This window comes from Herbidospora sp. NBRC 101105, from assembly GCF_030269205.1.
Taxonomy (GTDB): Bacteria; Actinomycetota; Actinomycetes; order Streptosporangiales; family Streptosporangiaceae; genus Herbidospora; species Herbidospora solisilvae.
Genome location: NZ_BSSX01000007.1, coordinates 451,205 through 564,051 on the forward strand (window position 1 = coordinate 451,205; position 112,847 = coordinate 564,051).

The window sequence follows — 112,847 nt, forward strand, 5'->3', positions numbered from 1 at the left end:
GACTGGCAGGCGACGTCCTCGGCCTCCTCGCCGAACCTGATCGCCTCCGCGAGCCGGCCGGTCCGGCCGCAGAGCTGGGTGAGCGCCATCAGCACGTCGGCCAGCAGGCCGCTGCGCGACAGGGAGCGGGCCAGCGTCAGCGCGCGGCGGGCGTGGCGTTCGGCGTCGGCCTGCCGTTCCAGGAACGACTCGGCCCAGACCAGCCGGGTCAGCGCGGTCAGCTCCTGGGTGGCGGCGGCGTCGCTGAGCGCGTCGGCGGCGTGCGCGGCCGCGTCGACGGCCTCGGCCGCCGGGCCTGGGGTTCCCTCGTAGGCGGCGGCGAAGGCGAGCAGCGAACGGCCGGCCGCCTCCTCCTCGGGGTTCTCAGCGGCTTCCACGGCCGCCGAGATGTCGGCCAGCGCGGCGGGCACGTCCCCCAGGTGCAGCCGCAGCGTGGCCAGCTCGCGGTGCAGCCAGGCGCCCTTGCCGCCCTTGGCGGCCTCGTTGGTCAGCAAGGAGGCGGCCTCGGCGTACCGGCCGAGCAGGCGTTCCACCACGGCGCAGGCGGCGACGAGCTCGCTGCGGTGGCCGACCGGCAGGTGCGGGAGCAGCTCGTGAAGGGCCGCGCGGGCGTCCTCCAGGCGGCCGTCGTAGATGAGCGCCTGGGCCAGCAGCACGTGCAGCTGGACGGAGACGGGGTCGGTCAGGTCGCCGACCAGCGGCTGCGCCGCCCGCAGCCACTCGACCGCGGCGGCGGGCGCGATGTTGACGGCCTCGCGGGCCGCCGCCATCAGCGTCGGCAGGTCGCCGGGTTCGTGCCTGCTGGCGGTACGCGCGACGTGATGGGCCACCTCCCGGACCGGGGCTCCCAGGGCCGACAACTCCCGCGCCGCCAGCCGGTGGGCCAGCATGCGCCAGGCGGGGTCGGCGCCCTCGTACACGAGCTGCCGGAGAAGAGGGTGCCGGAACCGGAAGCGGCCGTCGCCGGTGTCGCGGATGAGGTCGCGGGCGGCGAGCTCGCCGAGCACGGCCGGGACCGGCCCGAGCATCGCCACGTCGTCGGGGGTGAAGGCGTCGCCGAGCACCGCCCCGGCCTGGGCCGCGCGTAACTCCATGTCGGACAGGCGGGCGAGCTCACCCGACAGCAGCCCGGTCAGCGTCGACCCGGCGGCCCCGCCCGCCAGGCCCTTCAGGTAGAGCGGGTTGCCGCCGCTCTCGTCGTGGAGGTCGCGCAGCTCCGGCCGGTCGCCGACCAGCTCGCGCGCCTCGCCCAGCGACAGCGGCCCCACCTTGATCCGGACATGGGGGACCGCGGCCGGCCCGGCCTCGGCCAGCGCGCCGAGCAGCCGGTGGCCGGCCTGCCGGTCGCGGTAGGCGCAGACGAGCAGCAGCTCCTCGGCCGGCCGCCGCACCAGCGAGGCCAGCAGCTCGCACGAGGCCGGGTCGGCCCAGTGGAGGTCGTCGAGGATCAGCGCCACCCGGCCGAGCTCGGCGAGGTGCGCCCGGACGGTCCGGGCCAGCGCCAGCCGGTCGCCGCCGTCGAGCGGGCCGAGGGCGTCTTCGAAGACCCGGTGCGGGAGGTCGCGCTCGTACTCGGTGGCCACCCCCCGGAACACCTTGACCCCCCGGCCGCCCGCCTCCCGGGCGAACTGCGTCAGCAGGTGGGTCTTGCCGATGCCGGGCTCCCCGGTCACCTCGGCGAGACCGCCCGTCTCCAGGGCTCCGGCCAGCGCGGCTGACTCCGCTTCACGTCCCACGAACACGAAAGACAGTAAAACCCCGCAATCCTACGGATGCTAGGAGGTTGAACGGATGTCACGGTGGGACTCCGCCATCCGACACCCCCCTCCGGGAGTTTGTGTTGCTGAACGAGTTCCCCTTCCCCTTCCCCTTCTTCGGGGCGGGAGAGGCGAAGTACTACATGTGGGCCGAGGTCCACGTGCGGTTCGAGCGCGAACCCTCGAGTTATCAGCGTTCGGCGATCGAGTCGAGCTGCCCTGGACCGCTCCAGGACACCATCGACTGGGCCGACGGCCGTCAGCTCATGGTGGCCTCCGGCCTGTTCCTGCACGGCGCGCTGGCCCGCGCCTACCCCGCCAAGCCCGGCGACGACGACTACCTGGGCGACGACGGCTGGTTCTACGCCGCCCACTCGCGGGTGGAGCGGTTCAACTCGGCCATCGAGTCGTGGCTGGCCTACGCCCACGACCACTGCCCGGTCATGGTCGCCTACCGGCAGGAGGACGGCGACAGCGGCGGCACCCAGTTCTCCCGCTGGCACGAGTGGAGCGTCACCCAGCTCCCGCGCCTGATGTCCGACCTGGAGCCGATCCTGGCCAAGTCGATCGCCACCCGGCAGCAGACCCACGCCACCCACATGGTGCGCGGCATCATGTCGATGGCCCGCCGCGCCCGCGCCAAGGCCGCGCCGACCACGGGAGGCGGCTGGCCCCGTCTGTGAGACGGTGAGGTGTATGGCATGGACCAAAGACGGCGAGACGCTCCGGCGCTCCATCGAGGCCCCCGACTTCCCGACCGCGATCCTGATCGTCGACCGGGTGGCCGAGGAGGCCGAGAAGATGAACCACCATCCCGACATCGACATCCGCTGGCGAAAGCTCCACTTCACGCTCACGACGCATGACGCGGGCGGCCTGACCGACCTCGACTACCGGCTGGCCGAGCGCATCGACGAGATCGCCCGCTCCCACGGGGCCTGAGCGGGATCGTCAACCGAAGACCGCGGGTGGCGGCACCGGCGCCGCCACCGGGTCTCCGTCGTGGATGGGCTTGGCCCCCGCGACGAACTTCACCAGGTCCTCGCCCGCCACGCAGCGCGCCTGCGTGAGCCCGCCCGCGGCCGACCGCACGAGCCGGTCGAGCGGCAGGTCCCGGTCGGAGGCGACCACGATCAGGTTGCCGAACCGGCGTCCGCGCAGCACGCCCGGCTCGGCCAGCAGGGTGACGTGCCGGAAGACGCCCTTCACGGTCGACAGCAGCCGCCGCGCGAACCGCAGCCCCTTGCCGTCGGCCACGTTGACCAGCAGCGTGCCGTGGGGCCGCAGGACGCGGGCCAGGTCGCCCATGTACTCGGCGGTGGCCAGTTCGATGGGCATGACCGCGCCCGAGAAGGCGTCGAGGATGACGAGGTCGGCCGAGGCGTCCTCCAGGGTGGCGACGCCCTCACGTCCGCCGGTCGTCCGCACCTTGAGCCGGGGCACCGTCTTCAGGGCGAGCTGGTCCCTGACGAGTTGCACGAGCGCGTGGTCGGGCTCGATGACGATCTGGCGGGAGCCCGGCCGCGTCGCCGCGACGTAGCGGGGCAGCGTGAACCCGCCCCCGCCCACGTGGGTCACGTCGAGCGGCCCCTCCGGCAGGCAGTCGACCGCGATGCCCATGAGCTGGACGTACTCGAAGTCGAGATGGGTCGGGTCGGCGAGGTCGACGTACGACTGCGGGACCCCGTCCATCAGCAGCATCCACCCGGCCGGGTTGTCGAGGTCGCGCAGCAACTCGACCTCCCCGAACACGACGAGGTAGCGGCCCGGTACCGGGTTCGTGGACTTCGCCATCACAATCTCTCTGCCTGTCGTCTTCGCGTGGTATATCCAGGAGTGCACTCCGACCCCCAGGAGAACCTAATGCGCAGGCGGCCCCTGCTCGTTCTCGTCGCGGCGGTCGTCACCATGTTCGTCGCCGGGGTGTCCGGGCTCATCGTGAGCGGCCGGAGCGTGCCGCCCCCCGAACCGGTGATCACCGCGACGCCCGAAGGCGTGCCCGACGAACTGGTCGAGCCGGACAATCCCAACCGCAACACCCCCTGGGACGCCGGGAGCGCCTATCTGAAGGAGTGGGAGAAGGGCGACCTGGCGGCGATGCGCGCGCTCGTCCACGACCCCCCGGAGGATTTCACCACGCTCCACCAGGCCGCGGACACCGCGCTCCAGGCGGTCAGCCGGGTCTTCATCCCCCTTTCGGTGGACGAGATCGACGACGTCACCGCCGACCTGTCGTTCACGGGGGAGTGGACGATGGCGGACGGCCCCCCGATGAAGCTGACCTCGACGGTCCGCCTCATCGTGGTCAAGCGCGAGTGGATGGTCGACTGGACCCCCGAGACGATCCACCCCGACCTGGAACACGGCGACACCATCGAACGGCGCGACCTGCCCGGCGCCCCCTACCGGCTGGCCACCCGCGAGGGCGAGGCCCTGCCGCCCAACAGCTACGCCGACTCCTACGTCGGCGACCTGACCGCGCACGCACCCCCCAACCCCGAGAGCGGCGGCTGGCGCGTGGTGATCGACAAGCCCTTCGGCGACGAGGTGGAGGAGGTCTACCGCCACGAGCAACCGGCCACCGAGGGCCCGGCCTTCGCCACCACGATCGACAAGTACGTCCAGATGGCCGCCGCCCGCGCCCTCGACCCGGTGGCGAAGCCGGCGGCGATCGTCGCGATCCGGCCCTCGACCGGCGAGGTGCTCGCGGTGGCCGACCGGCTCGGCGGCAAGGGCGCCTTCTCCTCGGCCTTCCCGCCCGGGTCGACGTTCAAGATCGTCACCGCGGCGGCGCTGCTCGCGGCGGGGGTCACCCCCGACCAGCAGGTGAGCTGCCCGGCCACCTACCAGATCCCGTTCGGGCGGGTGATCAACAACTACCAGGCCCACGACTTCGGCACGCTGGCCTTCCGGCAGGCCTTCGCCGAGTCGTGCAACACGACCTTCGCCCAGCTCGCGGTCGAGCGGGTGCCGGCGGCGACGCTGACCGCCCAGGCGGCGGCCTTCGGCTTCGGCGCCACCCTGTCGACCGGCGCGGGCGGCTCCTGCGGCTCGCTGACCGAGCCGCACAACCACGACGCGCTGGCCGAGGCGTCGTTCGGCCAGGGCACCGTGGTGGCCACGCCGTTGTGCATGGCGAGCGTGGCGGCGGCCGTGCAGAGCGGGGTCTGGCGGGGGCCGAGACTGCTCGCCGACGCGTCCGGCCAGCCGGCCGAGGCGCCGCTCGCGCCCGGGGTTGCCGAGGGCCTGCGCGCCATGATGTCGTCGGTCGTGTCGGAGGGCACCGCCGAGGGCACCGGCCTGCCCGCCGGGGTGAGCGGCAAGACCGGCACCGCCGAGGAAGCCGGCCAGGACGACCACGCCTGGTTCGTCGGCTTCCACGACGACCTGGCGTTCGCGGTGTTCGTCAAGAACGGCGGCACCGGCCGTGACGTGGCGATCCCGATCGCGGCCCGGTTCCTGAACGCCCTCTAATGCTTGGCCCACATATGGTCTGAAAGCGGGATATTTCTGGACATATACCTCCTGATGGAGGTGGGTCACATGCATGATCTGAACGCCGACCTGAACGCGGGCCTGCGCCCCGTCAGCCGGGACACCTGGTGGGTGCTAGCGGTCCGCGGCGTCCTGGCGGTGATATTCGGCGTCATCGCCCTGGCGTGGCCGGGCATCACCCTGCTCGCCCTCGTCTACGTCTTCGCCGCCTACGCCATCGTCAACGGCCTGTTCACCATCGCGGGCGCGTTCCGCGAGGTCAACAAGGGCAGCCGAGGATGGATGATCTTCTCGGGCGTCGTCGGCGTGATCGTCGGCATCGTCGTGGCCAGCTGGCCCGCGATCACCGCGATCGTGCTGCTGTGGCTGATCGGCGCCTGGTTCGTCGTCACCGGCCTGCTGGAGATCGTCGCCGCGGTCAACGCCCGCAGGCGGATCGACGGCGACTGGGGCCTGATGCTGGCCGGAGTCCTGTCGGTGATCTTCGGTGTGGTCCTGGTCATCTGGCCGGCCGCCGGCGCCCTGTCGCTGGCCTGGCTGATCGGCACCCTGGCGATCATCCTCGGGCTCTCGCTCTTCTACCTGGCCTTCCGGGTGAAGAACATGCCTGCATAAGATTTTCCGCGTATGGCGTCATAAGTCGGGAATATCTTCGTCATGACGGTTCACGAGCGGCTCTCCCGGCACCTGCTCGTCGACGGCCTGCCGGTCGTCCTCGATCTGGCGCGCAGCTCGGGTTCCTGGCTCGTCGACGCCCGCGACGGCCGGAGACACCTCGACTTCTTCACCTCGTACGCGTCGTCGCCCCTGGGCTTCAACCCCTTCGACGACGACCCGGCCTTCCTCGCCCGCCTCGGGCGGCTGGCCGCCAACAAGCCCGCCAACTCCGACCTCTACACCGAGGAGCTGGCCGACTTCACCGACACCTTCACCCGCGTCCTCGGCGACCCCGAACTGCCCCACCTGTTCCTGGTGGAAGGCGGCGCGGCGGCCGTCGAGAACGCGCTGAAGGTCGCCTTCGACTGGAAGAGCCGCTGGAACGAGGCCAACGGCCGCCACCCCGGCCTGGGCACCCAGGTGCTCCACCTGAGCCGCGCCTTCCACGGCCGGGGCGGCTACACGCTCTCGCTCACCAACACCGAGCCGGTCAAGACCGACCGGTTCCCCAAGTTCGGCTGGCCCCGCATCGACACGCCCGCGATCCACCTGGGCGACGTGGAGGCGGCCGAGAGCCACGCGCTCGGCCAGGCCGAGGAGGCGTTCCGCAAGTACCCCCACGACATCGCCTGCTTCATCGCCGAGCCCATCCAGTGCGAGGGAGGCGACAACCACCTGCGCCCGGAGTTCCTGCGCGCCATGCAGGACCTGTGCCACCACCACCAGGCCCTGTTCGTGCTCGACGAGGTCCAGACCGGGGTGGGGGTGACCGGGTCGGCGTGGGCGTACCGGGGCTTGGGGCTACAGCCCGACGTCGTGGCGTTCGCCAAGAAGATGCAGGTCGGCGGGGTGATGGCCGGGCGCAGGGTCGACCTGGTGCCCGACAACGTGTTCCGCGTCAGCGGCCGGATCAACTCCACGTGGGGCGGCGGCCTGACCGACATCGTGCGGGCCACCCGGATCCTGCAGATCATCGAACGCGACGGCCTGATCGAGCACGCCGGCGTGCTGGGCGACAAGCTGCTCGGCGCCCTCCGCGAGCTGGAGGCCGAGGGCCTGCTCCGGAACGCCCGTGGTCGCGGGTTGCTCGCCGCCTTCGACGTGCCCGACCGCGACGCGGTCGTCACCCGGTTGCGCGAGCGTGAGTCGCTGCTGGTCCTGCCCGCCTCAGAGGGGACTGTACGGCTCCGCCCACCCTTGAACGTCACTCCGGAGGAGATCGAAGTGGGGCTGTCCCGCCTAAGGCGAGGGCTCGCGTCCTGACCACAGGTCGATGGCGGTCCCCCGGGAGGCGACGCCCAGCTTGGCGTAGATCCGGTTGACGTGGTTCTTGACCGTCTTCTCGCTGAGGAACAGCCGCTGCGCGATCTGGTTGTTGGAATGACCGTTGGCGATCAGGTCCATGACCTCGGTCTCGCGCTTGCTGAGAGCCGTTCCGGTGGGATCGTCGACGCGCATCTGGCCTCCGTGGCAGAGATCCATTTGGCAGAGAGTTAAGTCGCCGAGGGCCCCCGCGTCCGGCGTAGCGGTTGTGAGCGAGTTTAACTCGCGTGAAAGCCCTGTGGGGGTTGCTTCGTGGGCAAATCGCACCGGAAGGCCGGAAGAAGGTGAGGAACGAGGAAGGGCCGGTCCCGAAGGACCGGCCCTTACGCTGGGTGAGTAATGGGACTTGAACCCACGACATCCAGGACCACAACCTGGCGCTCTGCCAACTGAGCTATACCCACCATGTGCGCGATCCCGCTCACCCGGTCTCGCGTACAAGCACGAGTGTAGCGGTATCGCGAGACAACTACGAACTACTAACGGCCTCCGCCGTGTCGCGTGCCGTCGCCGAGTCGGGGCCGGGCTGCGGGACGAACACGGTCGCCCGGTAGTAGCGCAGTTCCCGGATGCTCTCGGTGATGTCGGCGAGGGCGCGGTGGCCGCCCTGCTTCTCGGGAGAGGCGAAGTAGACGCGCGGATACCAGCGGCGGGCCAGCTCCTTGATCGACGAGACGTCGATCATCCGGTAGTGGAGGTGGTTGTCGACCACGGGCATGTCGCGCGCCAGGAAGGAGCGGTCGGTGGCGATCGAGTTGCCGCACAGCGGAGCCTTCTTGGGCTCCGGGAGATGGCCCCGGATGTATTCCAGGACGATGGCCTCGGCCTCGGCGAGGGTCACGCCGCCCGCCAGGGCCTCGAGCAGGCCGGAGGCCGTGTGCATGGTGCGCACGATCTCCGACATCTGCTCCAGCGCCTCCGGCGGGGGCTTGATGACGACGTCGACCCCTTGGTCCAACTGGTTCAGCTCACCGTCGGTGACGACGCAGGCGACCTCCACCAGCGCGTCGCGCCCGACGTCGAGCCCGGTCATTTCGCAGTCGATCCAGACCAGCAGGTCGTTCATGTCCTTAGCGTAGTGCTCCCGCTCAGTGCGTTTGGAGCGAGTCCAGGACATCACCGACCTGCTCGGACTTCAGGTTGTCGGGGATCGACACGTAGAAGAACGAGGGCCGCTTGCCCTCGCCCATGTCGACCAGCACGAACGCGCCCGACTCGGTCTTGAACTTGTACTTGTTCGCCTTGGCCTCGGCGCTGAAGTCCATCTTGTACTCGATGATCCAGGCGTCGCGGTCGCCGACCTTGATCGCCTCGTTGCGGAGGATCTGCCGCTCGTGGCGGATGGAGTAGAAGATCGGCTCGTACGCCGACAGCAGCGTCGTGGTGACCACTTCCAGGTCCTGCACGCCCCGGTAGGGGAGCATCTGGGGGAGCTGGGCCGCCGCGACCGTGCCCATCCAGTCGACGCCCTCCTGCCCGTTGAACCCGGGCTGGGAGACGGCGCCGTAGCCGCTCGTGAAGAGCGGGTAGGTCGGGTCGTTCGGGGCGTTCATGGTCTTCGGGTCGGAGACCTTCCACGGCTCGCCCAGGTACGCGTAGCTCAGCCCCGACACCGAGTCGTTGATGCGGCCGTCTTCGGGCTGCGGGAACGACGTGATCGAGGGTTGCGGGGGCTGCTGCGGCTGCGGCTGCTGCTGGTCGGGGGTGGGCTCCTGCTCCTGCGGCGGCGCCTGCTCGGTCTGGGGCGGCGGCACCGGCTCGCTGGTCGCCGGCGGCCGGGCGATCGAGGGCTCCACGGAGTTCTGGTTCAGGAGCACGAAAGCGCCGCCCACGACGAGCGCGATGACGAGCACGATGCCGACGCCGCCGAGCACCCACGGCAGCGGCGAGGGCGGCTTGGGCGGCGCGCCGAACTGGGGCATCGGAAGCTGGCTCGTCGCGCCCCACGCCTGCGACGGGGCGGGCTGCGCCGAGGCCCACTGCGGCGGGGCCGGCGGGGGAGCGAACTGGGCGGTGGCGGCGGCCGGTGCGGCGGGGACGGCCGCCGCGGTCTCCTGTTCGGCGGGCTCCGGAGACTCCGGGGCGTTCTGGCCTTCCAGGGGATGGGTGGCGTCGGTCCACTGCGAACCGTCCCACCACCGCAGCTGCGGCGAGCCGTAGGGGTCCGGGTACCAGCCGGCGGGGGTCGTCGTCATGCCGTGCAGCCTAGTGAAGTCAGCATTTGTACGAGAAGCTCGCCTTGGCGGCTATGGGCTTCCCCTCGGGGGTGTGGTCGAGCACGCGCAGCGTGGCTGTGCCCTTGAACCGGCCCGGACCGCTCACCTGCCAGATGAGCGGAAGATCTACCGAAGTCGTACCCGATTCGACCCGCTGGGTGCCCTCGGTCACCCGGCCGTCGCTCTGCTCCCACTCGTACTTGAACGTGCCGCTCTCGCCGTTGGTGGTGACCACCGCCATGATCTTGGTTTTCGCGTCGCAGCCCTGCGTCTTCTTCGGCGCGGACACGCTGACCTTGGTCACCGACATCTCGGCGGGCGGGGCCATCCGCATGTAGAGGACGAACCCGGCGATCAGCAGGCAGACCACCAGCGAGCTGAGCAACGCGCCCCGGCGCTTCGGCCGGGCCCTGCGGCGGCTCTTGACCGCCGGATCGGCGTGCTGGGTGGCGCCCTGCCGCCAGATCTGGGCGGCCGAGGTGTCGGCGGGCACGCCCGGACCGAACCGCATGCCGCCCGACTCCGCCGGGGGCGGCCCGCCCGGGTGCCGCGCCGGGTCGAGCAGGGTGCGCAGCTCGCCGCTCTCGGGCAGCCGCGCGGGCGGCAGCGCGGCGGCCACCGGCGGCAGCGCCGACCAGGCGTGCAGGGTGCGCACCAGCGACTCGCGGGTGGTGAACCCGGCCGGGAGCAGGTCGCGGCCGTTCGTCAGGACGTCGCGGGCCGCCGCCAGGCCGTGGGAGGCGGCCACCGCGGCGGCCTGGTCGAGCAGCTGCGCCGGCTGGCCGGTGGCCCAGCTCGCCGACAGGGTGCGGGCCAGGCCCTGCCAGGCGGCGATGTCGCGTTCCGGGGAGACCGGCTCGCTGCGCAGCGCCTCCAGCAGGCCGCGTTCGGCCAGCAGGGCCGAGCCGTCCTCGCCGATGACGACCGTGCCGGGGTGGACCGCGCCGTGGGCCAGGCCCGCGGCGTGCAGGCCGAGCAGGGTCTGGGCGGTCTCGATCAGGATCGTGGCGGCGCTGCCCGCGTCCGGGCCCCACCCGAGCTGGGTCCCCCCGGTGAGCAGGTCGGCCACGGTCGGCACGGCGCGGCGGCCGACGATCAGCCAGACCTCGCCGTGGGCCGCCACCAGGTCGGCGACCGGCAGCAGGCCGTACTGGCCCGACTGGGCCAGCCGCCGATCAGCGGAAATGGCCGCCACCAGGCGCTCACGCGCGCCCGGGGCGGCCAGGAGGTGATCGTTGAACCGGAGCAGCCCCGACGGCTCGCCGCCGGGGCCTTCCGCGTCGTGCCAGGTGCCGACCTCGCTGACCCGCGTCCTGCCGGTCAGCCGATGGCCCGCGACAGTGCCCCCGTCATGCATGACTACTTACGCCTCCGCCGGTGCCTTCCCGCCATCGATCGCTTCACGGCAAGTGTGGCGGGCACGAGGCCGGTCGTCATCAGGCCGAGGGCGAAGAATCCGGCGGCGGCCGTCTCTCCGGTGGTCGGCGCGACGGTCGGCACCTCGGGGTCACGGGTGGGCGACTCCTCCGTGGAGGGGGAGCCGGGGCCGCCGGGGGAACCGGAGTCCCGGGTGATGGTGGGGTCGGTCGACGGGCTCGAAGGCGGCGGCGACGAGGGCGAGGACGACGTGGTCGGGGACGACGACGTCGTGGGCGTCGGCGAGCTGGTCGTCGGGGTGGGCGACGGGCTCGGGGTCGGCGTCTCGTCACCCGGCTCGCTGGAGGCCGTCGGGTCGCCCGGCTCCTCCAGGCCGCCACCGCCGCCGCCCGGCTTCTTGGTCGGCTTGGCGGTCGGCTTCTTGGTGGGCTTCTTCGTCGGCTTGGGCTTCGGCTGCTGCGTCGGCTTCGGCTGGACGTTCGAGGTCGGCTGGGTGACCGGGGGCTGGGTTCCGTCGGCCTCGGGCGACTCGGTGACCTCGGGGGACTCGGTGACCGGGACCTCTTCGATCAGGCCGTCGTCGACCTCCTCGACCAGCGGGTCGGGCGTCGTCGAGGTGTTCACCGGGCTCGGGGTGAGCGTGGTGGTCCCGGCCGACAGGGTCGCGCCGCTGATCGAGCCGACCAGCACGGCCGTGCCGCCCGCGATCACGGCCATGCCGACCACGGTCAGGCCGATCTTCACGAACGCCTTGCTGAAGAAGCCGCCCTTGCGCTCCTCCTCGCCGCCGAAGTCCTCGCCGCCGGCGGCGAGCTGGGTGTTGGCGAGCTGGGTGTTGGCCTCGGGCACCGACGCGGCGAGCGGGAAGAAGGCGGCCAGCAGGCCGGCCAGCGCCGCCAGGCGGCGGCGTCCGCGCTCCTCCCACTGCGGGCCGTAGGTCTCCAGCGCCACCGACTCCAGTTCCTGGAGGAAGGCGTGGGCCGAGGCGGGGCGCTCCTGCGGGTGCTTGGACATGCCGCGCTCGATGAGCCCGCGCAGCTGGGGCTGGATCTGGTCGAGCGGGACCGGGGCGGCCTGGTGCTGGTGGGCCAGCGCGGCCAGGTTGTTGGCCTGGAAGGGGCGCTGGCCGGTGAGGCACTCGAAGAACACCACGGTGGCGGCGTAGACGTCGGTCGCCGGACCGGCCGGGGCGCCCGCCCACTGCTCGGGGGCCATGTAGGACGGCGTGCCCGAGGCGGGCATGCCCTCGCCCGCGCGGGCGGCGATGCCGAAGTCGACGAGCTTGCTCTGGCCGTCGCCGTCGACCATGACGTTCTCGGGCTTGAAGTCCCGGTGCACCACGCCCATGTCGTGGGCGATGGCGAGGCCGATGAGGGAGCCCTTGAGCACCGCCAGGGCGGCCTCGGGTCCCGTGGGGCCTTCGGAGCGGATCATCGCGCGCAGCGAGACGCCGTCGACGAGCTCCATGACGATCGCGGCGCCGTGCGGCTGCTCGACGTACTCGTAGAAGCGGGCGGCGTGCGGGTTGCGGTCCATCAGCGCGAGGAGACGGGCCTCGTGCCGGAACCGGGCGATGAAGTTGAGGTCGGCTCGGAGTTCCTGGGAGAGATATTTGATCGCGACTAGGGTTCCATCGGCATCGTGCCTGGCCAGCACGACCTGTCCGGCTGCGCCGGTGCCGAGCTCGCGTAGCTCCGTATAGCCGGGAACCCGCCAGGCGCCGGTCTGGCCGTACATGCGGTCTCCTTCTGTGCCCGGGCCCCCACCATGACGACCACAGAGCCTAACGGCGGGTCTACTACGTGATGGGAAAAGTCATGAGATTGTAGTGACTCAGTGTCAAACGTGACTTTAGTGGTACAGGTGGGTGGGCCGGGAACGCCGGGATCCGGTCCCGAAGCGGGCGGCGGCGCCGTCCGGCCGGTTGACCAGGGCATATTGTGACACCGGCCGTTCCGGACCCCATACTGGGCGAGGTGCCGATCCATGCCCGGCGGGCATACGATCCCGCGATCAGGTGACCGTGATCACAGCGGGGGACGCCTGCTCCGGATGCGGCCGGCCACTCCGGAGGCGTAACGGAGAAAGAAAAAAGGCGACCCGGCCGCCCATGCGAGTCCCTGCCGGGTACTCGATGGCCACATGGGCGCCGGTCGCCTCGTGCTGCGTTAAGAAGACGCCCGGACGGGCGGCGTGGTTGTCAAAGGTCATCTTCCGGAGATATGGGCGGGAACCGGAATGTCCCGGGTCATCTTGGGATCGGTCTCCGGTTCGCCCCACGTGGTGACGACGGGCAGCACCCCCGCCCAGATCGGCAGGTCGTAGTCCTCGTCGTCGTCGCTCGGGCCGGCCGCGCGCATCTTGACCGAGGCCTCCTCCAGCGACAGCGCCAGCACGGCCGTGGCGGCCATCTCCTTGCCGTTGGGCAGGCGCGCGTAGTCCCACTGGCCCGGGGCGAGCTGCTCGGTGATGGCCGCGAGGCCCGCCATGCGCTCCTCCTCGTCGGTGACCAGGCGCGGCACGCCGTAGATCATCGCCGAACGGTAGTTGACCGAGTGGTGGAAGACCGACCGGGCCAGCACGATGCCGTCGAGGTGGGTCACGGTGACGCAGACCGTGTCGCCGGGTGCGGTGCGCAGGGACCGCGCGCCGGTGGAGCCGTGGACGTAGAGGGTGTCGCCGATGCGGCCGTATCCGGTCGGGATGACCATGGGGGAGCCGTCGACGATCACACCCAGGTGGCAGATCAGGCCGGCGTCGAGGACGGCGTGGAGCTCGGCGCGGTCGGTGCGGCCCCGGGCCTTGGAACGGCCGAGGACGGTACGAGGGGTGCTGGACAGCTCGGTCATACGGTTACCGTAGGAGCCGAGTGGCCTGGAGGAACACGTCCACTTTCGCGGTGTTGAGGGAGACCACTTTGCGGGAGCAGCAGGTCGAGCTGCCGGTGGCCGTCGACCGGTCCAGCCCGACGCCCCTGGTCGTCCAGGTCGGCGACCAGTTGCGCGCGGCGATGCGCGACGGCGCACTGCGGGCGGGGGAGCGGCTGCCCTCCAGCCGGGGCCTCGCCGGGCTGCTCGGCGTCAGCCGGACCGTGGTCACCGAGGCCTACCAGCAGCTCTACGCCGAGGGCTGGCTCGACGGGCGGCACGGCTCGGGCACCTACGTGGCCGACGTCCACGCCGTCGAGGCCGCGAGCCCGGCCGAGCCGGGGACCTCCGCCGACGCCGACTTCTACCCGCCGCTGCACGCGCCCGACGCCGGGCTCGTCGACCTGCGCCCCGGCCGCCCCTGGGTGATGGCCTACGACACCGCCGCCTGGCGCCGGGCCTGGCGGGCCGCCGGAGACCTGCCGATGAGCGCCTGGCCCGACCTCTACGGCGACCCGATGTTGCGCGAGGCGCTGGCCGACCACCTGCGCCGGGCCCGCGCGGTGCCCGCCGGGCCGGGGAACGTGCTGATCACGCGCGGCACCGGCAACGGGCTCGACCTGCTGGCCGCCACCCTGCTGAAACCCGGCGACCGGGTCGGGGTGGAGGAGCCGGGCTACCGGTCGGCCCGGCGGATCTTCGCCTCGCGGGGCGCCGAGATCGTGCCCTGCCCCGTCGACGCCGACGGCCTGGTCGTCGACGACCTGCCGGCCGGCCTGCGCATGATCTACACGACCCCGGCGCACCAGTTCCCGACCGGCGGCCGCCTGCCCATCCCGCGCCGCGAACGCCTGCTCGCCTGGGCCCGCGCCACCGGCGCGCTCGTCGTCGAGGACGACTACGACGCCGAGTTCCGCTACGACGTCGCCCCGCTCCCCGCCCTCTACGGCCTCGGCCCCGAACAGGTCGTGCTGCTCGGCACGTTGTCGAAGTCGCTCAGCCCCGACGTGGGCGTCGGCTGGCTGGTGGCCGGAAGGCCGCTGCTCGACCAGATCGCGAGAACGCGGAAGGAACTGGCCGACCGCACCTCGGGCCCGGTCCAGCGCGCGGTCGCCGTGCTGCTCGACCGCGGCGACCTCGACCGGCACCTGAGGCGCATGCGCCTGGAGTACGCCCGGAGGCGGGAGGCCGTGGTGGCCGCCCTCGGCCCGTGGACCAAGGGCGACACGGCCGGTCTGCACGTCCTGGCGGAACTTCCGGAACACGTCGTGCCGGAAGTGGTCGCCGGAGCCCGTGAGCGGGGGGTCCTGGTCGACACGACCGTTCGCCACCACCACGGCCCGCCCCGCGTCCACGGCCTGGTCGTCGGGTACGGCTCGGCCGCACTCCACGACGTCCGCCACGGCTGCGGGATCGTCAGGAGCCTGCTAGACCACGCTCTCCAGGAGCCGCAGCTCCTCACGGGGACGGGGCACCTCTAACTGCGGCGCGCTGTCTCCGATGATGCGGGCGACGTCGATGGCCCCCGGATCCCCCTCGGCGGAACCCGGAACCTGCGAATGCCCGAAGTGCCCCCCACGGGCCCAGAGGCGGCGGTTGCCGTCCTGCACCAGCGAATGGGGCATGGGTAGGGGCGGACCGGCCGGCCAGCGCCGGGGAACCTCCCACGAGTCGAGCCAGGCGAGGATCTCGTCCAGACCGTCGAGCTTGCTGTCGGTGAACGGTTCGTGCACCGACCCCAAGACCCGGATCTGGACGCACACCCGGCCCTGCCGGTTGAGGTCTCCGGTGAGGCCGCAGGCCGCGCGGGTGGGCGGCAACTGCTGGATGATCTGCCCCGTCACCGGGTTCCACACCAGGTGGGCGGGGCGGTTGAGCTGGACGAGCCGCTGGGCCACGGATTTGGCCGAGATCCCCTGAGGGTCCGTAGGCCAAATGAACCAGACCACCCTGGGCGCGCCCCCGATCATGGGGCCGGCGTCCTGGGGAGCGGGAATGCGACTGGCGACGGGTAGCCATGCCTGGGCCACTGTGCCCCCTCATGTCCTCGGTCGCCCTGTTTTCTCCCCTTATGCTCTTCGGGCGAAACGCGCGATTCCGTACCTGCCCCGGCGTACGACGGCGTAGCCGCGGGTCAACGCGCGCTCCCGGAGATAGACCAGCGGGAGCGCCCGGCCCTCCACGGCGCGGGCGAACCGGCCCGGCCCGGTGGTCCGGCTCACCGTCAGGCGGGGAACCGCCAGCATGTCGGGGGCGGGCAGGCCGGCCAGGTCGTTGGCGACCGCGCACGCCGCCCAGAATCCGGCCCGCCGGGCCTCCCGGCGCACCCGCGCGCTGGAGTAGCCGTAGGGATAGGCCATCGTCGTCACCGGGAGCCCGAGTCTGTCCTCCAGGACCGCCTTGCCGCGCCGGAGTTCCTGCCGCAGTTCGGCGTCGGGCAACTGGTCGAGCTGCGGATGGCTGTGGCTGTGCCCGGCGATCTCGTGCCCCTGCGCGGCCGCCTCCCGGGCCTGCGACCAGCTCACCATGTGGTCGAGCGGCCGGCCCGCCGCCTCGCCGCCCGCGTCGGCCACCCAGCCCGTGGTCAGGAACAGGGTGGCCGGGAAGCCGAACCGGTCGAGGATCGGCATCGCCTCGGAGTGGAAGTCGGCGTAGCCGTCGTCGAAGGTGAGCACCACCGGCCGGGCCGGGAGGGTCGCGCCGGTGCCGTTCACGGCCGCGATCAGGCTCGCGAACGTCATCGGCGTGAACCCGTTGCCGGCCAGGTAGGCGAGCTGCTCGGCGAAGTCGCCCGGCCGCACCGCGAGCGGCCGGGTCTCGGCGTTGGGCCGGTCGGTGACCGAGTGGTACATCAGGATCGGCACCCGGTTCATCGCCGCGCCCTCCCGACCAGGTAACCCCAGGTCGTCCAGGCCAGCCCGACGACGATGGCCACGGTCCTCCCCCATTGGAGCGTGACCAAGCCCTTCAGCGCGCCGAGCGGCAGGGTCCGGAACGTGTACGACCGCTCGCTCGCCAGCCCGTCGCCGCTGCCCACGCTCCGGGTCACCAGGGCCTTGGACAGACCTTCGGCGTAGCAGCGGGACCGGAAGTAGCGGAAGGTCTCCCGCGCGGCCGGCACCCGGTGGCCGATGCCCGCCGACGGCTCGAACAGCAGCACCGAGCCGGGCAGCTTCTGGGTGAGCCGGATGCAGAACTCGGTCTCCTCGCAGCCCAGCGGTCTGCTCTTGCCGCCCCTGACGCTGCGGCCGATGCCGGTGGAGAACCCGCCGACCGCGCCGATCACCTCGCGCCGGAAGATCGCGTTGCCGCCCATCACGTTGCGGATCGGCGCCCGGGTCTCCGGCATGCCCTTGTAGGTGCAGCCGACCGTCCAGTCGAACTCCACCGGGAACCAGCGCGGACGCCGGGTGGCCCACAGAGGACGGGTGGCCCCGCCCGCGCCGACGACGCCCGGCTGCGCCATCGCCGACTCCAGGCCCTCGATCCAGCCCGGGTCGGCCACCGCGTCGTCGTCGAGGAACGCGACGTAGTCGCCGGTGGCCGCCTCGGCGCCGGTGTTCTTGCCGCCGGACAGGCCCTTCTCGTGCACGTTCTCCAGCACGATCACGTCGGGGTGGGCGCGCTTGAGCCGCAGGTGGAGGTCGGGGTTGTGGTCGACGACCAGGATGAGCTCGCGCGCCGGGACCGTCTGCGCCCGCACCGAGGCGACCGCGGCGGCGATGTCGTCCCAGCGCTCCTCGGTGTACGCGCAGATCACGACGGAGGTGTTCATGCCGCGCCCTGGTCGGCCGTGGCCGGCTGCGGCAGCGGCGCGGGGGCCGCGTGGCGGCGCCGCCACTCCCGCACGATGGTCCGCAGCACCCGCAGCCCGTCGCGGATCGCCCGCAGGTTCGACTCCCCGTGGATGCGGCAGCGTTCGTGACTGGGCACCTCGTGCACCCTAAGCCCCGCCCTGGCCGCCCGGATGTTCATCAGCGTCTCGACCTCGAAGCCCTCGCAGTCGAGGTCGAGCGCGGGCAGGTGGCGGGCCCAGAAGGCGTTGTAGCCGTAGCAGAGATCGGTGTAACGGGTGCGGTAGAGCGTGTTGACGATGGTGCGCAGCACGCTGTTGCCGGCCCGCCGGGTGACCGTGAGGTCGTCGCTGCCGCCGCCGGGGACGTACCGTGACCCCTTGGCGAAGTCGGCGCCGCTGACCAGGGCGCTGACGAAGTGGATGATCTCCCGGCCGTCGGTCGACCCGTCGGCGTCGATCATCACGATGATGTCGCCCGTGCAGGCCGCGAACCCGGCGGCCAGGGCGTCGCCCTTGCCGCGCCCGGTCTGGTGGACGATCCGCAGGCCCGGCCGCAGCCGCCGGGCCACCTCGACGGTGTCGTCGGTCGAATGGCCGTCGACCAGCACGACCTCGTGCACCCACGTGGGCAGCGTGGCGAACACGTGGGGCAGGTTCTCGGCCTCGTTCATCGCCGGCACGACGACGCTGACGGTCGGCGAGACGGCGAGGTGAGGGCCGAGGGGGGTGTAGCGCTCGACGTGCGGAAGCGGCCGCAAGCCGGTGATCTCGGGACTCATGGTGACGGAGATGTCCTTCCGGGCGGTCTGTCATGAGCGGAGACTGCCAGCGGACCGGCGCGACTGGACGAGATGGGGCACGGGCTCGTCCCGGTCGTGGGGCAGAGGGTGTGTGGGGTCGTCACCCGGAGTTCTGGGCGGGGGTGACGCGAGTGCGGGGGCGGTGAAGCTGGCGCAGGATCACCAGAAACGCGCTCACGACCGCGACGGTGGCCACGCCGGCACGCGGTGACCAGGCGTCGAAGAGGAGCATCGCCTCGGCGAGAAGAACGTTGACAGCCAGACTGGCCGCCAGTCCCACGGTTAGAGCCGATAGGGGGTCACGATCACGCAACAACCCGGCGATGGCCACGCCGGGCGCCAGGAGGAGGAACAGCGGCGTCAAGATCAGCCTGGCGGGCGTCTGCACGTCGGCCAGCGCCAGCACGGCTCCCGCCGCGCACAACGCGCCGACCACACCGATCAGGACGGTCTTACTGGTCCCCATGTCACTCTCCCGGCTGGTGGAGGCACTTCATAGGATCAACCGGGGGCACGCGCGTCAATGGCGACGCTCTTCCGCGGCGCCCGGTTCACAAAGGACCAGGACTCTATCGGTAACGACTCGGCAACCGCCCGTGTTATGCCTGAGGTTGCTGGGGCCCCTCCGACACCTGGGTCGCGGGGGTCTCGCTGGGCGCGGAGGTCGGCTCGTCGGTCTTCGGGGGCGTCGGGGTCGGCCGGGGCGGGTTGGTCGGGTCGGGCACCCCGCCGCCGGGCGGGGAGTAGCCGTCGCCGCGCCAGCTGATCCGGCACGACGGGTTCCCGCCGGGCGAGGTGATCGAGATCGTGGTGCCGCCGGCCGACTTCGGGTCGACGATCGAGATCGTCATGCGCCCGCTCGCGCCCTTCTTCAGCACGCCCCGCGCCGGGGCGATCGAGACGTTGTCGCCGGCGCGGGCGCTCCACGCGATTGGAGCGTTCCTGGCGGTGAGGTAGAGCACCCCGCCGGTGGCCTCGCCGAGGTCGCCGGGGCAGGTCATCGACAGGGCGGCCCTGGCGGCGGCCGGGCGTTTGGTGGGCGCGGGGGTCTTCACCGGCTTCCGGCTCGGCTTCGGCCGCGCCGGCGGCTGCCCCGCCGCCGTGGGGACGGGCCCGGGAGCCTGCGTGGACGACGTCTCCTCGGCCTCCACGGGCGTGGGGCTCTCCTCCTCCACGGCTGGCGGCGGGGTGTCCTCCTCGGTGACCTCGTACTGGGGGGCCTGGACGGTGTCGCCCGGGGTGTCATCCGTGGGCTGCGGCATCGCCTCGATTCGGGTGGGCGCGCCCGCGCCGGCGCCGTTCAGCCAGAACACCCCGCCCCCCGCGATCAGGGCGACGCCGAGAGCGGCCACGGCGGGCGTCGCGCGCCGGGACTTCTTCTTCCCCGCCGCCCGCCGTGACACGCCCCCCGCCCGGCGGCCCCGCTTCACTCGGGGCCGCCGCTCGACCGGCACGGGGAAACCGTTCCGGTCGAAGTGATCCCCGTCCCGCACGATGAGGATCTTCGTTTCGTCTCGTTCCGGGTGGGCGCAGGCGTCCACGACCCGGCGTCGCAGTGACAGCGGCGGGAACGCCACCGGCACCATCTCCAGCAGCTTCGGCGCCGAGACGTGCCGCTGCCTGCCCTCGGCGCAGACCTCGCAGCCCGCGATGTGGCGGCTCAGCCGCCGGCGCAGCAGCGTGCTCAGCGGGCCGTCCCAGGAGTCGACCATGGCCGACAGGTCGGGGCAGTGGGCCCGGCCGGTCCGCGCCAGCACCACGGCGGCGGCCGAGTTCTCCAGGTGGTCGCGGGCCCGCTCCAGCCGCGTCGCCGCCTGGCGGGAGGTCAGCCCCAGCACGGCGCCCGCCTCTGCCGGGGTCAGGTCATGGCGCAGCGAGAGCTCCAGCACCTCCCGCTCGGGCTCGCTCAGCTCGCCCAGCGCCTCGTGGACCAGCATGGTCATCTCGGGGTCGGGGCTGTCGGCGAGGTCGATCGGCGTCGTCGCGGTGCCGGGCGTGCGGGACGCACACTGGAAGCGCACCAGGGCGTAGAGCCAGGCGCGCAACCGCTGAGCCTCCGCCAGCCGGCCCACCGAGGCGACCGCGAGCACGAGCGCGTCGTGCACGGCGCTCGCCGCCAGGTCGAGGTCGCGCAGCCGGGCGAACGCGTAGTCGTTCAGCCGGTCGGCGTACGCGTCGTACAGGCTGGCTGGTGCGTGCGCGTCGTCGCGTCTGAGCGCGTCGAGCAGACGGTTGTCGTCGGCTCGCCCGACAGTCGGCCATCCGGGCAACGGATTCCTCCCCGAGAACAGGACCTCCCGGTCCCCACACGAGAAGGACGCCCCCTTCCGGCGCCGCGTTTACTGTCTTCCAGGCCATGCTCAAGTGGCATGACCTGGGAAAACAGCGACAGTTGTGACTGGCGTGAAGATTATTTCGCGCTGGGGCAGTTGGGCGCGCACAGGCGGCGGGCGATGCCCTGCAGGAAGATGTTGCGGATCTCCAGCACCGTCTCCGGGAAGTACGCCTGGCCGCCGGTGGCCTTGGCGATGTTCTCCATCTGGGTCCGGTTCGCGTCACCCTCGGTGTTGAACGAGATGATCAGGATCGAGACCGGCTTGGCCGGGTCGAACGAGGCCTTGAGGCGCTTGAGGATGCCCGCGTTGGTGATGCCGCCGCTCGGGTCGTCGTTGCCGACGCCGTCGGTGAACAGCAGGATCGTGTTGATCTTGTCGGCCTCGTACTCGTCGGTCATCTTCTGGTACGCCGCCCAGAGCGAGTCGTTGAGGCCGGTGTTCCCCGTGGGGATCGCCTTGATCTGGGTCATCTGCTTGGCGATGACCTCGCGCCGGGTCACCCCGTCGATCTGCTGGGCGAGCGGCCCGACCGGGACCGTCTCCTTCCAGTCGACCTTGGCGCCGTTGAGGTTGTCGGAGAAGATCCAGGTCCCGATCTCGGTCTTGTCCGGGAACAGCTTCAGGCCCTCGGTGCTGACCTGCGAGATCGCCTGCATGCGGGTGATGCCGGAGGAGTCGGCGGGCAGCGCCATCGTGCCCGAGACGTCCAGGAGCGACAGCAACTTGGTGCCCAGGCCGACGCGCTTCCACGACTGCGCGAGCGTGACGACGGTCTTGGCGTCGGGGATCGGCAGGGCCGTCGGGGCCTCGGCCCGCATCCCGGTCTCGGGCGTCAGGACGGTGCCCTGGCCCTCGGGGGTGCGGAAGCCGTGGTTCTGGATGGTCTTGCGGGAGGCGGTCGAGGCCAGTTCGGCGGTGAACAACTTGGCGGCCTGGGCGCTCTCCGGGTCCTTGGCCGTGGTGATGATCGGGTAGTCGAGGTTGACGGTGCCCTCGGCCGGATAGAGCGCCACGGCCGCGTTCTTGTTGTCCTTGTTGAAGGCCCACACCGACTGCTCGGAGGTCACCCCGATCGGCACCCGGCTGGCGGTCTTCGACAGGGTCGCGAACAGGTTGTCGGGCGAGGTCACCTTCGACTCCGAGAGTTGCCGCAGCACGCCGACCAGCAGCTCCTCGGAGCCCTCGTCGCCGCTCTGCCGCAGGATGCCGGCCCCGGCCAGCAGCGCGCCGAGCCCGGCGGCGTTCTTGGCGGGGTCGAGCACGACCACGCGGACCTTGCTGGCGAGCCCGTCGGGGTTGGCGGCGTTGGCGGCCGTCATCATGCCGGTCCAGCTCGGCTCCAGCGACTCGGCCAGCTTCGCGGCGGCGGCCTTCGGCGCGGCCAGCACGATCGGCGAGCTGGCGAGGTTGGCGCTCACCTTGGGCGCCGACTTGGCCGGCATCTGCGACAACCACAACGAGGAGTCGGGGATCCAGAGGTCCGGCGCGGAGCTCGCGCCGCCGGTCCCGGCCAGCGCGGCGGCGACCCCGTCGGAGTCGGCCCCCTTCACGGCCACGTCGACGCAGCTGCCGTCGACGGTCTTCTCGGCCTTCACGAACCGGTCGGCGATCTCGCTCACGGCCGGTTCGATGTCCTTGGCGACGGCCACGAACAGGGACACCTTCTCGCCGGAGCACCCGGCCGGGTCCTTGTTCACCACGACGTACGCGGCCACGCCCAGCAGTACCGCCAGGGCCACCGCCCCCGCCAGCGGGACGAGCACCTTGCCCGGCCCGGCCGACTTGCGCCGGGAGGGGGGCTGCTCGTACGCGGGGTAGCCGCCCTCGATCTCGTCAGTGCGGTGACGTCCCACGATGGCCTCTTCGTCAGTCGTTGCTCTCCCCTGCCAGGCATATAGGGAGATTCTCCGTAATGCTTACGGAACCATAGTGGCAACCCTTAGACCGGCAAAACGGTCCTTTTACTGCGATGATGGGCATCGCGATACATCTTGACATCGGCATCTCGCGATGTATCGTGTTCGTAAAATCAGGCGATTCTGCACCCGGGGGCTGGGATGCGCGACGGAGATCTCCTCCTGCTGGAGTTCAACCGCCCCGGCCTGCCACCCTCGGCCAGAGAGGCGATGCGGGCCCTGCCGGGGCTGCGCGCCGTCCATCTGACGGGCCGCCACGGACGGGTCTGGACGGTCCCGGGCGGCGCCTCCGAGGTGATCGAGGCCCTCCGCGGCGCCGGGATGGACGTCGCGGTGTTGTCTCTTCAGTGGTCGCAGACGTGCCCGCGCCAGGCCCTGCCGCCCTCGAAGACCGCGATCCCCGCGAGCGAGAGCGCCACCAGCGGGTCGGCCCACCACCAGCCGATCGAGCCCGCCGCGAACCCGGCGAGCACCCCGGCCGCGGTCAGCCCGCAGAGCACGTTCTGGGTGCCCTCCCCGGTCGTCGCCGCCGAGGCCAGGCGGGCCCCGACCCGCCGTTTGGCCCACCCGAGGACCGGCATGCTGACCAGGCTGATCGTGGTGACCAGAACACCGAGCACGGTGGGCGCGGCCCGCTGACCGTGCTCCAGGTCGTGCAGCACGTGCAGCACGAGATAGGGCGCCAGCAGCCAGAAGCTCACCGCGACCGCGCGGGTCGCGTGGAACTCGGCGACCGGCGACACCAGGCGGGCGCCGGTGAAGCGCCACACCACGATGAGGCTGGCCAGCGCCTCGACCAGGGCCGCCAGGCCCCAGCCGAGCAGCGCGACCGAGTCGGCGGCCCAGCCGGCGTACACGCCCACCAGGGATTCGGCGCCGAGCCAGCCGAGGGTCGCCACCGACAGCAGGCGCGCGCGGCGGGCGTCCCTCAGCCAGCTCTCGGCCGAAACGGCCGGGCGCGTGAGCGTCCGCTGGTCAGGCACCTTGACCCCCGATCGCCCTCGCACCGCCGGATACAGCGCTGAGTACTTTATCGGCCACGTTCCGTCACGCCGGTTTGCCGTTGCCAAGGGGTGGCAAGGGTAGGCTTGCGTGATGGTCATCGAGCTCCACGACCCGGCTGACCCGCGCTTGACCGACTTCACCCACCTGCGTGACGTGGAGCTCCGCAAGAGCCTGGAGGCCGAACACGGCCTGTTCCTGGCCGAAGGCGAGAAGGTCATCCGCCGCGCCCTCCAGACCGGCCACCCCGCGCGGGCCTTCCTGACCACCCCGAAATGGCTCACCCACCTCGCCGACGTGCTGGAGAACCAGGTCGTGTACGTCGTGAGCGACGCCCTCATGGAGCAGGTGACCGGCTTCCCGGTCCACCGGGGCGCGCTGGCCTCGTTCGAGCGCCTGGAACTGCCCTCGGTCGCCACGCTGGCCCGGCGGTCGAAGCGCGTCATCGTCCTGGAAGACCTGGTCGACCACGCCAACGTCGGGACGATCTTCCGGTCGGCGGCGGCGCTCGGCGTCGACGCCGTGATCCTGTCGCCGCGCTGCGCCGACCCCCTCTACCGCCGGTCGATCAAGGTCTCGATGGGCGCCGTCTTCGCCATCCCGTGGGCCCGCATGGACGACTGGCACGGCGGCCTGGCCGCCCTCGACGGCTACGACACCCTCGCGCTCACCCCCGACGCCTCGGCCGTGCCGATCGACGAGGTCCGGCTGGGCGAGAAGGCCGCGCTGCTGCTCGGCTCCGAGGGCGACGGCCTGTCGTCACGCTGGCTCGATCAGGCGACCGAGCGCGTCCGCATCCCGATGAGCCCGGCCGCCCTGAAGAACGGCGTCGACTCGCTCAACGTCGTGGCCGCCGCCGCTATCGCCTGTCACTCACTCGTTCGGCCCAGCTCAGCAGGTTCCGCGCCGTCGTGAACCGCCGCAGGTCACCCGTGTCGCCCAGGATCACCCCGAGATAGGTGCGCCCGTCCCGCCGCGCCGCGAACGCCAGGCAGTAGCCGGCCGCCCGGGTGAAACCCGTCTTCAGCCCGATGACGCCGGGCGTGGTGCCGAGCAGCTTGTTGGTGTTCGTCCAGGTGTGCCCGGAGGCCCACGCGACCCGGGTGCGCGCGATCTGCGCCAGCACCCGGTCCTTCAGCACGACCCGGGTCAGCTCCAGCTGGTCGCGGGCGGTCGAGTACTGCCCCGCCGCCGGCAGCCCGTCGGCGTTCACGAACCGGGTGTCGTCGAGGTGGAGGGCGCGGGCGGCGGCGTTCATCCTGGCCACGAACCGGCGCTTGCCCGGCCCGTAGGCGCGCGCCAGCGCGTTGGAGGCGTCGGCGGCCGAGGGCAGCAGCAGCGCGTAGAGGAGCTGCCGGACGGTCAGCCGCTCCCCGGCCCGCAGCCCCGCGTGGGTCGCGCCGCTGGAGTGGGCGTGGTTCACGTCGGCGGCGGTGATGGTCACCAGGTCGTCGAGCTTGGCCTGCCGTCGCACGACATAAGCCGTCATCACCTTCGTGAGGCTCGCGACCGGCACCCGCCGGTTCTCGTGTTTGGCGTACGGGACCGTTCCCGACGTGAGATCCACGACGTAGACCTCGCTCGCGGTCACCCGCGGGTCGGCATGGGCGGGGGCCGAGAGGACGATCGCCCAGGTGAGGACGGTACTGACGAGAACGACGGCACGCATGCCCGCATGATCGCACGGGTAGGCATGCGACGGCCGGACGGCATTCGGGGGGAAGACATGGCGAGCAGATTCGTCATCAGCAGAGACGCGGCGGGGGCCTACCGGTTCCGGCTGGTCCTGGGCAACGGGCAGACCATCGTGGTCAGCGAGGCCTTCACCAGCCGCGCGGCCTGCGTGAACGGCATCGAGTCGGTACGCCGCACCGCGCCGGAGGCGGCGCTCGACGACTCGGAGCTCTAATTCGTGGACGCCGCCGTGGTGTCGCGGCTGCGGCGGCGCCACAGGACGTACCCGACCAGCAGGGCCAGCACCACGACGGCGACGACGCCCGCGACCACCGGCGAGTCGGCGGCGAGCCCGAGCCAGGCCCAGATGACCGAATAGAGCCCGAACCACACCAGCGGCGCCCAGGTCAGGCAGCCCAGCGCGCTGGCCACCAGATACCAGCGGTAGTTGATCCGCAGCACCCCGGCCACCCAGGGCAGCGTGTGCCGCAGGCCCGGCACGAAGAAACACCCGTAGACGGCGAGCGCGCCCCATTTGCGGACGACGTTCTCGACCTTGATGATGCGCTCTTGCCCGATCCTGCGCCCGAGCCGCGACTCGTAGACGGCGTCGCCGACCTTGTGCCCCACCCAGTAGTAGACCTGGAAGGCGCCGAACAGCGCGACCGTGAGGATCGCCCCGACGAGCCAGTAGGGCAGCCCGAACAACGGGTCCCCGAACTCCACCGTGTGCCGCCTCTTCCCGGGAATTAGGACAGCCTTACCTTAAGCGACGCATCATGGACCGCGCCAGGCGGCGCACGTCCCTGCAAGCGGACGGCAACCACCGCTCAACCATGGCGTTCTACAAAAAGGGCATGAAATCCCGCAGTCTCGCTCCGGTCGTCGCGAGCGGCGGCGGAACCGCGCTGCGGCTCCTCGTCGCCACCCTCGCGGTCGCCGCAGCCTACCTGACCGGAACCGCCGTCACCGACGAACCGGCCCGCTCCGTCACCCTGTCGTCGGCCCAGTCGATCCCCGCCGAGAACACGCTCGCCGCCCCGCTGGCAAGCGGGCTGACCGTGGGCGAACTGCCCGACTGCTCCTACCGCGTCCGCGGCGCGGTCGACTCGGGCGCCGTCTCCTACGAGTGGACGCTGCAGCGCTACAGCCCCGCCGCGAAGGCCTGGCAGGACTACCTGTCGAGCACCGGCGGCTTCGACGGCGCCGCCCGCACCGTCGACTGGCGGGTGCGCGTCCCCGGCAACCCCGGCCTCTACCGGGCGGTCCTGGACGTGGCAGACCACCGGACCATAAGCGAGAAGTTCCAGGTCAACTGCTGATTCATGGGTCAGGATCTTCCTGGCGAGAGGCAGGGTGGTTCGGGTCAGGACCCCTTCTCGAGACCGGGAGCACCCATGTCCCACCACCTCGACTCACCCCTCGCCCGCCAGGACCCACGCCTGGACGTCTGCGACCTCTACGTCTTCCGCGGCGAACGCGGCACGGTCCTCGCCGCCGACCACAGCCACTCCTTCGCCGGTCCGGACGCCCCGAAGGGCTTCCACCCGGAGGGCCGCTACGAGTTCAAGATCGACGGCGACGGCGACGCCGTCGAGGACGTGACCTTCCGCTTCACCTTCGGCGAGCGCGACGACGAGGGCGGCCAGACCTTCCGCCTCCACCGCGTCACCTCCGGCGACGAGAAACCGATCGCCGAGGGCCGCCTGGGCGAGACGACCGAACTCGACGGCGGCGGCCGCGTCTGGACCGGCCAGGCCGGCGACTCGTTCTGGATCGAACCCGACGTCCTGCACGCCGTCGGCCAGGCCTTCCAGCACGGCACGACCGTCGACCTGACCGGCTGGAACCCCGACAAGGCGGGCAACCTCTTCGCCGGCCACACGGTCTACTCGATCGTGCTGGAACTCCCCGACGACGAACTGCTCGCCATCGCCGGCCCCGACGGCCGCATCGGCGTCTGGGCCCAGACCAGCCTCGCCACCGACAGCGGCGGCTGGCGCCCGATCAACCGCTGCGGCCTGCCGATGATCCACCCGCTGTTCACCCAGTACGACGAGGACCTCGGCGACCGCCTCAACACCAACGACCCCGCCGACGACATCCGCGTCCACGGAGACCTGATCCGTTCGAAGGTCGCCGGCGTGGTCCGCGCCTACGGCACCGCCGCCGACCCGGAGGCCTACGCCCAGACGGTCATGGAACGCATGCTGCCGAACATGCTGCCGTACCGCGTCGGCACCAAGGCCGCCTTCACCTTCGCGGGCTGGAACGGCCGCACCCTGACCGACAACGCCCCGGACGTGATGTTCTCCTTCGCGGCCAACACCCCGGTGACCCTGGGCATCGGCCGGGAGTCGGTCACCCCGAAGCCGAGAGGCGAGTTCCCGTACGTGCCGACGGTCGAACACGACTGATCCATTGTTGTACGTTCTCCGGTCATGGAGACGGCGCCGGAGTTATCGCGGTTGAAGATCCTCGTCGGGACGGTCGCGGTCGCGGTGGTCCTGGCCGGAGCCGCGGCGTTCTACGCCTTCGACCGCTACACGGCGTACCTCTTCGAACGGGAGGACCCCGGCTGCGTCGCCGACAGCGCCGTGGAGATCGAGCGGTTGACGCGGATCGTCGTGCCGGTTCTGCCGCAGCGAGGCCGGAGCGAGGTCGACGGCGACAGCGGCTGTGCGCCGCCCGAAGTCGGACCGTCGATAGCCGTGCACGTCGACGGCGCGTCCGTCGACGAACTGACCGGCCGGTTCCGGTCGATGGGGTGGAGCCCGGTGTCGGCGGCCCGCGTCGCCGAGGAGACCGTGGAGGGCGACAGCCTCGTCGCCGGGGTGGAGAAGCACGCCGACGACCGCCTGATCGAGGTCTTCCTCACGAAGACGGCGAAGTACCCCGACACCGTGCTGGTCAACGCGTGGTTCGGCTCCGGCGACGGATGACCGTGTCAGGCGCGGTCGAGGGCGATCTCCGCGTCGTCCACCCATCTCTGCACGCCGACCCGCCGCGCCACCGCCAGCGCCTTCTCGTAGTGGGCGCGGGCGTCGGGGTGGCCGAGTTTCACCGCCAGGTCGCCCAGGGTCCGGGCGACCGGCCACAGGGCCACCACACCCGTTCCCGCTCCCGCGATGCGGTCGTGGAAGGGACGGAGGGCGGTGTAGGCCTCGTTCATGCGGTCGGCGTCGTCGAGGCGCAGGCCGGCCAGGGCCCGCCAGGTCATCGCGAGTTCGTAGAGGAAGTCGCCGCGGACCGGCTCCCTGGTCACGGCCACCGCACGGGCGTCGCGCAGGTGACCCGCCTCGGCCAGGGCGACCGCGTAGGCGTCGAGGGTCCACTTCGCGCCACGCGTGTGCGCCTCGCCCAGGGCGTCGGCCATCTCGTCGGCCTTGCCCTGCACCAGGTGCAGGCAGAAGGTCGCGATCAGCGGGAGGTCCTGGCGGCCCTCCAGCATGCCGGCGCGGGCCGTCAGGCGGGCGGCGTTGCGGTAGGCCGTCTCGGCGCCCGCGTAGTCGCCGGCGATCATCAGGCGCTGACCGGCGTACCAGGCGCCGACGGCCGCGGGGGCGGCCAGGCCGTACTGGCGGCCGAGCTGGTCGGCGCGGGCGAGCTGGCGGTCGGCCTCGGCGAAGTCGCCGCGGGCCGCCGCGCATTCGAGCAGCACCAGGTGGGCGAGGGTCTGCACGGAGATCTGGCCCGACTCGGCGCCGACCCGGAGCAGTTCGCGGCCGATGTCCTCGCGCTCGTCGACCTGGGCGAGCGTGTAGGACTGCCGCAGGCGGCCGCTCAGCGCCATCGCCAGCAGGTTGGGGTCGCCGCTGGCGCGGGCCAGTTCCTCGGCCTCCAGTGACGCCTGCTCGCCGCGCGGGGTGGCCGAGCCTTCGAGCTCCAGGGCCAGGGTGGCCAGGAGGCTGGCGCGCAGCGAGTGTTCGCTGGGCGGCAGCTCCAGCAGCGCCTTCTCGGTGACGTCGACGATCTCCCACGCCGTGCGGGTGAAGTCGCGGGCGATGCCCTTGTGGGGGACGGCCAGGGCCGCCGCCACCCGGGCGGTCAGTTCGAGGTCGCCGAGCGGCAGGGCCACGTCCATCGCGTCGCGCCGGTGGGCGCGGGCGGCGGTCATGTCGCCGGCCAGGGCCAGCGCGTGGATCGTGCGGACCTGGAGTTCGAGCCGGTCCTTTCCTGGACGTCCGCCCGCCCGGTCGTAGGCGTTGATCGCGCGTTCCCACTGCGAGGCGGCCTCGCGGTAGGCGTAGCGGCGTTCGGCCTGCTCACCGGCGAGGCCCGCGTAGCGGACCGCCTTGGCGGCCGTGTCGGCGGTGCCGGCCAGGTCGTAGTGGTGGGCCAGGGCCGCCACGTCGCCCGGGTTGCGCGACTCGATGACCGAGGCGACCGCCGCGTGGAGGCGCGAGCGGCGCAGCCGGGAGGCGTCGGAGTAGAGGGTGTCGCGCACCATCTCGTGGTCGAAGCGCAGCCGTCCCGCGCCCGGTTCGGTGACCAGGCCGGCCAGCAGCGCGGCCTCGACCGCGTCGACGACCGAGTCCTCCTCGCCGGAGATGTCGACCAGCACGTCGACGTCGACGTCGCGGCCGATCACGGCGGCCTGGAGCAGGATCTGCTGGGCCTTCTCGGGCAGGCGCGCGATGCGGCGGCGCAGCACGTCGCGTACACCCGACGGCACCTGGGAGATGTCGGCCTCCGCCTCGAAGAGGCGGACCGTCTCCTTCACGTAGAACGGGTTGCCGCCGGTGCGTTCGACGATGGCGGCCACGACGTCGGGGTCGATCTCGCCGCGCACGGACGTCGCCCGCACGAGCTCGGCCGTCTGCGCCGGGTCGAGCCCGTCGAGCTCCACCCGGACCGGGCCGAGTCGGGCCAGGGCGGCCAGCACGTCTTGCTGCGGGTCGTTCAGCTCGCCCTCGCGGCAGGTGACCACGAGCAGCACCCGGCTGGCGGCCAGCAGGCTCGGCAGCGCGCGCAGCAGCGCGAGGGTCTGGTCGTCGGCCCAGTGGAGGTCTTCGAGGGTGATCAGCAGCGGCGCCTCGCGGGCCACGCCCGACAGGAACCCGCCGACCGCCCGGTGGAGCCGGAAGCCGCCGGAGGCGTCGTCGTCGTTGGGGACGGGCGCGTGGTCGTCGAGCAGCGGCGCGAGCAGCGCGCCGTACTCCCCGGCGCCGCGCCGGGCGATCAGCGCGCGCAGCACCTCGACCCAGGCCCAGCCGGGCGGGGTCGCCGCGCTGTCGGGGCAGCCGCCCCCGGCGATGATCCAGCCCTGCCCTTCGAGGCGGCCGGACAACTGGCGCAGCAGCGTCGTCTTGCCCGACCCGGGGTCGCCGCCGACGATCGCGATGGCCAGGCGGCCCGACTTGGCGTGGGGCGCGGCGGCCAGCAGCGAGGTCAGCTCGGAGTCGCGGCCGACGAACGGCTCGGGCTCCAGCGGCGGCAGCGGGCTCACCTCGACCGGGCGCGGCGGCCAGGTCGGGGTGGTCTCGGCCCGGCGCGGCAGCGGGGTCAGGTCGAGCCCCGGGTCCTGCGACAGGATGTCGCTCTCCAGCTTGCGCAGGGCCGGACCGGGGTCGATGCCGAGCTCGTCGTCGAGGATGGTGCGGGCCCGGCGCAGCGCGGCCAGCGCGTCGCCCTGCCGCCCGCAGCGGTAGAGGCCGAGCGACAGCAGCCGCCAGCCCTCCTCGCGCAGCGGGTGTTCGGTGGTGAGCGCCTCGAGGTCGGGCACGGTCTCGGCGTGGAGCCCGAGGCGCAGCCCCGCGTCGGCGTGGCGCTCCCGCGCCACCAGCCGCAGCTCGCTCAGGCGGGTCACCTCGGCCTCGGCCCAGGGCTGGTCCTGGAAGTCGCTGTACGGCGTGCCCTGCCACAACCCCAGAGCCGACTCGAGCCGCGCCCTGGCCGTCTGGGGGTTGTCGTCGAGCCGCTCGCCGGCGGCCCGGACGGTCGCCTCGAACCGGAGCGCGTCGATCTGCTCCGGCGCGGCCCGCAGGGCGTAGCCCGAGGCGACGGTCACCAGCAGCCGGTTGGGCCCGCCACGGGGACGGTTGGGCTCCAGCACCCGCCGCAGCCGGGAGATGTACACCTGGAGGCCCGACTGCGCGCCCTTGGCGGCGTCGTCGGACCACAGGTCGAAGAGGAGGGTGTCGACGGGTACGACCTGGCCCCGGGCGACCAGAAGCCGGGCCAGGACGGCCCGCTGGCGGAGGCCGCCGAGATCGAGCTCGTTCTCACCGTCGTACGCTTCGACCGGACCCAGGACCCGGAAGACCACCGTGCTCATGTCAGCCGCCACGCTATGCGCGCCGCCAAACGGTACACAAGACGTTCACCGGTCATCCTCACTTCGGGGAGAGTGAGGTCAATTGTCGCGCAAGATCATGATGCTTTCTCGCGCGTGACCGGTTCGGATTCCCGCCTCCCGTCGCGCCTGCGCAGAAGTGCCCAGCCCCCGAGGGCCAGACCGCCCCACGGAATCTCGATCGTGTACGTCCAGAATCCGAACAGAATCGCCGCCGCGGTGGCCTGGGCCTCGCCCGCGCCGAACCCGATCAGCGCGAGCGCGGTGCCGGCCTCCATGAACCCCGCGCCGCTGGGCGTGGCCAGCGCGCTCGTCAGCACCCGCGACAGCGCGAACACCGCGATCGACTGGGCCGTGCCGACCCACGAGCCGGTCCCCACCATGCACAGGGCCAGGACGAGCCACTGGAAGCCGAGGAAGAACACCATCCCGAGCGACATCTTCAGCCAGCCCGACCGGACCACTCCGGCCATGTCGGCACGCAGTTTGTGGATGGCGCCGGAGGCCCACCGCTCGGCGGGCCGGATCTTGCGAGGCGACAGCGCCACGAGGCGGTCGGCGCCGTGCCCGATGACGCGGGCCCCCCGATCCCAGAACAGCGCCGCCCCGACGAGCACGACGAGCGCCAGCAGCGACCCGGATGCGGCCCATCCGGCCTTGGTGACCGTGGGGGACAGCGGGGTGCCCGACAGCAGCAGGGCGAGGATGCCCACGGCGGGCAGCAGGAACCGGAAGATCATGTTCCAGACCCCGCTGACCAGCGTCGAGGCGACGATGGCCCCGACGGGGAAGCCCCACCCCTTGGTCATCGCCATGGTCAGCGCCACCCCGGCCGCCCCGCCGAACGGCAGCAGGTTGCTGACCGCGCTCCCGGCGGCGTTGAGGGTGAGCGCCTGGGTGTGCCCGAGGCCGGGCAGCGACCCGGTGAGCACGAAGGTGTAGGCGAGCAGGCTGGCCAGCCACACCACGGTCATCAGCGCGGCCAGCTGCCAGGAGACCTCGGCGAACAGGCCGCCGATCTGGCCCCACGACATCGTCGCCCCGGTGAGCGACCCGATGATCGAGGGCAGGTAGACGATCAGCCCCGCGGCCAGCGCCAGCGACGCGACCGACATGGCGACCCGCACCCACCTGTTCATGCGCCCCAGTCTGCCGGGCACGCGGACCGCTTCGCTCATCCTCTGGGACGAACCAGGCAGGTCCCCAAGGTTGACGCCCGTTCGCCGGACGTCACCCTTGCCCGCCTTATAACGTCCGTGTTATGACTTGGGGAGAGGTGGAACTGGAGCCTGAGGTCGACGATTGGCTCGACTCGCTGAGCCAGGACGATCAGGAGACGGCGGTCTTCTACGTCGATCTCCTGGCGGAACGGGGTGTGTTGCTCGGCGAGCCGTACACCAGACAGTTGCACGGAAAGCTCCGGGAGCTCCGTTTTCATCTCTCTCGCGAGCGGTGCGGGTCACCTACTGGATCTCACGGTGTTCAAGAAACAGCGGATGCGCGAGGCCGGTGAGATCGAGCGGGCGGTGCGCGCCATGGAGCGCTGCATCGCCGAGGCGCACACGGCGGAGGAGAGTGCTGGTCATGGGTGAACGCAGGGCATGGGCCGACAAGCGTGCCGAGATCATGAGCCGTCCCGGCGCGGGAGCCGCCCACGAGGCCGCTCGTCTCAGGTTCGAGCTGGGAGAGGCCGTGCGCCGGCGCCGCGAGGAACTCGGCCTGACGCAGGCCGAACTGGCGCAGCGGGCCGGTCTCAAGCAGCCCGCCGTCGCCCGCTTCGAGGCGGGTGGCACCATGCCCACCATCCCCCTGCTGGAACGTCTCGCCGAGGCGCTCGAAGTGCGTCTCGACGTTCAGTTCCAGCCGCTCCGCGAGGCAGGCTGAGTCAGTCGTCGAAGGGATGGGTCATCTTCGTGCCGGGGGGCAGGTCGCGGCGGACGTACCACTCGGTGCCGAAGACGTAGCGGTAGACCGGGGCCGGGATCTTCAGCAGAGCGGCGAGGGTGCGGTCGCCGTCGCCGCCGCTGGCCTGGGTGGCGTGGGCGGCCATCGACTGGCGTTTGACCGACGTCCACTTCCGGACGTTGACCCGGTGGGTGATGTCGGCCGAGGCGGAGTAGGCGGTCTCGAAGGAGCGGATGTCGAGCTGGGGGTAGAACCTCGCGGCCAGCCGCACGCCCTTGAGCAGGGGGTCGCGGTTGACGGTGGCCTCCAGGAGGATCGGCGGGATCGCGGCCAGTTTCGCCGCCCGGGTGCCGACCCGGTAGACCTGCACGTGGTCGGGGTGGCCGTAGCCGCCCGACGGGTCGTAGATGGTCAGGAGTTCGGCCTTCTCCTCGTCGAGGATGGCGGCCAGGCGGGTGGCGGCCTCTTCGATGTCGGCGTCCATGAAGGCGTCGGCGGGGCGGTCTTCGGCGCCGCCGCCGGCCTCCAGGCCCGAGTCGGCGTAGCCGAGGCGCACCACGCGGGCGCAGCCGAGCCGGGCGGCCGAGTCGTAGAGCTCGTTCATGCGGGCTTCGCCGAGCTCGTCGCCGTGGGGTAGTTCGGCCAGGCCGTGTTCGCCCGCCGTGGCCACCACCAGGACCACGCGGTGGCCCTCGGCTGCGAGCATCGCCATGGTCCCGGCCGTCAGCAGCGCCTCGTCGTCGGGATGGGCGTGAAAGAACACCGCTGTCTTCACCCGACACATGATCCCACCCTCCGATCGCGCGTTTGAGCCGGGTCCGGACCTCTGAGAGGCTGATCGGGTGCGCATCCTTCACGTGAGCGACTGCTACCTGCCCCGGCTGGGCGGCATCGAGGTGCAGGTCGCCGACCTGATCAGGAGCCAGCGCGAGGCCGGGCACGACGTCGAGGTGGTGACCGCCACGCCGGGGGAGCCGCTGCCGGGCGTCCACCGGGTGACTGCGCGCATGCCGTTCGACCTGCCGGTCCACCCGCGCGGCACGGGCCATCTGACCCGGATCATGACGCGGGGCACCCCCGACGTCGTCCACGTCCACACGGGCGCGGTGTCGCCGTTCGCGTGGATGGGGGTGCTGGCCGCCCACCGGGTGGGGCTGCCCGTGGTGGTGACCGTCCACAGCATGTGGGATCCGGTGACCGCCAACCTCTACCGGGTGCTCAATGCGGCGAACTGGAGCGATTGGGGGCTGGTCGGCACGGCCGTCTCCGAGGCGGCCGCCCGGCACATCCGGCGGGTGGCGGGGCCGAACGTGCCGGTCCACGTCGTCTCGAACGGGCTCGATCTGTCGGGCTGGCGGCCCGAGGGCCCGGCCCGGGTGCCCTCCGACGAGGTCCACGTGGTGGCCGTGGGGCGGCTGGCGCCGCGCAAGCAGCCCGTACGACTCCTGAAGCTCCTTGAGGCCGCCAAGGCCAGAACACGCAAGGGCGTCACCCTGCGGGCCACGATCGTGGGCGACGGGCCCGCACGGGGCCAGATGGAGCGCCATCTGAAGTCGAAGCGGATCGACTGGGTCGACATGCCGGGCAGGTACACCCGGGACCAGATCAGGGGGCTGCTGGCGGAGGCCGACGTCTTCGTCGCCCCGGCGCCCCGGGAGTCGTTCGGTCTGGCCGCGCTGGAGGCGCGCGCGGCGGGGGTGCCGGTGGTGGCACGGTCGCAGAGCGGTGTGGCCGATTTCGTGAGCCCGGGCAAGGAAGGCCTGCTGGGGCGCACCTTCGACGAGCTGGCCGGTGCGGTGGCCCGGCTCGCGGGGGACCCTGCGCTACGAGGGGCGATCGCCGAGCACAATCGGTCGACGTCGCCGGTCAGATGCTCGTGGCCGGTGGTCCTTGAAGGATTCGAGCGCTGTTATGAACGGGCCGCCGACGCTTCGTCGGGCCGGCGGTAGACGAGGGCCGGGTCAAAAAGGGAGGACCCGCCCCGACGGAGTGCGTAGGTCGATGGGCAGCGGCTGCCGGGGCGGACGGGGGCGCTGGACGATCTGGACCCTTTTCACAAGAGGCTCTCCTCTCTCGTATTGGTCTCAGCCTTCCCAGTAATACGTAATGATCACGCCAACCGGGTCACTTCGACCTTTACTTCTTGTCTTCCCGCAGGTGGTCCTTGGTAAATACCTTTCAAAGGGGGTACGTCAGCGTAGTCTCTCCCGCGCGCTACCACTACATGTGTTTCGCCTACTTTTGAGCGATTTGTCGGGTCGAGCGCGTTCCACTCGCCCGACCAGTACTCCACCCAGGCGTGCGACTGCCCGGCGACGGGTTCGCCGATGACCGCGTCCGCCGCCGGATGGATGTAGCCGGAGACGTACCGGGCCGGCAGCCCGGCCGCCCGCATCAGCGCGACGGTCAGGTGCGCCATGTCCTGGCAGACGCCCTTCCCCTGGTCCCAGGCCTCCTGGGCGCTGGTGAGCACCCCCGTGGCGCCGGGCACGTACTCGACCCGTTCGTGCACCGCCCACGCGATGGCCTCGGCGGTCTCGTGGGGGTCGCGGCCGTGCGTCTGGGCGAGGCCGACCTCCCCGCAGGTGATCGTGGTCCGCTCGGTGGGCCGCAGCAGCTCGGCGACCGGGCCGGACACGTTGCGCAGCAGGTCCCAGCTCAGCGGCCTGGCCAGCGGCCGGACCGGCGAGGTGTCGACCCGGGCCTCGGCCTCGATCGCGAGCGTCCGGTGGCCGCCCGTCACGTCGAAGACGCTGACGTGGGTGCCCCAGTAGTCGCGGTAGGTCCAGACCGGCGTCGCCGGCCGGACGACCAGGCTGCAGTCGAGCGTGGCCTGCCGGTGGTCGTCGACCGGGGTCATCCGCACCTCGTTGTACGACGACGCCGCCTCGCCCTCGTACTCCACGAACGTCGAGTGGCGGATCCTCACACGCCAGCCGGTTTCCACACCGCACCTCCCAGCGCCTGCACGCCCAGCTCCCAGCGCAACGTCGAGGCGTGCTGGAAGAACCGTTCCGTCAACCCCTCCGAGGCGATCACGCACGCCGCCTGGAGGGTGATCAGCAGCTCGGGGAGCTGCTCTTCGAGGCCCGCCGTGTCGGCGTACTCCAAAGCCATCCGGACCCGCCCGACCGCCGCCCGCGCCGGGTCGTTCATGCCCGCCCTGCCCTGGTTGGGGCTGAGTTCGGCCAGGCACTGCTCGGCCGTCGTGAGGGCGTGCATGACCGAGCGGGGGAAGAGCCGGTCCAGCAGGAGGAACTCCAGCACCCGCTTCGCGTCGCCCCGGTGGGTCCGGGTGAACGACTCGTCGGCCCCGCACGCCTCCAGCAGCGCCTTCCAGCCGGTCGACTCCGACGGCGGCGCGAACTCGCTGGGCAGCACCTCGGCGTGCACGGCCAGCAGGCGGGCGGTCATGTCGACCCGCTCCAGGCTGCGGCCCAGCACGATGAACAACCAGCCGTCGTCGCGGCTCATGGTCGCGTCGGTCAGGCCCGAGAACAGGGCGGCGCGCTCGCGGACGTACCGGAGATAGCCGTGCGGGCCGAGCCGTTCGGCCCCGATCTGGCGGATCGGCAGCTCGTTCCAGGTGACGTTGAGGCACTCCCAGACCTCGCTGGAGATGATCTCGCGCACCCCGCGCGCGTTCTCCCTGGCCGCCCTGACGCACCCGGCGATGGAGCTCGGCGTGGCCGAGTCGTAGGCCAGGCGCTGGATCATCGTCTCGGTCGTCGGGTTGTCGCCGCCCTCGTGGCCGAGGATGGCCAGCACCGTCGACCAGTCCTCGTCGTCGCCGAGGGTGCGGTGCAGGGAGACGTCGAGCAGGCGGGCGATGTCGTCGGAGCGTTCGACGTACCGGCCGATCCAGTACAGGGTCTCCGCGATGCGGCTCAGCAGCTCTCTCACTGTTCGCTCTCCCCGTCCCAGGCGGCGTTGCGGCTCGGTTGCCAGTGCGCCGGGGGCTGGTGCCCGCCGGCCGCGACGTGCGGGATGCGCGGCCCCGGCTCCGACAACACCCAGGTGTCCTTGGAGCCCCCGCCCTGGCTGGAGTTCACGACCAGCTCCCCCTCGGGCAGCGCGACGCGGGTCAGGCCGCCCGGCAGCAACCAGACGTCGTCGCCGTCGTTGACCGCGAACGGCCGCAGGTCGATGTGCCGGGGCCGGGGCAGGTCGCCGATGAGGGCGGGGGAGGTGGACAGGGCGACGGGCCGCTGCGCGATCCACTTCCTCGGATCCTTCTGCACGTTCTCCGTCAGCCCGGCGAGGGTCTCCTCGCTCGCCCGGGGGCCGATGACGATGCCCTTGCCCCCGGCGCCGTCGACCGGTTTCAGCACCAGGTCGCCGACGTTGGCCAGCACCCATTCGAGGGTGTCGGCGTCCTCCAGCCGGTAGGTCTCCACGTTGGAGATCAGCGGCGTCTCGCCGAGGTAGTACTTCATCAGGTCCGGCACGTACGTGTAGAGCAGCTTGTCGTCGGCCACCCCGTTGCCGACCGCGTTGGCGATGGCGACCGTGCCGGCGCGGGCGGCGTTCAGCAGCCCCGGGCAGCCGAGGGTCGAGTCGGGCCGGAAGTGCAGCGGGTCGAGGTAGTCGTCGTCGACCCGCCGGTAGATCACGTGGACCGGCCGTTTGCCGTGCGTGGTGACCATGTAGACCCGGTTGTTCTCGCAGACCAGGTCGCGTCCCTCGACGAGCTCCACGCCCATCAGCCGGGCGAGCAGGGCGTGCTCGAAGTAGGCGGCGTTGTAGACCCCGGGGGTCAGCACCACGACCGTCGGATCGTTGATCGCCGCCGGCGCGGCCCGCCGCAGGGCGGCCAGCAGCCGGGCCGGGTATTCGTCGACCGGCCGCACCCTTTGCTCGGTGAACAGCGCCGGGAGGGTGCGCATCATCGCCAGCCGGTTCTCCAGGACGTAGCTGACGCCGCTCGGGGTGCGGACGTTGTCCTCCAGCACCCGGAAGGCGCCCGTCTCGTCGCGGATGATGTCGATGCCCGCGATGTGCACGCGCACCCCGTTCGCGGGCCTGATCCCGTCGGCCGTCCGGTGGAAGTGGGGGGAGCTGTGCAGGAGCCCCCACGGGACGACCCCGTCGTGGAAGATCTGGCGGCCGCCGTACACGTCGGCGAGGAAGGCCTCCAGCGTGCGCACCCGCTGCCGGACCGCGCGGGAGATCAGGTCCCATTCGGCGGCGTCGATGACACGCGGGATCAGGTCGAGCGGGAACGGGCGCTCCTCGCCCGCGTAGTCGAAGGTCACCCCCCGGTCGGTGAACACCCGGGCGAGCTGGTCGGCCCGGAACCGGAGCTCGTCGGCCCCGAGGGGTTGCAGGGCCGCGAACAGCCCTTGGTACGGCGGCCGGGGTGTGCCCGGCCGCTCGAACATCTCGTCCCATGCGTCGGCCAGGGCATATGAGTCGAATATGTCCGCCATGTCCGGAGCGTAGGAAACCGATGTTTCGCGCGATGCCGCCGGATGTTACGGCCGCGCGTTCACGTAGGCCGGCCAGGAGCCGTAACCCGTGATGTCGGCGGCTCCGGCGACCGCGTGGGCCTCGCAGAGGAACCCGGTGACGAGGCTCCCGTCGTCGAGCTCGACCGAGCCGAGCCCGAGCGGCGGCGCGATCTTCGTGAGCAGCTCGCCCAGTTCGGCCGTGCCGAGGTGGAAGAGCTCCACCTCGATGGACGCGCCGTCCGGCGTCCTGACCATGCCGGGGCGGTCGCCGAGGTCGTAGAGCCGGTAGGCCGCGGCCGTGCGGGCGAGACCCGCCGGGGTCGCGCCGAGCGCCACCAGCTCCGGATGCAGCGGATGGCCGGTCCGGTGCGCCCCCACCACGGCCAGCGGCGTGCCCCTTTTCCTGATCCGGTACGGGGTGGCTCCCGCCATCCCCGTGTGGAACCGTTCGGCGGCGTCCGCGAGCGGACCGTCGGCGCCTGCGGGGGCCAGCAGGGTGACGCCGTGCGGTCCGCCCGCGGACGTGAAGCCGGCCGGGACGGCGATCCCGGCCAGATCGAGGAGGTTGGCGAAGGTCGTGTAGGTGCCCAGGACGGAGTTGCGGCCGATGGGATCCTCGGCCATCTCAGCGAGCGTGAACGTGCGGGGGACGGTCGGGACCGCGAGGGCGTCCACCTGGGCCCAGGTCCGGCGGGTTTCGGCCATGAGCTCCCTGAGCCGGTGCAGGCCCCGGAAGGCGTCCGCCCCGGTGACGCCGGCCCCCGTGCCGAGCACTTTCGCGGTGACCGGGTGGAGCGATTCGGGGTGGCTCTCGACGAACGGCCCCAGCACGCTCCACCGCTCGGCCACCCACGGCCCCTCGTAGAGCAGCCGCCCGGCTTCGAGGAACGGCTCGATGTCGACGTCGACGAGCTCGTAGCCGAGGCCGGCCAATCGGGCGAGGATCCCGGTCCAGTCGTCGTCGCCCCGGATGACGCCGACCCTCCGGATCGGCTCGTCGTGCCGGGGCAGCTTGCGCGACCAGGGGTCGTCCGGCTCGTACCCCTCGATGATCTCCAGGACGACCCGGGCGTCGTGGACGTTCAGCGCGAAGACACTCGGGCAGTCGAGCGACGCGCACGCCGGGACCACGCCGAGGGTGCTGACCAGCCCCTTCGACGGCTTCAGCCCCACGGTCCCGGTCATCACCGCCGGCACCCGCCCCGAGCCCGCCGTGTCGGTCCCGATCGAGAAGCTCACCAGCCCGGCGCTCACCGCCACCGCCGACCCCGACGACGATCCGCCCGAGATCAGCCCCTCGACCAGCGGCGACTCCACCGAGCCGTAGGGGCTTCGCGACCCGGAGAGCCCGGTGGCGAACTGGTCGAGGTTGTTCTTCCCGATCAGGATCGCGCCCGCGCCGATCAGCCGGTCGACGAGCGGCGCCGACCGGCCGGGCGCGTAGGCGAAGTCGGGACAGGCGACCGTCGTGGGCAGCCCGGCGACGTCGATGTTGTCCTTGACGGCGAAGGGGACGCCGTAGAGGGGCAGGCCGGGATCGCCGGGCAGCCCGGCGAGGACCTCCTCCTCCGGCCGGAGGGTGATCCACACGCCGTCGTCACCCCGGGCCTTGATCCTGCGGTAGACCTCGGCGACGACCTCACGGGGGTGGAGCCCGGTCCTGTACGCCGCCTTCAACGCCGAAATCTGCAGATCCACTCTGGAGGCCTCTCGTCGATTGTCGACAAAATATCTGAAAGGCGATTCGGTGCATACCGTGACGTGTTAAATCCACGTAGCGATAGACGAGTGTGCCGAAGATTCCGCCGATCGCGCTGATGGTCGTGCTGGCCACCGCCGTCGGCTCCGTGCTCCTGCCGGTCGCGATCAACATCGCGACCGGGGGCGCAGTACCGGCCTGGCTGGAGCCCCATCGCAGCTGGGCCTGGCCCGTCGTCCTGGTTCTGGGGCTGGTCTCGATCGTGCTCGCGGTTCTCCAGCTACTTGCGGCGAGCCCAGAAAGCAAGATCGGGCGCCTCATCCGCCCCGGTTTCCGCGACCGCGCCTCCGCTCACGTGCGGCATCACCTGGACCAGCGTCTCGACCAGGAGCCGATTCGGGCCATCCGGGTGCAGCTCGATCTTGACCTCGTCCCCGACGCGGTCCTTCCCCCGCCGCCCGCGGATCGTGTGGGTCCCGGCGCACCCTTGCGGGTGATGGAGAATGCCAGGCCTCTGGACGTCTACGACCGGCTCGACGGCTCGATGCTCATCCTCGGCGCGCCGGGCGCGGGCAAGAGCACCATGATCCTCGAACTCGCGAAAGCTCTTCTCGACCGGGCGGACGGGCCGCTGCCGCTGGTCGTTGAACTGGGCGAGTGGGGCAGGCGGCGTCGAACCCTGCTGCGCACCCGGCCACCTGAAGATCTGCGTGAATGGCTGCTGCGCCAGATCGAGAAGCTCTACGACGTCGGCGCCAACATCGCCGACCGGTGGCTGGAAGACGGCACGGTCACGCTGCTGCTCGACGGTTTCGACGAAGTCGGACCGGAGTTTCGCGCCCGCTGCCTAACGGAGGTCAACGCGCTTTATGACCGGTATCCGCAGCTTTCCATGGTCATCGGCAGCCGTGCCGAAGAGTACGACGCGCTGCCCGCGCGGCAGCAGTTCCGGTTGTACGGGGCAGTGGTCATCCGGCCGCTGACCGGCGAACGGGTGCTGGCGTATCTGGCCTCCGGCGGCCCTGAGCTCCGATCCGCGCATGAGGCGGTCGAGCGGGACCCGGAGATGCTCGAACTCATCAGCGCGCCACTCTGGCTGCACGTCCTGGCGGGCGCCGTCACCGACGCCGATCCGGGCGCCGGCGGCTGGAGCCGGAACGACCTGCTGGCCGCGTATGTGGAGCAGATGTTCCATCTGAAGCGAGCGCGTCGTCAGCACTACGGGAAAGACCAGATGCTCAGGTGGATCTCGCAGCTCGCCCGCGTGACGCTGGCGCTGAACTCGCGCACGCTGCCCGGTTCTCTTCCGGGTCTCCGGCCGTTCCTGTGGTGGTGGGCACTGCCCCCGGCGACGCGGAGCTCCGTCGCCGGCGAAGGGGCGAACATCGCCGTGGCCATGTGGTCGGCCACGCTCACCGCCGTGCTCATCGTGACCGGCGGCGGCGCCGGTGGCATAGCGGGATTCGTCATGTCATTGGCCCTGATGGCCTCTGTTCGGATACTGCTGGCCTCGAAAGACCCCGTCGTCAGGGTGGCGGCGGTCCGCATCAAGGGCTGGATCTACGGCGCGGTCATCGGGGTCGCCGGTGCCGCGATCATCATCGGAATGGCCGGGCTCGGTGGTCTCGTGGCGCGGAGCCTGACGTTCTCGCCGGTCAGGGCCGCCGCCCTCGTCTTCCTGGCCCTGTGTGTCGTGGCGTTCCTCGGGAGTATGAGGCTGCGAAGAAGGCTGGAGTGGCCCGCGCTCCTCATGGGCGTCGTATTGGCCGCCCTCGCCTGGCCGGTCGAGGAGAAGGGGACCGCGTCGTTCTTCGTGGGTGTGGGCGTGGCGTTCTGCGCCGCGTTCCTCACCATGACGGTCTACTCGCCCGATCTGGCGATGGACCCCTTCGACGTCCAACTCAGTGACCGGATCGCGTGGTTCGTGATGGGGGCGGGGGTGCTGCCGGGGGTGGTGATCGGAGTCCTCTGGGGGGCCGGTGACGACCTGTCACTCGATGCGGTGCTGGGGATGCTCGTCGGGGTCTTGGCGGGGGTCTTCCTGTCAGTGCCCGTCGTCTTCTCCGTTCGCGGGGTCGGCGGCTGGGCCCTTCTGGTGCTTTCGGGTCTGCTGCCCCTCCGTTATCGGCGCTTCGTGATCCAGGCGGCTGAGATCGGCCTCCTGCGCCGTGACGGCAAGGGTTACCGGTTCCCGCACCTGATCCTGACGGAGTATCTGGCTAGGGAAGCCGATCGGCCACCTCGGCGAAGCTCTCCAGCGTGAGGTCCCAGAACCGCTTCACGTCGATCCTCCGGGCCACGTTCGCGTTGGGGACCCGCCCGCGCAGGTTGAAGTCGATCACCGTCATCCCCGACGTGAACCGGCCCGCCGTCTCGACGTCGACCACGCCGGGCGTGAACTCGAACAGGGTCGGGTCGGCCACGAAGGCGACCGCCAGCGCGTCGTGGACCGCCGGGCCGTCGTGGGCCGTCGTCATGCCGTAGAACTCCAGGCTGGGGATCAGGAGCTCCCCGCCGAGCCGTCCCAGGCCCCGCATGCGCTCCAGAATCGGCCCGTTGGCCAGGGCCGTCAGGCTGACGTCGAGGCCGATCTGGTTGACCGTCCACCCGGCACCGAAGACGATCGCCGCCGCCTCGGGGTCGGCCGCGATGTTGAACTCGGCCGCGGGGGTGCGGTTCCCCCGGGTGTACGACCCGCCCAGGATGGTGAAGTCGCGCGCCCACTCCATGATGCGGGGTTCCCTGCGCACCGCCAGGGCGATGTTCGTGAGCGGACCGACGGCGACCAGGGAGATCTCGCCGGGGGAGGCCGCGAGGGTGTCGACGATGAAGTCGACCGCGTGCCCGTCGCCGACCGGCAGCCGGGGTTCCGGGAGTACCGCCGCGCCCAGCCCGCCGAACCCGTGGACCTCGGCCGCGTCGATCCGGCTGGCCACCAGCGCGCCGGGGGAGCCGGCGACCACGGGCACCGAGGGGAACCCGAGGAACTCGCGCAGCCTGAGGGCGTTGAGGGTGGTCAGCTCCAGGGAGACGTTCCCGCCGACCGTGGTGATCCCGACGAGGTCGAGCGCCGGGCAGCCGTGGGCGAGGGTGATGGCCAGTGCGTCGTCGATCCCGGGGTCGCAGTCAATGAGGATCTTCTTTGGTGCGGGCACGCCTCAGAGCGTAACCCGCTGGCGAATCTTGAGGGCGCTGTCGATCTGCCGATGCATGATCCTCGCCCGTTCGAACTCACCCCGCTCCGCGCTCGCCTCGGCGAGATTTCGCACCACGCCCAGCACGGCCCCCGCGACTTCCCGCAACTGCGTTTCCCTGGCCCAGTGCGCGCTCATCGGATCGAGGCCCAGCACGTCGAGCATCGCCCTTACCTCGGCGCATTTCCGCGCCGCCTTCCGAACGTCGCCGGAATCGAGGGCGGCGTTCCCCTCATTGACGGCCGCGTGAATCAGCGAAACCGCCTGAGGCAGGTTCAGGTCGTGGTCCATCGCCTCTCTGAACTGCGGCGGAAGGGCGCCCGGCGCGTCCACGGCCACGCGGTGCACAAAACGTTCGATCCGCCGGTACGCCACCGCGCTCTCCTCCACCGCCCCCACCGAGAATTCCATCGGCGACCGATAATGGGCGGCGGCCAGATAGAACCGCAGTTCCTGTGGCCTGATCCGCCGCAGTAAGGTGTGCACCGCCAGCGGGTTCTTCGCCGTCTTGCGAATCTTCTCGCCCCGGTGGGTAACCGGTCCGTTGTGAATCCAGAATCGCGCGAAACCGTCGCCGGCGGCGCGCGACTGGGCGATCTCGTTCTCGTGGTGCGGGAAAATGAGATTGGCCCCGCCGCCGTGGATGTCGAATTCGGCGCCCAGATATTTACGCGCCATCGCCGAACATTCCAGATGCCATCCGGGCCGGCCGTCTCCCCACGGCGCGTGCCAGACGGGTTCTCCCGGACGGCCCCTTTTCCAGAGCGCGAAATCGCGGGGGTCGCGTTTGCCGTGGCCGGGTTCCTCGCCGCCGCGCATCTGGCTCGGCCGCTGCCCGGAGAGTTCGCCGTAATTCGGGAAGGAGGAGACCGAGAAATACACGTCGCCGTCGGCGGTGTAGGCGTTGCCGGAGGCGAGCAGCTGCTCGATCAGCTCCAGCATCTCGGGGATGTGGCCGGTCGCCCGGGGCTCCACGCTGGGCGGAAGGCACCCGAGGGCCTCGTAGGTGCTCTCGAACGACCGGTGGACCGGGTCGGTGATCCGCCACCAGTGCACGCCCTCGGAAAGCGAGCGGCTGATGATTTTGTCTTCGATGTCGGTGACGTTCCGGCAGAAGAGAACGCGATATCCGGAATGCAGGAGCCAGCGGTGCAGAATATCGAAGTTCACTTGCGAGCGTATCTGCCCGACATGGGGTGGGACGACGACGGTGGGACCGCAGAGATAAATCGATGCGATTCCCGGAATTCGGGGGGAGAAATCGCGGACCGACCGGCTGAAAGTATCGTATAGGCGAAGTCCCACCTAGCCGAGGGTAAGCCAGAAATCCGCGTCCTGTCGATAGAAACGGGCAGACGTGCGGTGCACATCATGAATGCCACATTGTGAGACAGGTCAAACGGGTTGACAGGGTAATGAACCACGCGTGCGGCTAAGAGATCGGCTATGGACAAATCGGTCGGGTGGAGGTACGGCCCGCGCCCCGGTGGGTGGGCGTGGGCGGCCGGCGACAGCTGGTCCGGTTCGGCTTGTGGGCCGCGCCCCTCTCTTTGACGAGAGGCGGAGCGCGGGTGCCGCCTGACAGCCGGCCGCCGGAGGCGCGGGCCGTACCGGCTAGGGGGTGTCCGAAACTATCGGCGGATCACGTGCAGAACCGAGGCGATGCGCTCGGCGGCGGTCACGACGTCGGAGGCGTGCCCGATGCGGCCCGCCCAGGAGAGCCAGTACCACCACTCTCCGTCGTTGGCGTTGGACGCCAGCACGTCCTCCGCCATGGCCGGAGCCATCGGGTTCACCACTCGAAGCCGGGGGTAGAGGCCGGCCGGCGCCGACAGGCGTACCTGGAACGAATGCGCCTCAAGTTGGGCGGCGAGCCGTTCGAGGTGGTCCATCGCCTCGCTGCGATCTGCCTTCATCGCCATGGTGGTCTCCAGGGGACGTTGCGACCTTTCTCCGGAAAGGGTGAACCTGGGATGACTGCCCGGCAATCGGGCGTACTAGCCGAATACGTGCAATAACCAGGGAACCCGCTGGTATTAAGTGGAAGACACACGGTTCCGGGGCTACGAACCCATAACAGGGCTGGCGGTTGAGTGCTGGCCGATTAACGTGGTGGTAACACCCGTAATCGCCAAACCCCCTGCTTGAGGGCAGACTGGGAGCGGCGGGATGTCAGCAGCGGAAGGGCAGGCGGGATGGCCCGAGGAGAGCACTCTCCGGCATGTGCTCGTCGCTGGCGCGAGCAGGCCGAGGCACGGCAGTGGTCGATGTGGCAGACGGTTCAGGCGATTCACGGCTGCTGCGGCGTCAGCATGCTGAAGGCCCACCGGCTCGGCCGGGGATGGTCCGCGCGCCAGGCGATCGAGGAGCTCGAACACCTCTGTGAGCAGCAGTCGCTCGGCCTGCCCAGGGCCAGCATCGACCTGCTCAACGCATGGGAGAACAACCGGGCGCGGCCGCGCCCCCAGACGATCGACCTGCTGGCCCGGCTCTACAAGGCCAACGCGGTACGCCTCGGCCTCGCGGCCGACTACTGCGACGACCCCGGCGTGAGCCAGAAGGTCGTGGTCGTGGCCAACGGGTCCAGTGAAGACGCCGTCCACGTCGAAGACCTGGCCGACGACGACACCGACCGGCGGGCGCTGTTCCACCAGGCGATGCTGATGGGCACCCCCAACGGCAGGTTCTTCGCCGAGGTCGAGGGCACCCGGCACGATTTGGACCGGTCCCTGGCCACCACGACCGTCACCGAAGACCAGCTCGACCGGCTCGACGAGCAGGTGCTGCGCTACCGGCGCGAATACATGACCACCCCGCCCACGCCCATGTTGTGCCGGGTGATGCTGGAGCTGGCCGACGTCCGCAAACTGACCGGCGCCCGCCAGCCCGCCGGCGTGCAGCGCCGCCTCCTGACGGCCACCACGATGCTGGCCCTGCTGTCGGCCGACGCCCTGATGAAGCTCGGCGACACCCGCCAGGCCCACGCCTGGTACGGCACCGCCCGCACCTCCGCCGACGACGTCGGCGACCTGCGGTTACGCGCCCTGGTCAGGGCCAACCAGACGATGTTGCCCTACTACTACGGCGACCTCACCGAGACCGTCCGGCTGGCCCGCGAGGCCCGCATGCTGGCCGGTTCGGCCCCCAGTTCCCCGGCGGCCCTCGCCGCCGCCGCCGAGGCGCGTGCCCTGGCCCGGATGGGCGACCGCAAGGCGGCCCGCATCGCGCTCGCCGAGGCGGAGCAGATCTTCGCCCGCATGCGCGGCATGAGCCAGGACGACCTCGCCTTCGTCTTCACCGAGAAGCGCATGAGCTTCTACCGCACCGGCACCCTGATCGAGCTCGGCGACGACTCCCAGCTCCAGAACCTGGAGATGGACTCGGGGTTCCAGACGATCGACCCGGCGCTGATCCTGCTCGACCAGGCCACCCACCTGGCCCGCCACGGCGACTACGAGGAGGCCTGCCGCCTCGCCGCCCAGGCGCTCAGCCAGGTCCCGGCCGAGCACCGCACCTCGATCGTCATCACCCGGGCGAAGGCGCTGCTGAACGAGGCCGATCCGCGGCTCCCCGCCGTCCGCAACCTGAACCAGGTCCTGTCGGAGTCGTCCCTCCGGCTGGCCATATGAGCGCCTCACACGTGACGATCACGCACCTCACCCGCGCCACGGCCGCCCGTCCGCTCGCCGACGAGGCGTTCACGGTCCTGCGCGCGGTCTGCGACCGCATCGGGGTCGACGCCGGCGGGGCCAGGCTGATGCGGCTGCGCAGCAACGCCGTCTTCAAGCTGCGGGGCGACATGGTGGTGCGGATCGCCACCGCCCCCGACGCCCTCACCCGGCTCCCGGCCGTGCTGGCGGTGGCCCGCTGGCTGGCCGACCGGGGCTTCCCGACGGTCCGGCCGGTCGACGAGATCCCCCACCAGCCCATCGTGCATGGCGGCCGGGCGGTCACCTTCTGGCGCTACGTCCGCTCCAACGGCTCCCCGACCACCACCGAGCTCGGCCACGTGCTGCGCGACCTCCACCGCGAACCGGTGCCGACGTCGATCCCGCTCCGGCGGCTCACCGACCCGCTCGCCGAGGTCCGCCACGCGGTCGAACACCGGGCCGAGGTGCTCACCCCCTACCAGCGCCGCTGGCTCGGCGACCGCATCGAAGAACTGACCGATCGCTGGCACACCCTCGACTCGGGCCCGCCGGTCCTCCTCCACGGCGACGCCTGGATCGACAACCTGCTCCGCTGCCGCGACGGCAACGCGATTCTTTGCGATTGGGACGGCGTGGCGGTGGGCCCCCGTGAGTGGGACCTGGTCCACACCTACCACGGCCAGCGCAGATTCGGCCTCTCGGCCGGCGACGTCGACGCCTTCGCCCACGCCTACGGCTCTGACCTGCGAGATTGGCCCGGCTACGCGACTCTGATGGAGATCAGGGACATGTACGCCGTCGGCATCCACATCCGCAACGCCCTCGGCGATCCCTTCTCCCGGCAGGAACTTCCACGCCGTTTGGACTCGCTGACCAGAGGCGATGGCCACGCGAGGTGGTACATGGCTGCCCCCGCGCTCGGGGTGCGCTAGGCTTGACGTGTTGCAGTGGTGTTTTGTAAAGAACGCCTCCGGCCTCACGGCCGGTAGCGGGCGTACTGCTTTTCCGACGTAGGCGGATGCAGGGCTGGTCCGCTAAGCAGCCCGTCTCGTTGACCTGACGAGACGGTGAGGCTCCGCATAAGGAGAAGCAGTTGTCTGAAGGCACCGTCAAGTGGTTCAACGCCGAAAAGGGCTTTGGTTTCATCGCCCCCGACGACGGCACCCCTGACGTGTTCGTGCACTACTCGGCGATCAACAGCGGTGGCTACCGCAGCCTGGACGAGAACCAGCGCGTCAGCTTCCAGACCGTGCAGGGCCAGAAGGGTCCGCAGGCCGAGAACGTGACGCCGATCTAAGTTCCATCCAGCATCAACCAGAAGCCGACCGATTGCCTCGTGCAACGGTCGGCTTTCTCGTGCCGGAAATGGGTAGGGGCGCTGCCCATGCGGCTGACCCAGACCTCCGAACTGTGGTGGAAGAACGCCATCGTCTACTGCCTGGACATCGAGACCTTCGCCGACGGGAACGGCGACGGGATCGGTGACTTCCGGGGCGCGATCCAGCATCTCGATCATCTCGACCGGATCGGTGTGACCTGCATCTGGCTCATGCCGTTCTTCCCCACCCCCGACCGCGACGACGGATACGACATCGTCGACTTCTACAGCGTCGACCCCCGCCTCGGCACCCTGGGCGACTTCGTCGAGTTCATGCGGGTGGCCCGGGACCGGGGCATCCGGGTGATCGCCGACCTGGTCGTGAACCACACCTCCGACCAGCACCCCTGGTTCCAGGACGCCCGCTCCTCCCGGGACTCCAAGCACCGCGACTGGTACATCTGGTCGGACGAGCCCGAGCCCGACGACCCCAAGGGGGTCGTGTTCCCCGACCAGGAGGACAGCCTCTGGCAGTGGGACGCCCAGACCGAGCAGTACTACTTCCATCGTTTCTACAAGTTCCAGCCCGACCTCAACACCTCCAATCCCGAGGTGCGGGACGAGATCGCCCGCATCCTGGGATTCTGGATGGAGCTGGGCCTGTCGGGCTTCCGCGTCGACGCGGTGCCCTTCCTGGTCGAACGGGTGCTCGAACAGGACGACGCACTGCCCGACCCCCACGAGTTCTTCGCCGACCTGCGGGCGTTCATGAACCGCCGCGACGGGACGGCGATGCTGCTGGGGGAGGTGAACCTGCCGTACAAGGACCTGATGGCCTATTTCGGCGACACCCCGCTCGGTAACGAGATCACCATGTGCTTCGACTTCATCGGGATGCAGCGGATGTACCTGTCGCTGGCCCGCGAGGACGCCCGTCCGCTCGCCGAGGCCCTGCGGGAGCGCCCCGCGCCCCCCAAGGACAGCCAGTGGGCCTCGTTCGTCCGCAACCACGACGAACTGACCCTCGACAAGCTGACCGACGCCGAACGGGAGGAGGTCTTCGCCGCCTTCGCGCCCGAGGAGGACATGCGGATCTACGACCGCGGCATCCGGCGGCGGCTGCCCACCATGCTCGGCGGCGACCAGCGCCGGATCCGCATGGTCTACAGCCTCCTGTTCGCCCTGCCCGGCACCCCCGTGCTCTTCTACGGCGAGGAGATCGGGATGGGCGAGAACCTCGCCATCGAGGGCCGCCAGTCGGTCCGCACCCCGATGCAGTGGACCTCCGGCCGGCACGGCGGCTTCAGCACGGTCGAACCGGCGATCCCGATGCCCGGCGGCGACTACGGCCCCGACGAGATCAGCGTCAGCGCCCAGCGGCGCGACCCCGAGTCGCTGCTGTCGTGGATCGGACGGCTCGTCGAGCAGTACCGCGAGTCGCCGGAACTGGCGTGGGGCTCCTACGAGGTCCTGGACGGGGGAGACGACGCGGTCCTGGCGATCCGCAACGAGGGCGTCGTGACCCTGCACAACTTCGCCGGGCGGGTGGCGAAGGTGACCCTGGGCCTCGACGAGCAGGGGAAGGTCCTGGCCGACCTGTTCTCCGAGGACACGGTGGAGATCCAGGACGGGCGGGCCCTCGTGGAGGTGGAGGAGTACAGCTGCCGCTGGTTCCGCATCTCCGACCCGGCGACCGCGCCGTGACGATCGTCACGTGTGGCGGGCGGCCATGATCCGGGTGCGCAGGGCGTCGAGGAAGACGCTGCCCTCTTCGAGCGGCAGCAGGTAGGAACTCGGGTCGGCCCCGAACCACTGGGCGTGCACCCAGACGCCGCCGTCCGCCACGCGCAGGTCGGCCCCGGCCAGCCGGGCGCCCAGCCGGACCGATTCGCCGTCGGGGCGGACCAGCACGATCACGATCAGGGCCGGGGTGAGCACCCCCGCTGACAGGTTCGCGCCGCGGGTCTGGCAGCACATGACGACCCGGTCGGTCAGGTCGCCCAGAAGGTGCTGGTCGGCGTAACCGTCGACCAGCACCCGCAACCGGACGTCGAGGTCGTCGTACCGGATGATCGTCGTCTGGGTCATGCCGACACCCTAGGCGGCACGTGGACGTCGAAGTGGATCGAGGCCTGCCCCAGCACGGAATGGGGCGGCTGGCCCGGCTCGACCAGCCCCAGCTCCTCGAACACCCGGAACCGGGCGTGCGCGGCCTCCAGGAACACCGGCTCCATGACGGGATGCCACACGCTGTAGGTCCCGACCGACCGCCGCCCCCGGTACCAGCCCGTCGTGGGGTGGGTGAGCAGCGGCAACCAGTCGTCTCCCAGCCCATCAGGGGTGTACGGCCCCACGCCCGCCGCCCGGCACTCCGCGTCGTCGGCGTCGAGCTCCCAGCGGGGCTCCGGCCCCCAGTCGCCCGTGATCCTGATCCGGGTGCGCCGCCACGGCATGCCCCACAGATGGCGCGGCACGGCCACCAGGGGATGGTCGAGGGCGGTCCGGAAGAACCACACCCCGGGTTCGCCGTGGCGGGTGACGTAGGCGCGGTAGTTGATCTGGCCACAGGCGATGGCGACGCGGGGGCAGAACCGGAAGTGGAAGTCCCGGTCGCGGAACCCCACCGCCGACACCAGCGCTCCGGAGCCCCCGGCCGCCCAGTCGAACCGCACAGGGGCGAAGCCGGGTGGCAGCAGGGCGGCCAGCCGCTCGGCGGGCACCCGGAAACTCACGATCACGAAGTCGTCGAGCTCGCTCTCGGCGTGGTGCCAGCGCGGGGCGGGACGGGGGGTTCCGGCGAAGTCCACCCGGCCAGGCTAGGGGCGATCCTGTTTCAGCAGGTTCTTCAGCGCGTCCTCGATGCCGCGGTGGAAGGTCGGGTAGGCGTACATCATCGAGCGCAGGGTCATCACCGGCACCCGCGCGTGCACCGCCACCGCCAGCGCGCCCATCACCTCGCCGCCCGCCGGGCCGACCGCCGTCGCGCCGACCAGGACGTCGTCCGAGGCCACCAGCTTGATCAGGATGTCCTTCGTCCCGTGGATCCAGTCGCGCGCGCCCGCCGTGGTGATGCCGGTGGTCACCGACAGGCCCTCGTCGCGGGCCTGCCGCTCGGTCAGGCCGACGGCGCCGACCTCCGGGTCGGTGTAGGTCACGCGGGGGACCGCGCGGTAGTCGGCCCCGGCGACCTCCTCGCCGAGAATGTCGAGCGCCGCGATCCGCCCCTGGTAGTTGGCCACGTGGGTGAAGCCTCCGTGGCCGGTCACGTCGCCGGCCGCCCAGACGCCGTCGGTCACGCGCATGTGGGGGTCGGTGGGGATGAACCTGGCGGTCTCGTCGACCCCGATGACCGACAGGCCGGTCAGGTCGGTCTTGCGGCCGGTCACCACGAGCAGGTTGGCCGCCTCGACGACCTCGTCGCCCACCGTCACGGCGAACCGGCCGTCGTAGGACACCCGGGAGGCGGACGCCCCGGTCAGCACGCGCATGCCCTCGTCGCGGAAGACCTTCGCGATCAGCGCCCCGGCCTCGGGCTCCTCGCCGGGCAGGAGGGTGGGGGCGGCCTCCAGAAGAGTGATCTCGGTGCCGAAGCGGGCGAAGACCTGGGCCAGTTCGAGGCCGATCGCCCCGCCGCCCAGCACGATCATCGACTCGGGCACGCTCTCGGTGGCGACGGCCTCGTGGTTGGTCCAATAGGGCGTGCCGGCCAGTCCGTCGATGTCCGGGATCGCCGGACGGGTCCCCGTGGAGATCAGCAGGCCGCGCCGGGCGCGCAGCACCCGGTCTCCCACGGTCACCTCGCGGGGGCCGGTGACGACGCCGTGGCCGCGTACGAGATGACCACCCTTCTTCTCGAAGCGGTCGGCGGCGGCCTGGTCGTTCCAGTCGTCGGTGGCCTCGGCGCGGATGCGGCGGGCCACCGGCGTCCAGTCGGGGGAGACGGTCGCCGCTCCGGCCAGGCCGGAGACGCGCCGGGCCTCACCCAGGACGTGGGCGGCCCGGATCATCATCTTCGACGGTACGCAGCCCCAATAAGGACATTCGCCGCCGACCAGGTCTGCCTCGACCGCGGCCACACTCAGCCCGGCCTCGACGAGCCGGCCGGCGGCGTCCTCGCCACCTGGGCCCATGCCGAGCACGATCACGTCGAATTCATCCATGCCCGGCTACCTGCCCATATGGCGTCAGATCAGGCCGAGCTCCTTGACCGCGTCGCGCTCCTCCTGGAGCTCCTTGACCGAGGCGTCGATCTTGCCGCGGGAGAAGTCGTCGATGTCCAGGCCCTGGACGATCTCCCACTGGCCGTTCCGCGAGACCACCGGGAACGAGGAGATGATGCCCTCGGGCACGCCGTAGGAGCCGTCGGAGACGACCGCGGCGGAGGTCCAGTCGCCCTCGGGGGTGCCGTTCACCCACGAGTACACGTGGTCGATCGCGGCGTTGGCGGCCGACGCGGCGCTGGACGCGCCCCGGGCCTCGATGATCGCCGCACCGCGCTTGGCGACCGTGGGGATGAAGGTGTCCTTCAGCCAGTCCTGGTCGACCAGCTCGGCGGCGATCTTGCCGCCGACCTCGGCGTGGTAGAGGTCGGGGTACTGCGTCGCGGAGTGGTTGCCCCAGATCGTCATCTTCTTGATGTCGGTGACCGGGACGCCCAGCTTCGACGAGAGCTGCGACAGGGCGCGGTTGTGGTCGAGCCGGGTCATGGCGGTGAACCGGTCGGCCGGGACGTCGGGCGCGTGCCGCTGCGCGATCAGCGCGTTGGTGTTGGCGGGGTTGCCCACGACCAGGACGCGCACGTCGTCGGCCGCGTGGTCGTTGATCGCCTGGCCCTGCGGGCCGAAGATCCCGCCGTTGGCCGACAGCAGGTCGCCGCGCTCCATGCCCGCCGTGCGGGGACGGGCGCCGACGAGCAGCGCGACGTTGGTCCCGTTGAACGCGTAGTTCGGGTCGTCGGTGATGTCGATGCCCTTGAGCAGCGGGAAGGCGCAGTCGTCGAGCTCCATCGCGGTGCCCTCGGCCGCCTTCAGCGCCGGAGTGATCTCCAGCAGGCTCAGCTGGACGGGCACGTCCGGCCCGAGCAGGTGCCCCGAGGCGATGCGGAAGAGCAGGGCGTAACCGATCTGGCCGGCCGCGCCGGTGACGGTCACTTTGACGGTCATGACGATTCCCCTTCGGGCGGTGTACGTGTCCTGCGGATGCTACTCGCCAGTCGAGCCCCACTTATGCTCAGGCCACGGGTTTGCGGCAATTCATGGATGTGTACGCCGAGAATCCGACCATCCGCCGCCCGACTCGCGGAGCCGCCCTCGGTGACCGAGGCGACGGCGGCGACGTTGAGGCGGTCGAGCACCCGGGAGTCCTTCAGCACCTCGGTGAGCGGGCGCCGGTAGGCCTCGCCCATCCCGAAAACCGGGCAAACATGGCGATAAAGCTGAAACTTTCAAGTTACAAACGGGGTTTTCGGCCGGTGACCGGGCGGCGTGTGTGCTGGTCGCCGCCGGTGCTGGTGTTTCGGCGCGAGCGAGAGGGAGGCTGGGGGTGGACGGTCTTCCTGTACGGCACGGGACCGCGCACCTAAGGTCCGTGGGAGCGCTCCCAGCGCGCAGTGAATCATCGCAGGAGGACCCCCGCAATGAGATCCACCCCCCGATCCGGAGCCGCGCGCTCCCGACTGCGCCGTGGCCTCGCCGCGTTCGCGGTGGCCGCGCTCGGATCCACCATGGCCGTCGTCACCGCAACGTCCGCGCAGGCAGCGGTCACGTGTGACGTGACGTACACGACCAACGACTGGACCACGAGCCCCGGCCAGGGCGGCTTCACCGCCAACCTGACGGTCCGCAACACCGGCGACGCGCTCTCGAGCTGGAACCTCGGTTTCACGTTCCCGAACTCGGGCCAGCGCGTGAGCCAGGGCTGGTCGGCCAACTGGACGCAGAGCGGCGCGAACGTGACCGCGGCGAGCATGCCGTGGAACGGCAGCGTGGCGAGCGGCGCGACCCTGAGCCTCGGCTTCAACGGCACGTGGAGCGGCAGCAACCCCAAGCCGACGTCCTTCACCGTGAACGGCGTGACCTGCGGCGGCGTGAACCCGTCTCCGTCTCCGTCGCCGTCCCCCTCGCCGAGCCCGTCGCCGTCGCCCAGCCCGTCGCCGTCGCCGAGCCCCTCGCCCAGCCCCTCGCCCTCGCCTTCTCCCTCCCCGTCCCCGTCTCCGTCGCCCTCGCCGAGCCCGTCGCCGTCTCCCTCCCCGCCCGGCCCCCGAGTGGACAACCCCTATGACGGCGCGACCGGTTACGTGAACCCCGACTGGTCGGCCAACGCCGCCTCCGAGCCGGGCGGCGCCGCCGTGGCGAACACCTCGACCGCCATCTGGCTGGACCGGATCGCCGCCATCACCAGCGGCTCGGCCGGCAACAACAGCAAGGGCCTGCGTGAGCACCTGGACCTGGCCGTCCAGCAGGACGCCGCCAACGGCGCCGCGCCGGTGGTCATCCAGGTCGTGATCTACAACCTGCCCAACCGTGACTGCTCGGCGCTCGCGTCGAACGGTGAGCTCAAGATCGCGCAGAACGGCCTGAACCGGTACAAGACCGAGTACATCGACCCGATCGCCTCGATCATGTCGGACTCGAAGTACCGCAACCTGCGCATCGTGGCGATCGTGGAGATCGACTCGCTGCCGAACCTCGTGACCAACCTGAACCTGGCCGCCTGCCAGGAGGCCAAGACCTCGGGCGCCTACGAGCAGGGCGTGGCCTACGCCCTGAGCAAGCTCTACGCGATCCCGAACGTCTACAACTACGTGGACGCCGGTCACCACGGCTGGCTCGGCTGGGACACCAACTTCGGCCCGTCGGCCGACCTGTTCGGCTCCACCGCCGACCTGGCCACCGGCGGCAAGGCCACCGTCCACGGCTTCATCACCAACACGGCCAACTACTCGGCGCTGGTCGAGCCGCACTTCACCGTGAACGGCACCGTCAACGGCCAGATGATCCGCTCGTCGCGGTGGGTGGACTGGAACTTCTACATCGACGAGTTGTCCTTCGCCCAGGCCTTCCGTCAGCGGCTGATCCAGGAGGGCTTCTCCTCCAACATCGGCATGCTGATCGACACCAGCCGTAACGGCTGGGGTGGCCCGAACCGGCCCACCGGCCCGAGCACCTCGACCGACCTGAACACCTTCGTGAACAACTCCAAGGTCGACCGTCGTATCCACGCCGGCAACTGGTGCAACCAGAGCGGCGCGGGTCTGGGTGAGCGTCCGCGGGCCAACCCGGCCACCGGTATCGACGCCTACGTGTGGGTCAAGCCTCCGGGCGAGTCCGACGGTTCCTCGACCGAGATCCCGAACACCGAGGGCAAGGGCTTCGACCGGATGTGCGACCCGACCTACGGCGGCAACGACCGTAACGGGAACAACCCCTCCGGGGCTCTGGCCAACGCCCCGCTGTCGGGTCACTGGTTCTCGGCCCAGTTCCGTCAGCTGCTGGCCAACGCCTACCCGCCCATCAGCTAACACCTAGATGAAGTACGCGAGCCCCGGTGCCGACGGCGCCGGGGCTCTCGCGTTGCGCTGGGGGGTGGGCTCTGGGCCCCGGTTCACGACCAGTCGGGCGACTTGCCCTTGCCGCCGGCGAGCTTCATGACCCCCATGACGGCGAGGCCGATGAGGCCGAGGATCAGAACCCACTTGAGGAGGCCGAAGACCAGCCCGATGAGCCAGCCGATGACGAAGAAGGCGGCGACCGCGATGACGGCGTACAGAAGAATGCGTCCCATAGGCTTCACGGTAAGTCTCATTTGCCGAGAAATCGCGGGTCAGGCGGCAACATCAGGGACAACTCAGGGGCGTCTCAGGGGCGGTCGTTGACCCTCACACGGTGTCAGCCGATAGACCCGGAGGCGTCATGTACAACATCGGAGACTTCGCCAGAATCGGCCGCGTGTCGGTGCGCATGTTGCGCCACTACGACGCACTCGGCCTGCTCACCCCCGCCCGGGTCGACCCCCTGACGGGCTACCGCTCCTACGAGGCCGCCCAGCTCAGCCGCCTCAACCGGGTCGTGGCCCTGAAGGACCTCGGGTTCAGCCTCCAGCAGGTCCGCCAGATCCTCGACGAGAAGGTCGGCGTGGCCGAACTGCACGGGATGCTCCGGCTCCGCCGGGCCGACCTGGAAGCCCGGGTCGAGGCCGACCGGGCCCGGCTGCGGGGGGTCGAGGCGAGAATCCAGATCATCGAGAAGGAGGGCGTCTTGCCTGCCGACGTCGTCGTGAAGTCCGTCCCCGCCGTCCGGGTGGCCGAGTTGTCGGCCGTGGCCGAGAGCTACGAGAGCGAGCACATCGGGCCCGTCATCCAGCCGCTCTACCCCGAGCTGCACGCCCGGCTGACCAGAGCGGGGGTGGATCTCGTCGGGCCCGGGATCGCCTACTACGAGGAGGAGCCGTCCGGCGGAGTGCGGATCCACGCCGCCTTTCCGGTCAACGTCGCGCCGGACCCGGCGTACGACTTCGACGTCGTGGACCTGCCGGCCATCGAACGGGCGGCGACGATCATCCACCACGGGCTGATGGACGGCGTGGACGCGACCATCCAGGACCTGCACCGCTGGATCGAGGACCACGGGGAGCGGGGGGTGGGGTACAGCCGGGAGGTCTACCTGGAGTACGGGATGGGCGACCCGGAGAACTGGGTGACGGAGATCCAGGAACCGCTGGCCTGAGAACGATCGTCAGGAGGGAGCTTCTCCTCGTCTGCCGAGGGTGCGGGTCACCCAGGCGATCGAGGCGCCGGCCACGAGCAGGGCGACGGAGCCGAACCGCATCTCCCACAAGCGGGCGGGGCAGTCGGGGTTGAGCTCGCCGCTGTAGGCCGCGGGGAAGAAGAAGGCCCCGCCGCAGGTCAGCGTGCTGTGGCCGTCCCAGCCGTAGGGGTTGTCGTAGAACGCCGCGGCCAACCCACCGAGAAGCAGCACCGCGGCCGCGAGCCGACCGATCCATAGCATGAGGCGATCTTGGAGCGACGGCCCGCGGATTGCAACGGGCGGCGGCACGGCAGCGGCTACGCCGGACCGGGGAGCCGGAGGGTCGGGGAGCCGGAGGGTCGGGGAGCCGGAGGGTCGGGGAGCCGGCGGGCCGGAAAGTTGATGAGCCGGAAAGTTGATGAGCCGGAACCATGAGCTGGGAGCCGACGGACTCCGAACTACGCGCCGCGAACGACTGGCCGGGCGCCACGGGCCGGGAACGACGGCCGCGAATGACGGCTCGGAGCGGACGAGCCGAAGGGCGGCGCCGGGGAGGCGCCGCCCTTCGGGTCAGTCGTTGGCGTGGAGGGCCGCGTTGAGTTCGACCTTGCCGCCCGTGCGGGCCTTGGCGACGACCGCGCCGGTCACCGAGTCGCGCAGGAAGAGCAGGCCGTTCTGGCCTGACAGGTCTTTGGCCTTGACGACGGTGCCGTCGGGCAGGGTCACCTTGGTGCCCGCGGTCACGTAGAGGCCCGCCTCCACGACGCAGTCGTCGCCCAGGGAGATGCCGATGCCGGCCTGGGCGCCGATGAGGCAGCGCTGCCCGACCTGGATGATCTCCTTGCCGCCGCCCGACAGGGTGCCCATGATCGACGCGCCGCCGCCGACGTCGGAGCCGTCGCCCACGACGACGCCGGCCGAGATGCGGCCTTCGACCATCGAGGTGCCCAGCGTGCCGGCGTTGAAGTTGACGAAGCCCTCGTGCATGACGGTCGTGCCGGACGCCAGGTGGGCGCCGAGCCGGACCCGGTCGGCGTCGCCGACGCGCACCCCGGTCGGGAGCACGTAGTCGACCATGCGGGGGAACTTGTCGACCGAGTAGACGGTCACCGGGCCGCGGGCCCGCAGCCGGGCGCGGACGTTCTCGAAGCCCTCGACCTGGCAGGGACCGTAATTCGTCCACACGACGTTGGCCAGCAGGCCGAAGATGCCGTCGAGGTTGGCCTGGTGGGGCTGGACCAGACGGTGGGACAGCAGGTGGAGGCGCAGGTAGACGTCATAGGTGTCGGCCGGCGGGTCGGACAGCTTGCCGATCCCGACCGAGACGGCCACGACCTCGACACCCCGCTCGGGGTCTTCCCTGACCAGGCTCGCCAGGTCGCCCACCTCGACCGCGGCCAGGCGCCGGACGCCCGGCTCGCCGGGGTCGCCGAGGGCGGGGTTGGGGAACCAGACGTCGAGGACCGTGCCGTCGGGGGTGACGGTCGCGAGCCCCACTCCGTGAGCACCGGATTCGATGAAAGTCACGGTTCAAGAACCTACCGCCCCCGCCCCGGCCCAAACGACGCGGGAACCGGCCTGTGGACAACCCCGTCCCGCGATCGGATATCCACAGGTGGCCACGTCGTGTTCGCTCTCCGTTCACCCCTGTGGTCACGTTGGGTGACCGGGCCCGGAAGCGGGCCGCCATCGGGATTCACACGGCGTCAACGGGAGTTCGCATGCGTCGGTTACGTTACTTCGACACCCTGCCGAAAAGATCGCTCACAGAGGGTGATTAGGTGGACAGGGGGAGATGCCGGGCAGAGGGGACATCTCGGGCATCGGGCGTTCACTGGAGGGTCGCGGGAATGTCGGAGGGCGTCGTTAGGCTCGGTGGGGTGACCGATTTTCCGCCCGATCCGGTGATCGTGGCCGGGCTGCGAAACGGCGACGAAGAGGTCTTCGCGCTGCTCCTCGACGAGTGGTCACGGGGAATGCTCCGCCTCGCCAGGTCATACGTGTCGACGGCGGCGTCGGCTGAGGAGGTCGTCCAGGACACCTGGCTCGCCGTGATCCGGGCCGTCGGCACCTTCGAGGGCCGGTCGTCGCTGCGCACGTGGGTCTACCGCATCCTGGTGAACACGGCGCGGAGACGGGGAGAGCGGGAGAGCCGTACCATCCCTGTGAGCAGCGTCGACGGCGAGCGTCCCGACGGCGTCCCGCCCGAGAGGGCCGAGGGCGGTCCCGAGGGGGCGGCGCTGGCCGGCGAGGTCAGGGAGCTGATCGACAAGGCGGTGGGAACCCTCCCGTCCCGGCAGCGCGCCGTGATCACGCTGCGCGACATGGAGGGCTACGGCTCCGACGAGGTCTGCGAGATCCTCTCGATCTCCCCGGCCAACCAGCGGGTGCTGCTCCACCGTGCCAGGGCGGCCGTCCGCGACCACCTGGCCGCCTATTACGACGGGAAAGGAGGGCCATGAACTGCGACGAGTTCGCCGAACTCGTGACCGCCTATCTCGACGACGCGCTCGACGACTCCTCCCGTCCCCTCTTCCTCGACCACATGGCGCGGTGCTCCGGCTGCACCGGCTACTACGGCCAGTTCACCACCACGATCACCGTCCTCGGCGAGCTCCCCGCCCCCGGTCTGTCGCCGAAGACGCGATCCCACCTGCTGACGGCCTTCCGGGAAGCGAGTTCAGAAAAGCCGGAGTGAGGGTGTAACGCCGGGGCCGGTCGCGGATCTGAGTGTTCATGGCCGATGTGCTGGCATACGCGGAAGGCTGTTTCACGGGGAGCCCCGGCGATCAGGTCGGTGTCGAGCTGGAGTTCCTCGTCCACGATGTGTCCGACCCGGCGCTGACCGTCCCCATCGCGCGGACCACCGGCGCCCTCGGCGGGCTGACCCTCCCCGGCAAGAGCGTGATCACCTACGAACCCGGGGGGCAGGTCGAACTGTCCGCCCCACCGGGGCCCCTCCCGGCGGCCGTGGCCGCGCTCCAGGAAGACGTCGATCGGGTACGTTCCGCGCTCGCCGCCGCAGGCCTCACCCTCGGCCGGTCGGGGCTCGACGGCCATCGCCGCCCGCTGCGCCAGCTCCACACCCCGCGCTACGACGCCATGGCGGCCTGCCTGGGGGAGCCCTACGGGGCGCTGATGATGTGCTCGACCGCGTCGATCCAGGTCAACCTCGACTTCGGCGCCGACCCGTTCACCCGATGGCGCCGCGCCCATCTGTTCGGTCCCGCGCTGGTGGCGGCGTTCGCCAACTCGCCGGGGCCGGTGCCCTGGTTCGGGTCGTGGTTGTCGGGGCGGCAGGCCGTCTGGCTGGCCCTCGACCCGTCACGCACGGCACCCGTCGGGGCGGCACACCGGGCCGCCGGCGAATCGGGCGGCCAGGGGCATCCGGCCGCCGCCTGGGCCGACTACCTGCAGACCGCGAAGCTCATGCTCGTCAGAGAGACCGACGGGTCCTGCCGGCAGACGGCGGAAAAACATCGGTTTCGCGACTTCCGGCAGGCGGCGGGGCGGCCACCGACGCTCGACGACCTCGCCTACCACGCCACCACGCTCTTCCCGCCCGTCCGGCCACGCGGGTTCATGGAGATCCGCTACCTCGACGCCCTCGGGCCGGTCGAATGGCCGGTCGCGGTCGCCGTCTCCTACGCCCTGATCGTCGACGACGACGCGGCCGCCGCGGCGGCCGCGGACGCCTCGGCCGTGGCCGGGCAGTGGGCCGAGGCCGCCCGGTGCGGGCTCGCGGCCCCGGCCTTCCGCCAGGCGGCCGTCGCGGTCTTCCGGGCCGCCGCCGACGCGCTGCCCCGATGGGGCGCACCACCGAGCTTGATCGACCAGGTCACCGACTACGCCGTGCGGTTCGTCGAACCCGGCCGGTCCCCGGCCGCCGACCTCCTCTTGGAGACGCGATGAAGGAACAGATCGCCGCCCAGCTTCTCGCCGTGCGCGACCGATCGCTCAGCTACACCGACGCCGACGACCACCTCCTCGTCCGACAGCACTCCCCGCTGATGTCACCGCTGGTCTGGGACCTCGCCCACGTCGGCAACTACGAGGAACTGTGGGTGCTGCGCGAGGTCGGCGGCATCACGCCGCTGCGGCCCGAGATCGACGACATCTACGACGCGTTCAAGACGCCCCGCCGCGACCGTCCGTCGCTGCCGATGCTGGGCCCGGCCGAGGCCCGCAAATACATCGAGGGTGTACGCGGCCGCGTGCTCGACGTCCTCGACAAGGTCGACTTCGACGACCCCAACCCGCTCAAGTCGGGCGGCTTCGTCTTCGGGCTCGTCATCCAGCACGAACACCAACACGACGAGACCATGCTGGCCACGCTCCAGCTGTCCCGCGAGCCCGGTCTCGTCAGCGACGGCGACCTGCCCGCCGGGCGGCCGGTGTCGGGCGAGGTGTTCGTCCCGGGCGGCCCGTTCACCATGGGCACCGACGTCAACCCGTGGGCCTACGACAACGAACGCCCCGCCCACACGGTCGACCTGCCCGCGTTCTGGATCGACCGGGTGCCCGTCAGCAACGGCGACTATCTGGCCTTCGTCGAAGACGGCGGCTACCGCGACCCGCGCTGGTGGCACCCCGAGGGCTTCCGGCTCGGCCTTCAGGCGCCGCTGTTCTGGACCCGCGACGACGGCGGCAGCTGGTGGCGCACCCGCTTCGGCCGGGCCGAACTCATCCCGCCGAACGAGCCGGTCCAGCATGTGAGCTGGTACGAAGCCGACGCCTACGCCCGCTGGGCGGGCAAGCGGCTGCCGACCGAGGCCGAATGGGAGAAGGCCTGTGCCTGGGATCCCGAAGAGGGCCGGTCCCGCCGCTACCCATGGGGCGAGGAACCGCCGGCACCGGGCCTGACCAACCTCGGCCACCGCGCCGCCCGCCCGGCGCCTGTGGGCGCCTACCCGGCAGGGGCGAGCGCCTACGGCGTCGAGCAGATGATCGGCGACGTCTGGGAGTGGACGTCGTCGACGTTCCAGCCCTATCCGGGTTTCCGCGCCTTCCCCTACCGCGAATACAGCGAGGTCTTCTTCGGGCCCGACTACCGCGTGCTGCGCGGCGGTTCATGGGCCGCCGACCCGGCGGCCGTCCGCGCCACCTTCCGCAACTGGGACTATCCGCAGCGCCGCCAGATCTTCTCCGGTTTCCGCTGCGCCCGCGACGCTTCGCCGGGGGAGGCCCGCTGATGTGCCGCCACGCCGCCTGGCTCGGCGAACCGCGCCCGCTGTCGTCACTGATCCAGCAGCCCGACCACGGCCTGCTGAAACAGTCCTACGTACCGAGACGCCAACGCTGGGGCACCGTCAACGCCGATGGTTTCGGCATGGGCTGGTACGCCCACGACCGCGTCATCCGATATCGCCGATCCATCCCGATGTGGGCAGACGCCAACCTCGAAGGCCTCGCCGCCTCGGCGATCTCCGGCTGCCTGATCGCGGCGGTCCGCTCCGCCACCGTCGGCATGCCGATAGAAGAGACCGCCACCGCCCCCTTCATGGAGGGGAAGTGGCTGTTTAGCCACAACGGCCGCGTCCCCGGCGAGGCGCTGACCGGCCTGAAGGCCCACGAGGCCGAGAGCACCTGCGACTCGGCCAAGCTCGCCGCCGGGGTGTTCGCCCTCGGGCGGCTGGGCTGGAGCCTCGGCGACGCCATCGCCGAGGTCACCACGACCGCCGGAGGCGCCGACGCCGAGGCGAGGGTCAACCTCCTCGCCACCGACGGCCAGACGATCGCGGCCACCACCTGGGGCGACACGCTCTTCGTGCGCTCACTCCCTGAGGGGGTGCTGGTGGCCAGCGAGCCGCTCGACGACCGCGACGACGGATGGGTCAGCGTGCCCGACCGGACTCTCGTGATCGTCACGCCCGACGGAATCGACTGGAGGGACCTGTGAACCTGATCGACGCTGACTACCTTCGGCAGGCGCTGGAGAACGACGTCCGCGCGGGCCTCACGGCGGCGCCGAAATGGCTGCCGCCCAAGTGGTTCTACGACGCCTGCGGAAGCGAGCTCTTCACCAAGATCACACGCCTGCCCGAGTACTACCCGACCCGCCGCGAGCTGGCCATCCTCAAGGCCCACGCCCGCGAGATCGCCACGGTCAGCGGCGCCGCCACCCTGGTCGAACTGGGCTCCGGCACCTCGGAGAAGACCGAACTGCTCCTCGACGCCCTGGCCTCGGCCGGGACGCTGCGCACCTACATGCCGGTCGACGTCGACTCGGTGACCCTGAAGGCCGCGGCCGACCGCCTGTCGGAGCGCTTCGAGGTGGTCGGCGTCTGCGCCGACTTCGAGAACCACCTGTCCCAGCTCCCGCAACGCCCCGACCGCATGGTCGCCTTCCTCGGCGGCACGATCGGCAACCTGGAGCCACCGGCCCGCGAGGTCTTCTTCAAGGAACTGCGCTCGACCCTGACCGACGGGGAGACCTTCCTGCTCGGCGCCGACCTGGTGAAAGACACCTCCCGGCTGATCGCCGCCTACGACGACTCGGCCGGGGTGACGGCGGCCTTCAACCGCAACGTCCTGCGCGTGATCAACCGCCGCCTCGACGCCGACTTCGTGCCGGCCGACTTCGCCCACGTGGCGATCTACGACACCGACCACGACTGGATCGAGATGCGCCTGCGCGCGACCAAGGACATGGTCGTCCACATCAGGGCCCTCGACCTGACGGTGATGTTCGCCGAGGGCGAGGAGATGCGCACCGAGATCAGCGCCAAGTTCCGCCGGGCGGGGCTGACCCGCGAACTGGCGATGGCGGGCTTCGAGGTGGAACGGTGGTACACCGACCCCGACGGCGACTTCGCGCTGGTGCTGTCACGCGCGGTGCCGCGCTGAACCTTCAACCGCGGGCTCGTCAACGCGGCCGCCGGTATCTGTGGCCGGCCGCCGCGTGGCCCACCTGGCCTCTTGTTCCGTGGCACCGCGCTGAGCCTTTCGCGGCGGGCTCGGCAACGCTGCCCCGGCCGCCGTGTGTGGCCTATCTGGCCTTTTGTTCCGTGGTGCGGTGCTGAGCCTTTCGGGGCGGGCTCGGCTACGCTGCCCGGCCGCCGTGTGTGGCCTACCTGGCCTCTTGTTCCGTGGTGCCGTGCTGAGCCTTTCGGGGCGGGCTCGGCAACGCTGCCCGGCCGCCCGTCATCCCACGGTCGGCCGCCGCGTGGCCTCACACACCGGAAGATGTGCCTAAGCCGCCGAATTCACCTAAGCCCGAGTATGACGAATACGAGTGGTGCGCATATCGGCGAACCAGAGCCTGGCTCGGAATTTGCACAAGTCACTCGGCGGGACGGTCCGTCCCGGATCTGCGTGCCATTGTTGAGAAATTCGAGCACGGGCAGGTCTGCCGTGGAGTGGTCATCGCGATCATGCGCTTCGGCATCTTCGTGGACATCGGCGGAGTCGACGGGATGGTGTCGGCGGCGAATGCGTCGTCGTGGCGGTTCGAGGATCTCGTCCTGGTCGGGCAGGAGGTCACGGTGACCGTCCTGGACGTCGACCTCGATCGGCTACGGATATCCCTGTCGCTGACCGCGTAGGCAGGGTAGTCGTCAGGCTAGGCTCTCTGCGAGAGTCGGGGTCAGGCGGGTCCACGCGATCCGGGCCTCCGCCGTGTTCCCCCCGCGTGTTCCCGTCACCCAGTGGCTCAGCTGGGGTGTCTCGCCGCTGTCCTGGATCACCCACGTCACCCCGGTGTCGGCGCCGTCGCGGAACAGGCGGGCCACGCCCGTGCTGTCGGTCACCACCTTCCACACCGCCGGCGCCGACGGCGTGGCGAAGACGCGTTCCCAGGTGGTCGAGCCCTTCCGCATGGTCCAGACGCCTCCCTTCTGCACCGTCAGCATGAGCCGCCGTGCCCCGTTGCACACCTTCGTCCCCAGGCAGACGCCCTGGCCGGTCGCGGGGTCGAGTGCGCTGTCGTCCACGACCTGGCCCTGGAACTCCACCGTGAAGTCGCACATTTCGGCGATCGTCTTCCGCGCCGCGACCGGTTTCGCCGTCGTGGAGCGCAACCGCAGGGCGCCGTCGGGGCCGACGGTCGCGCCAGGGTCCAGGGTCCAGCGGCCGGGGGCCAGGTCCTTGGGCAAGGGGGTGTTCAGGGTCAGGCGGGCGACCTTGATCTCGATCTGGTTGTGCTCCCAGACCACGGCCAGGACGCCGGGGGAGATTTCGGCGGCGCTCGGGTAGACGTCCCAGCCGCGGGCGGTCGTCTTCGTCAGGCGGGGGCCGTCGGCGAACAGGCGGCCGGGCTGCCAGGGTTCGCCCGGGTCGGCGACCTTGTAGTGGAGGACCTCGCGGAAGCGGTCGGGGCGGGGTTCCCTGATCGGGCCGGCGAAGGTGTTGTAGAGGGCGATCTCCCGTCCGGCGGAGTCGATCATGTAGAAGGTCTTCACGTAGTAGTTCGGCAGGTCGGGGTGGAGCCGCATCGGCGCCCAGGTCAGGCCGCCGTCGGTGCTCGTGGTGGTCGCGCAGTGGGCGGCCGAGACGCGGTAGTACGGGTCGCGGTCCTCCGGCCGGGCGCGGCGGACGAGCGCCCGGGTCACCATCACCAGCGTGCCGTCCGGGCGCAGGGCGATCTGGGGTTCCTCGACGCCGATGCCGGGCGGGTTGGCGGCCAGTGCGCCGGCCTGCCACGTCTTCAGGTCGGTCGAGCGCAGCACCGCCGCCTGGGACGCCCCGGCGCCCTGACGCCAGAACGGGACCGTCCACACGTCGCCGACCTTGACCGGTTTGCCGGCCACCACGACACCCCGGGTGTTGGGCGGGACGTCGACCGTGATCGGCTGGTCGACCCAGGTCGTGCCGCCGTCGGGGGAGCGCTTCATGGTCAGGTGGACGGGGAATCCATCGACGTCGGATTCCTCGCGGTCCTCGGCGACGGTGATGCGGCCGAGAAGGGCGTACACGAAGGAACCCTCGGTGAAGAGCATCGCGTAGTGGTAGCGATGGGTGGCGGTCGCCGCCGCGAGCGTGCCCTTCTTCCAGGTGGCGCCGCCGTCGCCGGTCACGGCGAACTTGATGGCGCCCTGGTCGGTGGGGGTGCGGTCATGAAAGTCGGGTACGCCGGAACGCCAGCACACGATCCATCGGCGCGCGTCGAGGGCGACGATGTCCGGCACCCTGTTGCCCTCGCGGGCCAGTTCTCCCGCCGCGTCACGCACCACGGTCGCGTCGACGACGACCGGCCGGCCGACGCCCGCGCCCACCATTTCACTCATGGGACACCACCGAAGCGAACTGTTTGTCGGCTTTCAATAGACAGGAGATGAAATATGGGGCTTCTACCTGGTGATCAGTCGGGCGGCAAGCGCTCTGCAAGCGATGCCGAATACAACTAACTCACGAGAAACACCGCTTTATCGGGGGATATTGGCATGCGTACTACCCGGCTCACCCGGCGGCCGGCCGACCTGCTCGACGGCCCGCGCCGCGACGAGGAGTTCGACCGGACCGGCGAGTTCCGCCTCCCCATGACCGGCCTGCGGCCGCAGGGAAGTCGGCGCGTTCGCGATTGATCGTCGACGGCTCGGGAACTGGTCGGTCCCACGGTCAGTTCCCGTGCCGACGGCACGAGAACCAAACGGGAACAGGTATACCGTCCCGCCACCCGGCGGGTGGACGGGATCGTCGCGGATCTCGGCGAGTTTGGCGCACAGCTCGCCGAGATCCACCCGTTTTCCAGGCCGTTCGTGGACGTCGGCCCGTTGTCCAGGTGCTGCATCGCGCGATGGCGCGCATAGCCAAGGTTGGCCTGGTGTTCCGCCGGCCATGCCATACAGACAACGCGTCGATGGGCAAGGGCGGGAAAGCCGCCACGTCCGCCTTCAGAAACGCCGAAGGACGGCCGGGTCGGTGACCCGGCCGTCCTCTCAAGCCGCACATCAGTGGTGTCCCGCCGGGATCGTGCCCAGCCGTCCCGCCTGGAAGTCCTCGAACGCCTGCTTGAGCTCCGCCTGCGTGTTCATCACGAACGGCCCGTAGTGTGCCACCGGCTCGCCGATCGGCTTGCCGCCCAGGATGATCACTTCCAGGTTCGGCGACCGCGTGTCCTGCGTCTTGGCCGCCGCCAGGGTGATCGTCTCGGCCTGGGTCGCGCCGAAGCCCTCGTACACGGCCAGTTGTCCCATCTCGATGGGCTGGCCGTCGCTCCCCGTGGTGCCCCGGCCGGACAGCACGTACGCGAGCGCGTTGAAGTCGGACCGCCACGGGATGGACAACCGCGCCCCGGGGGTGATGCTCGCGTGAATGAGCGTGATGGGCGTGTGGGTGGCTCCGGGGCCGAGGTGCCCGGCCACGTCGCCGGCGATCACGCGCACGAGGGCGCCGCCGTCGTGGCTGCTCAGCAGGACCACATTGGATCGCCCGATGTCCTGATATTTCGGTGCGAGCATCTTCGACTTGGAAGGCAGGTTCACCCAGAGCTGGATGCCGTGGAACAGGCCGCCCTTCTGGACCAGCCACTCCGGCGGCGCCTCCTTGTGGAGCAGGCCCGAACCGGCCGTCATCCACTGCGTGTCGCCGTTGGTGATCGTGCCGCCGCCGCCGTGGGAGTCGGTGTGGTCGAAGACGCCGTCGATGATGTACGTCACCGTCTCGAAGCCCCGGTGCGGATGCCACGGGGTGCCCTTCGGCTCGCCCGGCGCGTAGTCCACCTCGCCCATCTGGTCCATCATGATGAACGGATCGAGATACTTTGGCTTGATCGTGGCCAGTGCTCTCCTGACCGGGAATCCCTCACCCTCGAAGCCCGAAGGCGCGGTGGTGACGGTCAGGACCTTGCGCTCGTGTACGGCCGCCACGGGCTCGGGCAGCCGGGGGAGGGTGAGCGGGTTGTCCACGGTTACGGCGGGCATCTGGGGCTCCTTCCTGTTTCGAGCCAGGTTCGCCGGCGCGAGCCACAACCGGCCTCCGGCCGTCCGCGTCTCGCTCTGTCGACTATGCAGCCACAACTTGGTTGAGGATTCAACTATTCCGGAGGACGTTCCCGTATGACCCCTCACGAGGCACGGAGCAGGTTCCGGGCCGGGCTGAAGACGCCCACCGCAGGGTGGTGTCCCGGGTACGCCCAGGCCAACCTGCTCGCCGTGCCCGCCGACCTCGCCTACGACATGCTGCTCTTCGCTCAGCGCAATCCCAAGCCCTGTCCGGTCCTCGACGTCGGAGATCCCGGGGCCACCAGTCTGCCGATCTTCGCGGGGGACCTGCGCACCGATCTGCCGGGTTATGTCGTGTACGAGAACGGCGCCCCCGTCGCCGAGGTGACCGACGTGACCCGGTTCTGGCGCGACGATCTGGTGCCGTTCCTGATCGGCTGCAGTTTCACGTTCGAAGACGCTCTGGTCAGGGAGGACATCCCGGTCAGGCATCTGGAGACGGGCGGGAACGTGCCCATGTATCGCACCTCGGTGCCGTGCCGCCCGGCCGGGCGGTTGTCGGGGCCGCTGGTGGTGTCGATGCGGCCCGTCCCGGCCGGGCGGGTCGCCGACGCGGTCCGCGTCTCCGCGCGCTACCCGGCGGTCCACGGAGGGCCCGTCCACATCGGAGACCCGGCGGGCCTGGGGATCGACGACCTCGACGCGCCCGACTTCGGCGATCCGGTCGAGGTCCGGCCGGGGGAGGTGCCGGTGTTCTGGGCCTGCGGGGTGACCCCGCAGGCCGCGGTGATGGCGGCCGGGATCCCGTTCGCGATCGGCCACGCGCCGGGGCACATGGCGATCACCGACGTCCGGGACTCGGCCTACCAGATGTGATCAGAGGCCGTAGGCCTCCAGCAGGCGCAGCCACACCTCGCTCACCGTCGGGAACGACGGCACGGCGTGCCAGAGCTTGTCGAGCGGCACCTCGGCGGTGATCGCGATGGTGGCGGAGTGGAGCATGTCCGCCACCGCCGGGCCCACGAACGTCATCCCGACGAGCACCTTGCGGTCTTCGTCGACCACGGCCTTCGCGCGCCCGATGTAGTTCTCGGCCGACAGGTAGGCGCCGGTGATGCCGCTCATGTCGTACTCGACGGAACGGACGTTGAGCCCTCGCTCCCGCGCCACCTGCTCGGTCAGGCCGACCGTGGCCACCTGCGGGTCGGTGAAGATGACCTGGGGCGGGCCGTAGTGGTCGCCCTGGTCGCGCATCGACGGCAGGTCGTCGGGGCGGCGGTTGGCGCGGGCGGCGATCACGTCGCCGCACAAGCGGGCCTGGTACTTGCCCATGTGGGTGAGGAGCGCGCGGCCGTTGGCGTCGCCGACCGCGTAGAGCCAGTCGTGGGCGACCGAGCGCATGCTGTCGTCGACCTCGATCGGGCGGGCGTCGGGCAGGCCGACGGTCTCCAGGCCGATGTCGGCGCCGATGGTGCGCCCGGCGGCGACCAGGATCTCGTCGGCGGTCAGCGTCGTGCCGTCGGAGAGCTGGGCCACGACCTCGCCTCCGGTCCGCTCGACGCGCTCGATCTGGGTGCCGAAGCGGATGTCGATGCCCCGGGCCGCCAGCGCGTCGGCGACCATCGTGGCGGCGAAGCCGTCGCACCGCTCGAGCACGCGGTGGCCGCGAACGACCATGGTCGTCTCGGTCGCGCCCAGGGCGTGCAGCGCTTGGGACATCTCGCACGCCACCACGCCGCCGCCCAGCACGATCAGCCGGCCCGGCACCTTCTTCACACCGGTGGCCTCGCGGTTGGTCCACGGCTTCGACTCGGCCAGCCCCGGGATCGGCGGGATGGCCGCCAGGCTGCCCGTCGCCACCACGACCGCGTGCCGCGCGGTCAGCACCCGGCCGCCGACGTCGACCTTGCGCTCCCCGGCGAGCCGCGCCCGGCCCCTGATGTACGTGGAGGGCAGCGACTCCAGCCAGCGCGCCTGGCCGTTGTCGCTGTAGTCGTTCACCGCCCAGTCACGCCGCGCCAGCACCGCCGGCACATCGATCGGCCCCACCGTCAGGCCCGGCGCCCGCTCGACCTCTCCGGCCAGGTCGACGGGGCGCAGCAGGGCCTTGCTCGGCACGCAGGCCCAGTACGAACACTCGCCCCCGGCGAGCTCGGCCTCGATCACGGCCACCGACAGGCCGCCGCGTACGGCCCGGTCGACCACGTTCTCCCCGACCGGCCCCGCGCCCATAACGATCACGTCGAAGACGTCAGCCATCTCTTCCTCCCGTTGATCTCCGATCCGACCGTATCTCGCGGGCCGCTAGATCCGATCTAGCACGCCGCCTCGCGCCCCAAGGGCATGACAGACACCGCGATCGAGACGAACGGTCTCGTCAAGGTCTTCGGCGACAACCGCGCCGTCGACGGGCTCGACCTCACGGTCCCGGCCGGCGCCGTGTTCGGCGTGCTCGGCCCCAACGGCGCCGGCAAGACCACGGCCGTCCGGATGCTGGCCACGCTGCTGCGTCCCGACGGCGGCGCGGCCCGCGTCTTCGGCCACGACGTGGTCGCCGAGGCCGACGCCGTGCGTTCCCTGGTGGGCCTCACGGGTCAGTACGCCTCCCTCGACGAGGACATGACCGGCCGCGAGAACCTCGTCCTCATCGGCCGCCTGCTCGGCTTCCGCAAACCGGCCGCCCGCGCCCGCGCCGACGAGCTGCTGGAGGCCTTCGGCCTCACGGCGGCGGCGGAGCGGCAGGTCAAGAACTACTCCGGCGGCATGCGGCGGCGCCTCGACATCTCGGCGACGCTGCTGAACACGCCCCGGCTGCTGTTCCTCGACGAACCCACGACGGGCCTCGACCCGCGCAGCCGCAACCAGGTGTGGGACATCGTCAGGGCGGTGGTCTCCTACGGCACGACGGTCCTGCTGACCACGCAGTACCTCGACGAGGCCGACCAGCTCGCCTCCCGGATCGCCGTGATCGACCACGGGAGGCTGATCGCCGAGGGCACCCCCGGCGAACTGAAGTCGTCGGTCGGCGCGGGCACCGTCCACGTGCGGCTGCGCGACCCCGGCCGGCGGGCCGACGCCGAGAAGCTCCTCTCGGCCGCCCTCGGCGCCCCCGCGACGCCCGACCCCGACCCCCGCCGGGTGGTGGTCCGGGTGCCCGGCCACGGCAGCGAACGCGGCGCGGCCGAGGACGCCGCCCGCGCGCTCTCCGAACTGGCCGCCGCCGGGATCGTCGTCGACGACTTCTCCCTCGGCCAGCCCTCCCTCGACGAGGTCTTCCTCGCCCTCACCGACCACCCCGCCACCTCTAAGGAGACCGCGGCATGACCACCACCACCGCGACCGAGACGGCCGAGCCGGTCTACGTCCCCGCCGCCGAGACCATCGGCGCGGTCCTCGACCCCCGGGAGCGCCCGGCCCGGCCGAGCGCGTTGTCGGCGTCGCTGACGTTCGGGTGGCGGGCCGTGCTCAAGATCAAGCACGTGCCCGAGCAGCTGTTCGACGTGACGGCCTTCCCGATCATGATGACGCTGATGTTCACCTACCTGTTCGGCGGCGCGCTGGCCGGGTCGACCGGGGAGTACCTGCAGTTCCTGCTGCCCGGGATCATGGTGCAGAGCGTCGTGATGACCACCATGTACAGCGGGCTGGCGGTGAACATCGACATCGCCAAGGGCGTGTTCGACCGGTTCAAGTCGCTGCCGATCTGGCGGCCCGCGGCCCTGGTGGGCAACCTGCTGGGCGACGTGCTGCGCTACGTGCTGGCCTCGCTGGTGATCACCGTGGTCGGGCTGATCCTGGGGTTCCGGCCCGGCGGCGGCGTGGTGGGCGCGGCGGCGGGCATCGGGCTGCTGGTCGTCTTCTCGTTCGCGTTCTCGTGGATCTGGACGATGTGCGGGCTCTACCTGCGCAGCGAGAAGTCGGTCATGGGGGTCAGCATGCTCGTGCTGTTCCCGCTGACCTTCCTGAGCAACATCTTCGTCGACCCGTCGACCATGCCCGGGTGGCTGCAGGCGTTCGTCGAGGTCAACCCGATCACCCGGCTGGTGGCGGCGGTCCGGTCGCTGATGTCGGGCAACCCCGACATGGGCGAGCTGACCTGGGTGTTCGTCGCCACGGCGGCGCTGCTGGCCGTCTTCGGGCCGCTGACGATGCGGGCCTACAACCGCAAGTAGCCCGTTCAGAGCCGCCAGCGGACCGGCGACCCCGGCCGGTAGCCGCAGGAGGAGCCGGTGCTGATCGACTCACGCAGATGGGAGGCGAGGGACGGATGGCGTTCGCCGAGCTTGCGCAGGGTGTCGCGGATGCGGGCGGTCACCGTCTTGCGGGCCCGCTCGGCCTCGTCGCCCAGCCGCCGGTCGCGCCCGGCCAGCCCGGCGGCGGCGCGCAGTTCGTCGAGCAGGGCCTGCCGCTCCCGGTCGAGGGCGGCGGCCCGGTCGTCGTCGCCGAGCCCGGCCGCCCGGTCGATCTCGTCGTCGAGCCGGGCCAGGTGGCGGCGGTAGCGGGCCTTGGCCTCGCCGTCGAGCACGGCGTCGCCCCCGAAACCGCGGGCCGCGACCACCTCGTGCCCCCCTTCGGGGTTGAGCAGCCGGACCGCCGGGATGTCGGTGCCCGGCGCGCCCAGGAGGAGGTGGAGGTCGCGCAGGCCCTTGGCGTCGGGCATGCGGACCACCAGGTCGTCGTAGGCCAGCTCCCAGACGTCGCCGTCGCGGCGGAACGTGGGGGTGACCCGGGCGGGCCGCGCCGGACCGGCCGCCTGAGCGGGCCGGATCTCCTCGACCTTCCGCCGGATGTGACGCATGCCCAGCTCGGCCGCCTCGGCCGCCGCCTCGTCGAGCGTCACCCGGCCGCGCAGCGGCTCGCCGGCGGCCAGCAGCGCCCGGCCGAGCTCCACCCCAGCCTCCACGACCCACGGCCGGGCCTGGAACGCCACGGCGGAGGCGCGGGCGGCGGTGAAGCGGGCGATCGCGTCGTCCCACCGGCCGCGCGAGGCGGCCAGCACGCCGAGCCAGTGGTCGACCGGCCCGGCGATGTCGCAGCCGCCGATGCTGACCAGCCAGCCGCCCGAATGAGGGCTCAGCGTCTCGGTCGCCCACGCCGTCAGCCGGGCGTCGCCCGACTCGGCCGCCGCGTGGGCCATGAACCGCAGCCCCAGCGGGGCGAAGCTGCGGGGATAGGCGCCGAGGCCGTTATCGGGCAGCACGCTCAGCGCGCCGGCCAGATCGCCGGCCTGGAGGGCGGTGATGCCCGCCAGCAGGTCGACCTGGCTGTGAGCCGTCGACCGGAGACGCTCCAGCACCGCCGGGATCTCGGCGAACCGGCCCTGGTGCAGCAGCACCGACCACAGGACGTGGTCGCTCATGAAGCCGAACATGTCGCGGCTGTCTTCGGCGATGACCTCCATCGCGCCGCGCAGGAACTCCTCGGCCTCCGCGAACCGGCCGGCCAGGGTCATGATGATCGACTGGTCGACGCGGGCGGCGAAGATCATGCGTTCGCCGCCGATCCGCAATGCGAAGGCGGTCGACTCGCTGAACTGGTCGAGATAGGCGGGATCGCCCGCCTCCAGCAGCGCCACCCAGCGCAGCGACGCGGCGAAGTGTTCGGTGTCGGGGTCGGAGGCACGCCGGGCCACCGTCTCCATCTCGCTGGTCAGCTCGATGCGCTCGGCCGCGGTGCCCAGCCCGAACAGCACGTCGTGGCGGGCCGCCAGGCCGAAGGTCAGCGCCTCGTGGTCGTCGTCCGCGCGGGCCACCGCCGCGATGTGGACGGCGAGTTCGTCGGCCATCGCGTCGGGCGTGGTCGGGTCGCCCCCGATCAGCGCCTGGTAGGCGATTTGCACGACCTCGGAGCTGCGGCCACCGGAGAAACCGCCGATCATGCGGGGCCCCTCGATCCGGTAGTAGCTGATCGCCACCCGGGCCAGCAGGTCGGCGTCGCCCGTCTGCTGGGCGAACGTCCAGGCCGATTCGAGGGTGGCGCGGGTCTCCTCCATGTCGTCGAGGTGGAACAGGCAGGAGCTCAGCTCCATCGCGATCATCGCGCGGCGGCGCGGTTCGAGGCCCTCGCTCCGGTCGGCGGCCCGCCGCAGGTGGACGATCGACTCGTCGATGGCCATGCGTCCGTGGGCCTCGCCGGCCGCTGACAGCAGCCGCTCGACCGCGACCGACGGCGGCAGCTCGCGGCCCGCCTGGTAGGCGTGGCGGGCCTGGTCGGCGGGCAGGAGGTGGGCCTTCAGCGCCGGGTCGGCATCGAGGGCCGTGATGACCCGGGCGTGCCGCCCGGCCGCACGCTCGCCGAGGGACTCGTAGAGCGTCTCCCGGACGAGGTCGTGGGCGAACCCCAGCCGCCCCTCGGTGAGCTGGACGACCAGCCGCGCGGCCACGGCCTGCGCGAGCAGCCCGTCGAGCCGGGCGGCCGGCAACCCGGCCAGCGCCGCCAGCACGTCGCGGTGGAACTCGCGCCCCAGCACCGACGCGTCGGTCAGCAGCCCGGCCACCTGCGGCGGCAGCAGCGAGACCCGTTTCTGCAGCGCGTCGCGCACCCCCGGCGCGATCGCGGTCACCGAGCCGCCGCCCTGCCAGAGACGGGTGGTCTGCTCGACGAAGAACGGGTTGCCGCCGGTCCGCCGGTGGACCTCGTCGACCAGCGCCGGTTCGGGCGCCCGCCCGGCGGTGCGGGCCATCAGCGCGCCGACCTCGTCGCGGCCCAGCCCGCTCAGGGAGATGCAGGTCGCCTTCGCCACCAGCGGCATGATCAGCGGCGCGAGCGGATGGTCGGGCGCCTCGGCCTCGACGTCGCGGTAGGTGCCGAGCAGCAGCAGCCGCTCGAACCAGGTGTGCTGCGCGGCGAACTCCAGCAGTTTCAGCGACGCCGTGTCGGCCCAGTGGAGGTCGTCGAGCACCACCACGACCGGACGGCGCTGCGCCGCCGACACCAGCGCCGTGGTCACCGCGTCGTAGAGCCGGAACCCGTCGAGCACCTCCTTGCCGCCGCCCGACCGCTCACCCAGCAGGATGGCCAGCACCTCGGCGGCCTCGGCCCCCACCGACGACCACTCGCCGGCCCGGCGCAGCGCCCGGATGACCTGCACCCACGGCCAGTAGCCGGGCGCGCCGCCCGACTGCCAGCACGACCCTCCGAGCACGAGCGCGCCGGCCCGCCTGGCCTCTTCGACCCCGCGGGTGACCAGCGTGGTCTTGCCGATCCCGGCCTCGCCGGTGACCAGCACCAGGCCGCCGTGGCTGTCGAGGGCCCGGCCGATCTCGGCCCGCAGCAGCCCCGCGGGATGGTCGCGCCCGATGAGCTGAGAGTCCATCGGAGCCTCCTGACGGGGAGATCGGCAGCGGGCGGACGGGAGAAACCGCCCCCTACCGGGAGCGGAGGAGTAGCTCCTCTACGCTATCGACCGGCGCCGACATTTTGCGTTGTGAAACCAGTACGGGGATCATGCAGAATGAGGCACTGAGCGCCCTTAGCTCAGCCGGATAGAGCAGTGGACTTCTAATCCACCGGTCGGGGGTTCGAATCCCTCAGGGCGCGCGCTTCTCCCTAGGCCGACGATTCCTCCTCCGGCTCGTCGGCCGGTTCCTCCCGGCCGAACAGCAAGGCCAGCACCTTCATGGCCCTGGCGCTGTGTTTCTCGGAGAACGTCGCCGCAGAGGCCTCGACGACCAGCAATATCGCGAGCACGGCCGCCACGCCGAGCGCGACCGCGAGAAACAGGCCGGTGGAATCCTCCGGGGCCATCGCGAATGACCCCGCGGCCGCGGCGGCGCTCGATGTGGGCACGACCCACCTGGCGTTCACGGGAGAGACATTTCGTGTCCGGGTCCCTTCGCTCAGCAGTGACTCAAAAGATCAAGCCCTTGCTTGCCGCGAGCCTACCCGACGGTAGTCACGCTCCGTAGCAGGTCGTCGCCGGTTTTTCCAGTGCCTCGTGTCACGGGGGCGGATTCCGGCTACCCTCAAGCCGCATGTTCGTTGTGTCGCGGGCCGACGAAGTCCCGCTGTCCGGCGGCGACGTCACCGAGGGTGTGGTCCGGGTCGGTGACACGGTCCGCCGTCCCCTGAAGGCCACCTCGCCCGCCGTCCACACCCTGCTGCGTCATCTGGAGGCCGTCGGGTTCGACGGCGCGCCCCGTGTGCTGGGCATCGACGAGCTGGGCCGGGAGGTGCTGACCTTCGTGCCGGGCGACGTGCCGGGGCGGCCCTTTCCGGCCGGTGAGGACGTGCTCGCCGAACTCGCCCGCTTGCAGCGGCGCTACCACGACGCGGTGGCCGGGTTCCGGCCGAGGCCCGGCGCGGTCTGGGAGACCGGGTCGGCCGACGACGCCGAGCCCGAGGTCGTGGGGCACTGTGACGTCACGCCCGAGAACGTCGTCTTCCGCGACGGGCTGCCGGTGGCGCTGATCGACTTCGACATCGCGCGGCCGGTGTCCCGGTTGTTCGACGTGGTGACCACGTTGCGTCACTGGGCGCCGATCGCCGATCCGGTCGACCGCGACCACGCCGATCTCGACGCCGGGCGGCGCATCCGGGTGTTCGCCGACGCCTACGGGCTGAGCGCCGCCGAGCGGCTGCGGCTGCTGCCCACCGCGCGGTTGCGGCTCGATCGCTCGTACGTCGCCATGAAGCACAAGGCCGAGACCGAGGGCGGCGGGTGGGCGGTCATGTGGGAGTCGGGCATCGGGCAGCGTATCCGGCGGGCTGCCGCGTGGCTTGATGCGAATGAGGATGATCTGCACCGTTTCCTCCAATAGGAGAGAATGCGTGGGTGATGGGGGAGGAAGCGCGGGGAATCGCGCTCGGGGTGGCTTTGGATGCTTTGGTCGGCGATCCCCGGCGGGGTCACCCGGTGGCGCTGTTCGGGACCGCCGCGACCGCGCTGGAACGGCGGGTCTACCGCGACTCGCGTACCCGAGGACTGATCTTCACCGCGGTGTGCGTCGGCTCGGTGACCGCGCTGGGCGCCCTGCTCCCCAGGAAGACGGCGATCACGGCCGCCGCCACGTGGGCGGTGCTCGGCGGCACGACGCTCGCGCGTGAGGGCGCGGCCATGGCGCGGCACCTGGCCGACGACGACCTCGACGCCGCCCGCCGCCGGTTACCGCACCTGTGCGGCCGCGATCCGAGCAACCTGGGCGAACCCGAACTGGCCCGCGCGACCGTCGAGTCGCTCGCCGAGAACACCTCCGACGCCGTCGTCGCGCCGCTCTTCTGGGGCGCGGTCGCGGGTGTGCCCGGCCTGCTGGCCTACCGGGCGATCAACACGCTCGACGCCATGGTCGGCCACCGTTCGCCCCGCTACGAGCGGTTCGGCTGGGCGGCGGCCCGCCTCGACGACGCCGCCAACTACGTTCCGGCGCGTCTCACGGCGTTGCTCGCCGCGCTCTGTTCCGGCCGCCTCCGGCCCACGCTCAGAGCCGTCTTCCGGTACGGCTCCCGCCACCCCAGCCCCAATTCCGGCCAGTGCGAAGCGGCCTTCGCCGGAGCCCTGAACGTCACCCTGGGCGGCGTCAACGACTACGGCGGCCGCCTCGAACACCGCCCCGAGCTCGGCGACGGCCCCCGGCCCGCGAAGCGGGACATCTCCCGGGCGGTGACGCTGGCCAGGCGGGTGGCCTGGGCGGCGGCGGCCCTGGCGGTGCTGGCGAGGCGGCGATGAAGGGCGCGCTGCTGGTCGCCGGGACCACCTCCGACGCCGGGAAGAGCGTCGTCACCGCGGGCATCTGCCGGTGGCTGGCCCGCCAGGGGGTGCGGGTCGCGCCGTTCAAGGCGCAGAACATGTCGCTCAACTCCTTCGTCACCGCCGACGGCGCCGAGATCGGGCGCGCGCAGGCCACCCAGGCCGCGGCCTGCGGAATCGAGCCGACGGCCGACATGAACCCGGTCCTGCTCAAGCCGGGCAGCGACCGCCGCAGCCAGGTCGTGGTGAAGGGCCGGCCGCTCGCCGACGTCGACGCGCTGACGTACCCGAACCTGAAGCGGCACCTCAAGGCGGTCGCGCTGGAGTCGCTGGCCCGGTTGCGGGCCGAGTACGACGTCGTGGTGTGCGAGGGCGCGGGCAGCCCGGCGGAGATCAACCTGCGCGCGAACGACATCGCCAACATGGGCCTGGCACGGGCGGCCGGCCTGCCGGTGGTCGTCGTGGGCGACATCGACCGGGGCGGGGTGTTCGCCCACCTCTACGGCACCCTGGCGCTGCTGGAGCCCGAGGACCAGGCGCTCGTCTCGGGGTTCGTGATCAACAAGTTCCGGGGCGCGGTCGAACTGCTCGAACCGGGGCTCGACATGCTGCGCGGGCTCACCCATCGCGAGGTCTACGGGGTGCTGCCCTGGCTCGACGGGTTGTGGATGGACGTCGAGGACTCCCTCGCGCTCGACAACCGGCCGGAGACCGGCGACGGCCACATCGACGTCGTCGTGGTGCGTTATCCGCGCATCTCCAACTTCACCGACGTCGACGCCCTCGCCGCCGAACCCGGGGTGAACGTCAGGTTCGTCACCTCGCCCCGCGAGATCGCCACGGCCGACCTGGTCGTGCTGCCCGGCTCGCGGGCCACGGTGAGCGACCTCGCCTGGCTCAGGGAACGCGGCATCGCCGACGCCCTGCTCAGCAGACGCGGCCCGGTCGTCGGGATCTGTGGCGGCTACCAGATGCTCGCCGAGACCATCCACGACGACGTCGAATCCCGGCAGGGCACCGTGCCCGGATTGGGCCTCCTCCCGGCCACAGTCCGGTTCGTACCGGAAAAAGTGCTGGCCAGGCCGACAGGTGAGGCATACGGTCACCGCGTGGCCGCGTATGAGATCCACCACGGCGTCGTCACCCCCGCCCCGGGTGCCGAACCGTTCCTCGACGGGTGCCGCCGTGGCGACGTCTGGGGCACGACCTGGCACGGGGCCTTCGAGAACGACGGGTTCCGCCGGGCCTTCCTGGCCGAGATCGGCCTGCCGGTCGAGAGCGCCGTCGACTTCGCCGGGCTGCGCGAGCGGCGCCTCGACGCCATCGGCGACCTGATCGAGCGCCACCTCGACACCGGCGCCCTCGTCGACCTGATCACGAAAGGACCGCGACCCGGAAAGGCCGTCATCCCGCCGGGCGGCCCCCGATGGGCCTGATCGCGGTCACCGCCGCCTTCGCCGTCGTGGGCCTGGCGACGGGGATCGCCCTGCTGGCGACGGTCCGGCGGCACCACCGCCGCCGGCCGCCCCGCCCGTGACCGCTACGAGGCCTTCTGGGCGCTGATCCAGTTGTCGATGGCCGTCCACTGGTCGAAGAGCCAGGAGATCTGGGCCTCGCGTTCCCTCGGCACGTCCTCGGCCGCCCAGCGCCACCACTTCGCCGTGATGCGGGCCTCCTCGGGCAGGTGCCGCCACACGTCGCCGAGGGTGATCAGGTCGTCGAGGCCGGTGTGCGCGACGAAGATCACGTCAGCCTCCGGGCAGGCGGTCATCGCGGCGATGGCCCCGTTGGGCCGGGGCGGCAGCAGGTGGGCGAGGCGTTCGGCACGGGCCGCCTCGGCGCGCAGGCCGCGTTCGCGCAGCCGCCTTATGGCGCGGAAACGGCGGCCCGGGGTGAAGTTGCCGCCCTCCGGGAAGATCACGAGGGCGTCGTCGGCGTCCATGTCGGAGGCCAGGCGGGAGATCTCCGCCACGATCCCGCTCTCGGCGATCTTCTTGGGCACGAACGCGTTGGGCAGCCGGTTGATCACCACGTCGACCGACGGGTCGAACTGCAGGGCCGCCTTCATCACGATGCGCGGACGCCGCTGGTAGCGGGCCAGCAGGTGGTAGACGAGCAGGAACGAGTCGCCGGGACCGGCGTGCCGCGACAGGACGATGATCGGCCGGGTCAGCCGGCGGGCGGCCTCCTCACCGGTCAGCGCGGGCTCGTCTATGGCGACCGACAACCGGAAGATGGCCACCGCCGCGCCGTAGACGTTGGTCAGCAGCCAGCGGATCAGGGCGTAGTGGCGTTCCTGGTGGGCGGCCTCGCTCAGGCGTCCCCCGAACCCCGACGCCACCCACAACTCCAGGCTGGCGATCAGCGCCGCCGACTCCAGCGCCAGCCACACCACGGCGAACACCACCAGCCGCATGCCCCGGCGGCGCGGCGGCGGCAGGCGCAGGCCGACGATGAAGCCGAAGACGAGCCACACCGGCAGGGTGACGATGACGGCGACGGTCAGCACGATCACCAGCGGCGCGAAGACCAGCCGCCGGACGATCCGGGGAGGGAGCATGACCGGGCCTCCTTCAGCTCATAGTTCTGCCAGGTAGGCGGCGGAGGCCTCATAGGCGCGGCCCGCGTGGCGGGCGATCCGGGAGGCGTCACGGTAGCGGAGGTCGGACAGGCCCGGACGGCCGCCGAAGGCGGCCGGCATCACGTGGACCTCGATGTCGTCGGACAACGAGGCCATCTCCTCGGCGAAACGGTGGCGGCGGGCGATCTCGAAGGCGACCAGGCCGACCTCCCACGGTTTCGCGGGAGGTTCGAGCGGCCGCTCGATCCGGCCGACGTGCAGGACGAAGATGCGGGTCGCCCCCAGGGCCACCGCGCGGCCGACCGGGATGCTGTGCACCAGCCCCCCGTCGACGAAGTGCTCACCGCCGATGCGCACGGGCGGCAGCAACCCCGGCACCGCGCACGAGGCGAGCACCGCGTCGGCGAGCGGGCCCTCGGTGAACCAGTGGGCGCGCGCCTTCTGGATCGACGCGGCGACGCACTGGAAGGGCACCTCCAGCTCCTCGAACGTGTCGGGCAGATGGCCCCCCAGCAGGCGGCGCAGCGGGTCGATCGGGTGGAGGTGGGTGCCGGTCCGGGCCAGGGTGGACAGGCGGGTCATCCACGAACCGGCGAACGCGGTCCGCACGATGTGGGTGCTCCACAACTCGCTGAGCCGGTCGACGGCGTCGGCGGGGTTGGCGGCCAGCACGACACCGTTCAGCGCCCCCACCGAGGTGCCGACGATCAGGTCGGGCTTGATCCCGGCCTCGGCGAGGGCACGCAGCATGCCGACCTCGTGGGCGCCGAGCACCCCGCCGCCACCGAGCACGAACGCCGTCTGGTTCACGTCTTCCAACCTAGGTCAGGGGATGAGGAGCAACTTCCCGGTCGTCCGGCGGCCTTCCAGGTCGTCGTGGGCCCGGCGGGCCTCGGCCAGGGGGTAGCGGCCGTAGACCGCCACGTCGAGCGAGCCGTCGGCGACCCAGCCCAGCACGTCGCCGGCCCGTTCGAGCAGCTCGGCGCGGGTGATCACGTAGTGGCCCAGGGTCGGGCGGGTGAGGAACAACGAGCCGGCCGCGTTCAGGCGCTGGGGGTCGAACGGCGGGACCGGGCCGCTGGCGGCGCCGTAGAGGGCCAGCAGGCCCCGGGGGCGCAGGGCCGCCAGGGAGTCTTCGAAGGTGGCGGCGCCGACGCCGTCGTACACGACATGACATCGTTTGCGGACGTTCGCGGCCACGTCGTCGTAGCGGAGCACCTCGTCGGCGCCGGCCCCGCGGGCGAGCTTCTCCTTGGCGCCGGAGGAGACGGTGGCGATCACGTGGGCGCCCCGCATCTTGGCCATCTGGGTGAGCAGCAGGCCCATGCCGCCGGCGGCGGCGTGGATCAGCACGACGTCGCCTTCGCGCACGTCGTGGGTCGAGCGGGTCAGGTAGTGGGCCGTCATGCCCTGGAGCAGCACCGCCGCCGCCAGGTCGAGGCCGAGCGCGTCGGGGACGGGCACCAGCCGGTCGGCCGGGACGATCTGCTTCTCGGCGTAACTGCCGACGACGTTGGCCCAGGCCACCCGGTCGCCCACGGCCACCTGGGTGACGCCGGGGCCGGTGGCGCAGACCGTGCCGGCGCCCTCGGAGCCGGGGACGAACGGGGTGGGGAGGGGGTAGCGGCCCTCGCGGTAGTAGACGTCGATGAAGTTGACGCCGCTCGCGGCGACCTCGACCAGCGCCTCGCCCTCCCCGGGCACGGGGTCGGGCACCTCCGCGTGGTCGAGAGCCGATGAACCGCCTGGCGTGGTGACGATGATCGCTCGCATGGGGCCTGTCCTACCCGTCCAGTTGTCCTCTGAGCACGAAGTTGTCGAAGGCCAGCCGCACCGACGACTCCCCGTCCGGCTGGACCCGGCCCAGGACGCCGACGTCGCCGGTGGGCAGGCCGTTGGTGTCGGTGGCCGACAACACCGGGTTGCCGTTCACCCACATCTGCAGCGCGACCGACTTGCCGTCGCCGGGCTCGCAGGAGACGTACAGATTGAGCTTGTCGGTCAGTCCCTCGACGGCGCCGCTGGCGACGATCCCGCCGGAGCCCCCGGCGACGCGGCGGATGCGGGCCTCGCCGGAGCTGGTCAGCAGGAACTCGTAGCGGTTGTCCTTGTAGTTGTCCTTGGACGCGCGGCAGAAGAGGCCGTATTCGCCGCTGCCGACCAGGTCGGCGGTCTGGATGTCGGCGCCGATGAGCAGGTTCGCCGGGGTGACCGGGGTCGGCGAGGGGCCGGGGGTCGGCTCCTGCTCGGCGACGAACGGGATCGGCGCGGGGGTCACGTTCTCGGGGTTCTCGGAGTTCAGGTCGACCGCGTAGGTGCCCTGCGGGGTGTAGCCGTAGCCGTAACCCGACTCGGGGTCGTAGGTGCCGGGCCAGTCGCCGTTGGTGGTGAAGTCCTCCTGGTAGAGGGTGGCCAGGTTCACCGGCGGGCCGCCCGGCCCGGCCAGGGCGCGCACCCCGATGACGCCGGCCGTCACCGCGACCGCCGCCGCGATCGCGACCCCGGCGACCAGGCGGCTGCGGTTGACCGGGCGGCGGCGCAGCGGCGCGCTCTGCTTCCAGGTCTGGGCCACCGTGTGCTGGGCGATCTCCGGGGTGACCCGGCCGACCATGTTGTCGAGAAGCTGCTGCGCGGACGGGCGGTTGGCCGGGTCCTTGTCGAGCGCGGCCCGCACGAGCTGGCGCATCTGCGGTTCCAGGTTGTCGAGCACCGGCTCGGAGTTGAGCACCTGGAAGATCACGGCGGGCAGCGCCTCGCCGTTGAACGGGGCCCGCCCGCTGGCCGCGAACGCCACCAGGCAGCCCCACGAGAACACGTCGCACGCGGGCGAGATCGCCTCGCCGCGCAGCACCTCGGGCGCCATGTAACGGGGGGTGCCGACGAGCTCGCCGGTGTGGGTGACCCCGCCGAACGTGTCGAGCGCGCGGGCGATGCCGAAGTCGATCACGCGGGGGCCGACGGGGGACAGCAGCACGTTGGAGGGCTTGAGGTCGCGGTGGACGATGCCGGCGGCGTGGATGGCGGTGAGGGCGGTGGCCACGCCGACCGCCAGGGCCTCCAGGCTCGACCCGGTCAGCGGGCCCGACGTCTCCACGGCCTGTTCGAGGTTGGGGCCCTCGACGTATTCGGTGACGACGTAGAGCTGCTCGCCGTCGAGGTCGGCGGCGAGCACGGCGGCGGTGCAGAAGCGGCGTACCCGCTGGGCCGACTCGGCCTCGCGGCGGAACCTCACCCGGAAGTTCTCGTTCTGGCTGTACTCGGTGTTGATCACCTTCACGGCGACCTTCCGGCCCGATTCGTCCTGGCCGAGGTAGACGGTGCCCATGCCGCCCCGGCCGAGACGGCCGGTGATGCGATAGGGCCCTATCTGCTGAGGTTCGTTCGCCACGACGACCAACCGTACAGAAACCAGCGGAAATGAACTACGTCATACCCTGACGTTCGAACTTGCGTTCAACGTGCTGAGAACATATGTTCGATACAGCACCGCCCGCCCCTTCCCCCGGGTGGCGATCACAGGCAACTGGGAGCCATCGGGAGAAGGTCCGTGAGCAGACTGTATGGCGATCCGATCGAGGTGTGGGTCCGAGACGGCCGGCCCGTCAGGTTCGTCTGGCGTGACCGGCTCTATGTGGTCCGGCAGATCCTCGACCACTGGGTGGTGGCCCGGGAGTGGTGGAAGACCTCCGCCGCCGACCCCGGCGAACGCCGCTTCTGGCGGGTGGAGGCGCAGTCGGGCACCTACGAGCTGCGCTACGACACCGCCACCGACGCGTGGCTGCTGCTGCGGGCGTGGGATTGATGGGACCGTTCCAGCACCTCCATGTCGCCTCCGCCTACTCGCTGCGCTACGGCTCCGCCTTCCCGGCGGCCCTCGTGGCCCGCGCGGTCGAGCACGGCATGGACGCCCTCGCGCTGACCGACCGCGACGGCCTGTACGGCGCGATCAAGCACGTCCGGGCCTGCCACGCGGCGGGCATCGGGGCCGTCGTCGGAGTGGATCTCGCGATGTCGGACGAGGACGACCGCATCGTCGTCCTGGCCAGGCGCGACGGCTGGGCCGACCTCTGCCGCCTGGTCACCGCCGCCCACTACGCGGGCGAACGCGGCACCCCCCGGGTCACCATGGACCTCGTCGGCCGCCACGCCGCCGACGGCCGCCTGATCGTGCTGCTCGGCCCGCGTTCGGAGGTCGGCCGCGCGGTCGCCGCCCGCCGCGACCAGCAGGCTCGTGACCTGCTGCAACGCTGGCGTGCGGCGGTGCCGGGCACGGCCGTGGAGATCGTCGACCTCTACGGCTACCGCGACGTCAACACCGCCACCCACCTGCTCGCCCTGGCCGACTCCCTCGGCCTGCCCGCGATCCTCACCAACGCGGTCAGGCACCTCGACCCGGCCGACTACCAGGTGGGCAACGTGCTCGACGCGGCCAGGAAGCTCGTCCCGCTGCACGGCCGGCACGTGGAGTCGTCGTCGCACGCCTACCTGAAGAACGCCGAGGAGATGGGCCGCGTCGCCCTGCGCGTGTGCGGCGGCGACCGGGCGCGGGCGACCCGGCTGCTCGGCGTGACCCGGCGGGCGGCCGAGGCGTGCGTGCTCGACCCGGTCGAGATCGTGCCGCTGATCGACGAGGTCGACCCCCGGCTGCATCTCCCGGAGATCGGCAGCGACCCGGTCCCGCTGCTGCGCCACCGCTGCGAGGACGGCCTGCTCGACCGGGGCCTCGGCCGGTCGCGGGAGGCGCGCGACCGCCTGGCCGCCGAACTGGCGATCATCGAGAAGAAGCGCCTGTCGGGCTACTTCGTCGCGGTCGCCGGGATCACCGACATGATCCGCGGCATGGGCGTGCGCTGCGCGATCCGGGGCTCGGGCGCGGGCAGCCTGGTCAACTACCTGATCAAGATCGGCGAGGTCAACCCGCTCGACCACGGCCTGCTGATGGAGCGTTTCCTGTCCGAGGGCCGCGTCGGGCTGCCCGACATCGACGTCGACGTCGAGTCGGCCCGCCGCCTCGACTGCTACCGGGCCATCCTCGACCGGTACGGCGAGTCGCGCGTCGCCTGCGTGTCGATGATGGAGACCTACCGGGCCCGCAGCGCCATCCGCGACGTGGGGGCCGCGATGGGCCTGCCGCCCCACGAGATCGACGCCATCGCCAAGGCGTTCCCGCACGTGCGCGCCAAGCAGATCCGGGCCGCCCTCGACGACCTGCCCGAACTGCGCGACAGCGGCCTCAACGACCGGGCGCTGGAGACGGTCTTCCGGCTGGCCGAACGCCTCGACGGCCTGCCCCGGCACATCGCCCTCCACCCGTGCGGCGTGCTGGTCGGGAACATGGGCCTGCGGGGCCGCACCCCGGTCGAACGCAGCCTGCTGGAGTTCCCCATGTCGCAGTTCGACAAGGACGACGTCGAGGACGCCGGCCTGCTGAAGCTCGACGTCCTGGGGGTGCGGATGCAGTCGGCGATGGCCTACGCGCTCACCGAGATCAAGCGGGTCGACGGAGTCGAGGTGGCCCTCGACGAGGTCCCGCACGACGACGCGGCGACCTACGACATGGTGCGCGAGAGCCGCACCATCGGCTGCTTCCAGATCGAGTCGCCCGGCCAGCGCGAACTCGTCGCCAAGCTCGAACCCCGCACCATGCACGACCTGATCGTCGACATCTCGTTGTTCCGCCCCGGCCCGGTCAACTCCGACATGGTGACCCCCTACCTGGAGTCGCGGCACGGCTTCCGCCAGGCCCTCTACCCCCACGCGGAGCTGCGCCCGGCGCTGGCCGAGACCAACGGCGTGGTGGTCTTTCACGAACAGGTCCTGAGGGTCGTCGACGCCATGACCGGCTGCGGCCTGTCGGAGGCCGAGAGGATCCGCCGCTCGTTGTCGTCTCCCGACGGCCGCGCCCGGGTCCGGACCTGGTGGGAGATGAACGTGCGCCCCGAGTTCGACGCCGCGACGGTCGAGGCCACCTGGCGTGTCCTCGACGCGTTCGGCGCCTTCGGCTTCTGCAAGGCCCACGCGGCGGCCTTCGCCCTGCCGACCTACCAGTCGGCCTGGCTGAAACGCCACCACACGGCCGCCTTCTTCGCCGGCGTCCTCACCCACGAACCCGGCATGTACCCCAACCGCGTCATCCTCGACGAAGCCCGCCAGTGCGGCGTGGAGGTCCTCCCCCTGGACGTCAACCGCTCCGCCCGCGACTGGCGCGTGGAGAAACTCGGCCCGGCGGCCGGCGACCCGCCGCTCTTCGGCCGGGGCTACGGCCTGCGTGTCCCCTTCTCCGCCATCAAGGGCATCAGCGAGGCCGAGGTCGACCGCATGATCGCCGGCCAGCCGTACGTGTCGATGGCCGACTTCTGGGAGCGCGCCCGCCCCTCCCGCCCGGTCGCCGAACACGTCATCGAGGTCGGCGGCCTGGACGCCCTCCACGGCCTGCGCCCGGGAGAACCCCGCTGGCGCCCCGGCCGCCTGACCCGCCGCGACCTCATGGCACAGGTGGGCGCCCTCGACCGGGCGGGCGGCCAGGGCTCGGGCCAGCTGCCGATGGGCTTCGCCGACCACGTGGTGCCCGGCGAACTCCCGGAGATGAGCGAGGCGGAGGCGGTCGAGGCGGAACTGAGCGTCCTCGGCATGGACGTGACCCGCCACGTGATCGCCTTCCACGACGACCTCCTCGACGCCCTGGGCGTGGTCCGAGCCCGCGACCTGCTGAAACAGCGCAACGGCGCGGAGATCCTGGTCGCCGGGGTGAAGGTGGCCACCCAGACCCCGGCGGTCCGGTCGGGCCAGCGGGTCATCTTCACGACCCTCGACGACTCGACGGGCCCGATCGACCTGACGTTCTTCGAGTCGGTCCAGGCCCACACGGCGGCGACGGTGTTCGGTTCGTGGCTGATGGTGGCGCGGGGGGTGATCCGGCGTACCGGCCGCCGGGGCGTCTCCATGCGGGCACTGCACGCGTGGAACCTGCCGGACCTCGACCGGGTGTGGCGGACCAGAGGCATCGAGGCGGTCAGGGAGATCCTGGCCGACCGGCCGGAGGAGGGCCGCGGGGCCGTCGGCGGAAAGAAGATCACCTACGAGAACGGGTACGAACTGTCGCCCTACGCCGACCTGGGAGTGAAGGAACCGCAGAGGGTGTTGTGGCACGCCAGCATGGGCAGCTCGGGCAAGGTCGCCTGATCTTTTCTGTAGCCGTCTGCCTACTTTCCGCACATGCCGGGCAAAGGCTGCATTACTCTGCTGCGGTCACCGGGGTGCGAGAGGTAGGACGTGGTGGTCGATCAGCGGAGCTGGGCGGGCCTGCTTCATGGTCGCCACGACGATTTCGAGACCCTCTCGGTGAAAGCCGTCGTCGGCTCCGGAAACGCCTCCTTCGCCGGCCCTTTCGACGTCGTCGCTTCGGACAACCGCCGATACTTCGTCAAATGTCTCGGCGGCTGTCCTCCCCATGCTCAGGCCACGATCGCCATTGAACATGTCGTCTCGAAGGTCGGGCGGCTCATCGACGCACCGGTGTGCGACACCAGCCTGATCAGGATTCCCGAGGAACTCGCCGGGTGGCCGATGGCCTTCGGAAAGCTCCAGCCCGGCATCGCGCACGCGAGTGTGGCTCTCGGCCATGCCATCGAGTGCCGGCAAACCCTGTCGGACCGGGCGAAGGATGACAACACCCGTCGTCACGTGGGCGTCTACGCCCTCTGGGACTGGTGCTTCGGCGACGATCCCCAGTGGCTTCACGACCTCGATCACGATCACAGTTGCTACAGCCATGACCACGGTCTCTATCTGCCGCCCAACGATGGAACGATCCGTAGTCGCTATCTCGTCGAAGCCGTGAACGAGCCGAACCTGCTCCCGGATCCTCCTGACGGTCTGGATCCGGAAGCGGTCGAAAGGGTAGCAACTGCACTAGACGCAATAAGTCGCGATGCTCTCGTCACTGTTCTGTGTGGCGTGCCAGCATCGTGGCCAGTGGACGACAACGATCTGGAGACACTCGGCTGGTTCCTCGAACACAGGGCGCCGGCCGTCGCCGATCGCATTCGCAGGCTGATCTGAGGAGGTGGGTCCAATGAGTCGCTACGTCTACTCGATTGTGCGCTGTCTCCCCGATCCGCGCACCGGCGAATTCGTGAACGTGGCCGCCGTCGCAGGCGATCCCGTCGCCGGAGACTGGTCATACCGTCAGCTGAGCAACCTGGAGCGGGCCCAGCGGTTCGCCGGACGCACGGCTCTCGAACAGGTTCTGGGGTCTCTGCTCGACCTGGACGAGCAGATCCACCGGCACCGGGAGAGCCTGCTCGCGGATCACGGCCAATTGATCCCCGACGACTGGCTGGACCGGCTTCACCGCGACCACCGCAATGTCATGCAGTTCAGTCCTCCAGCGCCGATACTGGCCGACAGCGCGGAAGACGCGCTGGCCGTGATCTTCGATCACATGCTGATCGATCCGGTAGCGCCCGCCCGCCCGCCCTCGATCACCCGCTACGAGCTGCAACGCACCATGCGGCAGGCGTTTCATCGTGCGGAGATCCCAGAGGACTTCGTCCGTTCCCGCGTTCAGATCTATGTCAGGGAGAAGCTGCACTCCCCGGTCGACTTCGCCATCGCCAACGGGCGCGTCGTCCAGTTGAGCCAGGCGTGGTCGTTCCGTCTCGCACAGGTCGACGAGGTGCCGCTCAAGGTCATGGCCTGGGGATACGCGCTCCAGCGTCTCCGTAGCGGAGACGACGCGAAAGTGGTCGACGCCGCCGGACGCGTCAGTGAGATCAGCCGGAACGTCGACCTGCAGGTCATGATCGCCCCGCCGGAGACGAACGAGCAGGTCGCCGCTTTCGAGGAGGCGCAGCAGGTGTTCAAGGACGTCGACGCGGAGGTGCGCCTACCGGCCGCGGTGGACGACCTCGGTTCCAGAGCCGCTGAACTGGCCCGCACACTCCATCGTTTCTGAACAGGCCGACCGCGATCCGAGCGGGCTACTTCGACGAGGGTGACAGCGCGGCGATCACCTGACGGGGAAGGCGGAGTGTGCGCGGGGACGAGACCTCCCAGACCGTCGCCGCGCACAGCAGGGCCGTCACCCCCGCCGCCGTCAGTTCCCGCACGCCCACCCCCGTCAGGTTCGTGTGGGAGGCGTGGCTGTCGGCGAGCAGCCAGATCGTCGTCAGGCCGGCCACCCACCACGCCGTCAGCAGCACCAGCCAGCGGGCCCGTGACCCGTTGGCGCGTTCCCGCCAGGCCTGGTCGGCGAGCAGGACGGGCCCCACCAGGTTCACCGGCGGGACCAGCCACGCCGCCGTCGCGGTCAGCCTCCGGACGCCGGCCGCCGACGCGAGCCAGCTCAGGTAGGCCGCCGCCGCGAACACGGTCGTCACGACCAGGGCCATCACCAGGACGGCGAAGACGGTCACGTCGCCGACGACCGCTTCGGCTCCCGGGGCCTTCGGGTCTCCGCCGAAGGCGGCGATCTGCAGGGCGAGGTCCTGGCCGCGGAGTTCCTCGAAGGCCACCAAAGCCGCGAGGGAGGCGATCTGGCTGGTCAGCGCGGCATAAACCCCGAACGCGGATCTCTGTGGCATGCGCACGGAACTCTCCCCCCGGTGTTACCTGACCCCTTCGTTTCCAGGGAGAACCTCCGCTAATCCGGTCAACTCACGACACCGGACTCCCACGCCCACGCGGCGACCTCGACGCGGTTCCGCAGACCCAGTTTGGTCTGGACGCTGGCCATGTGGGTCTTGACCGTCGACAACGAGACGAACAGCTCGGCGGCGACCTCCTGGTTGGTCTTCCCGCGGGCGACCAGCCGCACCACGTCGAGTTCCCGGTCGGTGAGCGATTCGGGCGGGCTGACCGGCTGGCGTGGACGGGAGAGGTGGGCGAGGAGCCGTACCGTCACCGAGGGGGAGACCAGCGCGTCGCCCGCCGCCGCGGCGCGGACCGCCTCGATGAGCAGGGCGGGGCCGCTGTCCTTCAGCAGGAAGCCGCAGGCGCCGGCCCGCAGCGCGCCGTAGACGTAGTCGTCGAGGTCGAACGTGGTCACGATGACCACCCGCAGAGGGTCGGGCACGCCCGGACCGGCCAGCAGGCGGGTGACCTCGATGCCGTCGAGCTTGGGCATGCGGATGTCGAGCAGGCACACGTCAGGGCGCAACCGCCGGGCCTCGGCGACGGCCGCCGCGCCGTCGGCCACGGTCGCCACCACCTCGATGTCGGGCTGCGCGTCGAGGATCATGCGGAAACCCGTGCGGACGAGCTCCTGGTCGTCGGCTATCAGCACCTTCACGCCCGAAATGATGTCATGTGTAATCCGGGCTCCACTGGCGGGACTACTGGGTGTGGACGATCCAGAGACACGATTCACCGACCTCTACGACCGGCACTACCGGGCCGTCCTCGGGTACGCCCTGCTGCGCGCCGAGCGGGCCGCGGCCGAGGACGTGGCAGGGGAGACCTTCCTGATCGCCTGGCGGCGGTTCGCCGACCTGCCGCCGGAGCCGTTGCCGTGGCTGCTCGGGGTGGCCAGGAACCTGCTCCGCAAACAGCGCGACTCGGGCATCCGGGCCGAACGGCTGCTCGCCTACCTGCCGGCCCGCGCCGCGCCCGACGTCGCCGACCAGGTCACCGAACGCGAGGCGGCACTCATCGTGCTCGCCGCGATGGCGGAGGCCGACGCCGAGGCGCTGATCCTCACGAGCTGGTACGGCCTGACGCCCCGCGAGGCCGCGAAGATCGCCGGTTGCGCCACCGGCACGTTCACCGTCCGCCTGCACCGTGCGCGCCGCCGCCTCACCGAGGCCCTGCGCCCCCGAACCCTCCAGGAGCAATCATGATCGACGACCTCGTGCGGAGCCTGCGGCCCGACGACGTGACCGAGGAGTCCTACCAGGCCCGACGTGCCGACGACCTGAGAAAGGCGTTCGCCGTGCGGCCCGAGCGCAGGCGCCGGACCCCGCTGCTCGCGGCGTCGGGCCTGCTCGCGGCGGCGGCCGCCGCGTTCGTGGTGTTCGCGCCGTCGACGACGGTGGCCCACCGGCCGGCTCCGGTCCCGGTGGACACGCCCGTGCTGACCGCGCGCAGCGTCCTGCTGGCGGGGGCCGAGACGCTGGAGAGGGCGCCGGCCGAGACCGGGACGTACTGGCATGAGAAGGTCCGCACCTTCACCTCGCCCCTGGACGGCGTGGTCGTCGCCTCGACCGGCGAGACCTGGTACGACGGCCGGAACGGAAGGATCGGCCCGGTCCGCGACGTGCAGACCACCTTCGCCGACGAACGCGCCGAGAAGGCCTGGCGCGCGAAGGGCAGGCCCGGCCTCCCGGAGACCGCCGCGGCGCGCTCGTTCACGGGCCTGGTGCTGGCCGTGGGGATCGGCACCAAGCAGGTCCGGCAGGACGACGTGAAGAAGCTCCCCGCCGACCGCGCCGCCCTCCAGAAGTGGCTCGACGAGGCCCGCCCGTCCGGCCAGGACGCGGGGTCGTTCACCTTCGGCGCCGCCCGCCACATCCTGACCTCGCCCGCCTCCAACACGACCCGCGCCACGCTCCTGCGCATCCTGGCCGACCAGCGCGGTCTCCGCCTGGATGAGAACGCGACGGACCCGATCGGCAGGCCGGGCCTGTCGATCACCGACGCGACGGGCGACCACACGCTCGTGGTCGACCCGGCGACGGCGAAGCTCCTGGCGTACGTCTACAACGGCGAGGACGAGCAGCCGGTCGACACCCCGCCGGGCACGATGATGATCCCGGCCCAGAAGGGCACCGCCTACGCCTACCTGGAGACGGGCTGGGCCGACCTGCCCCGTTAGCCGACGATCTCGCGGATCGTCCGCAGATCGTCCTCGTCTCGGGGGCCCATGACGAGCAGTGACGTCACCGGGCTGTCGCGCCACGGTGCCAGGCGTTCCCTGATCCGGCCCGGCGGGCCGATCAGGGAGATGCCGTCGGCGAGGTCGTCGGGGATGGCGGCGAAGGCCTCGTCGCGGCGTCCGTCGAGGAAGAGGCCCTGGATGCGGGCGGCCTCCTCGGCGAAGCCCATGCGGCCGATGACGTCGGCGTGGAAGTTCCGCTTCGACGACCCCATGCCGCCGATGTAGAGGCTCAGCATCATCTTGACCACGTCGAGCCCGGCCCTGACGTCGTCGGTGATCAGGGTCATGACCATGGCGGCGACGTCGAAGTCCGTCGCGCGGCCGGCGAGCGCCTTCCCGTACATGGACTCGATCTCGGACGGGACGGCGAACAGCGGCAGCCAGCCCTGCCCGATCTCGGCGGCCAGCGCGACGTTCTTCGGGCCCTCGGCGCCCAGGTAGACCGGGATGTCGGGGCGCAGCGGGTGGGTGATCAGCTTCAGCGGCTTGCCCTGGGGGAGCGGCAGCGGGTAGTGCGGCCCGTCGTTTGTAACAGGTTCCTCCCGCCGCCAGATCTTGCGCATGATCTCGACGTACTCGCGGGTGCGGGCCAGCGGGCGGGCGAACGGGACGCCGTACCACCCCTCGACCACCTGGGGGCCCGACGCCCCGATCCCGAGCAGCAGCCGCCCGCCGGTGAGGTGGTCGAGCGTCATCGCGGTCATCGCGGTGGCGGCGGGAGTACGGGCGCTGAGCTGCACGACCGAGGTGCCCAGCTTGATGCGGGAGGTGCGGGCGCCATACCAGGCCAGGGGGGTGAAGGCGTCGCTGCCGTAGGCCTCGGCCGTCCACGCCGAGTCGTAGCCGAGCCGTTCGGCGGCCTGCACGAGAGCGGTGGCGTCGGAGGGGGAGCGCTGCCAGTAACCGAGGTTCAGACCCAGCTTCATACCGCGAAACTAGAACACGTTATGACTCGGCGAAAGCCCGGGATAGGCGCGGGCCAGATGGGCGGTCACCGCCTCGACCGCCTCGGCGGCGTCGCCCGCCTCGATCGCCCGGTGGATGCGCCGGTGGTCGGCCTGGAGGTCGCCCGTGTGGCCCAGCCTCCGCACCGCCTCGACCGCGTTCGACACCAGCGCGTCGCGCAGCGCCCGCAACACGGCCGACAGCAGCCGGTTGCCCGCCGCGTCGGTGAGGGCCACGTGGAAGGCGATGTCGTGGGTCACGAACTCCTCGGGCGAGGTGGCGGCGTCCATGGCCGACAGGGCCTCGGTCATCGCGGCGGGCGCGGCGGTCACCCGTGCGGCCGACCAGCGTTCGATCATCAGCCGGGTGTCGAGGACCTCCCGCGCCGACATCGTCGTCAGCCCCAGGTTCAGCCGCAGCAGGTCGGCCAGCGTCCCGTCGGGCCGCGAGATCAGCACGGCTCCCGCGTCGGGTCCCCGCCCGACCTGCGACGACACCACGCCGAGGGTTTCGAGCACCCGCAGCGCCTCGCGTACCGACGAGCGGCTCACCCGCAGTTGCTCGGCCAGTTGCCGTTCGCCGGGCAGCCGGTCGCCGACCGTCAGACCGTCGGCCGCGATCCGCTGTTCGATCTGGGCGAGAACCGTCTCGAAGGTCCGCACCGTGTTCCCTCCGCCGGAAAGGTGTATGGTCTGACCATATTTGGTCTGACCATACCTGCGGGAGTCCCGGTGCGGGTCGCGCTCTTCATCACCTGTGTCAACGACACACTCTTCCCCGGCACGGGGAAGGCGGCCGTCGGGCTGCTGCGGCGGCTCGGGGTCGAGGTCGACTTCCCCCTCGCCCAGACGTGCTGCGGACAGATGCACCTGAACACCGGCTACCGCGACGAGGCGGTCAGACTGGCCGATCGGTTCACGGCCACCTTCGCCGGTTACGACGCCGTCGTCGCGCCGAGCGGCTCGTGCGCCGCGATGGTCCGCGAGCAGTACCCCCACCTCGGCATCGAGAACGTCCCGAAGGTGTACGACCTGTCGGAGTTCCTGGTCGACGTCCTGGGCGTCACCGACGTGGGCGCCTACTTCCCACACAAGGTCACCTACCACCCGACCTGCCACTCCCTGCGCGGCCTGAAGGTGGGCGACAAGCCGTTCCGGCTGCTGGAGAACGTCCGGGGCCTGGAGCTGGTCCCGCTGCCGGGCGCCGAGGAGTGCTGCGGCTTCGGGGGCACCTTCGCCGTCAAGAACCGCGACGTCAGCGCGGCGATGTGCGCCGACAAGATCGGCAACGTGATGAAGACCGGCGCCGAGGTGCTCTGCGCCGCCGACAACTCGTGCCTGCTGCACATCGGCGGCACGCTCAAGCGCCAGAAGTCGGGGGTACGCGTGCTCCACCTCGCCGAGATCCTCGCGTCGACCGAGGAGAACGCCGGATGAGCGGCGTCTTCGTCGGCATGCCCGCGTTCCCGAAGAACGCCGCCAAGGCCGTGCAGAACAGTCAGCTCAGGTTCAACCTGCGCAAGGCCACCCACACGATCCGGGGCAAGCGCGCCGCCGTGGTGGGCGAGCTCGACGACTGGGCCGAGCTCCGCCAGGCCGGTAAGACCATCAAGGACCACACGCTCAGGAACCTCGACCGCTACCTGGTCGAGCTGGAGGAGAAGGTCACCGCGGCCGGGGGCGTCGTCCACTGGGCCCGCGACGCCGCCGAGGCCAACCGGATCGTGACCCGCCTGGTCAAGGACACCGGCGAGACCGAGGTCGTGAAGGTCAAGTCGATGGCCACCATGGAGATCGGCCTCAACGAGGCGCTCGCCGAAGAGGGCATCGAGGCGTTCGAGACCGACCTCGCCGAGCTGATCGTGCAGCTCGGCGACGACTTCCCGTCCCACATCCTGGTCCCGGCGATCCACCGCAACCGGGCCGAGATCCGCGAGCTCTTCCTCAGGAAGATGGCCGGGGCCCCGAAGGACCTGACCGACGAGCCGCGCGCCCTCGCCGAGGCGGCCCGGCTCTACCTGCGCAAACGCTTCCTGGAGGCCAAGGTCGCCATCTCGGGGGCCAACTTCATGATCGCCGAGACCGGCACGCTGGTGGTGCTGGAGTCGGAGGGCAACGGGCGCATGTGCCTCACGCTGCCCAAGACCCTGATCAGCGTGGTCGGCATCGAGAAGCTGCTGCCCACGTGGCAGGACCTGGAGGTGTTCCTCCAGCTGCTGCCGCGCAGCTCCACGGGGGAGCGCATGAACCCGTACACCTCGATGTGGACCGGCGCGACGGAAGGCCAGGAGTTCCATCTCGTGCTGCTCGACAACGGGCGCACCTCGGTCCTGGCCGACAAGGTGGGACGCCAGGCGCTGCGGTGCATCCGCTGCTCGGCCTGCCTGAACGTCTGCCCGGTCTACGAGCGCGCCGGCGGGCACGCCTACGGCTCGGTCTATCCGGGGCCGATCGGGGCCATCCTGACGCCGCAGCTCAGGGGCATGGACAGCGAGCTCGACCGGTCGCTGCCCTACGCGTCGTCGCTCTGCGGCGCCTGTTACGAGGTCTGCCCGGTCGCCATCGACATCCCGTCGGTGCTGGTCGACCTGCGCGCTAAGGCGCGGCACCCCCGTACCGAGAGAGCGGGCATGGCCGCCGCCGGGTGGGTCTTCGAGCGGTCGAAGCGGCTGGCCAAGGCGCAGCGGTTCGGCGGGCGGATGCGCAGGCTGGTGCCCAAGCGGCTGCCCGGCCCGCTGTCGGCCTGGACCGACACCCGCGACATGCCGGAGATCCCCGCCGAGTCGTTCCGCGACTGGTGGATCAGGGAGGGGAAGTCATGAGTGGGGCGGCACGCGAGGTCATCCTGCGGCGCATCCGGTCGGCCGTCGAAGGCGCGCCCGAGGCCGGGATCGTGCGCGGCTACCGGGGCGCGACCGGCGAACCGGGCGACGTGGAGCTGTTCGCCGAACGGGTGCGCGACTACAAGGCGATCGTGCACGTCGTACCGCGCGCCGAGGTGGCCTCGACCCTGGCCCGGATCACCGAGGGCAGGGTGCTGACCGTTCCGGCAGGCTTTCCTTCCGATATGTACGCCCCCTCGGAAGGCGAACCCGACGGAGTGGTCTCCACCTGCGCCGTCGCCATCGCGGAGACCGGCACGATCGTCCTCGACGCCGGGCCCGGCCAGGGCACCCGCGCGCAGACCCTCATCCCCGACTACCACCTGTGCGTGGTGCGCGACGACCAGATCGTGCCGAACGTGCCCGACGCGATCGCCCGCCTCGACCCCACCCGGCCGCTCACGTGGATCAGCGGCCCCTCGGCCACGAGCGACATCGAGCTGAACCGGGTCGAGGGCGTGCACGGGCCGCGCACGCTCGAGGTCGTCATCGCCATCGGGTAGTCGTACGGTATTGGGCGTGTTCGACGAGCGCCTGTCCATCGCCACCGACCGGCTCGTCCTGCGGAACTTCCGCCCCTCCGACCACGACCAGGTCCGGGCGATCGTGCAGGACGGCGCCCACCCGACCGCGCTGCCGCCGGGAGCCCCCGGTTACGCGGGCGGGATCGTGTCGTGGCTCGTCAACGGCGTCCACGAACTGCGCCGGTCGGGCCAGGGCATCCACCTGGCGATCGAGCGCCACGGCCGCATCGTCGGAGCGATCAGCCTGTTCAAGACCCACTGGGGCGCCGGCACGACCGAGGTCGGCTACGGCGTGCACCCCGACCACCGGGGCAACGGCTACGCCCCCGAGGCCCTCGGCGGGCTGGCCGCCTGGGCGCTCGGCCCGGCCCGGCTGCGGCGGGTCGAACTGCGCGCCATCGCGGGCAACGCCGCCTCGATCCGGGTCGCCGAGAAGGCCGGGTTCACCCGCGAGGGACTGCTGCGCGGCGCCGGGTTCGAAGACGACGGGCCCCATGACGTGGTCGTGTTCGGCCTGCTGCGCGGCGACCGGCCGGGCGGGTTCCCCTCCCGGCTGGCGGGCGACCGGCTGGAGCTGCGGCCGTTCGCCAAGCGCGACGCGTTCGACGTGCTGGCCGCCGTGCGCGACGACCCCGAGATCGCGCGCTGGATGCCGTGGGCGGTCGACTACACGCTGGAGAAGGCGCTCGACTGGACCACCCGCCAGGCCCACACCGACCGGCGGCAGACCGTGACCTACGCCCTCGAACCGGTCGAGGGCGGGCGGCTGGCCGGCGCGGTGTCGGTGGTGCGGGCCGACCGCGAACGCGGCGACGCCGAGATCGGCTACTGGATCTCGCCGTGGGCGCGGCGGCAGGGGTACGCCGTCGAGGCCGTCCGCACCCTCACCGCTTTCCTGTTCGCCCAGGGGTACGCGCGGGTCCAGTTGATGATCGCCGTGGGCAACACGGCGAGCCGGAAAGTGGCCGAGAAGGCCGGTTTCGCCGAGGAAGGCGTTCTGCGCGGAGCCATCCCGATTCCGGGCGGCAGGGCCGACACGGTGGTTTACGGTCTCTTGATCGGTGAGCTCTGAGCTGGGCAAACCTAGGAAGAATGCCCCATTGCACGACAAGCTCGGCTATCTTTGCGGAGCAGGTCAAGCCAGGGGAGATCGTTGAGATGAGACCGCCGCTGCTGCTCATCGGGCACGGCACGCATGACGATACCGGCGTAGCCGAATTCGGCCGGTTCGTTCATCGGCTCCGTTGCCGCCTCGACGGCGACGTCGCGGACGTCTCCGGCGGCTTCGTCACCGGAGCCCGGCCACCGCTCGCCGATTCCGTCGCCTCGCTCGTCGCGCGCGGCCACCACCACCTCGTCGCCCAGCCGCTGAGCCTCACCGGCGACCGCGCCGCGCTGGGCGACATCCCCGGCACGCTGGCGCTGGCCCAGGAGCTCCACCCGACGCTCGGCTACGACCTGGGCCGCCCGCTCGGCCCCGACCCGCGCATCCTGGAACTGCTGGCCGAACGCCTCGCCGACGCCGCGGCCGACATGCCCACGTTCGTGCGCGGCACCTTCGTCGAGGAGCCCGAGCCGATCGCGCTCAGCGAGACCGCCGTCGTCCTGGTGGGCCACGGCTCGCCGAGCACGTCGGCCAACGCCGAGGTCCACCGCGTGTCGCGGCTGTTCTGGGAGACCCACGCGGCCGACTACCTGACGGTCGAGACGGCCTACGTGTCCCACGCGCGGCCGGGCGTGCCCGGCGGCCTGGAGCGCTGCCGCCGCCTGGGCGCCAAGCGGGTCATCGTGCTGCCCTACGTGCTGTTCGCCGGCGGCGTGCTGGAGCGCATCTGGGCCCAGGCCCTCGCCTACGGCGCCAACCACGAGGGCCTCGACATCCGCTGCGCCGAGGTCATCGGCGACTGCGAGGGCCTGGCCGACGTGGTCATCGACCGCTACGAGGAGGCCCTGGCGGGCGCCGCCGCGACGACGGCCCGCCAGCGCTACGCCCAGGCCCTGGCCACCGAACGGCTCCAGGAGATCTTCCCGGTCCCGGCCCGCGTCTGATGCCGGTCGCGTCCGACGACTGCGGGTCCACCGATCACGAGCCCGATCAGGCCGGGCAGCACGTGGTCGACCACCACGGTCTCCGCCATCACGGGGACAGCGAGGTCGGCCCTGGCCTGGTGGATCTGGCGGTGAACGTCCGGCAGGGCATGCCGCCGGAGTGGCTCCGCGAGATCCTCATCTCCTCGATGTCGGAAATCTCGGCATATCCGAACGCGGAACGGGCCACCCGGATCGTCGCCGAACACCACGGGCGGAACCCTGATGAGGTCCTGCTCACGGTGGGCGCGGCCGAGGCGTTCACCCTGCTGGCCCGCGTCTGCGCCACGGCCAAGCCGGTCGTCGTGCATCCTCAGTTCACCGAGCCCGAGGCGGCGTTGCGGGCCGTCGGGCTGGTGCCCGACCGGGTGGTGTTGCCCGAGCCGTTCGTCCTGGACGCCTCACTCGTCCCCGATGAGGCCGATCTGGTGATGATCGGCAATCCGACCAACCCCACGTCTGTTCTGCACCCTGCCGCGACGATCGCCAAGCTCGCCCGGGAATGGCGCTACCTGGTGGTCGACGAGGCGTTCGCCGACTGTGTGCCCGGAGAGCCGGAATCGCTGGCCTCGGTCAGGTTGCCCGGTCTGGTGGTCGTCCGCAGCCTCACCAAGACCTGGGGCCTGGCCGGGCTCCGGATCGGTTACGTCATCGGCCCGCCGGAACTCGTCGCCGCGATGCGGGAGGCGCAGCCGCTCTGGGCGGTCTCCACGCCCGCGCTGGCCGCCGCCGAGGCGTGCGTCTCGCCGCGCGCTCAGGCCGAGGCCGCTCGATGGGCCGAGGAGATGGCGGGGAGGCGGCAGGTCCTCGCCGACGGCCTGACGGCTCTGGGGGGTTATGTGGTGCCGGAGGCCCGGGGCTCCTTCGTCTGTGTACGCCTCCCGCACGCCCTCCGCCTCAGGACCCTCCTCCGGGAGAAGGGCTTCGCCGTCAGGCGGGCCGACACCTTCCCGGGCCTGGGCCCCGAGTGGCTGCGCGTGGCCGTGCGCGACGATGAGACGACGGCCGCCTTCCTGGCGGCCCTGAAGGAGGCCCGCGATGATCTCCCCGCTTGACCCCGCCGCCATGGCCGAGGCCGGCGCCCACCACGACCGCCTGACCAAGCCGAGGGGCGCGCTCGGCGCTCTTGAGGACGTGGCCGTGCGGCTGGCGGGCATCGCGGCGGTCTCGCCGCCGCCGCTTCCCGAGCCGGTGGCGCTGGCGATCTTCGCGGCGGATCACGGCGTACACGCGCAGGGGGTCTCTCCCTGGCCCCAAGAGGTGACCCAGCAGATGGTCGCCAACTTCCTGGCCGGCGGTGCGGTGGCGAACGCCTTCGCGGGCCAGGTCGGCGCGTCGGTGACCGTGGTGGACGTGGGCGTCAACGGCGACCTGCCGGACGCGCCCGGCCTGGTGTCGCGCAAGGTGAGAAGGGGCACCGCCGACCTGTCGCTGGGCCCCGCGATGACCGACGCGGAGGCGCGGCAGGCCAGGGCGGCCGGCGCCGAGGTGGCCGAGCGGCTGGTGGCGCAGGGGGCCCGGTGCCTGGTCACCGGCGACATGGGCATCGCCAACACGACGGCCTCGGCGGCGCTGATCTGCGCGTACACGGGCAAGGAGCCGGGCGAGGTCACGGGACGCGGGACCGGGATCGACGACGCCATGCTCGCCCACAAGATCGCGGTGGTCGCCCGGGCGCTGGAGGTCAACCGCGGCCTCGACCCGCTGGCTGCGCTGGGCGGACTGGAGCACGCCGCCATAGCCGGATATCTGCTGAAAGCCGCGGAGTTGCGGATCCCCGTCATCCTCGACGGCGTGATCGCCGGAGCGGCCGCGCTGGCCGCCGCCGCGATCGAGCCCGACGCGACCGGCTACTGGATCGCCGGCCACCGTTCCGCGGAGCCCGGCCACACCGCCGCGCTGGCCCATCTCGGGCTGCGCCCGCTCGTCGACCTGGAACTCCGCCTGGGCGAGGGCACGGGCGGTCTGCTCGCCCACCCGCTCGTCGTCGCCGCGGCCCGGGTGCTGCACGAGGTCGCCACCTTCGACGCCGCCGGAGTCACCGACAAGGAGGACCTCGCATGACCCGCTACGGCCCCATGTACGGGCCCGACATCACCTTCCTCGGTGTCGACCGCTGCGACCTGACCGACCCCGCCTCGTTCGAGGGCGCCGACGTCGTCATCCTGGGCGCCCCCTTCGACGGCGGCACCAGCCACCGCCCCGGCGCCCGGTTCGGCCCGACGGCCATGCGCCAGGCCTGCTACATGGCCCACGACGGCTCCCGCCCGAGTCTCGCCCTGCGGGTCGACGGGCTCAGGGACATCCGGGTCCTCGACGCCGGCGACGTCGAGTGCTTCTCGGGCGACCTGGAGAACTCGATCCGCGACATCGAGGCGGCCGTGCACACGATCGCCGCCTCCGGCGCCATCCCGGTCGTCCTGGGCGGCGACCACTCGATCGCCCTGCCCGACGCCCGGGGCGTGGCCCGCCACCACGGCTTCGGCCGCGTCTCGATGATCCACTTCGACGCCCACGCGGACACCGGCGACATCGAGTTCGGCCACCTCTACGGCCACGGCCAGCCCATGCGCCGCCTGATCGAGTCGGGCGCCATCCGGGGCGACCGGTTCCTCCAGATCGGCCTGCGCGGCTACTGGCCCGGCCCGGAGGTCCTGTCGTGGATGGCCGGGCAGAACATGCGCTCGTACGAGATGACGGAGATCGTCCACAGAGGCCTGTCCGAGTGCCTGACCGAGGCCTTCGCCATCGCCCTGGACGACTGCGACGGCATCTTCCTGTCGGTCGACATCGACGTCTGCGACCCGGGCCACGCCCCCGGCACCGGCACCCCCGAACCGGGGGGCCTGTCGGCCAGGGAGCTGCTCGACTCGGTGCGGCGCATCTGCTACGAACTGCCGGTCGTCGGCCTGGAGGTCGTGGAGGTCGCGCCGCCCTACGACCACGCCGACATCACCGCCCTGCTGGGCAACCGGGTCGTGCTGGAGGCCCTGTCGGCGATCGCCCGCAGACGGTCGGGCGAGCCGTGGGACCCCCGCCAACCCCTGCTCGACGGTCGCTGACCAGGCCGGTCTACCAGCCGCCGCCGTGCAGCTGGCCGCGCACCGCGCCGCCGGGGAACTCGCTGGTGTGCAGGTTGGTGTACCAGTTCTTCGGGTTCTTCTTGATGCCCTTGGCGACCGACGACGAGGCCGTCCCGGTGCCGGCGATGCCGTTCACGCCCGCCGGGAGGCCCGAGGGGGCCGAGAAGAAGTCGACGACGACCGGGCCGTTCTTGCCCTTGGGCGCCTTGTGGATGTGCGCGAGGGTCGGCTGCGCGATGTTCTTCCAGACCGTCGCGAAGTGGACCTTGGTGCCCTTCACCCAGACCAGCCAGACGGCCTTGCCGTTCTTGTCGCCGACCTTGGTCCCGGCCGCCGGGACCTCCTGCCGGCCGTCGGCGATCGCGGTGAGCGTCGAGCGCGAGCCGGTGGCCAGCACCGTGTCGAGGTGGACGGGCTTGATGCGGTGGAGCTGGGCCCGCACGGCGCCGCCGGGGAACTCGCCGGTGTGCAGGTTGGCGTACCAGCCGGCGGGGTTGTTGCGGATCCGGTTGAGCAGGGCCCCGTCGTTGACGGTCACGCTGCCCTTGACCGCGCTCAGCGTGCCCGGCAGGGCCGACCCCATGAAGAAGCCGATCTTCACGTCGCCGTTCCTGCCCTTCACGCCCTGGTGGATGTGGAAGGCGGTGGGGGCGGCGGTGCCCTGCCAGCGGACGGCGTACTCGACCTTGTTGCCGTGGATGCGGAACACCGCGAGCGCGATGCCGTCCTTGTCGCCGACCTTCGTGCCGGGGGCCTTGACCTCGTTCTTGCCGAGCAGCGTGGCCGCGAAGTAGGCGTCGGGAGCCTGCTGTACGGACTGGGCGCCGCCCTGCGCGGAGGAGGAGCCGTGGCCGGGGTGGGCGGCGGCGGGGGCGGCGGCGGTCGCGGCGGTGATCGCGGTGGCGGCGAGGGCGAGACCGGGGACGATGAGCTTGCGCAGCATTTCGGGCAACTCCTGTTTTGTCGCTTCTGGGTGCTTGCGGATGACAGTAGGAGTTGCGATAAGCGCCGTTCTGTGGTCAATTACCCACTCGACGGCAGTGTGACCGAGGTCACTACTTTGGGTGGGACAAGACCGATACCGGCGATCTCTTGAGTCGCGTCACAGGTCAGCCGGTAGGTTTACTGCCTAACGAAACCTGTGCCACAACGAGGGAGAAATGGCCCCCTATCTGCTCGGCCTGCGGCTCGACGGGCGGCGGGTGCTGGTCGTCGGTGGCGGCCGGGTCGCCCAGCGCCGCATCCCCGCCCTGCTCGATGCCGGTGCCGCGGTCACGCTGGTCTCGCCCAGTGCGACGCCCGCGCTCGACGACCTGATCGCCGACGGCCGCGTCACCTGGGAACGCCGCCGCTACCAGCCGGGCGACGTCGACGACGCCTGGCTGGTGCACGCCTGCACCAGCGACCGCGCCGCCAACGCCGCCATCGCCGAAGAGGCCGAGGCCAAGCGCATCTGGTGCGTCCGCGCCGACGACAAGGACGCCTCCGCGGCCTGGACCCCGGCCAGCGGCCGGGTCGACGAGATCGGCGTCGCGGTCACCGCCGGGGGAGACCCGCGCCGGGCGGCCGGCATCCGCGACGCGGTCGTCGACGCGATCCGCGACGGCGCCATCGACGCCCGCCGCCACCGTGACAAGCCCGTCGGCGTCGCCCTCGTCGGCGGCGGCCCCGGCGACCCCGGCCTGATCACCGTCCGGGGACGCCAGCTTCTCGCCCAGGCCGACGTCGTGATCGCCGACCGGCTCATCCCGCGTTCCCTGCTCGACGAGCTCTCCGCCGACGTCGAGCTCATCGACGCCGCCAAGGTCCCCTACGGCCGGTTCCTGCCCCAGGAGAAGATCAACGAGCTGCTCGTCTCGCGGGCCCTCGACGGGAAGTTCGTGGTCCGCCTGAAGGGCGGCGACCCGTTCGTCTTCGGCCGGGGCGGCGAGGAGATGCTCGCCTGCGCCGAGGCCGGGGTGCCCGTGACGGTCGTACCTGGGATCACCAGTGCGGTCGCGGTGCCCGCCGCGGCGGGCGTGCCGGTCACCCATCGGGGCGTCAGCCAGGACTTCCACGTCGTCTCGGTGCACGTCGCCCCCGGACATCCGGCCTCGACCGTCGACTGGCGGCTATTGGCGGGATCAGAGGGAACCCTGATACTGCTGATGGCCGTGGAACGCATCGCGGAGATCGCCGACGCTTTGCAGCGTGAGGGACGTTCACCGGAAACTCCCGTAATGGTGGTACAGGACGGTACTCTTCCCACCCAGCGGGCGGTGCGCGCCACCTTGCGCGACGTGGCTGAGCGCGTCACCTCCGCGGGCGTACGGCCACCGGCGATCGTCGTCGTCGGCGACGTCGTCAAGGTCGGTCAGGAGATCGAGATGGTGCGAGCGGAGCGAGCCCGATGAAGGCTGCCAACCAGACACCGCGGTCCGAACCCGCAGACGAGGCCGCCATGCCCGAGGAAGAACCCGAGTCGCCCGGCGAGCAGACACTGAACTTCCGGGCGATCAGAGACGACGAGCCCCCCGATGAGGCGGCTCCAGACGAAGACCAGAACGAGGACGACGACCTCTACGAAGAGGAGTTCGCCCTCCCGGAACAGGTGTCGGGCGCCCTCACCGACGCCCTCAGCCAGCTCCGCGAGGCCGTCACCGGCCTCCACCTCGGCCTCGACGTGCCCGGCGCCGACGAGGCCCGCAAGTCCCAGGCGGCCGTGCTCGCCCAGCTCGACGACTACGTCATCCCCCGCGTCCACATGAGCACCGCCCCCGCCCTGATCGTCGTCGCCGGATCGACGGGGGCCGGGAAGTCCACCCTGGTCAACACCCTCGCCGCGCAGACCGTCAGCGCCACCGGCGTCCGCCGCCCCACCACCGGCACCCCCGTCCTGGTCTGCAACCCGGCCGACGAACGCTGGTTCACCAAGGGCACGCTGCTGCGCGGCCTCAACCGCGTCCCGGAACCCGGGGAGGGCCCGGGCGCCGACTCGATCGTGGTCACCTCCACCAAGTGGCTGCCCCAGGGCGTCGCCCTGCTCGACACCCCCGACATCGACTCGGTCGTCGAGGAACACCACGACATCGCCCACCGCATGCTCGACGCCGCCGACCTGTGGGTCTTCGTCACCAGCGCGGCCCGCTACGCCGACGCCCCCTCGTGGGGCCTGCTCAAACTCGCCAAGGAACGCGGCGCCCGCCTGGTGATCGTCCTGTCCCGCGTCCCGGTGCGCTCCCGCGAGGTCGTGGCCAAACACTTCACCCGCATGCTCGACGAATACGGCCTCGGCGAGGTGGAGCGCTTCATCGTCAACGAGACCACCGTCACCGACGGCCGCCTCCCCGACGAGGAGGTGGCCGACCTGCGCATGTGGTTGTCGGAGTTGTCGGTCGACGAGCAGCGCCGGGCCCTGGCCGTCCAGGCGACCCTGAACGGCGTGCTCAACAGCTTCCGCGCCCGCGTCCCCGCGCTGGCCCGCCACCTGGAGACCCAGGTGGCCCTGCGGGCCGACCTGCGCTCGGACATCGACGCGGCGTTCTCCGGAGCCCTGGCCGAGATCGAGGAGTCGACCCGCGACGGCTCGTTGCTGCGCGGTGAGGTGCTGGCCCGCTGGCAGGACTTCGCCGGCTCCGGCGACCTGATGCGCACCCTCCAGATCCGCCGGGCCAAGAACCACGGCCCCGAACGCCTCGGCGCCCTGCGCGACGCCCTGCGCAGCGGCCTCGAATCGGTCATCAGCACGGCCGTGCACCGTGCCTCGGAAGAGGTCGTCACCCGCTGGCGCCAGCGCGCCGGAGCGGGCGACCGCCTGGCCGCCCTGCCCGGCCTGGGCCGCCCGGCCGACGACGTCGACCGCCGCACCGCCCGCATGGTCGCCTCGTGGCAGGACCACGTGACCGAGCTGGTCCGCACCGAGGGCGTCACGAAGCGCTCTGTCGCCCGCCTGGTCTCCTTCGACGTCGAGTCGCTCGCCCTGATTTTCACCGTCGGCCTGCTCGGCTACGGCACCGGCGACGCCCCCGGAGGCAACGGAGCCCTCCCGCAGCGGCTCCTGCGCGGCCTGCTCGGCGCCGAGTCGCTGCGCAGCATCAGCGCCAAGGCCCGCTCCGACCTGCGCGCCCGCGTCGGTTTACTGTTCGACGACGAGACGCTGCGCTACGTCGACGCCCTCGACGGAGCCGGGATCCCCGACGAGTCCGCGGCCACCCGGCTCTACCAGGCCACCTACAACCTCGAGGTCGCCCGATGACGATCACCGCCGAGCCGAGGCACGGCCTCGGCACGCGGCTGGCCGCCCTGACCAGGGTGGTCGATCTCGGCCAGGGCCGCGAAGACCCCGACCTGCTGACCGAGGCGACCCAGCTCATCATCCGGGCCGGCAACCGTCTCAAACTGTCCTCCGACCACACCGTCGTGGCCCTGGCGGGCGGCACGGGCAGCGGCAAGTCGTCCCTGTTCAACGCCATCTCGGGCCTCGACCTGTCACCCACGGGCGTCCGGCGTCCCACCACGGCCCGCACCCACGCGTGCGTGTGGGGTTTGGAGGGCGCCGCCCCCCTGCTCGACTGGCTCCAGATCCAGTGGCGCCACCGCTTCTCCCGGGCCAGCGCCCTCGACAAGGACGACGGCCAGCTCAACGGCCTGATCCTGCTCGACCTCCCCGACCACGACTCGATCCGCGCCCTGACCGACACCGAGGCCGACCGCCTCATCACGTCGGCCGACCTGATCGTCTGGGTCCTCGACCCCCAGAAGTACGCCGACGCCTCCACCCACCGCCGCTACGTGACCGAACTCGCCGGCCACGACGCCGTGACGGTCTTCGCCCTCAACCAGGCCGACCGCCTGACCCCGGAGGAGGTCGAGGAGTGCCTGACCGACCTCCGCGACCTGCTGGCCCGCGAGGGCGTCGACAACCCCCGCGTGGTCGCCACCTCGGCCGTGACGGGCGGCGGCGTCGACGACCTGCGGGCGGAGCTGGCCGAGTCGGTCAGCGCCCGCCGGGCCGGCTACCTGCGCCTGGAGGCCGACCTCGACCGCCTGATGCTCCGCCTGGCCAAGGACATGCCGGCCATGCTCAAGGTCGACCCCACGGTCGACCCCGCCCGCCGGGCCGGCCTGACCGACGCCCTGTGCGACGCCGTCGGCGCCTCCGCCGTGGGCGAGGCCCTGGAGAACGTCTACGGAACCCGCTCGATCGACTGGGTCGGCTGGCCGTGGGGCCGCTGGGCCTCCCGGTTCCGCGGCGACCCCCTGAAGCACCTCAAGCTCGGCGACGTGAAAGACGAGATCCGCACCCTGGTCTCCGACTCCGTCCACGCCCAGCCGGCCGAGGTGGACAACGCCGTCCAGGCCCTGTCCGACGGCCTGACCCAGGGCATGCCCGAACCCTGGCAGGACGCGGTCCGCGACGCGGCCCGCTCACGGTCGGGCCAGCTCCCCAAGGTCCTGACCGACGAACTGGCCGAGATCGCGCCGCCCCTGGACCGGGTGCCGGGCTGGTGGCGGCTGGCGAAGGTGTGGCAACTCCTCCTCGTGCTCCTGTTCGTGGCGGGCCTCGGCCTGATCGGCTCGATCGTGGCCTACGGGGTCCTGAAGGTCGGCGAGCCCCCGGCGGAACTGCTGGGTGACGTGGCGGCGCTGCCGTGGGTGGTCCTGATGATGGTCAGCGTGCTGGGAGTGGGCCTCCTGTCGGCCGTCGCGAGCCGCAACTTCGTGGTGATGGCCGCCGGGAAGGAACGCGACCGGCTGGAGAGGGACATGCGCCGCCGCGTGGCGGGCGTGGCCCAGGACCTGGTGATCGAACCGGTCGAACGCGAACTGACCCGCTACAACGACTACTTCGCGGCCCTGGACACCTCCCGGCGATGAAACCCGCCTCTTCGAGGCAACCGAACCAGAAGGTGACACCGAAGCCGTTCGCTGCTCTTTGGCCGGACCGTTGCCGATGCCGACCCGGCCCAAGCACGCCCACGTGCCGTGATCGTGGGCGATTCGGCCAAGGCGCGACCACATGCCGTGAGGGTGGGCGGCTCGGCCAAGGCGCGACCACATGCCGTGAGGGTGGGCGGCTCGGCCAAGGCGCGACCACGTGACATGAGCCCGCTCGCGTGGGCGGTTCGCCCCGAGTACACCACCTTCCGTGAGCCTGCCCGTCGTGGGCGGCTCGGTCGGCGCCCCGACGGGCCGGCCCGCTCCGGGGGAGTGAGCGGACCGGCCCTCGACGGTGGTAGGGCCGTCGATCGTCAGGCGGCGGCCGGGACCGCCTCGTCGGGCCATGACTCGGTCTCCTCGGCCGGGTCGTCCTGGCCCGCGCCGCCCTCCAGGACCCGCAGGCCGGGAGTGTTGAGTTCCCAGTCGCGGGTGTCGTCCTCCATCGCACGCAGGTCGTCGTCGGTCATGGAACCGCGGGAGGCGCCCCGGGCCGGACGTTCGAAGCTGGAGATGCCCCACTTCAGGTCGTGGCCGACGGAGGTCGCCTCCACCTCCACCCAGAAGCGCTGCTCTCCCTCACGCTCGAACTGCTTGACCCGGAGCTTGCCGACCACCACGACCGGGTGCCCCCGCCGGACCGACTGGGCGACGTGGTCGGCCAGCCCCCGGTAGGACCTGACGGTGTAGAAGGTCGTCTCGCCGTCGCGCCAGGTCTGCGTCTGGCGGTCGAGGACCCGGCGGTCGACGGCCACCCGCATGGAGGTGGCGCGGGACCCGTCGCCGAACGTGAACTGCTTGGGGTCGTCGGTGACGTTTCCGGTCAGCGTCACGTAGATCTCGCTCATTGCTCTCTGTCCTCCGTCTGCCCGGACCCTCGCCGGGCACGGGCACCACAGTGGCCCGTCTTCAACCCCGCCGGCGGGCGTGGATCCGCGGCTGTGGATAACCCGGAGGCGAGCGAAGCGCCTGTGGACAAGCGAGGCTCGGCGAAACCGCCGAACACACCAAAAACCAGACCTGGCGCTTCTCGGCCAGATCTGGTTGGTGATCGTCAGGCCCCCGAAAAAGTTGGGGGACCTGATTCGCCGTCCCGGCCGGGGAGAGCCGGAGGCGGTCATCTAGTGGCTGGACATCTCGGGAACCGTCGCTGATGCGCGATGGAGGGGGCATCGGCCGTGCGCGGCCGATATCCCGCACGCTGTTTCACCAGCGTGGGGAGGACGGCCGATGGCGACTAAACGTGTCGCTGCGAGAGCACCAGACTGGTCAGGTCCAGACAACGCCCCGAGCCATGGCTGCTCCTTTCCGCGCGCGGCCCGCTCCGGGTGAGCGGTCAACCTCCGTGCCGGCCATCGGATCGTGATGGCCACCTCGCCCAAGGTAGCGGTTCCCGTCGCGCGTCGCACACTCCGCAACTATTGTGTTACACATCGTGAGACGCTGCGTTCAGCGGATGAGAAGGCGTTTGGGGGAGCGGATGACAGCGCCAAGTCAGACCTCGGCCAAACCAATCGGGGGGCCACCGTCGCGGGCGGGCCGCTGGCCTTTGATGGCACAGCGACGCCCGTTGGTCGGCTATCTCTTTCTGATCGTCACCATCGATCTCGTCGCGATCGTCGGGTTGTCGCTGGTGACCGTGCCGTCGGTCGGCGATCTGCTGGTCTTCTGCTCGCTGATGGCCTGTGGCGCCGTGTGCATCGAGGCGACCCGGCGGCTCGGCATGCCCGCCGGGGTGTCGCGCGACCTGCTCTCGGCCTGGTGGTTGCCGGTGGCGTTGCTGCTGCCGCCGGTCTACGCGCTGCTGGCGCCCATTCCGCTGCAGATCCTCCTGCAGCTCCGGGTGCGGGCCACCGTCGTCTACCGGCGGGTGGTCACGTCGGCGGCCATCGGGCTGGCGGCGGGGGCCGCCTCGCTGGTGTTCCACTCGCAGGTCGACGACCCCGCCCGGCTGACCGAGGGCGTGGGATGGCCGATCGTGCTGGCCGTCGGCTGCGCGGCGCTGTTCACGATCCTCAACACCGCCCTGATCGCGGTCGCCGCGCACACCGCCGATCCCGACGTCCGCTGGCGCGACGTGTTGTGGGATCGGGAGAGCCTGCTGCTCGACGCCGTCGAGTTGTGCCTCGGGCTGATCGTCGCGATCATGTGCGGGCTCAACCTGCTGCTCCTGGTGCTCGCGCTGCCGCCGGTCATGCTGCTGCAGCGCAGCCTGATGCACGCCCAGTTGCAAGCCGCCGCCCGCACCGACCCGAAGACCGGGTTGCTGAACGCCGCCGCCTGGCAGCGCGAGGCCGACACGGAGATCGTCCGGGCCCACCGCACGGGCGAGATGCTGGCGCTGCTGATCGTCGACATCGACCACTTCAAGCGGGTGAACGACACCTACGGCCACCTCGTCGGCGACCAGGTGCTCATCGGGGTGGCCGCCACGCTGCGCAGCCAGCTGCGCGACTACGACGTGGTCGGGCGGTTCGGCGGCGAGGAGTTCGTGGTGCTGCTGCCGCGCGCCGACCTGGCCGAGGCGCGCCGGGTGGCCGAGCGGCTGCGCAGCCGGGTCGGGCGCATGGCGGTGCCCGCCGACGACGCCATGATCACGGTCACCATCTCGCTCGGCGTCGCGATCATGAACGTGCACGGGCATGATCTCATCGAGCTGTTGGCCGCCGCCGACCTGGCGCTTTACCGTGCCAAGGAGCTCGGGCGCGACCGGGTCTGCCTGCCGGCGCAGCAGATGCCGCCACCCGGCGGCAAGCCAGCAACCGCGTGCTGAGTTGCCACTAAGCTTGACGTCATGGCCGAGTACATCTACACGTTGCAGCGCGTGCGCAAAGCACACGGCGACAAGGTGATCCTTGACGACGTCACGCTGTCCTTCCTGCCCGGAGCGAAGATCGGGGTGCTTGGCCCGAACGGAACGGGCAAGTCCACCCTGCTGCGCATGATGGCCGGTCTCGAGCCGACCTCCAACGGCGAGGCCCGCCTGATGCCCGGTTACACCGTGGGCATGCTGCAGCAGGAGCCGCCGCTCAACGAGTCCAAGACCGTTCTCGGGAACGTCGAGGAGGGCGTCGCCGAGACCAAGGCGATGCTCGACCGCTTCAACGCCATCGCCGAGCAGATGGCCACCGACTACAGCGACGCGCTGCTCGAAGAGATGGGCAAGCTGCAGGACGAGCTCGACCACCGCAACGCGTGGGACCTCGACGCCCAGCTCGAACAGGCGATGGACGCACTGCGCTGCCCGCCCCCCGACGCCGACGTGACCACCCTCTCCGGTGGTGAGCGCCGCCGCGTCGCGCTGTGCAAGCTCCTCCTCGAGCAGCCCGACCTGCTGCTCCTCGACGAGCCCACCAACCACCTCGACGCCGAGAGTGTCAACTGGTTGGAGTCCCACCTGGAGAAGTACCCCGGCACCGTCCTGGCCGTCACCCACGACCGCTACTTCCTCGACAACGTGGCGACCTGGATCCTGGAGCTCGACCGCGGCCGCTGCTTCCCCTACGAGGGCAACTACTCGACCTACCTCGAGGCCAAGGCCGCCCGTCTGAAGGTCGAGGGCCAGAAAGACGCCAAGCGCAAGAAGCGCCTGGAAGAAGAGCTCCAATGGGTCCGGTCGAACGCCCGCGCCCGCCAGACCAAGAGCAAGGCCCGTCTCCAGCGCTACGAGGAGATGGCCGCCGAGGCCGACAAGTTCCGCAAGCTCGACTTCGAGGAGATCCAGATCCCGCCGGGCCCGCGTCTGGGCACGACGGTCATCCGCGCCGAACACCTGACCAAGGGCTTCGAAGACCGCGTCCTGATGGACGACCTGACGTTCGACCTGCCGCGTAACGGCATCGTCGGCATCATCGGCCCCAACGGCGTCGGCAAGACGACCCTGTTCCGCATGATCACCGGCAGCGAGACCCCCGACAAGGGCGGGATCGTCATCGGCGATACCGTGAAGATCTCCTACGCCGACCAGTCGCGCGGGGGCATCGACCCGAACAAGAACGTGTGGGAGGTCGTGTCCGACGGGCTCGACTTCATCAAGGTCGGCAACGTCGAGATGCCGTCCCGCGCCTACATCGCGGCGTTCGGGTTCAAGGGGCCCGACCAGCAGAAGAAGGCCGGGGTGCTGTCGGGCGGCGAGCGCAACCGGCTCAACCTGGCGCTGACCCTCAAGCAGGGCGGCAACGTGCTGCTGCTCGACGAGCCGACCAACGACCTCGACACCGAGACGCTGTCGTCGCTGGAGAACGCGCTGCTCGACTTCCCGGGCTGCGCCGTGATCACCTCCCACGACCGGTGGTTCCTCGACCGCATCGCGACCCACATCCTGGCCTGGGAAGAGGGTTCGAACTGGTTCTGGTTCGAGGGCAACTTCGCCGACTACGAGAAGAACAAGATCGAGCGCATGGGCGCCGAGGCGGCCCGTCCCCACCGCGTGACCTACCGGAAGCTCACCCGCGACTGACGTCCGCGACGACGAAAGGCCACCCGCGATCATCGCGGGTGGCCTTTCTCATGTGGCGGAAAAGCACCGTGCCGGCGCCCCGCGGTAGCGGGGACACCGGCACGGGTGTCTCAACAGGAAAGGGCTACTTCTTCCAGCCCGGCGTGACGCCGCACTTGGCCTTCTGGTTGATGCAGATCTTCACGAGCGCGCTGAGGGTGTCCTGCTTCCAGGCGTTCATGAAGTCACCGTGGATCGACGACGCCATGCCCGACGACAGGGCGAGGCCGTCGCCGCCGAGGGAGTCGTAGCCGAGCATCATCGAGATGTTCGGGACGGCGACCGGGTACTTGCCGGTGCAGGTGCCGTTGACGGCGGGACCCATGTGCGACTTGTGGTCGGGGGAGTCGATGTGCTTGCCGTCCCAGCAGTCCTGGAAGGTGAGCTGGTAGATCAGGTTTCCGCCCGGGGCGCAGACGG

The 112,847-nt window shown here is 71.1% G+C and carries 105 protein-coding genes and 2 tRNA genes (2 of these 107 running past the window's edge); 55 read left to right on the forward strand and 52 right to left on the reverse strand.

From position 1 onward, the window contains the following. Nucleotides 1-1,736 carry the 5' portion of an ATP-binding protein gene (locus QSK34_RS28820; protein WP_285588524.1) on the reverse strand. The gene continues 832 nt to the left of window position 1, outside the view, so the window shows 1,736 of its 2,568 coding nt (coding positions 1-1,736); its start codon is at nt 1,734-1,736; its stop codon lies beyond the left edge, outside the window. A 104-nt stretch (nt 1,737-1,840) separates the two neighbouring features. On the opposite strand from QSK34_RS28820, the gene QSK34_RS28825 reads away from it, so the two are divergent. Both QSK34_RS28825 and QSK34_RS28830 read left to right on the forward strand, forming a co-directional pair. Beyond that, entirely contained in the window at nt 1,841-2,440 is a 600-nt protein-coding gene (locus QSK34_RS28825; RefSeq protein WP_285588526.1) for a hypothetical protein, read from the forward strand. Nucleotides 2,441-2,453: 13 nt separating this feature from the next. Continuing rightward, a complete protein-coding gene (locus QSK34_RS28830) occupies nt 2,454-2,699 on the forward strand; it encodes a 4a-hydroxytetrahydrobiopterin dehydratase (protein WP_161482059.1) in 246 nt (81 codons plus the stop codon). Nucleotides 2,700-2,708: 9 nt separating this feature from the next. Here QSK34_RS28830 and QSK34_RS28835 read toward each other — a convergent pair whose 3' ends face one another. Further along, nucleotides 2,709-3,551, reverse strand: a complete 843-nt coding sequence (locus tag QSK34_RS28835) for a spermidine synthase (protein WP_285588530.1) — start codon at nt 3,549-3,551, stop codon at nt 2,709-2,711. A gap of 69 nt (nt 3,552-3,620) precedes the next feature. On the opposite strand from QSK34_RS28835, the gene QSK34_RS28840 reads away from it, so the two are divergent. The 3 genes from QSK34_RS28840 to lat all read left to right on the forward strand — a co-directional run bounded on the left by QSK34_RS28840 (nt 3,621) and on the right by lat (nt 7,172). Next, a complete protein-coding gene (locus tag QSK34_RS28840) occupies nt 3,621-5,231 on the forward strand; it encodes a penicillin-binding transpeptidase domain-containing protein (RefSeq protein WP_285588532.1) in 1,611 nt (536 codons plus the stop codon). Between the two features lie 69 nt (nt 5,232-5,300). Next, nucleotides 5,301-5,867, forward strand: a complete 567-nt coding sequence (locus tag QSK34_RS28845; protein ID WP_285588535.1) for an HdeD family acid-resistance protein — start codon at nt 5,301-5,303, stop codon at nt 5,865-5,867. Nucleotides 5,868-5,909: 42 nt separating this feature from the next. Next, a complete protein-coding gene (gene lat, locus QSK34_RS28850) occupies nt 5,910-7,172 on the forward strand; it encodes an L-lysine 6-transaminase (RefSeq protein ID WP_285588537.1) in 1,263 nt (420 codons plus the stop codon). Here the strand turns inward: lat and QSK34_RS28855 are convergent. The 7 genes from QSK34_RS28855 to QSK34_RS28885 form a co-directional block, all read right to left on the reverse strand. Next, on the reverse strand, nt 7,149-7,367 hold the full coding sequence (locus tag QSK34_RS28855; RefSeq protein ID WP_030455926.1) for a response regulator transcription factor: 219 nt from the start codon (nt 7,365-7,367) through the stop codon (nt 7,149-7,151). The two genes, lat and QSK34_RS28855, sit on opposite strands and share 24 nt — an antisense overlap. A gap of 196 nt (nt 7,368-7,563) precedes the next feature. After that, a tRNA-His gene (locus QSK34_RS28860) sits at nt 7,564-7,636 on the reverse strand. Between the two features lie 65 nt (nt 7,637-7,701). Then, nucleotides 7,702-8,298: an oligoribonuclease gene (gene orn / locus QSK34_RS28865; protein ID WP_285588539.1), complete on the reverse strand. Its 597-nt coding sequence runs from the start codon at nt 8,296-8,298 to the stop codon at nt 7,702-7,704. Between the two features lie 22 nt (nt 8,299-8,320). After that, entirely contained in the window at nt 8,321-9,427 is a 1,107-nt protein-coding gene (locus tag QSK34_RS28870; protein ID WP_285588542.1) for a DUF2510 domain-containing protein, read from the reverse strand. 19 nt (nt 9,428-9,446) lie between these two features. Then, nucleotides 9,447-10,805: a protein kinase family protein gene (locus QSK34_RS28875; RefSeq protein WP_285588544.1), complete on the reverse strand. Its 1,359-nt coding sequence runs from the start codon at nt 10,803-10,805 to the stop codon at nt 9,447-9,449. Nucleotides 10,806-10,807: 2 nt separating this feature from the next. Further along, entirely contained in the window at nt 10,808-12,562 is a 1,755-nt protein-coding gene (locus tag QSK34_RS28880) for a serine/threonine-protein kinase (protein WP_285588546.1), read from the reverse strand. Between the two features lie 470 nt (nt 12,563-13,032). After that, complete coding sequence (locus QSK34_RS28885; protein ID WP_285588548.1) at nt 13,033-13,674, reverse strand: pyridoxamine 5'-phosphate oxidase family protein; 642 nt, start codon at nt 13,672-13,674, stop codon at nt 13,033-13,035. 53 nt (nt 13,675-13,727) lie between these two features. Here QSK34_RS28885 and pdxR point away from each other — a divergent pair, with 53 nt between their 5' ends. Beyond that, a complete protein-coding gene (gene pdxR / locus QSK34_RS28890) occupies nt 13,728-15,173 on the forward strand; it encodes a MocR-like pyridoxine biosynthesis transcription factor PdxR (protein WP_285588551.1) in 1,446 nt (481 codons plus the stop codon). Here pdxR and QSK34_RS28895 read toward each other — a convergent pair. The 8 genes from QSK34_RS28895 to QSK34_RS28930 all read right to left on the reverse strand — a co-directional run bounded on the left by QSK34_RS28895 (nt 15,120) and on the right by QSK34_RS28930 (nt 23,523). Continuing rightward, nucleotides 15,120-15,590: a hypothetical protein gene (locus tag QSK34_RS28895; RefSeq protein WP_198168245.1), complete on the reverse strand. Its 471-nt coding sequence runs from the start codon at nt 15,588-15,590 to the stop codon at nt 15,120-15,122. The genes pdxR and QSK34_RS28895 overlap by 54 nt on opposite strands. A gap of 171 nt (nt 15,591-15,761) precedes the next feature. Further along, complete coding sequence (locus QSK34_RS28900; protein WP_285588554.1) at nt 15,762-16,565, reverse strand: polysaccharide deacetylase family protein; 804 nt, start codon at nt 16,563-16,565, stop codon at nt 15,762-15,764. Further along, complete coding sequence (locus tag QSK34_RS28905; protein WP_285588556.1) at nt 16,562-17,467, reverse strand: glycosyltransferase family 2 protein; 906 nt, start codon at nt 17,465-17,467, stop codon at nt 16,562-16,564. The genes QSK34_RS28900 and QSK34_RS28905 overlap by 4 nt, the downstream gene beginning before the upstream one ends. After that, on the reverse strand, nt 17,464-18,267 hold the full coding sequence (locus QSK34_RS28910) for a glycosyltransferase family 2 protein (RefSeq protein WP_285588558.1): 804 nt from the start codon (nt 18,265-18,267) through the stop codon (nt 17,464-17,466). Before QSK34_RS28910 ends, QSK34_RS28905 begins: the two co-directional genes overlap by 4 nt. A gap of 121 nt (nt 18,268-18,388) precedes the next feature. Next, a complete protein-coding gene (locus QSK34_RS28915; protein WP_285588560.1) occupies nt 18,389-18,754 on the reverse strand; it encodes a hypothetical protein in 366 nt (121 codons plus the stop codon). Between the two features lie 133 nt (nt 18,755-18,887). After that, entirely contained in the window at nt 18,888-20,558 is a 1,671-nt protein-coding gene (locus tag QSK34_RS28920) for a sigma factor-like helix-turn-helix DNA-binding protein (RefSeq protein ID WP_285588562.1), read from the reverse strand. Between the two features lie 140 nt (nt 20,559-20,698). Further along, nucleotides 20,699-22,477, reverse strand: coding sequence for a substrate-binding domain-containing protein (locus QSK34_RS28925; RefSeq protein ID WP_285588564.1), 1,779 nt, complete (start codon nt 22,475-22,477; stop codon nt 20,699-20,701). Between the two features lie 407 nt (nt 22,478-22,884). Then, entirely contained in the window at nt 22,885-23,523 is a 639-nt protein-coding gene (locus QSK34_RS28930) for a cation efflux transmembrane domain-containing protein (RefSeq protein ID WP_285588566.1), read from the reverse strand. A gap of 112 nt (nt 23,524-23,635) precedes the next feature. On the opposite strand from QSK34_RS28930, the gene QSK34_RS28935 reads away from it, so the two are divergent. Further along, the gene (locus tag QSK34_RS28935; protein ID WP_285588568.1) at nt 23,636-24,457 is read left to right on the forward strand and encodes a TrmH family RNA methyltransferase; all 822 of its coding nucleotides are present in this window, start codon (nt 23,636-23,638) and stop codon (nt 24,455-24,457) included. Here the strand turns inward: QSK34_RS28935 and QSK34_RS28940 are convergent. Beyond that, complete coding sequence (locus tag QSK34_RS28940) at nt 24,402-25,211, reverse strand: D-alanyl-D-alanine carboxypeptidase family protein (protein WP_285588570.1); 810 nt, start codon at nt 25,209-25,211, stop codon at nt 24,402-24,404. The two genes, QSK34_RS28935 and QSK34_RS28940, sit on opposite strands and share 56 nt — an antisense overlap. Nucleotides 25,212-25,268: 57 nt before the next feature. Between QSK34_RS28940 and QSK34_RS28945 the strand changes: the two genes are divergently transcribed. Then, entirely contained in the window at nt 25,269-25,451 is a 183-nt protein-coding gene (locus tag QSK34_RS28945; RefSeq protein ID WP_285588572.1) for a YegP family protein, read from the forward strand. Here QSK34_RS28945 and QSK34_RS28950 read toward each other — a convergent pair. Then, entirely contained in the window at nt 25,448-25,942 is a 495-nt protein-coding gene (locus tag QSK34_RS28950) for a DedA family protein (RefSeq protein WP_285588574.1), read from the reverse strand. The genes QSK34_RS28945 and QSK34_RS28950 overlap by 4 nt on opposite strands. Before the next feature lie 131 nt (nt 25,943-26,073). Between QSK34_RS28950 and QSK34_RS28955 the strand changes: the two genes are divergently transcribed. The 3 genes from QSK34_RS28955 to QSK34_RS28965 all read left to right on the forward strand — a co-directional run bounded on the left by QSK34_RS28955 (nt 26,074) and on the right by QSK34_RS28965 (nt 28,158). Continuing rightward, nucleotides 26,074-26,538: a hypothetical protein gene (locus QSK34_RS28955; RefSeq protein ID WP_285588576.1), complete on the forward strand. Its 465-nt coding sequence runs from the start codon at nt 26,074-26,076 to the stop codon at nt 26,536-26,538. 75 nt (nt 26,539-26,613) lie between these two features. After that, nucleotides 26,614-27,633, forward strand: a complete 1,020-nt coding sequence (locus QSK34_RS28960; protein ID WP_285588578.1) for a DUF4331 family protein — start codon at nt 26,614-26,616, stop codon at nt 27,631-27,633. A gap of 24 nt (nt 27,634-27,657) precedes the next feature. After that, nucleotides 27,658-28,158 carry a hypothetical protein gene (locus QSK34_RS28965; RefSeq protein WP_285588580.1) on the forward strand — a complete coding sequence of 167 codons (501 nt, stop codon included), beginning with the start codon at nt 27,658-27,660 and terminating at the stop codon, nt 28,156-28,158. 5 nt (nt 28,159-28,163) lie between these two features. Here QSK34_RS28965 and QSK34_RS28970 read toward each other — a convergent pair whose 3' ends face one another. Continuing rightward, nucleotides 28,164-31,493, reverse strand: coding sequence for an ATP-binding protein (locus tag QSK34_RS28970; RefSeq protein ID WP_285588582.1), 3,330 nt, complete (start codon nt 31,491-31,493; stop codon nt 28,164-28,166). 95 nt (nt 31,494-31,588) lie between these two features. After that, on the reverse strand, nt 31,589-32,650 hold the full coding sequence (locus tag QSK34_RS28975; protein ID WP_285588584.1) for a lysylphosphatidylglycerol synthase domain-containing protein: 1,062 nt from the start codon (nt 32,648-32,650) through the stop codon (nt 31,589-31,591). Between the two features lie 122 nt (nt 32,651-32,772). Between QSK34_RS28975 and QSK34_RS28980 the strand changes: the two genes are divergently transcribed. Both QSK34_RS28980 and QSK34_RS28985 read left to right on the forward strand, forming a co-directional pair. After that, complete coding sequence (locus QSK34_RS28980; protein WP_285588585.1) at nt 32,773-33,024, forward strand: type II toxin-antitoxin system RelE/ParE family toxin; 252 nt, start codon at nt 32,773-32,775, stop codon at nt 33,022-33,024. A 71-nt stretch (nt 33,025-33,095) separates the two neighbouring features. Further along, complete coding sequence (locus tag QSK34_RS28985) at nt 33,096-33,395, forward strand: helix-turn-helix domain-containing protein (RefSeq protein ID WP_161482082.1); 300 nt, start codon at nt 33,096-33,098, stop codon at nt 33,393-33,395. Between the two features lies 1 nt (nt 33,396). Here the strand turns inward: QSK34_RS28985 and QSK34_RS28990 are convergent, their stop codons facing one another. Beyond that, nucleotides 33,397-34,200, reverse strand: a complete 804-nt coding sequence (locus QSK34_RS28990) for a PIG-L family deacetylase (RefSeq protein WP_062349819.1) — start codon at nt 34,198-34,200, stop codon at nt 33,397-33,399. 58 nt (nt 34,201-34,258) lie between these two features. Between QSK34_RS28990 and QSK34_RS28995 the strand changes: the two genes are divergently transcribed. Then, nucleotides 34,259-35,365, forward strand: a complete 1,107-nt coding sequence (locus QSK34_RS28995; protein ID WP_285588590.1) for a glycosyltransferase family 4 protein — start codon at nt 34,259-34,261, stop codon at nt 35,363-35,365. Nucleotides 35,366-35,526: 161 nt separating this feature from the next. On the opposite strand, the gene QSK34_RS29000 is transcribed toward QSK34_RS28995, so the two are convergent. From QSK34_RS29000 to atzF, 4 genes are read right to left on the reverse strand one after another with little or no spacing between them, the layout of a single operon-like run. Further along, nucleotides 35,527-36,345, reverse strand: coding sequence for a transglutaminase family protein (locus QSK34_RS29000; protein ID WP_285588591.1), 819 nt, complete (start codon nt 36,343-36,345; stop codon nt 35,527-35,529). After that, entirely contained in the window at nt 36,342-37,319 is a 978-nt protein-coding gene (locus tag QSK34_RS29005) for an alpha-E domain-containing protein (RefSeq protein ID WP_202610469.1), read from the reverse strand. The genes QSK34_RS29000 and QSK34_RS29005 overlap by 4 nt, the downstream gene beginning before the upstream one ends. Then, entirely contained in the window at nt 37,316-38,845 is a 1,530-nt protein-coding gene (locus QSK34_RS29010) for a circularly permuted type 2 ATP-grasp protein (protein WP_285588594.1), read from the reverse strand. The genes QSK34_RS29005 and QSK34_RS29010 overlap by 4 nt, the downstream gene beginning before the upstream one ends. A 45-nt stretch (nt 38,846-38,890) precedes the next feature. Continuing rightward, nucleotides 38,891-40,564, reverse strand: a complete 1,674-nt coding sequence (atzF, locus tag QSK34_RS29015; protein WP_285588596.1) for an allophanate hydrolase — start codon at nt 40,562-40,564, stop codon at nt 38,891-38,893. A gap of 92 nt (nt 40,565-40,656) precedes the next feature. Between atzF and QSK34_RS29020 the strand changes: the two genes are divergently transcribed. Next, entirely contained in the window at nt 40,657-42,828 is a 2,172-nt protein-coding gene (locus QSK34_RS29020) for an NACHT domain-containing protein (protein WP_285588599.1), read from the forward strand. On the opposite strand, the gene QSK34_RS29025 is transcribed toward QSK34_RS29020, so the two are convergent. The 3 genes from QSK34_RS29025 to QSK34_RS29035 all read right to left on the reverse strand — a co-directional run bounded on the left by QSK34_RS29025 (nt 42,785) and on the right by QSK34_RS29035 (nt 45,681). After that, nucleotides 42,785-43,720 (reverse strand): nucleoside hydrolase, encoded by a 936-nt coding sequence (locus tag QSK34_RS29025; RefSeq protein ID WP_285588601.1) that lies wholly within the window; start codon nt 43,718-43,720, stop codon nt 42,785-42,787. The genes QSK34_RS29020 and QSK34_RS29025 overlap by 44 nt on opposite strands. 3 nt (nt 43,721-43,723) lie before the next feature. After that, nucleotides 43,724-45,064 carry a cysteine--tRNA ligase gene (gene cysS, locus QSK34_RS29030; protein WP_285588604.1) on the reverse strand — a complete coding sequence of 447 codons (1,341 nt, stop codon included), beginning with the start codon at nt 45,062-45,064 and terminating at the stop codon, nt 43,724-43,726. A gap of 326 nt (nt 45,065-45,390) precedes the next feature. Next, nucleotides 45,391-45,681 carry a hypothetical protein gene (locus QSK34_RS29035; protein WP_231515630.1) on the reverse strand — a complete coding sequence of 97 codons (291 nt, stop codon included), beginning with the start codon at nt 45,679-45,681 and terminating at the stop codon, nt 45,391-45,393. 345 nt (nt 45,682-46,026) lie between these two features. Here QSK34_RS29035 and QSK34_RS29040 point away from each other — a divergent pair, with 345 nt between their 5' ends. The 4 genes from QSK34_RS29040 (at nt 46,027) to QSK34_RS29055 (ending at nt 50,431) form a co-directional block, all read left to right on the forward strand. Beyond that, nucleotides 46,027-47,388: an NsdA family TPR-like regulatory protein gene (locus QSK34_RS29040; protein ID WP_285588606.1), complete on the forward strand. Its 1,362-nt coding sequence runs from the start codon at nt 46,027-46,029 to the stop codon at nt 47,386-47,388. Between the two features lie 11 nt (nt 47,389-47,399). Beyond that, entirely contained in the window at nt 47,400-48,341 is a 942-nt protein-coding gene (locus QSK34_RS29045; RefSeq protein ID WP_285588608.1) for an aminoglycoside phosphotransferase family protein, read from the forward strand. A gap of 161 nt (nt 48,342-48,502) precedes the next feature. Continuing rightward, nucleotides 48,503-48,706, forward strand: coding sequence for a cold-shock protein (locus QSK34_RS29050; RefSeq protein WP_030455889.1), 204 nt, complete (start codon nt 48,503-48,505; stop codon nt 48,704-48,706). A gap of 87 nt (nt 48,707-48,793) precedes the next feature. Beyond that, complete coding sequence (locus QSK34_RS29055) at nt 48,794-50,431, forward strand: alpha-amylase family protein (RefSeq protein WP_285588611.1); 1,638 nt, start codon at nt 48,794-48,796, stop codon at nt 50,429-50,431. 6 nt (nt 50,432-50,437) lie between these two features. On the opposite strand, the gene QSK34_RS29060 is transcribed toward QSK34_RS29055, so the two are convergent. The 4 genes from QSK34_RS29060 to QSK34_RS29075 are packed head-to-tail and all read right to left on the reverse strand — an operon-like array spanning nt 50,438 to nt 53,889. After that, a complete protein-coding gene (locus QSK34_RS29060; RefSeq protein WP_285588613.1) occupies nt 50,438-50,815 on the reverse strand; it encodes a hypothetical protein in 378 nt (125 codons plus the stop codon). Next, the gene (locus tag QSK34_RS29065; protein ID WP_285588614.1) at nt 50,812-51,534 is read right to left on the reverse strand and encodes a DUF2071 domain-containing protein; all 723 of its coding nucleotides are present in this window, start codon (nt 51,532-51,534) and stop codon (nt 50,812-50,814) included. Before QSK34_RS29065 ends, QSK34_RS29060 begins: the two co-directional genes overlap by 4 nt. 9 nt (nt 51,535-51,543) lie before the next feature. Next, nucleotides 51,544-52,887 carry a dihydrolipoyl dehydrogenase family protein gene (locus QSK34_RS29070; protein ID WP_285588615.1) on the reverse strand — a complete coding sequence of 448 codons (1,344 nt, stop codon included), beginning with the start codon at nt 52,885-52,887 and terminating at the stop codon, nt 51,544-51,546. 24 nt (nt 52,888-52,911) lie between these two features. After that, nucleotides 52,912-53,889: a malate dehydrogenase gene (locus QSK34_RS29075; RefSeq protein WP_161482094.1), complete on the reverse strand. Its 978-nt coding sequence runs from the start codon at nt 53,887-53,889 to the stop codon at nt 52,912-52,914. A 473-nt stretch (nt 53,890-54,362) separates the two neighbouring features. On the opposite strand from QSK34_RS29075, the gene QSK34_RS29080 reads away from it, so the two are divergent. After that, a complete protein-coding gene (locus tag QSK34_RS29080) occupies nt 54,363-56,246 on the forward strand; it encodes a glycoside hydrolase family 6 protein (RefSeq protein WP_285588619.1) in 1,884 nt (627 codons plus the stop codon). Between the two features lie 83 nt (nt 56,247-56,329). Here the strand turns inward: QSK34_RS29080 and QSK34_RS29085 are convergent, their stop codons facing one another. Further along, a complete protein-coding gene (locus QSK34_RS29085) occupies nt 56,330-56,509 on the reverse strand; it encodes a hypothetical protein (protein WP_285588622.1) in 180 nt (59 codons plus the stop codon). 128 nt (nt 56,510-56,637) lie between these two features. Here QSK34_RS29085 and QSK34_RS29090 point away from each other — a divergent pair, with 128 nt between their 5' ends. After that, nucleotides 56,638-57,450 (forward strand): MerR family transcriptional regulator, encoded by an 813-nt coding sequence (locus QSK34_RS29090; RefSeq protein WP_285588625.1) that lies wholly within the window; start codon nt 56,638-56,640, stop codon nt 57,448-57,450. Nucleotides 57,451-57,459: 9 nt separating this feature from the next. Here QSK34_RS29090 and QSK34_RS29095 read toward each other — a convergent pair whose 3' ends face one another. Then, a complete protein-coding gene (locus tag QSK34_RS29095; protein WP_285588627.1) occupies nt 57,460-57,732 on the reverse strand; it encodes a hypothetical protein in 273 nt (90 codons plus the stop codon). A 309-nt stretch (nt 57,733-58,041) separates the two neighbouring features. Beyond that, nucleotides 58,042-58,998 (reverse strand): 2,3,4,5-tetrahydropyridine-2,6-dicarboxylate N-succinyltransferase, encoded by a 957-nt coding sequence (gene dapD / locus QSK34_RS29100; protein ID WP_285588629.1) that lies wholly within the window; start codon nt 58,996-58,998, stop codon nt 58,042-58,044. Nucleotides 58,999-59,351: 353 nt separating this feature from the next. Here dapD and QSK34_RS29105 point away from each other — a divergent pair, with 353 nt between their 5' ends. From QSK34_RS29105 to QSK34_RS37965, 7 genes are all read left to right on the forward strand, one after another. Continuing rightward, a complete protein-coding gene (locus QSK34_RS29105; RefSeq protein WP_285588632.1) occupies nt 59,352-59,933 on the forward strand; it encodes an RNA polymerase sigma factor in 582 nt (193 codons plus the stop codon). Next, nucleotides 59,930-60,169, forward strand: coding sequence for an anti-sigma factor family protein (locus tag QSK34_RS29110; RefSeq protein ID WP_161482100.1), 240 nt, complete (start codon nt 59,930-59,932; stop codon nt 60,167-60,169). Before QSK34_RS29105 ends, QSK34_RS29110 begins: the two co-directional genes overlap by 4 nt. A gap of 38 nt (nt 60,170-60,207) precedes the next feature. After that, the gene (locus QSK34_RS29115; protein ID WP_285588635.1) at nt 60,208-61,383 is read left to right on the forward strand and encodes a glutamate-cysteine ligase family protein; all 1,176 of its coding nucleotides are present in this window, start codon (nt 60,208-60,210) and stop codon (nt 61,381-61,383) included. Next, nucleotides 61,380-62,663, forward strand: a complete 1,284-nt coding sequence (gene egtB, locus QSK34_RS29120) for an ergothioneine biosynthesis protein EgtB (protein WP_285588637.1) — start codon at nt 61,380-61,382, stop codon at nt 62,661-62,663. The genes QSK34_RS29115 and egtB overlap by 4 nt, the downstream gene beginning before the upstream one ends. After that, a complete protein-coding gene (gene egtC / locus QSK34_RS29125; RefSeq protein ID WP_285588639.1) occupies nt 62,663-63,370 on the forward strand; it encodes an ergothioneine biosynthesis protein EgtC in 708 nt (235 codons plus the stop codon). Before egtB ends, egtC begins: the two co-directional genes overlap by 1 nt. Continuing rightward, the gene (gene egtD, locus QSK34_RS29130; RefSeq protein WP_285588641.1) at nt 63,367-64,317 is read left to right on the forward strand and encodes an L-histidine N(alpha)-methyltransferase; all 951 of its coding nucleotides are present in this window, start codon (nt 63,367-63,369) and stop codon (nt 64,315-64,317) included. The genes egtC and egtD overlap by 4 nt, the downstream gene beginning before the upstream one ends. A gap of 341 nt (nt 64,318-64,658) precedes the next feature. Then, nucleotides 64,659-65,015 carry a S1 RNA-binding domain-containing protein gene (locus QSK34_RS37965; RefSeq protein ID WP_502875549.1) on the forward strand — a complete coding sequence of 119 codons (357 nt, stop codon included), beginning with the start codon at nt 64,659-64,661 and terminating at the stop codon, nt 65,013-65,015. A gap of 12 nt (nt 65,016-65,027) precedes the next feature. Here the strand turns inward: QSK34_RS37965 and QSK34_RS29140 are convergent, their stop codons facing one another. Beyond that, the gene (locus QSK34_RS29140) at nt 65,028-66,695 is read right to left on the reverse strand and encodes a sialidase family protein (protein ID WP_285588643.1); all 1,668 of its coding nucleotides are present in this window, start codon (nt 66,693-66,695) and stop codon (nt 65,028-65,030) included. A 156-nt stretch (nt 66,696-66,851) separates the two neighbouring features. Between QSK34_RS29140 and QSK34_RS29145 the strand changes: the two genes are divergently transcribed. Then, nucleotides 66,852-66,992, forward strand: coding sequence for a hypothetical protein (locus QSK34_RS29145; RefSeq protein WP_285588645.1), 141 nt, complete (start codon nt 66,852-66,854; stop codon nt 66,990-66,992). A gap of 366 nt (nt 66,993-67,358) precedes the next feature. Here QSK34_RS29145 and QSK34_RS29150 read toward each other — a convergent pair whose 3' ends face one another. Beyond that, a complete protein-coding gene (locus tag QSK34_RS29150; protein ID WP_285588647.1) occupies nt 67,359-68,330 on the reverse strand; it encodes a pirin family protein in 972 nt (323 codons plus the stop codon). Between the two features lie 135 nt (nt 68,331-68,465). On the opposite strand from QSK34_RS29150, the gene QSK34_RS29155 reads away from it, so the two are divergent. Then, a complete protein-coding gene (locus QSK34_RS29155) occupies nt 68,466-69,227 on the forward strand; it encodes a putative hydro-lyase (protein WP_285588649.1) in 762 nt (253 codons plus the stop codon). Here the strand turns inward: QSK34_RS29155 and QSK34_RS29160 are convergent, their stop codons facing one another. Further along, nucleotides 69,228-70,610, reverse strand: a complete 1,383-nt coding sequence (locus QSK34_RS29160) for a dihydrolipoyl dehydrogenase family protein (RefSeq protein ID WP_285588651.1) — start codon at nt 70,608-70,610, stop codon at nt 69,228-69,230. Between the two features lie 84 nt (nt 70,611-70,694). On the opposite strand from QSK34_RS29160, the gene QSK34_RS29165 reads away from it, so the two are divergent. Continuing rightward, a complete protein-coding gene (locus tag QSK34_RS29165) occupies nt 70,695-71,675 on the forward strand; it encodes an ATP-binding cassette domain-containing protein (RefSeq protein ID WP_161482110.1) in 981 nt (326 codons plus the stop codon). Then, entirely contained in the window at nt 71,672-72,523 is an 852-nt protein-coding gene (locus QSK34_RS29170; RefSeq protein ID WP_285588655.1) for an ABC transporter permease, read from the forward strand. Before QSK34_RS29165 ends, QSK34_RS29170 begins: the two co-directional genes overlap by 4 nt. Nucleotides 72,524-72,528: 5 nt before the next feature. Here the strand turns inward: QSK34_RS29170 and QSK34_RS29175 are convergent, their stop codons facing one another. Then, entirely contained in the window at nt 72,529-75,666 is a 3,138-nt protein-coding gene (locus QSK34_RS29175) for an ATP-binding protein (protein WP_285588657.1), read from the reverse strand. Nucleotides 75,667-75,816: 150 nt separating this feature from the next. Between QSK34_RS29175 and QSK34_RS29180 the strand changes: the two genes are divergently transcribed. Beyond that, a tRNA-Arg gene (locus QSK34_RS29180) sits at nt 75,817-75,890 on the forward strand. Nucleotides 75,891-75,899: 9 nt separating this feature from the next. Here the strand turns inward: QSK34_RS29180 and QSK34_RS29185 are convergent. Next, nucleotides 75,900-76,157: a hypothetical protein gene (locus QSK34_RS29185; protein ID WP_285588659.1), complete on the reverse strand. Its 258-nt coding sequence runs from the start codon at nt 76,155-76,157 to the stop codon at nt 75,900-75,902. Between the two features lie 167 nt (nt 76,158-76,324). Between QSK34_RS29185 and QSK34_RS29190 the strand changes: the two genes are divergently transcribed. From QSK34_RS29190 to QSK34_RS29200, 3 genes are read left to right on the forward strand one after another with little or no spacing between them, the layout of a single operon-like run. Next, the gene (locus tag QSK34_RS29190; RefSeq protein WP_285588661.1) at nt 76,325-77,110 is read left to right on the forward strand and encodes a phosphotransferase; all 786 of its coding nucleotides are present in this window, start codon (nt 76,325-76,327) and stop codon (nt 77,108-77,110) included. 17 nt (nt 77,111-77,127) lie between these two features. Continuing rightward, nucleotides 77,128-78,015 carry a cobalamin biosynthesis protein gene (locus tag QSK34_RS29195; protein WP_285588844.1) on the forward strand — a complete coding sequence of 296 codons (888 nt, stop codon included), beginning with the start codon at nt 77,128-77,130 and terminating at the stop codon, nt 78,013-78,015. Next, the gene (locus QSK34_RS29200; protein WP_285588663.1) at nt 78,012-79,472 is read left to right on the forward strand and encodes a cobyric acid synthase; all 1,461 of its coding nucleotides are present in this window, start codon (nt 78,012-78,014) and stop codon (nt 79,470-79,472) included. The genes QSK34_RS29195 and QSK34_RS29200 overlap by 4 nt, the downstream gene beginning before the upstream one ends. A 104-nt stretch (nt 79,473-79,576) precedes the next feature. On the opposite strand, the gene QSK34_RS29205 is transcribed toward QSK34_RS29200, so the two are convergent. Genes QSK34_RS29205 through QSK34_RS29220 form a run of 4 tightly spaced genes read right to left on the reverse strand, consistent with a single transcriptional unit; the run spans nt 79,577 to nt 84,005 of the window. Further along, nucleotides 79,577-80,596, reverse strand: coding sequence for a 1-acyl-sn-glycerol-3-phosphate acyltransferase (locus QSK34_RS29205; RefSeq protein ID WP_285588665.1), 1,020 nt, complete (start codon nt 80,594-80,596; stop codon nt 79,577-79,579). 18 nt (nt 80,597-80,614) lie between these two features. Then, nucleotides 80,615-81,427 (reverse strand): patatin-like phospholipase family protein, encoded by an 813-nt coding sequence (locus QSK34_RS29210; RefSeq protein WP_285588667.1) that lies wholly within the window; start codon nt 81,425-81,427, stop codon nt 80,615-80,617. A 15-nt stretch (nt 81,428-81,442) separates the two neighbouring features. Further along, nucleotides 81,443-82,390 (reverse strand): quinone oxidoreductase family protein, encoded by a 948-nt coding sequence (locus tag QSK34_RS29215; RefSeq protein WP_285588669.1) that lies wholly within the window; start codon nt 82,388-82,390, stop codon nt 81,443-81,445. 10 nt (nt 82,391-82,400) lie between these two features. Continuing rightward, nucleotides 82,401-84,005, reverse strand: a complete 1,605-nt coding sequence (locus QSK34_RS29220) for a serine/threonine-protein kinase (RefSeq protein ID WP_285588671.1) — start codon at nt 84,003-84,005, stop codon at nt 82,401-82,403. Between the two features lie 159 nt (nt 84,006-84,164). Between QSK34_RS29220 and QSK34_RS29225 the strand changes: the two genes are divergently transcribed. The 4 genes from QSK34_RS29225 to QSK34_RS29240 all read left to right on the forward strand — a co-directional run bounded on the left by QSK34_RS29225 (nt 84,165) and on the right by QSK34_RS29240 (nt 89,573). Beyond that, nucleotides 84,165-84,419, forward strand: coding sequence for a DUF6504 family protein (locus QSK34_RS29225; protein ID WP_161482120.1), 255 nt, complete (start codon nt 84,165-84,167; stop codon nt 84,417-84,419). Then, the gene (locus tag QSK34_RS29230; RefSeq protein ID WP_285588673.1) at nt 84,419-87,799 is read left to right on the forward strand and encodes a DNA polymerase III subunit alpha; all 3,381 of its coding nucleotides are present in this window, start codon (nt 84,419-84,421) and stop codon (nt 87,797-87,799) included. The genes QSK34_RS29225 and QSK34_RS29230 overlap by 1 nt, the downstream gene beginning before the upstream one ends. Nucleotides 87,800-87,889: 90 nt before the next feature. Then, nucleotides 87,890-88,678: a HipA family kinase gene (locus tag QSK34_RS29235; protein WP_285588674.1), complete on the forward strand. Its 789-nt coding sequence runs from the start codon at nt 87,890-87,892 to the stop codon at nt 88,676-88,678. A 13-nt stretch (nt 88,679-88,691) separates the two neighbouring features. After that, on the forward strand, nt 88,692-89,573 hold the full coding sequence (locus QSK34_RS29240) for a DUF3037 domain-containing protein (RefSeq protein ID WP_285588676.1): 882 nt from the start codon (nt 88,692-88,694) through the stop codon (nt 89,571-89,573). Between the two features lie 25 nt (nt 89,574-89,598). On the opposite strand, the gene QSK34_RS29245 is transcribed toward QSK34_RS29240, so the two are convergent. Both QSK34_RS29245 and QSK34_RS29250 read right to left on the reverse strand, forming a co-directional pair. Next, on the reverse strand, nt 89,599-90,201 hold the full coding sequence (locus QSK34_RS29245; protein WP_285588679.1) for a hypothetical protein: 603 nt from the start codon (nt 90,199-90,201) through the stop codon (nt 89,599-89,601). A 68-nt stretch (nt 90,202-90,269) separates the two neighbouring features. Next, nucleotides 90,270-90,902: a response regulator gene (locus tag QSK34_RS29250; protein WP_030456734.1), complete on the reverse strand. Its 633-nt coding sequence runs from the start codon at nt 90,900-90,902 to the stop codon at nt 90,270-90,272. Nucleotides 90,903-90,960: 58 nt separating this feature from the next. Between QSK34_RS29250 and QSK34_RS29255 the strand changes: the two genes are divergently transcribed. Further along, entirely contained in the window at nt 90,961-91,455 is a 495-nt protein-coding gene (locus QSK34_RS29255; protein WP_285588681.1) for an RNA polymerase sigma factor, read from the forward strand. After that, nucleotides 91,452-92,429, forward strand: coding sequence for a hypothetical protein (locus tag QSK34_RS29260; protein ID WP_285588683.1), 978 nt, complete (start codon nt 91,452-91,454; stop codon nt 92,427-92,429). The genes QSK34_RS29255 and QSK34_RS29260 overlap by 4 nt, the downstream gene beginning before the upstream one ends. On the opposite strand, the gene QSK34_RS29265 is transcribed toward QSK34_RS29260, so the two are convergent. Both QSK34_RS29265 and QSK34_RS29270 read right to left on the reverse strand, forming a co-directional pair. Continuing rightward, nucleotides 92,426-93,418, reverse strand: coding sequence for an LLM class F420-dependent oxidoreductase (locus QSK34_RS29265; RefSeq protein ID WP_285588685.1), 993 nt, complete (start codon nt 93,416-93,418; stop codon nt 92,426-92,428). The genes QSK34_RS29260 and QSK34_RS29265 overlap by 4 nt on opposite strands. 9 nt (nt 93,419-93,427) lie before the next feature. Continuing rightward, complete coding sequence (locus QSK34_RS29270) at nt 93,428-94,099, reverse strand: FadR/GntR family transcriptional regulator (RefSeq protein WP_285588687.1); 672 nt, start codon at nt 94,097-94,099, stop codon at nt 93,428-93,430. 69 nt (nt 94,100-94,168) lie between these two features. On the opposite strand from QSK34_RS29270, the gene QSK34_RS29275 reads away from it, so the two are divergent. The 8 genes from QSK34_RS29275 to speB all read left to right on the forward strand — a co-directional run bounded on the left by QSK34_RS29275 (nt 94,169) and on the right by speB (nt 101,992). Next, nucleotides 94,169-94,873, forward strand: coding sequence for a (Fe-S)-binding protein (locus QSK34_RS29275; RefSeq protein WP_285588689.1), 705 nt, complete (start codon nt 94,169-94,171; stop codon nt 94,871-94,873). After that, nucleotides 94,870-96,258 (forward strand): lactate utilization protein B, encoded by a 1,389-nt coding sequence (locus QSK34_RS29280; protein ID WP_285588691.1) that lies wholly within the window; start codon nt 94,870-94,872, stop codon nt 96,256-96,258. Before QSK34_RS29275 ends, QSK34_RS29280 begins: the two co-directional genes overlap by 4 nt. After that, nucleotides 96,255-96,821, forward strand: coding sequence for a LutC/YkgG family protein (locus tag QSK34_RS29285; protein ID WP_285588693.1), 567 nt, complete (start codon nt 96,255-96,257; stop codon nt 96,819-96,821). Before QSK34_RS29280 ends, QSK34_RS29285 begins: the two co-directional genes overlap by 4 nt. A 16-nt stretch (nt 96,822-96,837) precedes the next feature. Further along, on the forward strand, nt 96,838-97,914 hold the full coding sequence (locus tag QSK34_RS29290) for a GNAT family N-acetyltransferase (RefSeq protein ID WP_285588695.1): 1,077 nt from the start codon (nt 96,838-96,840) through the stop codon (nt 97,912-97,914). A gap of 86 nt (nt 97,915-98,000) precedes the next feature. Continuing rightward, nucleotides 98,001-98,891 (forward strand): sirohydrochlorin chelatase, encoded by an 891-nt coding sequence (locus QSK34_RS29295; protein ID WP_081898935.1) that lies wholly within the window; start codon nt 98,001-98,003, stop codon nt 98,889-98,891. Next, nucleotides 98,891-99,985, forward strand: a complete 1,095-nt coding sequence (cobC, locus tag QSK34_RS29300) for an Rv2231c family histidinol phosphate aminotransferase CobC (protein WP_285588700.1) — start codon at nt 98,891-98,893, stop codon at nt 99,983-99,985. The genes QSK34_RS29295 and cobC overlap by 1 nt, the downstream gene beginning before the upstream one ends. Beyond that, on the forward strand, nt 99,969-100,994 hold the full coding sequence (cobT, locus tag QSK34_RS29305) for a nicotinate-nucleotide--dimethylbenzimidazole phosphoribosyltransferase (RefSeq protein WP_285588702.1): 1,026 nt from the start codon (nt 99,969-99,971) through the stop codon (nt 100,992-100,994). Before cobC ends, cobT begins: the two co-directional genes overlap by 17 nt. Continuing rightward, entirely contained in the window at nt 100,991-101,992 is a 1,002-nt protein-coding gene (gene speB / locus QSK34_RS29310; protein WP_161482134.1) for an agmatinase, read from the forward strand. Before cobT ends, speB begins: the two co-directional genes overlap by 4 nt. Before the next feature lie 10 nt (nt 101,993-102,002). Here speB and QSK34_RS29315 read toward each other — a convergent pair whose 3' ends face one another. Further along, nucleotides 102,003-102,956, reverse strand: coding sequence for a CHRD domain-containing protein (locus QSK34_RS29315; protein ID WP_285588703.1), 954 nt, complete (start codon nt 102,954-102,956; stop codon nt 102,003-102,005). 217 nt (nt 102,957-103,173) lie between these two features. On the opposite strand from QSK34_RS29315, the gene cobA reads away from it, so the two are divergent. Genes cobA through QSK34_RS29330 form a run of 3 tightly spaced genes read left to right on the forward strand, consistent with a single transcriptional unit; the run spans nt 103,174 to nt 107,869 of the window. Beyond that, on the forward strand, nt 103,174-104,406 hold the full coding sequence (gene cobA, locus QSK34_RS29320) for a uroporphyrinogen-III C-methyltransferase (protein WP_285588704.1): 1,233 nt from the start codon (nt 103,174-103,176) through the stop codon (nt 104,404-104,406). A 47-nt stretch (nt 104,407-104,453) separates the two neighbouring features. Further along, a complete protein-coding gene (locus tag QSK34_RS29325) occupies nt 104,454-106,247 on the forward strand; it encodes a dynamin family protein (RefSeq protein ID WP_285588707.1) in 1,794 nt (597 codons plus the stop codon). Beyond that, nucleotides 106,244-107,869, forward strand: a complete 1,626-nt coding sequence (locus QSK34_RS29330) for a GTPase family protein (RefSeq protein ID WP_285588709.1) — start codon at nt 106,244-106,246, stop codon at nt 107,867-107,869. The genes QSK34_RS29325 and QSK34_RS29330 overlap by 4 nt, the downstream gene beginning before the upstream one ends. 374 nt (nt 107,870-108,243) lie before the next feature. On the opposite strand, the gene ssb is transcribed toward QSK34_RS29330, so the two are convergent. Then, a complete protein-coding gene (gene ssb / locus QSK34_RS29335) occupies nt 108,244-108,777 on the reverse strand; it encodes a single-stranded DNA-binding protein (protein WP_285588712.1) in 534 nt (177 codons plus the stop codon). A 704-nt stretch (nt 108,778-109,481) separates the two neighbouring features. On the opposite strand from ssb, the gene QSK34_RS29340 reads away from it, so the two are divergent. Together QSK34_RS29340 and ettA are read left to right on the forward strand one after the other, a co-directional pair. Then, complete coding sequence (locus QSK34_RS29340) at nt 109,482-110,702, forward strand: GGDEF domain-containing protein (RefSeq protein WP_285588713.1); 1,221 nt, start codon at nt 109,482-109,484, stop codon at nt 110,700-110,702. A 21-nt stretch (nt 110,703-110,723) separates the two neighbouring features. Further along, on the forward strand, nt 110,724-112,388 hold the full coding sequence (gene ettA / locus QSK34_RS29345) for an energy-dependent translational throttle protein EttA (protein ID WP_030456753.1): 1,665 nt from the start codon (nt 110,724-110,726) through the stop codon (nt 112,386-112,388). Between the two features lie 124 nt (nt 112,389-112,512). Here ettA and QSK34_RS29350 read toward each other — a convergent pair whose 3' ends face one another. Next, on the reverse strand, nt 112,513-112,847 hold the final stretch of the coding sequence (locus QSK34_RS29350; protein ID WP_285588716.1) for a DUF1996 domain-containing protein. 1,144 nt of this gene lie beyond the right edge of the window; only the last 335 of its 1,479 coding nucleotides appear in the window; its start codon lies beyond the right edge, outside the window — the gene reads right to left on this strand; the stop codon is at nt 112,513-112,515.

Excerpts from the sequence above, each read along its gene's own strand:
- ssb (WP_285588712.1), bottom strand. The coding sequence starts at position 108,777 with ATGAGCGAGATCTACGTGACGCTGACCGGAAACGTCACCGACGACCCC.
- QSK34_RS28855 (WP_030455926.1), bottom strand. The coding sequence starts at position 7,367 with ATGCGCGTCGACGATCCCACCGGAACGGCTCTCAGCAAGCGCGAGACC.
- QSK34_RS29080 (WP_285588619.1), top strand. The coding sequence starts at position 54,363 with ATGAGATCCACCCCCCGATCCGGAGCCGCGCGCTCCCGACTGCGCCGT.
- ettA (WP_030456753.1), top strand. The coding sequence starts at position 110,724 with ATGGCCGAGTACATCTACACGTTGCAGCGCGTGCGCAAAGCACACGGC.
- QSK34_RS29330 (WP_285588709.1), top strand. The coding sequence starts at position 106,244 with ATGACGATCACCGCCGAGCCGAGGCACGGCCTCGGCACGCGGCTGGCC.
- cobA (WP_285588704.1), top strand. The coding sequence starts at position 103,174 with ATGGCCCCCTATCTGCTCGGCCTGCGGCTCGACGGGCGGCGGGTGCTG.
- QSK34_RS28935 (WP_285588568.1), top strand. The coding sequence starts at position 23,636 with ATGGTCATCGAGCTCCACGACCCGGCTGACCCGCGCTTGACCGACTTC.
- QSK34_RS29245 (WP_285588679.1), bottom strand. The coding sequence starts at position 90,201 with ATGCCACAGAGATCCGCGTTCGGGGTTTATGCCGCGCTGACCAGCCAG.
- QSK34_RS28955 (WP_285588576.1), top strand. The coding sequence starts at position 26,074 with ATGAAATCCCGCAGTCTCGCTCCGGTCGTCGCGAGCGGCGGCGGAACC.
- egtB (WP_285588637.1), top strand. The coding sequence starts at position 61,380 with ATGAAGGAACAGATCGCCGCCCAGCTTCTCGCCGTGCGCGACCGATCG.
- QSK34_RS29110 (WP_161482100.1), top strand. The coding sequence starts at position 59,930 with ATGAACTGCGACGAGTTCGCCGAACTCGTGACCGCCTATCTCGACGAC.
- QSK34_RS28975 (WP_285588584.1), bottom strand. The coding sequence starts at position 32,650 with ATGAACAGGTGGGTGCGGGTCGCCATGTCGGTCGCGTCGCTGGCGCTG.
- QSK34_RS29195 (WP_285588844.1), top strand. The coding sequence starts at position 77,128 with ATGGGGGAGGAAGCGCGGGGAATCGCGCTCGGGGTGGCTTTGGATGCT.
- QSK34_RS28945 (WP_285588572.1), top strand. The coding sequence starts at position 25,269 with ATGGCGAGCAGATTCGTCATCAGCAGAGACGCGGCGGGGGCCTACCGG.
- QSK34_RS29325 (WP_285588707.1), top strand. The coding sequence starts at position 104,454 with ATGCCCGAGGAAGAACCCGAGTCGCCCGGCGAGCAGACACTGAACTTC.
- QSK34_RS29190 (WP_285588661.1), top strand. The coding sequence starts at position 76,325 with ATGTTCGTTGTGTCGCGGGCCGACGAAGTCCCGCTGTCCGGCGGCGAC.
- QSK34_RS29240 (WP_285588676.1), top strand. The coding sequence starts at position 88,692 with ATGAGTCGCTACGTCTACTCGATTGTGCGCTGTCTCCCCGATCCGCGC.
- QSK34_RS29075 (WP_161482094.1), bottom strand. The coding sequence starts at position 53,889 with ATGACCGTCAAAGTGACCGTCACCGGCGCGGCCGGCCAGATCGGTTAC.
- QSK34_RS29260 (WP_285588683.1), top strand. The coding sequence starts at position 91,452 with ATGATCGACGACCTCGTGCGGAGCCTGCGGCCCGACGACGTGACCGAG.
- QSK34_RS29090 (WP_285588625.1), top strand. The coding sequence starts at position 56,638 with ATGTACAACATCGGAGACTTCGCCAGAATCGGCCGCGTGTCGGTGCGC.
- QSK34_RS29095 (WP_285588627.1), bottom strand. The coding sequence starts at position 57,732 with ATGCTATGGATCGGTCGGCTCGCGGCCGCGGTGCTGCTTCTCGGTGGG.
- QSK34_RS29140 (WP_285588643.1), bottom strand. The coding sequence starts at position 66,695 with ATGAGTGAAATGGTGGGCGCGGGCGTCGGCCGGCCGGTCGTCGTCGAC.
- QSK34_RS29205 (WP_285588665.1), bottom strand. The coding sequence starts at position 80,596 with ATGCTCCCTCCCCGGATCGTCCGGCGGCTGGTCTTCGCGCCGCTGGTG.
- QSK34_RS29085 (WP_285588622.1), bottom strand. The coding sequence starts at position 56,509 with ATGGGACGCATTCTTCTGTACGCCGTCATCGCGGTCGCCGCCTTCTTC.
- QSK34_RS29150 (WP_285588647.1), bottom strand. The coding sequence starts at position 68,330 with ATGCCCGCCGTAACCGTGGACAACCCGCTCACCCTCCCCCGGCTGCCC.
- QSK34_RS28840 (WP_285588532.1), top strand. The coding sequence starts at position 3,621 with ATGCGCAGGCGGCCCCTGCTCGTTCTCGTCGCGGCGGTCGTCACCATG.
- lat (WP_285588537.1), top strand. The coding sequence starts at position 5,910 with ATGACGGTTCACGAGCGGCTCTCCCGGCACCTGCTCGTCGACGGCCTG.
- QSK34_RS29055 (WP_285588611.1), top strand. The coding sequence starts at position 48,794 with ATGCGGCTGACCCAGACCTCCGAACTGTGGTGGAAGAACGCCATCGTC.
- QSK34_RS29285 (WP_285588693.1), top strand. The coding sequence starts at position 96,255 with ATGAGTGGGGCGGCACGCGAGGTCATCCTGCGGCGCATCCGGTCGGCC.
- QSK34_RS28960 (WP_285588578.1), top strand. The coding sequence starts at position 26,614 with ATGTCCCACCACCTCGACTCACCCCTCGCCCGCCAGGACCCACGCCTG.
- QSK34_RS28965 (WP_285588580.1), top strand. The coding sequence starts at position 27,658 with ATGGAGACGGCGCCGGAGTTATCGCGGTTGAAGATCCTCGTCGGGACG.
- QSK34_RS29170 (WP_285588655.1), top strand. The coding sequence starts at position 71,672 with ATGACCACCACCACCGCGACCGAGACGGCCGAGCCGGTCTACGTCCCC.
- QSK34_RS28870 (WP_285588542.1), bottom strand. The coding sequence starts at position 9,427 with ATGACGACGACCCCCGCCGGCTGGTACCCGGACCCCTACGGCTCGCCG.
- QSK34_RS29010 (WP_285588594.1), bottom strand. The coding sequence starts at position 38,845 with ATGGCGGACATATTCGACTCATATGCCCTGGCCGACGCATGGGACGAG.
- QSK34_RS29160 (WP_285588651.1), bottom strand. The coding sequence starts at position 70,610 with ATGGCTGACGTCTTCGACGTGATCGTTATGGGCGCGGGGCCGGTCGGG.
- QSK34_RS29165 (WP_161482110.1), top strand. The coding sequence starts at position 70,695 with ATGACAGACACCGCGATCGAGACGAACGGTCTCGTCAAGGTCTTCGGC.
- QSK34_RS29215 (WP_285588669.1), bottom strand. The coding sequence starts at position 82,390 with ATGCGAGCGATCATCGTCACCACGCCAGGCGGTTCATCGGCTCTCGAC.
- QSK34_RS29040 (WP_285588606.1), top strand. The coding sequence starts at position 46,027 with ATGTGGCAGACGGTTCAGGCGATTCACGGCTGCTGCGGCGTCAGCATG.
- QSK34_RS29200 (WP_285588663.1), top strand. The coding sequence starts at position 78,012 with ATGAAGGGCGCGCTGCTGGTCGCCGGGACCACCTCCGACGCCGGGAAG.
- QSK34_RS28900 (WP_285588554.1), bottom strand. The coding sequence starts at position 16,565 with ATGAACCGGGTGCCGATCCTGATGTACCACTCGGTCACCGACCGGCCC.
- QSK34_RS29035 (WP_231515630.1), bottom strand. The coding sequence starts at position 45,681 with ATGGCGATGAAGGCAGATCGCAGCGAGGCGATGGACCACCTCGAACGG.
- QSK34_RS28970 (WP_285588582.1), bottom strand. The coding sequence starts at position 31,493 with ATGAGCACGGTGGTCTTCCGGGTCCTGGGTCCGGTCGAAGCGTACGAC.
- QSK34_RS28910 (WP_285588558.1), bottom strand. The coding sequence starts at position 18,267 with ATGAGTCCCGAGATCACCGGCTTGCGGCCGCTTCCGCACGTCGAGCGC.
- QSK34_RS28845 (WP_285588535.1), top strand. The coding sequence starts at position 5,301 with ATGCATGATCTGAACGCCGACCTGAACGCGGGCCTGCGCCCCGTCAGC.
- orn (WP_285588539.1), bottom strand. The coding sequence starts at position 8,298 with ATGAACGACCTGCTGGTCTGGATCGACTGCGAAATGACCGGGCTCGAC.
- QSK34_RS29060 (WP_285588613.1), bottom strand. The coding sequence starts at position 50,815 with ATGACCCAGACGACGATCATCCGGTACGACGACCTCGACGTCCGGTTG.
- QSK34_RS28990 (WP_062349819.1), bottom strand. The coding sequence starts at position 34,200 with ATGTGTCGGGTGAAGACAGCGGTGTTCTTTCACGCCCATCCCGACGAC.
- QSK34_RS29155 (WP_285588649.1), top strand. The coding sequence starts at position 68,466 with ATGACCCCTCACGAGGCACGGAGCAGGTTCCGGGCCGGGCTGAAGACG.
- QSK34_RS28885 (WP_285588548.1), bottom strand. The coding sequence starts at position 13,674 with ATGACCGAGCTGTCCAGCACCCCTCGTACCGTCCTCGGCCGTTCCAAG.
- QSK34_RS29315 (WP_285588703.1), bottom strand. The coding sequence starts at position 102,956 with ATGCTGCGCAAGCTCATCGTCCCCGGTCTCGCCCTCGCCGCCACCGCG.
- QSK34_RS28830 (WP_161482059.1), top strand. The coding sequence starts at position 2,454 with ATGGCATGGACCAAAGACGGCGAGACGCTCCGGCGCTCCATCGAGGCC.
- cobC (WP_285588700.1), top strand. The coding sequence starts at position 98,891 with ATGCCGGTCGCGTCCGACGACTGCGGGTCCACCGATCACGAGCCCGAT.
- QSK34_RS29175 (WP_285588657.1), bottom strand. The coding sequence starts at position 75,666 with ATGGACTCTCAGCTCATCGGGCGCGACCATCCCGCGGGGCTGCTGCGG.
- speB (WP_161482134.1), top strand. The coding sequence starts at position 100,991 with ATGACCCGCTACGGCCCCATGTACGGGCCCGACATCACCTTCCTCGGT.
- QSK34_RS28985 (WP_161482082.1), top strand. The coding sequence starts at position 33,096 with ATGGGTGAACGCAGGGCATGGGCCGACAAGCGTGCCGAGATCATGAGC.
- egtC (WP_285588639.1), top strand. The coding sequence starts at position 62,663 with ATGTGCCGCCACGCCGCCTGGCTCGGCGAACCGCGCCCGCTGTCGTCA.
- QSK34_RS29265 (WP_285588685.1), bottom strand. The coding sequence starts at position 93,418 with ATGAAGCTGGGTCTGAACCTCGGTTACTGGCAGCGCTCCCCCTCCGAC.
- QSK34_RS29280 (WP_285588691.1), top strand. The coding sequence starts at position 94,870 with ATGAGCGGCGTCTTCGTCGGCATGCCCGCGTTCCCGAAGAACGCCGCC.
- QSK34_RS29145 (WP_285588645.1), top strand. The coding sequence starts at position 66,852 with ATGCGTACTACCCGGCTCACCCGGCGGCCGGCCGACCTGCTCGACGGC.
- QSK34_RS28915 (WP_285588560.1), bottom strand. The coding sequence starts at position 18,754 with ATGGGGACCAGTAAGACCGTCCTGATCGGTGTGGTCGGCGCGTTGTGC.
- QSK34_RS29070 (WP_285588615.1), bottom strand. The coding sequence starts at position 52,887 with ATGGATGAATTCGACGTGATCGTGCTCGGCATGGGCCCAGGTGGCGAG.
- QSK34_RS28880 (WP_285588546.1), bottom strand. The coding sequence starts at position 12,562 with ATGTACGGCCAGACCGGCGCCTGGCGGGTTCCCGGCTATACGGAGCTA.
- QSK34_RS29295 (WP_081898935.1), top strand. The coding sequence starts at position 98,001 with ATGAGACCGCCGCTGCTGCTCATCGGGCACGGCACGCATGACGATACC.
- QSK34_RS28875 (WP_285588544.1), bottom strand. The coding sequence starts at position 10,805 with ATGCATGACGGGGGCACTGTCGCGGGCCATCGGCTGACCGGCAGGACG.
- QSK34_RS29230 (WP_285588673.1), top strand. The coding sequence starts at position 84,419 with ATGGGACCGTTCCAGCACCTCCATGTCGCCTCCGCCTACTCGCTGCGC.
- QSK34_RS28980 (WP_285588585.1), top strand. The coding sequence starts at position 32,773 with ATGACTTGGGGAGAGGTGGAACTGGAGCCTGAGGTCGACGATTGGCTC.
- QSK34_RS28835 (WP_285588530.1), bottom strand. The coding sequence starts at position 3,551 with ATGGCGAAGTCCACGAACCCGGTACCGGGCCGCTACCTCGTCGTGTTC.
- QSK34_RS29115 (WP_285588635.1), top strand. The coding sequence starts at position 60,208 with ATGGCCGATGTGCTGGCATACGCGGAAGGCTGTTTCACGGGGAGCCCC.
- QSK34_RS29340 (WP_285588713.1), top strand. The coding sequence starts at position 109,482 with ATGGCACAGCGACGCCCGTTGGTCGGCTATCTCTTTCTGATCGTCACC.
- QSK34_RS28905 (WP_285588556.1), bottom strand. The coding sequence starts at position 17,467 with ATGAACACCTCCGTCGTGATCTGCGCGTACACCGAGGAGCGCTGGGAC.
- cobT (WP_285588702.1), top strand. The coding sequence starts at position 99,969 with ATGATCTCCCCGCTTGACCCCGCCGCCATGGCCGAGGCCGGCGCCCAC.
- QSK34_RS28940 (WP_285588570.1), bottom strand. The coding sequence starts at position 25,211 with ATGCGTGCCGTCGTTCTCGTCAGTACCGTCCTCACCTGGGCGATCGTC.